This window comes from Paraburkholderia sp. BR10141 (genome assembly GCF_056155635.1).
Genome location: NZ_JBMIQH010000003.1, coordinates 230,686 through 343,387, shown reverse-complemented (window position 1 = coordinate 343,387; position 112,702 = coordinate 230,686). Strand labels below are relative to the sequence as shown.

At 63.5% G+C, this 112,702-nt stretch carries 103 protein-coding genes, 1 pseudogene and 1 riboswitch (2 of these 105 running past the window's edge); of the genes and pseudogenes, 58 read left to right on the top strand and 46 right to left on the bottom strand.

The window, feature by feature from the left end; all coding sequences use genetic code 11:
- From ACOJB8_RS06265 to ACOJB8_RS06255, 3 genes are all read left to right on the top strand, one after another.
- Nucleotides 1–43: the 3' portion of an amylo-alpha-1,6-glucosidase gene (locus tag ACOJB8_RS06265; RefSeq protein ID WP_475011564.1), read on the top strand. It extends 1,919 nt beyond the left edge of the window; 43 of the gene's 1,962 nt are visible here — the last part of the coding sequence; its start codon lies off the left edge, out of view; it ends in the stop codon at nt 41–43.
- Between the two features lie 100 nt (nt 44–143).
- Nucleotides 144–2,873, top strand: a complete 2,730-nt coding sequence (locus ACOJB8_RS06260) for an MGH1-like glycoside hydrolase domain-containing protein (RefSeq protein ID WP_475011563.1) — start codon at nt 144–146, stop codon at nt 2,871–2,873.
- Nucleotides 2,874–3,074: 201 nt separating this feature from the next.
- Nucleotides 3,075–4,394 (top strand): tetratricopeptide repeat protein, encoded by a 1,320-nt coding sequence (locus ACOJB8_RS06255; RefSeq protein ID WP_368617482.1) that lies wholly within the window; start codon nt 3,075–3,077, stop codon nt 4,392–4,394.
- Here ACOJB8_RS06255 and ACOJB8_RS06250 read toward each other — a convergent pair.
- Nucleotides 4,385–4,543 (bottom strand): hypothetical protein, encoded by a 159-nt coding sequence (locus ACOJB8_RS06250; RefSeq protein ID WP_475011562.1) that lies wholly within the window; start codon nt 4,541–4,543, stop codon nt 4,385–4,387. The two genes, ACOJB8_RS06255 and ACOJB8_RS06250, sit on opposite strands and share 10 nt — an antisense overlap.
- On the opposite strand from ACOJB8_RS06250, the gene ACOJB8_RS06245 reads away from it, so the two are divergent.
- Nucleotides 4,542–5,726 carry a TIGR03118 family protein gene (locus tag ACOJB8_RS06245; protein WP_475011560.1) on the top strand — a complete coding sequence of 395 codons (1,185 nt, stop codon included), beginning with the start codon at nt 4,542–4,544 and terminating at the stop codon, nt 5,724–5,726. The two genes, ACOJB8_RS06250 and ACOJB8_RS06245, sit on opposite strands and share 2 nt — an antisense overlap.
- A gap of 157 nt (nt 5,727–5,883) precedes the next feature.
- Entirely contained in the window at nt 5,884–7,089 is a 1,206-nt protein-coding gene (locus ACOJB8_RS06240; protein WP_475011558.1) for an NAD(P)/FAD-dependent oxidoreductase, read from the top strand.
- Between the two features lie 96 nt (nt 7,090–7,185).
- Here ACOJB8_RS06240 and ACOJB8_RS06235 read toward each other — a convergent pair whose 3' ends face one another.
- Nucleotides 7,186–7,701, bottom strand: a complete 516-nt coding sequence (locus ACOJB8_RS06235; RefSeq protein ID WP_342948189.1) for an RrF2 family transcriptional regulator — start codon at nt 7,699–7,701, stop codon at nt 7,186–7,188.
- Nucleotides 7,702–7,899: 198 nt separating this feature from the next.
- Here ACOJB8_RS06235 and ACOJB8_RS06230 point away from each other — a divergent pair, with 198 nt between their 5' ends.
- The 4 genes from ACOJB8_RS06230 (at nt 7,900) to ACOJB8_RS06215 (ending at nt 9,650) form a co-directional block, all read left to right on the top strand.
- Nucleotides 7,900–8,280, top strand: coding sequence for a BON domain-containing protein (locus ACOJB8_RS06230; protein ID WP_069262167.1), 381 nt, complete (start codon nt 7,900–7,902; stop codon nt 8,278–8,280).
- Nucleotides 8,281–8,443: 163 nt separating this feature from the next.
- The gene (locus tag ACOJB8_RS06225; RefSeq protein ID WP_368684309.1) at nt 8,444–8,728 is read left to right on the top strand and encodes a CppA family protein; all 285 of its coding nucleotides are present in this window, start codon (nt 8,444–8,446) and stop codon (nt 8,726–8,728) included.
- A gap of 376 nt (nt 8,729–9,104) precedes the next feature.
- Nucleotides 9,105–9,398, top strand: a complete 294-nt coding sequence (locus ACOJB8_RS06220; protein ID WP_475011556.1) for a phasin family protein — start codon at nt 9,105–9,107, stop codon at nt 9,396–9,398.
- Between the two features lie 54 nt (nt 9,399–9,452).
- The gene (locus ACOJB8_RS06215; RefSeq protein ID WP_475011555.1) at nt 9,453–9,650 is read left to right on the top strand and encodes a hypothetical protein; all 198 of its coding nucleotides are present in this window, start codon (nt 9,453–9,455) and stop codon (nt 9,648–9,650) included.
- A gap of 58 nt (nt 9,651–9,708) precedes the next feature.
- On the opposite strand, the gene ACOJB8_RS06210 is transcribed toward ACOJB8_RS06215, so the two are convergent.
- On the bottom strand, nt 9,709–9,876 hold the full coding sequence (locus ACOJB8_RS06210; RefSeq protein WP_342948187.1) for a hypothetical protein: 168 nt from the start codon (nt 9,874–9,876) through the stop codon (nt 9,709–9,711).
- A gap of 198 nt (nt 9,877–10,074) precedes the next feature.
- Here ACOJB8_RS06210 and ACOJB8_RS06205 point away from each other — a divergent pair, with 198 nt between their 5' ends.
- From ACOJB8_RS06205 to ACOJB8_RS06195, 3 genes are all read left to right on the top strand, one after another.
- Entirely contained in the window at nt 10,075–10,668 is a 594-nt protein-coding gene (locus tag ACOJB8_RS06205; protein WP_342948186.1) for a J domain-containing protein, read from the top strand.
- Between the two features lie 83 nt (nt 10,669–10,751).
- Nucleotides 10,752–11,081 (top strand): hypothetical protein, encoded by a 330-nt coding sequence (locus ACOJB8_RS06200; protein ID WP_069262163.1) that lies wholly within the window; start codon nt 10,752–10,754, stop codon nt 11,079–11,081.
- A 118-nt stretch (nt 11,082–11,199) separates the two neighbouring features.
- Nucleotides 11,200–11,496, top strand: coding sequence for an H-NS histone family protein (locus tag ACOJB8_RS06195; protein ID WP_069262162.1), 297 nt, complete (start codon nt 11,200–11,202; stop codon nt 11,494–11,496).
- A 37-nt stretch (nt 11,497–11,533) separates the two neighbouring features.
- Here ACOJB8_RS06195 and ACOJB8_RS06190 read toward each other — a convergent pair whose 3' ends face one another.
- From ACOJB8_RS06190 to ACOJB8_RS06180, 3 genes are all read right to left on the bottom strand, one after another.
- A complete protein-coding gene (locus ACOJB8_RS06190) occupies nt 11,534–12,295 on the bottom strand; it encodes a YoaK family protein (protein WP_342948184.1) in 762 nt (253 codons plus the stop codon).
- Between the two features lie 2,066 nt (nt 12,296–14,361).
- A complete protein-coding gene (locus ACOJB8_RS06185; protein WP_475011553.1) occupies nt 14,362–16,278 on the bottom strand; it encodes an SMP-30/gluconolaconase/LRE-like region family protein in 1,917 nt (638 codons plus the stop codon).
- A 374-nt stretch (nt 16,279–16,652) separates the two neighbouring features.
- Nucleotides 16,653–17,372 (bottom strand): TetR/AcrR family transcriptional regulator, encoded by a 720-nt coding sequence (locus ACOJB8_RS06180; RefSeq protein WP_069262158.1) that lies wholly within the window; start codon nt 17,370–17,372, stop codon nt 16,653–16,655.
- 347 nt (nt 17,373–17,719) lie between these two features.
- On the opposite strand from ACOJB8_RS06180, the gene ACOJB8_RS06175 reads away from it, so the two are divergent.
- From ACOJB8_RS06175 to hydA, 5 genes are all read left to right on the top strand, one after another.
- Nucleotides 17,720–18,985 carry a Zn-dependent hydrolase gene (locus tag ACOJB8_RS06175; protein ID WP_069262157.1) on the top strand — a complete coding sequence of 422 codons (1,266 nt, stop codon included), beginning with the start codon at nt 17,720–17,722 and terminating at the stop codon, nt 18,983–18,985.
- Nucleotides 18,986–19,108: 123 nt separating this feature from the next.
- On the top strand, nt 19,109–20,503 hold the full coding sequence (locus ACOJB8_RS06170) for an NAD(P)-dependent oxidoreductase (RefSeq protein WP_475011551.1): 1,395 nt from the start codon (nt 19,109–19,111) through the stop codon (nt 20,501–20,503).
- A gap of 62 nt (nt 20,504–20,565) precedes the next feature.
- Entirely contained in the window at nt 20,566–21,843 is a 1,278-nt protein-coding gene (gene preA, locus ACOJB8_RS06165) for an NAD-dependent dihydropyrimidine dehydrogenase subunit PreA (RefSeq protein ID WP_368603189.1), read from the top strand.
- Between the two features lie 59 nt (nt 21,844–21,902).
- Complete coding sequence (locus tag ACOJB8_RS06160) at nt 21,903–23,405, top strand: NCS1 family nucleobase:cation symporter-1 (RefSeq protein ID WP_069262154.1); 1,503 nt, start codon at nt 21,903–21,905, stop codon at nt 23,403–23,405.
- Between the two features lie 44 nt (nt 23,406–23,449).
- On the top strand, nt 23,450–24,907 hold the full coding sequence (gene hydA, locus ACOJB8_RS06155; RefSeq protein ID WP_475011550.1) for a dihydropyrimidinase: 1,458 nt from the start codon (nt 23,450–23,452) through the stop codon (nt 24,905–24,907).
- Nucleotides 24,908–24,949: 42 nt separating this feature from the next.
- On the opposite strand, the gene ACOJB8_RS06150 is transcribed toward hydA, so the two are convergent.
- The 4 genes from ACOJB8_RS06150 to ACOJB8_RS06135 form a co-directional block, all read right to left on the bottom strand.
- Nucleotides 24,950–25,804, bottom strand: coding sequence for a lipase family protein (locus ACOJB8_RS06150; protein WP_475011548.1), 855 nt, complete (start codon nt 25,802–25,804; stop codon nt 24,950–24,952).
- 21 nt (nt 25,805–25,825) lie between these two features.
- On the bottom strand, nt 25,826–26,605 hold the full coding sequence (locus tag ACOJB8_RS06145; RefSeq protein ID WP_475011547.1) for a phosphoribosyltransferase: 780 nt from the start codon (nt 26,603–26,605) through the stop codon (nt 25,826–25,828).
- Between the two features lie 41 nt (nt 26,606–26,646).
- Nucleotides 26,647–27,765 (bottom strand): patatin-like phospholipase family protein, encoded by a 1,119-nt coding sequence (locus tag ACOJB8_RS06140; protein WP_475011546.1) that lies wholly within the window; start codon nt 27,763–27,765, stop codon nt 26,647–26,649.
- Between the two features lie 75 nt (nt 27,766–27,840).
- Nucleotides 27,841–28,404: a TetR/AcrR family transcriptional regulator gene (locus tag ACOJB8_RS06135; protein WP_368617493.1), complete on the bottom strand. Its 564-nt coding sequence runs from the start codon at nt 28,402–28,404 to the stop codon at nt 27,841–27,843.
- A 61-nt stretch (nt 28,405–28,465) separates the two neighbouring features.
- On the opposite strand from ACOJB8_RS06135, the gene ACOJB8_RS06130 reads away from it, so the two are divergent.
- Complete coding sequence (locus tag ACOJB8_RS06130; RefSeq protein ID WP_069262148.1) at nt 28,466–28,918, top strand: monooxygenase family protein; 453 nt, start codon at nt 28,466–28,468, stop codon at nt 28,916–28,918.
- Nucleotides 28,919–28,931: 13 nt separating this feature from the next.
- Here ACOJB8_RS06130 and ACOJB8_RS06125 read toward each other — a convergent pair whose 3' ends face one another.
- Nucleotides 28,932–31,010, bottom strand: coding sequence for an esterase/lipase family protein (locus ACOJB8_RS06125; protein ID WP_475011544.1), 2,079 nt, complete (start codon nt 31,008–31,010; stop codon nt 28,932–28,934).
- A 211-nt stretch (nt 31,011–31,221) separates the two neighbouring features.
- Between ACOJB8_RS06125 and ACOJB8_RS06120 the strand changes: the two genes are divergently transcribed.
- Complete coding sequence (locus ACOJB8_RS06120) at nt 31,222–32,838, top strand: MFS transporter (protein ID WP_475011543.1); 1,617 nt, start codon at nt 31,222–31,224, stop codon at nt 32,836–32,838.
- A 93-nt stretch (nt 32,839–32,931) separates the two neighbouring features.
- Nucleotides 32,932–33,060 (top strand): hypothetical protein, encoded by a 129-nt coding sequence (locus ACOJB8_RS06115; protein WP_475011542.1) that lies wholly within the window; start codon nt 32,932–32,934, stop codon nt 33,058–33,060.
- A 40-nt stretch (nt 33,061–33,100) separates the two neighbouring features.
- Here the strand turns inward: ACOJB8_RS06115 and ACOJB8_RS06110 are convergent, their stop codons facing one another.
- The 4 genes from ACOJB8_RS06110 to ACOJB8_RS06095 form a co-directional block, all read right to left on the bottom strand.
- On the bottom strand, nt 33,101–33,478 hold the full coding sequence (locus tag ACOJB8_RS06110) for a hypothetical protein (protein WP_368617497.1): 378 nt from the start codon (nt 33,476–33,478) through the stop codon (nt 33,101–33,103).
- Nucleotides 33,479–33,610: 132 nt separating this feature from the next.
- Complete coding sequence (locus ACOJB8_RS06105; protein ID WP_475011540.1) at nt 33,611–34,873, bottom strand: DUF3734 domain-containing protein; 1,263 nt, start codon at nt 34,871–34,873, stop codon at nt 33,611–33,613.
- A gap of 26 nt (nt 34,874–34,899) precedes the next feature.
- Nucleotides 34,900–35,682: a 3-hydroxybutyrate dehydrogenase gene (locus ACOJB8_RS06100; protein ID WP_028204627.1), complete on the bottom strand. Its 783-nt coding sequence runs from the start codon at nt 35,680–35,682 to the stop codon at nt 34,900–34,902.
- A 34-nt stretch (nt 35,683–35,716) separates the two neighbouring features.
- Complete coding sequence (locus ACOJB8_RS06095; RefSeq protein ID WP_069262144.1) at nt 35,717–36,514, bottom strand: acetoacetate decarboxylase; 798 nt, start codon at nt 36,512–36,514, stop codon at nt 35,717–35,719.
- Nucleotides 36,515–37,089: 575 nt separating this feature from the next.
- Here ACOJB8_RS06095 and ACOJB8_RS06090 point away from each other — a divergent pair.
- Nucleotides 37,090–39,102 (top strand): ATP-binding response regulator, encoded by a 2,013-nt coding sequence (locus tag ACOJB8_RS06090; protein ID WP_475011538.1) that lies wholly within the window; start codon nt 37,090–37,092, stop codon nt 39,100–39,102.
- Here the strand turns inward: ACOJB8_RS06090 and ACOJB8_RS06085 are convergent.
- Nucleotides 39,099–39,794, bottom strand: coding sequence for a response regulator (locus ACOJB8_RS06085; RefSeq protein WP_475011536.1), 696 nt, complete (start codon nt 39,792–39,794; stop codon nt 39,099–39,101). The genes ACOJB8_RS06090 and ACOJB8_RS06085 overlap by 4 nt on opposite strands.
- A gap of 182 nt (nt 39,795–39,976) precedes the next feature.
- Between ACOJB8_RS06085 and ACOJB8_RS06080 the strand changes: the two genes are divergently transcribed.
- Together ACOJB8_RS06080 and ACOJB8_RS06075 are read left to right on the top strand one after the other, a co-directional pair.
- Nucleotides 39,977–40,408, top strand: coding sequence for a hypothetical protein (locus ACOJB8_RS06080; RefSeq protein ID WP_368603180.1), 432 nt, complete (start codon nt 39,977–39,979; stop codon nt 40,406–40,408).
- Between the two features lie 26 nt (nt 40,409–40,434).
- Nucleotides 40,435–40,800, top strand: a complete 366-nt coding sequence (locus ACOJB8_RS06075; protein WP_256094491.1) for a hypothetical protein — start codon at nt 40,435–40,437, stop codon at nt 40,798–40,800.
- Between the two features lie 169 nt (nt 40,801–40,969).
- On the opposite strand, the gene ACOJB8_RS06070 is transcribed toward ACOJB8_RS06075, so the two are convergent.
- On the bottom strand, nt 40,970–42,451 hold the full coding sequence (locus ACOJB8_RS06070; protein WP_475011535.1) for an HD domain-containing phosphohydrolase: 1,482 nt from the start codon (nt 42,449–42,451) through the stop codon (nt 40,970–40,972).
- Between the two features lie 151 nt (nt 42,452–42,602).
- Here ACOJB8_RS06070 and ACOJB8_RS06065 point away from each other — a divergent pair, with 151 nt between their 5' ends.
- The gene (locus tag ACOJB8_RS06065; RefSeq protein ID WP_475011534.1) at nt 42,603–43,196 is read left to right on the top strand and encodes a DUF308 domain-containing protein; all 594 of its coding nucleotides are present in this window, start codon (nt 42,603–42,605) and stop codon (nt 43,194–43,196) included.
- Between the two features lie 29 nt (nt 43,197–43,225).
- On the opposite strand, the gene ACOJB8_RS06060 is transcribed toward ACOJB8_RS06065, so the two are convergent.
- On the bottom strand, nt 43,226–44,119 hold the full coding sequence (locus ACOJB8_RS06060) for a LysR family transcriptional regulator (RefSeq protein ID WP_475011533.1): 894 nt from the start codon (nt 44,117–44,119) through the stop codon (nt 43,226–43,228).
- A gap of 144 nt (nt 44,120–44,263) precedes the next feature.
- Between ACOJB8_RS06060 and ACOJB8_RS06055 the strand changes: the two genes are divergently transcribed.
- Nucleotides 44,264–45,064, top strand: a complete 801-nt coding sequence (locus tag ACOJB8_RS06055) for an alpha/beta fold hydrolase (RefSeq protein ID WP_406953231.1) — start codon at nt 44,264–44,266, stop codon at nt 45,062–45,064.
- Nucleotides 45,065–45,094: 30 nt separating this feature from the next.
- On the opposite strand, the gene ACOJB8_RS06050 is transcribed toward ACOJB8_RS06055, so the two are convergent.
- Both ACOJB8_RS06050 and ACOJB8_RS06045 read right to left on the bottom strand, forming a co-directional pair.
- Nucleotides 45,095–47,134, bottom strand: coding sequence for a 2Fe-2S iron-sulfur cluster-binding protein (locus ACOJB8_RS06050; protein ID WP_475011531.1), 2,040 nt, complete (start codon nt 47,132–47,134; stop codon nt 45,095–45,097).
- 33 nt (nt 47,135–47,167) lie between these two features.
- Complete coding sequence (locus tag ACOJB8_RS06045) at nt 47,168–47,809, bottom strand: glutathione S-transferase family protein (protein WP_475011530.1); 642 nt, start codon at nt 47,807–47,809, stop codon at nt 47,168–47,170.
- Nucleotides 47,810–47,935: 126 nt separating this feature from the next.
- On the opposite strand from ACOJB8_RS06045, the gene ACOJB8_RS06040 reads away from it, so the two are divergent.
- Nucleotides 47,936–48,880, top strand: a complete 945-nt coding sequence (locus ACOJB8_RS06040; protein ID WP_475011529.1) for a LysR family transcriptional regulator — start codon at nt 47,936–47,938, stop codon at nt 48,878–48,880.
- A 47-nt stretch (nt 48,881–48,927) separates the two neighbouring features.
- Here the strand turns inward: ACOJB8_RS06040 and ACOJB8_RS06035 are convergent, their stop codons facing one another.
- The 5 genes from ACOJB8_RS06035 to ACOJB8_RS06015 form a co-directional block, all read right to left on the bottom strand.
- A complete protein-coding gene (locus ACOJB8_RS06035) occupies nt 48,928–50,166 on the bottom strand; it encodes an FAD-dependent oxidoreductase (protein WP_368603172.1) in 1,239 nt (412 codons plus the stop codon).
- Nucleotides 50,167–50,360: 194 nt separating this feature from the next.
- Nucleotides 50,361–51,635 carry a DUF2252 family protein gene (locus ACOJB8_RS06030; protein WP_368617505.1) on the bottom strand — a complete coding sequence of 425 codons (1,275 nt, stop codon included), beginning with the start codon at nt 51,633–51,635 and terminating at the stop codon, nt 50,361–50,363.
- A 122-nt stretch (nt 51,636–51,757) separates the two neighbouring features.
- Complete coding sequence (locus tag ACOJB8_RS06025) at nt 51,758–52,126, bottom strand: DUF2784 domain-containing protein (protein WP_475011527.1); 369 nt, start codon at nt 52,124–52,126, stop codon at nt 51,758–51,760.
- Nucleotides 52,127–52,178: 52 nt separating this feature from the next.
- Complete coding sequence (locus ACOJB8_RS06020) at nt 52,179–53,234, bottom strand: O-fucosyltransferase family protein (protein WP_475011526.1); 1,056 nt, start codon at nt 53,232–53,234, stop codon at nt 52,179–52,181.
- Between the two features lie 298 nt (nt 53,235–53,532).
- Nucleotides 53,533–54,129: a DUF1571 domain-containing protein gene (locus ACOJB8_RS06015; protein WP_368684334.1), complete on the bottom strand. Its 597-nt coding sequence runs from the start codon at nt 54,127–54,129 to the stop codon at nt 53,533–53,535.
- Nucleotides 54,130–54,233: 104 nt separating this feature from the next.
- Here ACOJB8_RS06015 and ACOJB8_RS06010 point away from each other — a divergent pair, with 104 nt between their 5' ends.
- From ACOJB8_RS06010 to ACOJB8_RS05990, 5 genes are all read left to right on the top strand, one after another.
- The gene (locus tag ACOJB8_RS06010) at nt 54,234–54,725 is read left to right on the top strand and encodes an SRPBCC family protein (protein ID WP_069262132.1); all 492 of its coding nucleotides are present in this window, start codon (nt 54,234–54,236) and stop codon (nt 54,723–54,725) included.
- 112 nt (nt 54,726–54,837) lie between these two features.
- Entirely contained in the window at nt 54,838–55,311 is a 474-nt protein-coding gene (locus ACOJB8_RS06005) for a ferritin-like domain-containing protein (protein WP_069262423.1), read from the top strand.
- Between the two features lie 25 nt (nt 55,312–55,336).
- The gene (locus tag ACOJB8_RS06000) at nt 55,337–56,023 is read left to right on the top strand and encodes an ABC transporter ATP-binding protein (protein WP_069262422.1); all 687 of its coding nucleotides are present in this window, start codon (nt 55,337–55,339) and stop codon (nt 56,021–56,023) included.
- A 3-nt stretch (nt 56,024–56,026) separates the two neighbouring features.
- Nucleotides 56,027–58,669: an FtsX-like permease family protein gene (locus ACOJB8_RS05995; protein WP_475011521.1), complete on the top strand. Its 2,643-nt coding sequence runs from the start codon at nt 56,027–56,029 to the stop codon at nt 58,667–58,669.
- A 4-nt stretch (nt 58,670–58,673) separates the two neighbouring features.
- Entirely contained in the window at nt 58,674–59,819 is a 1,146-nt protein-coding gene (locus tag ACOJB8_RS05990) for a lipocalin-like domain-containing protein (protein WP_069262420.1), read from the top strand.
- 5 nt (nt 59,820–59,824) lie between these two features.
- On the opposite strand, the gene ACOJB8_RS05985 is transcribed toward ACOJB8_RS05990, so the two are convergent.
- The 8 genes from ACOJB8_RS05985 to ACOJB8_RS05950 all read right to left on the bottom strand — a co-directional run bounded on the left by ACOJB8_RS05985 (nt 59,825) and on the right by ACOJB8_RS05950 (nt 66,597).
- Nucleotides 59,825–60,670 carry a GNAT family N-acetyltransferase gene (locus ACOJB8_RS05985; RefSeq protein ID WP_475011519.1) on the bottom strand — a complete coding sequence of 282 codons (846 nt, stop codon included), beginning with the start codon at nt 60,668–60,670 and terminating at the stop codon, nt 59,825–59,827.
- 5 nt (nt 60,671–60,675) lie between these two features.
- Complete coding sequence (locus ACOJB8_RS05980) at nt 60,676–61,083, bottom strand: OsmC family protein (RefSeq protein WP_475011517.1); 408 nt, start codon at nt 61,081–61,083, stop codon at nt 60,676–60,678.
- Nucleotides 61,084–61,147: 64 nt separating this feature from the next.
- On the bottom strand, nt 61,148–61,753 hold the full coding sequence (locus ACOJB8_RS05975) for a hypothetical protein (RefSeq protein ID WP_475011515.1): 606 nt from the start codon (nt 61,751–61,753) through the stop codon (nt 61,148–61,150).
- A 95-nt stretch (nt 61,754–61,848) separates the two neighbouring features.
- Nucleotides 61,849–62,067 (bottom strand): hypervirulence associated TUDOR domain-containing protein, encoded by a 219-nt coding sequence (locus ACOJB8_RS05970; RefSeq protein WP_069262129.1) that lies wholly within the window; start codon nt 62,065–62,067, stop codon nt 61,849–61,851.
- Between the two features lie 140 nt (nt 62,068–62,207).
- On the bottom strand, nt 62,208–63,788 hold the full coding sequence (locus ACOJB8_RS05965; RefSeq protein WP_368617511.1) for an isocitrate lyase: 1,581 nt from the start codon (nt 63,786–63,788) through the stop codon (nt 62,208–62,210).
- Between the two features lie 364 nt (nt 63,789–64,152).
- Complete coding sequence (locus ACOJB8_RS05960) at nt 64,153–65,460, bottom strand: chloride channel protein (protein ID WP_475011514.1); 1,308 nt, start codon at nt 65,458–65,460, stop codon at nt 64,153–64,155.
- A gap of 90 nt (nt 65,461–65,550) precedes the next feature.
- Entirely contained in the window at nt 65,551–65,970 is a 420-nt protein-coding gene (locus ACOJB8_RS05955; protein ID WP_069262126.1) for a MarR family winged helix-turn-helix transcriptional regulator, read from the bottom strand.
- Nucleotides 65,971–66,144: 174 nt separating this feature from the next.
- On the bottom strand, nt 66,145–66,597 hold the full coding sequence (locus tag ACOJB8_RS05950) for an Lrp/AsnC family transcriptional regulator (protein ID WP_069262125.1): 453 nt from the start codon (nt 66,595–66,597) through the stop codon (nt 66,145–66,147).
- Nucleotides 66,598–66,720: 123 nt separating this feature from the next.
- Here ACOJB8_RS05950 and ACOJB8_RS05945 point away from each other — a divergent pair, with 123 nt between their 5' ends.
- Nucleotides 66,721–67,347 carry a LysE family translocator gene (locus ACOJB8_RS05945; protein ID WP_475011511.1) on the top strand — a complete coding sequence of 209 codons (627 nt, stop codon included), beginning with the start codon at nt 66,721–66,723 and terminating at the stop codon, nt 67,345–67,347.
- 32 nt (nt 67,348–67,379) lie between these two features.
- Here the strand turns inward: ACOJB8_RS05945 and ACOJB8_RS05940 are convergent, their stop codons facing one another.
- From ACOJB8_RS05940 to ACOJB8_RS05905, 8 genes are all read right to left on the bottom strand, one after another.
- On the bottom strand, nt 67,380–67,808 hold the full coding sequence (locus ACOJB8_RS05940) for a hypothetical protein (RefSeq protein ID WP_475011509.1): 429 nt from the start codon (nt 67,806–67,808) through the stop codon (nt 67,380–67,382).
- Between the two features lie 71 nt (nt 67,809–67,879).
- Nucleotides 67,880–69,238: an epoxide hydrolase family protein gene (locus ACOJB8_RS05935; protein ID WP_475011507.1), complete on the bottom strand. Its 1,359-nt coding sequence runs from the start codon at nt 69,236–69,238 to the stop codon at nt 67,880–67,882.
- Nucleotides 69,239–69,390: 152 nt separating this feature from the next.
- Complete coding sequence (locus ACOJB8_RS05930) at nt 69,391–70,326, bottom strand: NmrA family NAD(P)-binding protein (RefSeq protein WP_342948153.1); 936 nt, start codon at nt 70,324–70,326, stop codon at nt 69,391–69,393.
- Nucleotides 70,327–70,404: 78 nt separating this feature from the next.
- Complete coding sequence (locus tag ACOJB8_RS05925) at nt 70,405–71,397, bottom strand: carbon-nitrogen hydrolase family protein (protein ID WP_069262121.1); 993 nt, start codon at nt 71,395–71,397, stop codon at nt 70,405–70,407.
- Nucleotides 71,398–71,446: 49 nt separating this feature from the next.
- Nucleotides 71,447–71,923, bottom strand: a complete 477-nt coding sequence (locus ACOJB8_RS05920) for a MarR family winged helix-turn-helix transcriptional regulator (RefSeq protein ID WP_475011503.1) — start codon at nt 71,921–71,923, stop codon at nt 71,447–71,449.
- Between the two features lie 296 nt (nt 71,924–72,219).
- Nucleotides 72,220–72,573 carry a hypothetical protein gene (locus tag ACOJB8_RS05915; protein WP_475011501.1) on the bottom strand — a complete coding sequence of 118 codons (354 nt, stop codon included), beginning with the start codon at nt 72,571–72,573 and terminating at the stop codon, nt 72,220–72,222.
- A complete protein-coding gene (locus ACOJB8_RS05910) occupies nt 72,543–73,643 on the bottom strand; it encodes a GGDEF domain-containing protein (RefSeq protein WP_475011499.1) in 1,101 nt (366 codons plus the stop codon). Before ACOJB8_RS05910 ends, ACOJB8_RS05915 begins: the two co-directional genes overlap by 31 nt.
- A gap of 121 nt (nt 73,644–73,764) precedes the next feature.
- Nucleotides 73,765–73,980 carry a hypothetical protein gene (locus ACOJB8_RS05905; protein ID WP_069262118.1) on the bottom strand — a complete coding sequence of 72 codons (216 nt, stop codon included), beginning with the start codon at nt 73,978–73,980 and terminating at the stop codon, nt 73,765–73,767.
- Between the two features lie 395 nt (nt 73,981–74,375).
- Here ACOJB8_RS05905 and ACOJB8_RS05900 point away from each other — a divergent pair, with 395 nt between their 5' ends.
- From ACOJB8_RS05900 to ACOJB8_RS05880, 5 genes are all read left to right on the top strand, one after another.
- A complete protein-coding gene (locus ACOJB8_RS05900; RefSeq protein ID WP_475011497.1) occupies nt 74,376–74,639 on the top strand; it encodes a hypothetical protein in 264 nt (87 codons plus the stop codon).
- A gap of 495 nt (nt 74,640–75,134) precedes the next feature.
- A complete protein-coding gene (locus tag ACOJB8_RS05895) occupies nt 75,135–76,769 on the top strand; it encodes an L-lactate permease (RefSeq protein ID WP_342948146.1) in 1,635 nt (544 codons plus the stop codon).
- Between the two features lie 10 nt (nt 76,770–76,779).
- Nucleotides 76,780–76,998 carry an EmrB/QacA subfamily drug resistance transporter gene (locus ACOJB8_RS05890; protein WP_069262417.1) on the top strand — a complete coding sequence of 73 codons (219 nt, stop codon included), beginning with the start codon at nt 76,780–76,782 and terminating at the stop codon, nt 76,996–76,998.
- A gap of 69 nt (nt 76,999–77,067) precedes the next feature.
- Nucleotides 77,068–78,729, top strand: a complete 1,662-nt coding sequence (ggt, locus tag ACOJB8_RS05885) for a gamma-glutamyltransferase (protein WP_406953248.1) — start codon at nt 77,068–77,070, stop codon at nt 78,727–78,729.
- 59 nt (nt 78,730–78,788) lie between these two features.
- Nucleotides 78,789–80,597: an SLC13 family permease gene (locus tag ACOJB8_RS05880; RefSeq protein WP_475011491.1), complete on the top strand. Its 1,809-nt coding sequence runs from the start codon at nt 78,789–78,791 to the stop codon at nt 80,595–80,597.
- 19 nt (nt 80,598–80,616) lie between these two features.
- Here the strand turns inward: ACOJB8_RS05880 and ACOJB8_RS05875 are convergent, their stop codons facing one another.
- Nucleotides 80,617–81,264: a helix-turn-helix transcriptional regulator gene (locus ACOJB8_RS05875; protein ID WP_254316354.1), complete on the bottom strand. Its 648-nt coding sequence runs from the start codon at nt 81,262–81,264 to the stop codon at nt 80,617–80,619.
- A 104-nt stretch (nt 81,265–81,368) separates the two neighbouring features.
- The gene (locus ACOJB8_RS05870; RefSeq protein WP_406953307.1) at nt 81,369–82,337 is read right to left on the bottom strand and encodes an ornithine cyclodeaminase family protein; all 969 of its coding nucleotides are present in this window, start codon (nt 82,335–82,337) and stop codon (nt 81,369–81,371) included.
- Between the two features lie 168 nt (nt 82,338–82,505).
- Between ACOJB8_RS05870 and ACOJB8_RS05865 the strand changes: the two genes are divergently transcribed.
- The 4 genes from ACOJB8_RS05865 (at nt 82,506) to ACOJB8_RS05850 (ending at nt 88,787) form a co-directional block, all read left to right on the top strand.
- Nucleotides 82,506–83,303 carry an ABC transporter substrate-binding protein gene (locus ACOJB8_RS05865; protein WP_069262113.1) on the top strand — a complete coding sequence of 266 codons (798 nt, stop codon included), beginning with the start codon at nt 82,506–82,508 and terminating at the stop codon, nt 83,301–83,303.
- Nucleotides 83,304–83,334: 31 nt separating this feature from the next.
- Nucleotides 83,335–84,579: an NAD(P)/FAD-dependent oxidoreductase gene (locus ACOJB8_RS05860; RefSeq protein WP_475011489.1), complete on the top strand. Its 1,245-nt coding sequence runs from the start codon at nt 83,335–83,337 to the stop codon at nt 84,577–84,579.
- A gap of 541 nt (nt 84,580–85,120) precedes the next feature.
- Complete coding sequence (locus tag ACOJB8_RS05855; RefSeq protein WP_069262111.1) at nt 85,121–86,158, top strand: 3-oxoacyl-[acyl-carrier-protein] synthase III C-terminal domain-containing protein; 1,038 nt, start codon at nt 85,121–85,123, stop codon at nt 86,156–86,158.
- A 28-nt stretch (nt 86,159–86,186) separates the two neighbouring features.
- Nucleotides 86,187–88,787, top strand: a complete 2,601-nt coding sequence (locus ACOJB8_RS05850; protein ID WP_475011487.1) for an ATP-binding response regulator — start codon at nt 86,187–86,189, stop codon at nt 88,785–88,787.
- A gap of 74 nt (nt 88,788–88,861) precedes the next feature.
- Here ACOJB8_RS05850 and ACOJB8_RS05845 read toward each other — a convergent pair.
- Nucleotides 88,862–89,242 (bottom strand): annotated as a pseudogene (locus ACOJB8_RS05845) (response regulator); the annotation flags it as partial.
- A 10-nt stretch (nt 89,243–89,252) separates the two neighbouring features.
- Nucleotides 89,253–91,139: a putative bifunctional diguanylate cyclase/phosphodiesterase gene (locus tag ACOJB8_RS05840; RefSeq protein WP_475011485.1), complete on the bottom strand. Its 1,887-nt coding sequence runs from the start codon at nt 91,137–91,139 to the stop codon at nt 89,253–89,255.
- A 270-nt stretch (nt 91,140–91,409) separates the two neighbouring features.
- Here ACOJB8_RS05840 and ACOJB8_RS05835 point away from each other — a divergent pair, with 270 nt between their 5' ends.
- The 4 genes from ACOJB8_RS05835 to ACOJB8_RS05820 all read left to right on the top strand — a co-directional run bounded on the left by ACOJB8_RS05835 (nt 91,410) and on the right by ACOJB8_RS05820 (nt 94,865).
- Nucleotides 91,410–91,769 carry a DUF3564 family protein gene (locus ACOJB8_RS05835; protein WP_475011484.1) on the top strand — a complete coding sequence of 120 codons (360 nt, stop codon included), beginning with the start codon at nt 91,410–91,412 and terminating at the stop codon, nt 91,767–91,769.
- A 568-nt stretch (nt 91,770–92,337) separates the two neighbouring features.
- Entirely contained in the window at nt 92,338–93,162 is an 825-nt protein-coding gene (locus ACOJB8_RS05830) for an IclR family transcriptional regulator (RefSeq protein ID WP_475011482.1), read from the top strand.
- Nucleotides 93,163–93,218: 56 nt separating this feature from the next.
- On the top strand, nt 93,219–93,920 hold the full coding sequence (gene ehuD / locus ACOJB8_RS05825) for an ectoine/hydroxyectoine ABC transporter permease subunit EhuD (RefSeq protein WP_342948138.1): 702 nt from the start codon (nt 93,219–93,221) through the stop codon (nt 93,918–93,920).
- Nucleotides 93,921–94,004: 84 nt separating this feature from the next.
- Nucleotides 94,005–94,865, top strand: a complete 861-nt coding sequence (locus ACOJB8_RS05820) for a substrate-binding periplasmic protein (protein WP_368617529.1) — start codon at nt 94,005–94,007, stop codon at nt 94,863–94,865.
- 30 nt (nt 94,866–94,895) lie between these two features.
- Here ACOJB8_RS05820 and ACOJB8_RS05815 read toward each other — a convergent pair whose 3' ends face one another.
- Entirely contained in the window at nt 94,896–96,062 is a 1,167-nt protein-coding gene (locus ACOJB8_RS05815; protein ID WP_475011478.1) for a GGDEF domain-containing protein, read from the bottom strand.
- A gap of 305 nt (nt 96,063–96,367) precedes the next feature.
- On the opposite strand from ACOJB8_RS05815, the gene ACOJB8_RS05810 reads away from it, so the two are divergent.
- The 13 genes from ACOJB8_RS05810 to uca all read left to right on the top strand — a co-directional run.
- Nucleotides 96,368–99,265 carry a sensor domain-containing protein gene (locus tag ACOJB8_RS05810; RefSeq protein WP_475011475.1) on the top strand — a complete coding sequence of 966 codons (2,898 nt, stop codon included), beginning with the start codon at nt 96,368–96,370 and terminating at the stop codon, nt 99,263–99,265.
- Between the two features lie 97 nt (nt 99,266–99,362).
- A complete protein-coding gene (locus tag ACOJB8_RS05805; RefSeq protein WP_368617532.1) occupies nt 99,363–100,055 on the top strand; it encodes a DUF1223 domain-containing protein in 693 nt (230 codons plus the stop codon).
- A 90-nt stretch (nt 100,056–100,145) separates the two neighbouring features.
- Nucleotides 100,146–101,318 carry a lactonase family protein gene (locus ACOJB8_RS05800; protein WP_368603142.1) on the top strand — a complete coding sequence of 391 codons (1,173 nt, stop codon included), beginning with the start codon at nt 100,146–100,148 and terminating at the stop codon, nt 101,316–101,318.
- 128 nt (nt 101,319–101,446) lie between these two features.
- Nucleotides 101,447–103,471, top strand: a complete 2,025-nt coding sequence (locus tag ACOJB8_RS05795; RefSeq protein ID WP_475011472.1) for an oxidoreductase — start codon at nt 101,447–101,449, stop codon at nt 103,469–103,471.
- A gap of 39 nt (nt 103,472–103,510) precedes the next feature.
- Entirely contained in the window at nt 103,511–103,957 is a 447-nt protein-coding gene (locus ACOJB8_RS05790) for a nuclear transport factor 2 family protein (protein WP_475011471.1), read from the top strand.
- Nucleotides 103,954–104,781 (top strand): enoyl-CoA hydratase-related protein, encoded by an 828-nt coding sequence (locus ACOJB8_RS05785; protein ID WP_475011468.1) that lies wholly within the window; start codon nt 103,954–103,956, stop codon nt 104,779–104,781. Before ACOJB8_RS05790 ends, ACOJB8_RS05785 begins: the two co-directional genes overlap by 4 nt.
- Before the next feature lie 174 nt (nt 104,782–104,955).
- Nucleotides 104,956–105,840: a dienelactone hydrolase family protein gene (locus ACOJB8_RS05780; protein ID WP_475011467.1), complete on the top strand. Its 885-nt coding sequence runs from the start codon at nt 104,956–104,958 to the stop codon at nt 105,838–105,840.
- Between the two features lie 321 nt (nt 105,841–106,161).
- Nucleotides 106,162–106,261, top strand: a riboswitch (guanidine-I (ykkC/yxkD leader).
- 58 nt (nt 106,262–106,319) lie between these two features.
- Nucleotides 106,320–107,390 carry a putative urea ABC transporter substrate-binding protein gene (locus tag ACOJB8_RS05775; protein WP_475011465.1) on the top strand — a complete coding sequence of 357 codons (1,071 nt, stop codon included), beginning with the start codon at nt 106,320–106,322 and terminating at the stop codon, nt 107,388–107,390.
- A gap of 33 nt (nt 107,391–107,423) precedes the next feature.
- Nucleotides 107,424–108,239: an ABC transporter permease gene (locus ACOJB8_RS05770; RefSeq protein WP_069262094.1), complete on the top strand. Its 816-nt coding sequence runs from the start codon at nt 107,424–107,426 to the stop codon at nt 108,237–108,239.
- Entirely contained in the window at nt 108,236–109,024 is a 789-nt protein-coding gene (locus ACOJB8_RS05765; protein WP_069262093.1) for an ABC transporter ATP-binding protein, read from the top strand. The genes ACOJB8_RS05770 and ACOJB8_RS05765 overlap by 4 nt, the downstream gene beginning before the upstream one ends.
- A 13-nt stretch (nt 109,025–109,037) precedes the next feature.
- Nucleotides 109,038–109,742, top strand: a complete 705-nt coding sequence (locus tag ACOJB8_RS05760) for an urea amidolyase associated protein UAAP1 (RefSeq protein ID WP_069262092.1) — start codon at nt 109,038–109,040, stop codon at nt 109,740–109,742.
- 14 nt (nt 109,743–109,756) lie between these two features.
- A complete protein-coding gene (locus tag ACOJB8_RS05755; protein ID WP_475011459.1) occupies nt 109,757–110,398 on the top strand; it encodes an urea amidolyase associated protein UAAP2 in 642 nt (213 codons plus the stop codon).
- Nucleotides 110,399–110,570: 172 nt separating this feature from the next.
- Nucleotides 110,571–112,702: the 5' portion of an urea carboxylase gene (gene uca / locus ACOJB8_RS05750; RefSeq protein WP_475011457.1), read on the top strand. The gene runs 1,468 nt beyond the window's last position; the window shows 2,132 of its 3,600 coding nt (coding positions 1–2,132); the start codon lies at nt 110,571–110,573; its stop codon lies beyond the right edge, outside the window.

Below are 112,702 nucleotides of genomic sequence, written 5' to 3'. Positions count from 1 at the left end.
CGAATTGCTGCGCATCTTCAAACGGCTCGGCGATGGCGGCTAGCGCCTACCCGTAGCGCGGCGCATGCGCCCGGCGGGCAAACCGCGCTAGCATGGGAGATTCGCCGCGCCACGCTCCACCGTGGCGGCCCCAATTCAAGGAGATGCCCATGCTGCAGCGCGCCGCCGGCCTCATCCACACGGTTGAAGGTCAACGCCTGTACTCGGCCGATTACGCCCGCTGGCAGCGCTGGGGACCGTACCTCAGCGAGCGCCAGTGGGGCACCGTGCGCGAGGATTACAGCGAGCACGGCACCGCGTGGGATTATTTCCCGCATGACCACGCGCGCATGCGCGCCTATCGCTGGGGCGAAGACGGCCTGGCCGGATTCGGGGACGAGCGGCTGGACTGGTGTTGTTCGCTCGCGCTGTGGAACGGCCTCGACCCGATTTTGAAGGAGCGTCTGTTCGGTCTGACGAATCAGGAAGGCAATCATGGCGAGGACGTGAAGGAGCTGTACTTCTACCTCGACAGCACGCCGACGCATTCGTACATGCGCATGCTCTACAAGTACCCGCAGGCGGCGTTTCCCTACCAGGACCTGGTCGACGAAAACGCGCGGCGCGGTGCCGGCTTGCCCGAATACGAAATCCTCGACACGGGCGCATTCGATGATCAGCGTTATTTCGATGTGCAGATCGAATATGCCAAGCACACGCCGGAAGACATCGTTATGCGCGTGACAGTCGAGAACCGCGCCGGGCAGCACGCATCGATCGACGTGTTGCCGCAGTTCTGGGCGCGCAACACGTGGTCGTGGAAGGCCACAGGCAGCAAGCCGTCGCTCGCGCTCGTTTCGTCCGCCGAGGGCGAGCATGTCGTCGCGCACTGCGGCACGCACGAGCCGCTCGTCGTGACGGCTGCCGCACAAAGAGGCGAGCGCGTCGAGTGGCTGTTTTGCGAGAACGAGACCAACGTGAAGCGCCTGTTCGGCATGGACGGCGCCGGTCCATTCAAGGACGGCTTCGACGACTATGTCGTGCACGGCAATAACGATGCGATCCGGCGCGACGCGGGCACGAAGGCGGCCGCGCGCGTGCATCTCGAGATCGCGGCGCACGGCCGCGCGGTCGTCACGTTCCGCTGGCGTCCGCTGTCCGCGCCGAAAGAGGAGGTGGCGCTCGACATCGACAGCCTGTTCGCGCAGCGCATTGCCGAGGCGGATGCGTTCTACGACGCGCTGCAGCGCGACATCGAAAGTGCCGACGCGCGGCTCGTGCAGCGCCAGGCGCTGGCGGGCATGCTGTGGTCGAAGCAGTACTACCAGTACGACGTGAACCGCTGGATGACAGGCGACCCGCTGCAGCCGACACCGCCCGCCGCGCGCCAGCGCGGGCGCAACGCGGACTGGCGGCATCTATGCAACGCGGACATCCTCTCGATGCCGGACAAATGGGAGTACCCGTGGTACGCATCGTGGGACCTCGCGTTTCAGGCGGTCGCGTTCGCGCTGGTCGATCCGATGTTTGCAAAGAAGCAGATGCTGCTTCTCGTGAAGGACCGCTATCAGCATCCCAACGGCCAGTTGCCGGCCTACGAATGGGCATTCGGCGACGCGAATCCGCCCGTGCATGCGTGGGCCGCATGGCGCGTGTACGAGATCGATCGCGCGATCACCGGCAAGGCTGACCGGGATTTCCTCGAACTTGTTTTCCACAAGCTGCTGCTGAATTTTTCCTGGTGGGTGAACCGCAAGGATGCAGACGGCCACAACATCTTCCAGGGTGGCTTCCTCGGACTCGACAACGTCGGCATCTTCGACCGTTCGTCGCCGCTGCCGACAGGCGGACATCTGGATCAGGCGGACGGCACCGCATGGATGGCGGCCTACGCCCTGGACCTGATGCGCATCGCGCTCGAACTCGCGTTCGCGAACCATGTGTTCGTCGATATCGGCGTGAAGTTCTTCGAGCACTTCCTGTATATCGCGGGCGCGGTGAGTTGCGACGACGGTTGCGAGACGGGCCTGTGGGACAGCGTGGACGAGTTCTTCTACGACAAGCTGAGGCTGCCCGACGGCACCAGCGTGCCGCTGCGGATGCGCTCGATCGTCGGGCTGATTCCCTTCTTCGCGGTGCGCGTGCTGGAGGAGCGGGTACACGGCGGCCTGCCGGGGCTGCGCGAGCGGCTGGTCTTTTTCCTCCAGCACCGGCCCGACCTTGCCCGCCTCGTGTCGCGCTGGAACGAACCCGGCAAGGGCAATTCCTTACTGCTCTCGCTATTGCGCGGGCACCGGATGAAAGCGCTGCTTCGGCGTATGCTCGACGAAGCCGAATTTCTCTCGGATCACGGCGTGCGTGCGCTCTCTCGCGCCCATCTCGACGAGCCTTTTGTTTACCGGCACAACAGCTGCGACTTCCGCGTCAGATACCTGCCCGCCGAATCGGACTCGCGCGTATTCGGCGGCAATTCGAACTGGCGCGGCCCGGTGTGGATGCCGGTCAACTATCTGCTGATCGAGTCGCTGTATGAATTTCACCGCTACTACGGCGACGATTTTCGCGTCGAGTATCCGACCGGCTCGGGCAAGAAGCTTTCGCTCGCGCAGATCGCCGACGAGTTGGCGCGTCGCGTCACGACGCTCTTTCTGCTCGACCGCAACAACGAGCGCCCGGTGATGGGCGCTTACCCGCTGCTGCAGGCCGATCCGCGCTGCCGCGATCTCGTGCTGTTTCACGAGTACTTCCACGGCGACAACGGGCGCGGCGTCGGCGCATCGCACCAGACCGGCTGGACAGGCCTCGTCGCGCTGATGCTGCAGCCGCGCATGATGAGCCCCTCGGGCAACGTGCCCGTGGCGGGCGAGGTCGAAGACGCGGAGGCGGTGAAGTAAGCGCGCGTTCCCAGGTGTCCGGTGCGAACCGGCACTCCCCCTGTCGGAGCGTTGGCCCGGCGATAACACCTGCGACGCGCGAAATTCGCAAACATCGCCAAAACGCCCGGCAGTAAAGCGTTTGCGAGCGCTGGCATAGTCGATGCGTTCACGCCGATCGCCAGTTGGGCCCAGCCAACTGCAGCCGAATCGAGGTGCAACATGTCGAGCCTTCCGGATCGCAGACCCGCGGGTCTATCGCATGTGTTGTTTCTGATCGGGTTGATCAGCCGCTTGCCAGGAGTGGCGTGGCCTTTTGTGCTCCCCTGGATCATCCTGGTCCTGGCCGGTCCCTTTTGCTGGCTCGTCATCTCCGGCGCGCTCACCCAACATGTGCTGGTGCCTCCGGTGGAAACACCGAAAGCGCTGGCCGACACCGGCTATACCCCGGAATTCCTGGCAGAACGAATTCTTGCGGCGATGCGCGGAATCAGCAGCGACAGCGACGCGGTTCCGCACGATGTATCGCTGGCCGATAACGACAGCCCCGATATCAAGCTGCCCGGTGAGGACATGTCCTATGCTTCGATCGTCGGCTTTCTGAAATCGACGCTGTTCAGGAACAAGCAGGACGTGGTCGTCCATATCGGCATTACACATGTGAACGGCAGCGCAGATGCCTATGTCGCGCATATTCAGATCGAAAACGGGCCATTCAACGCCATGCACGACGACGTTGCGTTCACCGGTACTGATTTCAACCAGTCGATGCGGGACATCGCGATCGAGGTCATGCGGCTCGTCGAACCGAATACGCTCGCGAGCCATGTCTTCGCAGCGGTGCAAAAGACACGGTGTTCGCCGGGCCAATGTGACTACAGCGAGGTCGAAGCCATCTATGACGATGTCCTCGGCCGGCCGGGCTCCATGCAACACCAGTGGGCGCTCGCTGGAAAAGGCTGGCTGCTGCTGCGGCAAAACCGCTCCGAGGAGGCGGAGCAGCAGTCGCGCGACGCGCTGTTGCTGTATCCGCACTCGGCCGTCTTGCGGGCGAATCTCGGCATTGCGCTCGAGCAGGAGCGGAGAATCGACGCCGCGATCGAGGAGCTTCGTGCAGGCGCTCACGAGCGGTGGAGTACCGCAGAGAACCAGCGCTTGCTCGGCGACGTCCTGTTGCACGCGCACCGGTATGCCGAAGCCCTCAGCGCGTTCCATCGCGCAGATGAAATGCACCGCGACGATGTGAACATCCTGCACGACTGGGGCGAGGCGCTCATCGACAACGGACAATACGATGCGGCGATCGTCAAACTGGCGCACGCGGTGGAACTTCGTCCCGATTTCGCGCCCTCGTATGAACTGTGGGGGCAGGCGCTGGAAGGCGAAGGCGATTTCTCTCATGCCGCGCAAAAGTATGCCGAAGCGGACAAGCGCGACAGCGGCGCGCTGACGCCGCACGAGAAGCAACTTGCCATGCTCGGTACGCCGCGCAGATTGCCGCCGGTATCGGCAAGTTTGCAGGCACCGGATCGTCACGCATAGCGCTCGTTGCCCGCCGCGGATTTTTCGCTAGCTAGTTCAGTCATTACGATCGCCCACGGAACAAGCCCCGTTTCTTCGCTGGAATAAACGCCGCATCCTCCTCGTTCTTTGTCCGTTAGCCCTTTGGACTGAACGAGGAGTGCGGTCATGAAGTCTCTACTCGCCGTATTCGGCGTCGTAGCATGTGGCGCGGCCATCGCGACGCTCGTGTCGTGTGGCGGCAGTTCCGGTTCCAGCTCGGGCTCCAGCAGTGCGAGCGTGCCCGTCCCGTCGACGTTCACGGCGACGGCGCTCGTTTCCGATGGTGCGGTGGCGGCCGCGCACATCGACGGGAATCTGAAGAATCCGTGGGGTGTCGCCTTCAATCCGAATGGCTTTGCCTGGGTCGCGGACAACGGCACCAATGTCGCAACGCTCTATGACGGCAACGGCGTGCCGCAATCGCTGATCGTCGCGATACCCAACGGCAAGAACGGCACGGCATCACCCACGGGCATCGTCTTCAACGGCACACAAAGCTTTACCGTGACGGAAACCGGCAAGTCTGGCCTCGCGGCGTTCATCTTCGCGGGCGAGGGCGGCACCATCACCGCGTGGGCGCCGGCGGTCGGGCCAACCAACGCATTCGTCATGTACGACGACGGCACGGGCGGCGCAGTGTACAAGGGGCTCGCGCTCGCGACGATGAACAACGCGAACTTCCTCTACGCGACCGACTTCCATAACAACAAGATCGACGTCTTCAATACCTCATTCAACAAGGTGACGATGCCGGGCGGCTTCACGGACCCGGCGATGCCGGCCGGCTTCGCGCCGTTCGGCATCCAGGCGATCGGCTCGAATCTGTTCGTCACCTATGCGATGCAGGACGCGGCGAAGCACGACGATGTCGCAGGCGCGGGGCTCGGCATGGTCGACATGTACGACACGGCCGGTAACCTGAAGCAGCGCTTCGCGACGGGCGGTCCGCTCGACGCGCCATGGGGCATTGCACAAGCGCCCGCGAACTTCGGCTCGATGAGCGGCGCGATTCTGATCGGCAATTTCGGTAATGGCGCGATCAACGCGTTCAATGCATCGAACGGCCAGTCGATGGGGCCGCTCAACGGTTCGAACGGCAATGCACTTGTTGAGCCAGGCGTGTGGGGCATTGCGTTCGGCAACGATCTCGGCAATCAGCCTTCCAATACGCTGTTTTTCGCGGCGGGGCCGAATGACGAAGCCGATGGCGTGTATGGAAGAATCGATCTGAATGCGACTTCGAACCCAGCCACGACCACGGGCACGGGTACCGGCACAAGCACGGGAGCAGGGACGGGCATGGGCATGTAGCGCCCGGCCACACGGCATCGTTGTCTGATTCGTCAACAGTGCGTCCCAAAAGGGGGCTTGCGCAATTAAACTACGACTCATAGAATCCGAGTTATGAGTTGCGCGGGCGCGGCGCGAGTCCACCGATATCACGTATCCCTGCATTGGAGAAGCACACATGTCGAAGCGTATTCTTGTTATTGGGGCCGGCTTCGCCGGCATGTGGAGCGCGCTGAGCGCGGCGCGGCTGCTCGATCAGCAGGGGCGTACGGACGTGGAGATCACGCTGGTCGCTCCAGACCCGCATCTGCATGTCCGTCCGCGCCTGTACGAAGAAGGCCCCGCGAACTTCCGGGCGCCGCTCAAGGAGATCTTCGATGCGACTGGCGTCAAGTTCATCCAGGGAACGGTGGAGCGCGTTCACGTGGAGCGCCGCGCCGTGGATCTGACCGATGTCGATGGCCGGTCCTCTACGCTCGGCTACGACCGCCTCGTGCTGGCTACTGGCAGCCGGCTGTTCCGCCCGTCGATCCCGGGCCTGGCCGATCACACCTTCAGCGTGGATCAGACCGACGAGGCGGTCGAACTCCAAGCGCACATCCGCAGTCTGGCCAGCCAGCCGGACACGCCCGCGCGCAATACCGTGGTGGTGGCGGGCGGCGGATTCACCGGCATCGAGACGGCCGCGGAAATGCCGGCACGCCTGCGCGCGGCGCTGGGCGAGCAGGTGAAGGTGAAGGTGATCATCGTCGAGCGTAACGATGCGATCGGCCCCGACCTGGGCGCGGGCCCGCGTCCCGTTATCGAAGAGGCGCTGGGTTCGCTCGGCGTGACCTCGAAGCTCGGTTCGGGTGTGGCTTCAGTAGATGCCGGCGGCGTCACGACAACGGACGGCCAGCGTATCGAATCGCACACGGTGATCTGGACGGCCGGGCTGCGCGCGAGCGCGTTGACCGCGCAGATTCCGGGCCGCCTCGACGCCTTGGGGCGTCTGTATGTCGATCGCAATCTAGCGGTGGAGGGCGTGCCCGGTGTCTACGCGACGGGCGACGTCGCCCGCGCAGCCACCGACGAAGAAGGCAATCACACGATGATGTCGTGCCAGCACGCGATGAACCTGGGGCGCTCGGCAGGCCACAACGTGGCCGCCGATCTGCTCGGCCTCGCTCTGATTCCGTATAGCCAGCCGAAGTACGTGACCTGTCTGGATCTGGGCCCGTGGGGCGCGGTCTACACGGAAGGTTGGGAGCGCGAAGTGAAGTTGCAGGGCGCCGAGGCGAAGAAGCTCAAGCACCAGATCAACTCCGAATGGATCTATCCGCCTCGCGCGGACCGCGAGCAAGCGCTCGCCGCCGCAGATCCGCTGCGCATCGTGGTTGCCTGACCATTCAGGATAACGACGGATCTGATTGGACGCGGAAGCCTCGATGGAGGCTCCGCGTTTTTTTGCATGCTGGAAGGGCTCGCAACGCGACGGTCGTTACCCGCGCCGATTGGCAGCGCGCTCGGTGAACCAGTCGACCACGTGATGGTGGTAGCTGGCAGGCGCTTTGGAATACGCGCGGGTGGCGAGATCGGCAAGCGAGTGTTGCTTGAGCTCCGCGCGCATGGCGCGCTCGGCGCCCTGCATCACGGCATGGATCGAGCAGGTGCCGCGTGTGGCCCATGCGGGCGGCTCGTCGTCGAAAACGGCACATTGCCGGCGCACTTCGCGACAGTCGAAGAGCGCCTTGTCGCCGTCGATGGCGTCGACGACATCCAGCGCCGAAATATTGCGCGCGGGTTTCGCGAGTCTGAAGCCGCCGCGTATGCCTTCGGTCGACTCGACGATGCCGGCTTTGGCGAGGCGCGTGAAGAGCTTGGCCGCGTAATCGACGGGCACGCCCTGCATTTCCGCCAGGTCGCGTACGCTCGCCTCGCGCACGCCGGCGGACGTGCCGGCAAGATAGAGCAGGCAATGCAGCCCGTATTCGACGCCGGTGCTGATGTGTGACATGGTTATACGACGACTTTTTGTATCGGAGTTGCTAGGGTAGCGCAGTGCGGCGCCGAAGTCATCCGCTGCGTCAGCGTGTGCGCTCGGGCAGGCATCGGGGCGGGCCAGGCCATCGTGGACGCGACGCATGAATTCCTGTGCGAACATACGCTCAGAGGTGGCGCTTTTCCTCGGTTGACTCGACCCGATGGAGGCAGCATGAACAGAAACGGTGCGAATGGAACGATCGGCGCGATGGTGTTCGTGGCTATCGCGAGCTGCGCTGCCAATGCGAACGCGCAAACCGGCGTGAGCGAGCCGGCCGGTGCGGCCGTGCAAAGAGTCTCGGCATCGACGCCCGGAAGCCGGCCGGATACCTCAGTGGTGCGTGACGTTCGCCGTGCCATCAGGCGCGTGCCGGATCTCGACGATTCAGACATTCACATTCGGGTCAGCCATGGCGTCGTCACGCTCTCGGGCACAGTCCCGGAGACCTGGCAGATCTCGCGCGCGGGCAATGCGGCGAGGCCGGTGCTGGGCGTGACGGCCGTGAGGAACCGGTTGACGGCCCAGAAGGGGGACGCCGCGGCCAGCGAGTAGTGCCCCGCCCGCGCTTCCACCCGAGGCAACGCCCTTGGAAGGCGACTCCCGATCTGTCCTTCCCCATGCGAACGCTCCCCGGAGCCAGTTCAAACTTGCCTTGCGCTGACGCAAAATACTGTATAAATTCACAGCATGTGTTTACGTCCAGTAGGAGCGTCGCATGGAATCGCTAATTCGCATTGTGAATGACGAAGACCGTCAGGCGTTTGAATGGCTGGTGGCAAATGTAGGGGCGGATCGGGTCGCCGCTGCGACGCGGCGACTTGCTGGCGGGGGGAAGCGGCCGTTCGTTTCCGCGCTGTGCCGATACCTCGGTGCATGGCCACCTGCTGCGCGTCGTGCCCGCAAGGTCGAGCCGGTTCATACGGCCGTTGGCGATCTGCATCTGGCGCGCATACGCGAACTGCTTGCGCAACGCAATGCGGTGAAAGTCGCCGCGCATTGATATTCCCGCTCCCGTTGTTTGAGGGCGCAACAGCGCCGCACTCACAATCGCGCTTGCGATGAATCCTCATCGCAAGCCGTATCTTGTTTGACGTCTTGCGTCATCTGACTGCGCGACACCCGTGGTTCGTCTGTTCTTGTCTGACTGGCCGAGATCTAGGCTGACAAGTCAACGGGCGCATCTGCGTAATGAATTGGGGAAACTCCTGACTCAACTAGCATTCATGAGACGGATTTAACAAAGTTAGAATCAAGGCTCTAGTTCGACTCCGGCATTCGCTTTCGCATGGGCAATGCCAATTGCGTTGAAAAGCCATACATCAATCGCGGTCGATGCAGACATAACGATTAATGAAATGCGCAGAGGTTAAATTAGTATGTCTAATCAAAAATTCGCGGCGGCGGGAAGCGAATCGTGGGCCGTAAGGTTGACTACGTTGACCGGTCATCTATTCGATGGTGTTTGTGAACTCTCACGCCTGAATCTCGCGACTTGCAGGTCGATATTCGCTGGTTCGCAACAGCACTTCGAAGGCATGTTGTCCGTCCAGACGCCCGAGCAATTCGTCCGCAACCAGGTCGAGCTATTGCCGTGGGTTGCTTCACAGGCGGCCGGGTACACGCGCGCATGCATGGACATCGCTTCGGAGACTGCGGCGAAACTGCGGTAGCTCGCAGTCGCGAAGAAGCGTGATCAAAACAGGATCAAGCGGGAGGGAAATAACATGTTGAGCCCCCACGAACTTGCCACGTTGATGCTGATAAAGAATGCACCAGGGCGGATCGAGCCCGACCGGGAGGAACTCGGTGCGCTTCGCGATCAGCACCTCGTCATCGTCGATACGCCCGAATCCGGCTTCCCTACGCCCCGCGTGACGCCTCAAGGCGATGCGCTCCTGAGAGCGGTCGCCCGAGTGCGCTGATTGGCGGTCGAGACCGCATAGTCTGTCACACGGACGGGCTATATTCAGAGTGCGTTGCTCACAATTGGGTTGCGATCCGCATGGATCCGAGGAGGCTGACGTGGACCCGTCCTGGCTGGGTATGGCTGCCGGCACGATCGTGCTCGTAATAGCCGCAGTTGGTGTCGCCGCTCACTATCGGCGCGAACGGCGCAGGGCCGATTTGCTGCGCAATCTCGATCACCACGAGTGGTGTCGCTGGACCCGGGTTCGACGCTGAGAACCCGGGTGCTGCGCGCTGGCGGCGCGGGCGGATTTCGATATCCGCGGCTCGTTTGCTTAGGACAATTGATCGGTTGCCGGCTGGCGATCGTCATCGCACGCGCGGTGCGTCTGCGGACGACATGCTACGATCGACCGCATCTCACTTCCATTTGTGCGAGCCATGGCGACGTTGTATGACTTGCTGGGCGTAAGCGACGACGCGAGCGACGCGGACATCAAGCGGGCCTACCGCAGGGCCGCGATGAAAGCGCATCCCGACCGTAATATGGGACGCGAAGCCGCTGCGCATGCGCAGTTCCAGGAGATCAAGGAAGCTTACGCGATTCTTTCCGATCCGGCGCAGCGCAGCGTCTATGACGCAGTCTATGCCAAGGAGATGGGGCGTATGTCCCGCGAGCGCGAAGAAGAGGCGCGCTTGCAGGAGGCGGCGCGTCAGGAGGCCTATGCCCGGCACGTGAGCGTGGCCATGCGCTTCGCGGAGCAGGGCTACAACCGCGATGTCGTATTCGGCGCACTGCTCGCCAGTGATTGCGATTCCCAACTCGCCGGGCGCATTGCCGACGGCGCTATCGCCCTGCACCTGTCGCGTCAGGCGGACAGCGCCGCGCCGCGCAATGCCGGCGCGCCGGAAGAAGCCGTGCCGCCGTCTTCATCGCACGGCGCAGGCGACGAGGAATCGCAAAAGTCCGACGATCGTCGTCACGCGAACCTCTTTAGTGCGATCTGGCACGGTATGTTCGGGTTACATCCCTGAACGTGTGCCGCTGTCAAAATGCGCCGAACAGGCAGGAGCGGGGGTACGATAGTGATCGACATACTACTCAGCGTGGCCACCCTATGACTTCGAATTCACATGCCGCCCGCGATGTCGACACAGAGGCATTGGCAACCTTGTCCGAGTACCTGGAAATTGCACTCGACAAGGGAGGAAGCCTGATTCTCGTTCGAACGCCTGGCGGGAAAAGCGAGGTCTATCTGGGCGATCCCGCGCTGCTGCCGGAAGACTGGGCGCACCTCGGCGCGATTCCGGAGCCGGTGGCTCGCGCGATACTGGAAGGCACGCGCTCCGGGCTCAACGAACTGACTATCCAGGCGCAAAGCTATCGTTTCGTGCGGTTGTTCGCCCAGGTTGCCGATGCGGGGGCAATTGTCTTCGTCACGGCCTGAGCGATCTGCTGCGTGAGTTTGCTGTCGCTGCCGCGAATGCCTTGCGATCACGTTGGAAGGCGGTGTGAGCGAAAGCCACTATGATTAGCGAATGGTGTCCACGCGCAGGAGACGATTCGTGGCAACGTACAAGGAACTGAAGGCGCAACTCGCGGAACTCGAGCGTCAGGCGACGGTCGCCCGTCAGCAGGAGTTCGAGACGGTTCTCGCCGATATCCGCGCAAAGGTGGCCGAATTCGGGTACACGCAGCAAGACATATTTGGTAGTCGTCGCGGCAGGTCGGGGCTTTCGCATAGCGCGGCGCCCCCGAAATATCGCGATCCCGCAAGCGGCGCGACCTGGTCCGGCAGAGGACGCGCGCCGAACTGGATCAAGGACGCGAAGAATCGCGACAGGTTTCTGATAAGCGAGTGAATTGCCCGGTATCTGCCGCCGGCGACCGACATATTCCTCAAAAGAGATCGCGCAGTGGCAGGCGGCGCAAATCGTCGGTAACCGGGACGCTCGCGAGAATCACCAGCAGCATCGACAAGGGAACGCCCGCGGCAAATCCAAAATACCGGAAAGCCACTGCGCCCAGCGTTCCGCCAAGCAAAAACATGCCGAGCAGGGAGCCGAGTACGCGTACCCGCTGCATGTCGGCCGCCACGTGATGCGACGCCGAGGACGGCACGCCCCAGTTCCAGTAGAGCGCCTTCCCAAGTTCGATTCCCAGATCTGTCACGATGCCGGTCACATGCGTCGTGCGGATTTCGGCGTGCGAGATTTTCGTGATCATGGCGTTCTGCACGCCCATGATGTAACAGAGCACGGCCACCGTCAGCGGCACGAAGAGAACGCGATGGATGCCGAGATTCGCGCCGAGCGCGGCGAAGCAAAGGAGCAGGGCGGCTTCGAGCAGGAGCGGCAGCGCGTAGACGCTGCGCGCGCAACGGCGGCGTCCCCAGTTGATCAGAATGGCGGAAGTCGCGGCGCCACTCGCAAAGGCAAGGATGGAACTGATGGCGGACAACGCGATGCCGCTATCGCCAAGCGCGGTGCTGTCGGCAAGCGACGAGACGATGCCCGACATATGCGACGTGTATTGCCCAACGGCGAGGAACCCGCCCGCATTGATGGCACCGGCGACCCAGGCCAGTGCACGGCCAAGCCGCAGGTTGGCCTGCTCGGTGCGTTCGACAGAGGTGAAGCTGCGCAGATAATGAATGGGCACGACGGCGTTCCGGGCTACGAGCGTCGAAACGCACAGTGTACGACGCGGACCGATTGCACGGCCCAACGCCATCTGGCGTTTGGGGTGCGGTTGTTTGCCGCAGGGCTCGCCACGTTGTCGTGAATTCGTGTAATCCGCTTGCATAGGCCTTTTTCGCGCGAGCCCCGGGTCTCGATCGAGCGTCGGCAAGGTCGAACGGGCGGCAATCCACGGTGCGCAGGCCGGTGAGGTCGTTCAGGTTTGCGCTTTGGGCATCGTCTGGACGATCAATCTGTAAAGATCGTTGAAATTGTCCTCGGTCTCCAGACTCTCGAACCGGATCGCGATTCGCGCCGAACGCCTCGTCGATCTCCACCCCGTCCCATACGGTCAAATAACGTTGCGCGCCTGGCAGGATGACCGACGCTTCCAGGTGCCGGTGACCGGCGTAGAAGTCGGCGTAGCCGTACCTGCTCGGGGAATTCGTTGATGTAGTAGGGCATCGCCCGCAGCAGCATCGCGCTGCTTGGGCCGAAGCCGGACGCCATGCCGTCGACCACGGCACGGCGATTCGTCACCGTGCCGATACCCGTGCGAGCTGTCCCGGCAGCGTGAATACGATCAAGGCGTGCTCGTCGGCGTCAGGATCGGTGGTTCGTACCCGCCTGTGTCCACCGCGAAGCCCGCTTTGGTCGTGCCGCCTACGCCCGGCGAGCCAGAGTGGTTCGCAGCCCCAGCAGGACCGGCGCCGTGGCGCGCGCCGCTGCCCGTGCCGGACACGCCTGGCGGACCGTAATCGTTCGCAACCGGCTCGGCAGCCGGCCTTGCGACGGAAACCGGAGGTGGACGCGGTACGCTCTGCGGCGGCGCGTAGTTCGCAACCGGCGCACTGGGTGCCGGGGTGGTTGTGCCTCGGATCGACGTAGTCACACTCGGTGGCGGGGCATTGTCGGTCCTGGCTGGAGTGGGTATCACCAACGCATTCGGACGATAATCCGAATAGGGCGCGTGCGGCGGTGGGTTATATGCATTGGTAACCGGCGCGTTTACGATCGGCGCCGGCGGAGGAGGCGGCACGATTTCGACCATGGCCGTCGCCGCACTCATGCGTGGTGAGCCGCGGCCCAAAGGTCCACCCGGGCCGCCTGCGCTTGCGCTACCTGAAGAGCTACCCGCACTCGAGCTACCGCCGCCTGCACCGGCGCTACTTCCGCCGGCGCTACTGCCACCGGAACTGCCTGCGCCGGAGCTGCCTGCGCCGGAGCTGCCTGCACCGGAACTGCCTGCACCGGAGCTGCCTGCACCGGAGCTGCCTGCACCGGAGCTGCCTGAGCCCGAACTCGAACCAGAGCCTGAACTTGACCCAGAGCCCGAGCCCGAGCCCGAGCCCGAACCTGACCCGGACCCGGAGCCGTGGCCACCGCCCGCACCAGCACCGGCTCCTGCGCCACCGCCGTTGCCGCCGCCATTGCCGCCGCCGTTGCCTCCACCATTACCGCCGCCGTTTCCCCCGCCATTACCGCCGGCCGCACCATAAGCCGCACCCGACAGGGCCAAAGCGAGCACCCATACCACGGTCTGCTTCGTTGATCGGTTCATCGTTCCCCCTATTTCTCGTGCAAGCCACTTAAAACGCCCGACTTGCCCGCGCAAAACCGCTCCGCGCGTTGTTCAACAGGCGCGCAAGCGATGTACCTCGACGCGCTCCCCCGGTGCGTGTCGTCGGCATGGTTCAGAAGAACCATCTTCATTGCGACTTCGCTTCTCATTAGCGGAACGCAATGACGTATCGCTGCAGAATACGGCGATCAGAAGGTTACGCCTTCGCGGACTTGATTCGCATGACGAATCAATACAACATTCATATGCCTTGAAGACTCGGTAAACGACGTAGCCTGTAGGTGGATTGTCCGGGCTGGTAGCTGGGATGGGCCAGGTTGGCGAAGAAATGCTAGCGAATGGCGTTGGTTCGGCCAAACAAAGCGCTTTCAATAAACGCTTTCAATTAAGCGAGAAGTCGGCTGCGCGCGGATCAGAGCGGGGTCGTGAGACCGTGCAACCACGCTAATTGCGTTCCAGAACAGGCGTTACGGGTGCCAGCGATAGACCACGACGCTCGAGCCGTTGTAGTTGTCTTTCGTGACGACGTACTCGCCGGTCGAGCGCAGGTATGCGCGAATGCCATACATCGAATCCACGTCGTTGCCGACATCCATCGCCGTCGGGTTCGAGTTCGTCAAGGTCGTGACGAGACTGCCGGTGTTCAGGTCGAACACGTCGATATTCGGCACCGTATGCACGTAGCCGACGAACAGGTAGTGGCCCGCTGCCGCGAGCGATTTCGGATTCGCGCTCGTGAGATCGATCACCGGGCTCGGCGCGCTCGTGTTGCCCGCTTTCCAGCCGTGATAGATCTCGATGTGCCCGTTCATGGCTGTCCAGTCCCAGCTTCCCGCAATGCCCTGCGCGAGGATCATCGTGTCGCTGTCCGACTGATAAATGATGCGCGTGAGCGGGCGCACGGTTCGCGGGATCTGGATCGTGCTGGCGGCGCCCCATGATGGCTTGCCGTTCGCGTCGAAGCCGGTCAGCGGGTAATGGTAGATCTGGTTGGTTCGGTCGAGCCCGGCCCAGACGTCGCCATTGCCGTCGATCGCGAAGCCGCCCGTCACCTTCGTATTCGTATTGAACGCCTTACCGGGAATGGACCCGTCGGGAATGGCAATGTACCCGCTCGACGGCTGGAAATGAAAGAAGTTGAAGGTGTCGGGATTCTGCCCGGAGGCGACGAGAATGCGGTTGCCGCCCACCACCACGAGTTGCCCGAACAACTGGCCGCGCTGATAGTCGTTCATGTTCAGGCGCGGGTCGGCCGGCCAGCTGAACGGATCGATCGTATTCGCTACGAACGCGCCGCCTGCTGTACCCGTGTAGATGGTGTTCCCGCTGTAGAAGTCCGCGCCATCGGTTGCCGGGTCGGGCGCCGCGATCGCCTCGAAATTGAGCGCTTGCAAAGTCCACTGCAGCGTACCCGATGAGTTGTACGAATGAATGTCGGTGCTGCCGTTGCGGCCGAGGTCCCAGTCGCCGCCCCATGCGTTATTGAGCACATACAGATTGCCCGCTGCATCCTTGCCGATACCGACGACGCGCGTGAAGCGCTTGTCGCCGACCTGCCCCTTGATGCCCGTCGTGGTGTCCAGATAGCCGCCCTGCACGCCGAGCGTGCCGACCAGCGCCGGCATGCCGGTCAGGGCATAACACTTGATGTTCATGTCGGGCCCCTCGTCGCCAACCAGTAGCCGGTTCGTCGGTGCGTCGAAATAGAGTGCAGAGGGCCGGGCGCCAGCGGCCATCTGGATCGTGCTCATCGGCGTGCCGGCTGGGCTGAACTGTGCGACTACACCTGCGTTTTCGCGCGCGACCCAGACGTTGCCTGCACCGTCGATTGCGAGTGCGCCGGGTTGCTGGACGCCGATGTCGCGCTGCCAGACGCCGTCGGTCGTGTAGACCCGCACGCGGTTGCCGTAGTAGTCGCTGGCGTAGAGGAGTGTGCCCGCTGTCGCAAGACCGGTAATCACATCCGCGTTCTGGATGCCGGTCCAGGTGCTCACGGCAATGCGAAGCTCGCGCGTGTTCGAGCTTCGGTTGTAGCGGCCTACCGATCCGCTGCCGTACGCCCGGCTATAACCGAGCGCGACGAAGATCGACGTCGCGTTGCCCGTGATCGCACTGCCCTGGAACTCGTCGTGCGCGCCGATGGTGCCGAGCGTTGCGCCGTTCTGATAGCGCGCGACCCCGCCCGCGTTTTCGTCCCAGCGCGATGACGTATAGATGACACCCTCGGGCGCGACCCACATCGAGCGCGCGCCGTTACCGACGTGTGCGACGAGCGTGCCAAAGCTGTTGGCGAGCCAGTCGGTCGTGTATTGCGCATGACTGGCGGGCGCAATGGCGGCGACGAAAAGACCCAGCAATGCTGCGCGAATCCGGTTGTTGAACATGCGCTGGGCTTCCCATAGACATCGCGCCGCGATGGCGTGAATCGCGGCGCATAAAGTGACCGATGTAGAAGCTACGCCGCAATCGGGAGGTCGTGCTGTGTGAGCGCGTGTACTTGTTGCAAGGCGGCACGATCAGCAAAGGACCCTTTGCGTCATGTCGTGATTCCATGCTCTGCGACGCGATCATCGCTGCGCCGCGTGCGCCGCGCGAAGTCGCAGATTGGGCGCACAGGCTGGGCATGGCGGAGCGCACGCTACACCGCGCGTTCCAGCGCGAGACCGGCATGACGCTCAGGCGTTGGCGCCGGCATGCGCGGCTCTTTCTGGCGCTCGGGTCATCGGAGCCACGCAACGGCACACCGTTGCCGCTTCGCTCAATGCCCAGGCGAGCGCGCGCCGCTCGCGCGCAAAATCAACCGCACCACTTCCTCGGTACTCGCTTCGAACCCAGCCGATGACAGCGCGCGCTTGCCCGAGAGCGCGCGAATTTGGGCCTCGAAATCGGCATAGTGCTGCGTGGTCGCCCAGATCATGAAAAGCAGCGTCTTCGGATCGACGGGGGCGAGCAAGCCTTCGGCAATCCAGCGATCGATCAGCTTCACGCGCGTTTCCATCCACGGCTTCACACGTTTGAGCAGGATGTCCTGCATATGCGTCGCGCCGCTGATGATCTCGTTCGCCCACACTTTCGACCCGAGCGGTCTGCGCCGCGAGAGTTCCATCTTCGCGCGTACATAGCCGCCAATGGCCTCCACCGGATCGTCGCTCGCATCGAACGTGTTGGCGGCCGCGTTCCATTCCTCGAACAGATCATCGAGCACGCGCCAGTAGAGCGCGAGCTTGGTGGGGAAGTAGTAGTGCAGATTCGCCTTCGGCAGGCCCGCGCGCTCCGCGATCAGCGCCGTGCTTGCGCCTTCGAAGCCTCGCTCGGCGAACACGGCCTCCGCGCAGGCGAGCAGATGCGCTTCGTTCGACTCGCGAATGGCGGCTTTGCGTCGGCGCGGCTTGTGCGTTGCGTCAGCGGCTTCCCGTTCGTGAGCCGTGCCGCGCATCGCGTGAGTCGCGGCTTGCGTGGTGGGTTCGTCGTCGCGCATGATGGTCAGTCCGTTCAGTAGGGAAGAGGCGGCGCACGGCTGCCGCGCCCATGTCGGCTTCATTGTAGTCACGATGTAAGCGCCTCGTGCATTCACCGCTCTCGGGGAAAACGCGCGGAGTGCTGGCGCGTTTTTCGCGCACTGCAGCATCGATGGCACGCTTCTCGCTGGTAACACCGCATTGAATTCGCGAAGTTTATCGTCTACAACCTGTCCAATCGGACAGGATTCGCGGGGCGAGGTTTTGGGAGTCGCGATGCGCCAATCGAGCGTGCACCGCCATGGCGCTTCTCGCCCCAGAAGGTGGCAAGAATGCACGTTTGACGAACACGGACAGGAGGACACGCATGAACGCAGTAAGCGAAGCCGCGCTGACGACCGCGATTCACGTGAACGGCCAGCGTTTGTGGGACAGCCTGATGGAGATGGCGAAAATCGGTGCCACGCCCAAGGGCGGCGTGTGCCGTCTCGCGCTCACCGATCTCGACAAGACAGGGCGCGATCTCATCGTCCAATGGGCGAAAGAGGCCGGCTGCACGGTGAGCGTCGACCAGATGGGCAACGTGTTCATGCGCCGGGCGGGGCGCAACAACGACCTGCCGCCGGTGATGACCGGTTCGCACGCCGACTCCCAGCCCACGGGCGGGCGCTTCGACGGCATCTACGGCGTGCTGGGCGGCCTCGAGGTAATCCGCTCGCTCAACGATCACGGCATTCAAACCGAGCGCCCCGTCGAAACCGTGATCTGGACCAACGAGGAAGGCTCGCGTTTCGCGCCGGCCATGGTCGCCTCCGGCGTGTTCGCGGGCGTCTTTACGCTCGACTACGGCCTCTCACGCAAGGATATCGATGGCAAGACCATCGGCGAGGAGCTGCAGCGCATCGGCTATGCAGGTGAACTGCCGTGCGGCGGCCGCAAGATACACGCGGCGTTCGAACTGCATATCGAACAGGGGCCGATACTCGAAGCCGAAAATAAAACGATCGGCGTCGTCACGGACGCGCAGGGCCAGCGCTGGTACGAGGTCGTGCTCACGGGGCAGGAGGCGCACGCGGGTCCGACGCCCATGCCGCGCCGCCGCGACGCACTGCTGGGCGCCTCGCGTGTCGTGCAACTCGTGAACGAAATTGGCCTGCGCCACGCGCCGCTGGCCTGCGCGACGGTCGGCATGATGCAGGTGCATCCGAATTCGCGCAACGTAATTCCGGGCCGCGTGTTCTTTACCATCGATTTCCGCCATCCCCAGGACGACGTGCTCGCGCAGATGGACGCCGAGCTGCGCGAAGGAATCGAAAGGATTGCAGAACAAGGCAAGCTCGAAACGCAGCTCGAGCAGATTTTCTATTACGCGCCGGTGCCGTTCGACAAGGCCTGCGTGAACTCCGTGCGCGCGGCGGCGGAGCGCTTTGGGTACTCGAACCGCGAGATCGTTTCGGGCGCGGGCCACGACGCGTGCTATCTCGCGACGGTCGCGCCGACTTCGATGGTGTTCGTGCCATGCATCGACGGCATCAGTCACAACGAGGTCGAGGACGCGACGATCGAATGGATCGAGGCGGGCGCGAACGTGCTGTTGCACGCCATGCTCGAACGCGCGAGCGAACCCGGCTGACGCCGTTGACGCCAAAGCAAGCGGCCTGAGAGCCGCGCTGTCTTTCACGCTTTCCCCACGTACCGGCTGCGCGAGCCATGCACAGCCGGCGGACCCGTGTTTTGCCTCGCAAGGAGCATCCGGATGTCCCAGTCCAACTCGAATGCCGCCGACGGCATCGCGCCTCGCCGCCTCACGGCCGAGCAACTCGGCTGCAACTTTGCCGATGTCGCGCCGCCACTGTCCCCCAATGCGGCCGTCATTGCCGCCGACCGCTGCCACTATTGTTACGACGCGCCGTGTGTGGCGGCTTGCCCGACTGGCATCGACATTCCGGGCTTTATCCGCAGGATCGGCAACGGCAACCTCAAGGGCGCGGCGCGCGACATATTGAGCGCGAATCCTCTAGGCGGCACGTGTGCGCGCGTGTGCCCGACTGAAATTCTCTGCGAAGGCGCGTGCGTCCGGAATCATCAGGATGGCGAACCGGTTAGGATCGGCGCTCTTCAGCGCCATGCCACCGACTTTCAGATGGCGCGCGAAGCCGCTGGTGCGCCGCCGCTCTTCAAACGCGCGAGTGAGACGGGACGGCGCGTTGCCGTGGTCGGGGCCGGACCGGCGGGGCTCGCCTGCGCGCATACGCTTGCGCTCGCGGGGCATCGCGTGAGCGTGTTCGACGCGGGCGAGAAGCCGGGCGGCCTCAACGAATACGGCATCGCGGCGTACAAGGTCGTCGACGATTTCGCGCAGCGCGAGGTGCAATGGCTGCTTTCCATCGGTGGGATCGAAATACGTCAGGGCCAGCGGCTTGGCCGCGACATCACGCTTACGGAATTGCGAGCCGCGTATGACGCCGTGTTCATCGGCGTGGGACTCGGCGGCACGCAAGCGCTTGCCAGTGAAGGCGAAGCGCTCGACGGCGTGCGCGACGCTGTGGAATTTATCGCACGCCTGCGCGAAGCCGACGATCTTTCCACGCTTGCGGTGGGCCGCAAGGTGGTGGTGATCGGCGGCGGTAATACGGCCATCGACGCCGCTGTGCAAAGCCGCAAGCTGGGCGCGGAGCAAGTGATGCTTGCGTATCGCCGCGGCGCGGCGCAGATGAGCGCCACCTGGGCCGAGCAGGAATTCGCACGCGCACAGGGTGTGGTGCTGGTCGAATGGATGAAGCCGCTGCGCATCACTGGCGACACCCGCGTGCAGGCTGTGGAGTTCGAGCGCACGGCGCTCGATGCGGGCGGCGCGTTGCGCGGCACCGGCGAAATCGTGCGTGTGGAAGCCGACATGGTCCTGAAAGCCATTGGCCAAAAGCTCTTGCCCGAAGGCCTGGTTGGCCTCGACGCCCTGCAACTTACTGCAGGCGGCGCGCGTATTGCCGTGGATGCAGACGGTGCGACCTCCATCGAAGGCGTCTTCGCGGGCGGCGACTGTGCGGGCCATGGCGCAACCGATCTCACCGTGCAGGCCGTGCAGGACGGCAAGCTCGCCGCGCGTGCAATCGACCGCTATCTCGCGAATCAGTCCGCCAGAGCCGCTTGAACTACGCAGTTCGATCCAGCCGAACGACACACCGAATCCAGACAATACGAAGGAGTCGCATCATGGCCGACTTGGGCTGCACGATTGCCGGCATTGAATCGCCGAACCCATTCTGGCTCGCCTCCGCGCCGCCGACCGACAAGGCCTATAACGTCAACCGCGCCTTCGAGGCGGGTTGGGGCGGCGTGGTCTGGAAGACACTCGGGCTCGACCCGCACGTGGTGAACGTGAGCTCGCGCTATGGCGCCACCACGTGGCGCGGCCAGCGCATTGCGGGGTTGAACAACATCGAGCTCATTACCGACCGCCCGCTCGACGTGAACCTTAAGGAAATCGCGCAGGTGAAACGCGACTGGCCAGACCGGGCGCTCATCGTCTCGCTGATGGTGCCGTGCACCGAGCAGGACTGGAAGTGGATCTTGCCGCAGGTGGAAGATACCGGCGCCGATGCGGTGGAGCTCAATTTCGGCTGCCCGCATGGCATGAGCGAGCGCGGCATGGGCGCGGCCGTGGGGCAGGTGCCCGAATACATCGAAATGGTCACGCGCTGGGTGAAGGAGGGCACGCGCCTGCCTTGCCTCGTGAAACTCACGCCCAACGTGACCGACATACGCCACGGCGCGCGCGCGGCGATGAAGGGCGGCGCGGACGGCGTCTCGCTCATCAATACGATCAACTCGATCGTGGGTGTCGATCTCGACGTGATGGCGCCGCTGCCGACTGTGGATGGAAAAGGCACGCACGGCGGCTACTGCGGCCCCGCGGCGAAGCCCATTGCGCTGCACATGGTCGCGGAAATCGCGCGCGACCCGCAAACGCACGGCTTGCCCATCTCCGGCATCGGCGGCATTTCCGACTGGCGCGACGCCGCCGAATTCATCGTTCTGGGCGCGGGGAGCGTGCAGGTTTGCACCGCCGCGATGCACTACGGATTCCGAATCGTCAGCGATATGATCGACGGCCTCTCCAACTGGATGGACGACAAGGGCTACGCGAATCTCGACGCCATTCGCGGCCGCGCCGTGCCCAACGTCACCGACTGGCAGTACCTGAACCTGAACTACGACATCAAGGCGCGCATCGATCAGGACCGCTGCATCCAGTGCGGTCTCTGCCATATCGCCTGCGAGGACACCTCGCATCAGGCCATCACCGCAATGCGCGACGGCAAGCGTCACTTCGAGGTGGTCGACGCCAACTGCGTCGGGTGCAATTTATGCATGCACGTCTGCCCGGTCGACCAATGCATCACGATGGAGCGCGTCGACTCGGGCCGCTACGCGAACTGGACCACGCATCCCAACAACCCGGCGCGCGTGGCCGATCCGAAAGCCGCCTGACCCATTGAAACAGAACTGAACCGAACCAGACCAACGACAAGTCACGGAGAACTGCAACCATGAGTCAGCCATTGACAGGCGACGCCAGCGCGCGCCGCGCCGAAAGCGAGTTATACAACGACGATCTCGCGCCAACCGGCGCAGCGCAGCGCACGTGGCGCTGGTATCACTTCGGGGCGCTCTGGGTGGGCATGGTGATGAACATCGCCTCGTACATGCTCGCGGCCGGACTCACCGAGCAGGGCATGTCGCCATGGCAGTCCGTGCTCACGGTGCTGCTCGGCAATCTCATCGTGCTCGTGCCGATGCTGCTGATCGGCCACGCAGGCACGAAATACGGCATCCCCTACGCGGTGCTGGTGCGTTCCTCGTTCGGCACGCAAGGCGCGAAGCTGCCCGCCATGCTGCGCGCCATCGTGGCGTGCGGCTGGTACGGTATCCAGTCGTGGCTCGGTGGCAGTGCCATCTATACGCTCGCCAATATCCTCACGCACAACGCACTGGTGGGCGACGCGCTGCCGTTTCTCGGCATCTCGATCGGCCAGGGCGCGTGCTTCCTCGTGTTCTGGGTGCTGCAACTCTATTTCATCCTGCACGGCACCGACTCGATCCGCTGGCTCGAAAGCTGGTCCGCGCCCATCAAGGTCGTGATGTGCGTGGTGCTCGTGTGGTGGGCCTGCTCGAAGGCGGGCGGCGTGGGTTCGATGCTCTCGCAGCCTTCCCAGTTTGCCGCTGGCGGCAAGAAGGCAGGTCTCTTCTGGGCGACGTTCTGGCCGAGCCTCACGGCCATGGTGGGCTTCTGGGCCACGCTCGCGCTCAACATTCCCGACTTCACGCGCTTCGCGAAAACGCAAAAGGACCAGTTCGTCGGGCAGGCCATCGGTCTGCCCATTCCGATGGCGCTGCTTTCGGTGGTCTCGGTCGTCGTGACTTCGGCCACGGTGGTGATCTACGGTAAGGCGATCTGGGACCCCATCGATCTCACGAGCCGCATGGAAGGCGTGGGCGTGGGCATCGCGCTCGTCATCCTCACGCTCGACACGATGTGCTGCAATCTCGCCGCGAATCTCGTCGGTCCTGCTTATGATTTTTCGAGCCTCTGGCCGAAGGCCATCTCGTACAAGGCGGGTGGGCTCATCACCGCGGGTATTGCCATCGTGATGATGCCGTGGAAGATTCTCGCCACCACTCAGGGCTACATTTTCACCTGGCTCGTTGGCTATTCGGCGCTGCTCGGACCCGTGGCGGGCATTCTCATCGTCGATTACTTCCTCGTTCGCGGCACGCGCCTGAATACGGCTGAGCTATTCGAAGAGAACGGCGAATACGCCTACTCGAACGGCTGGAATATGGCGGCCGTCATCGCGCTGGTCCTGGGTGTGCTGCCCAATCTGCCGGGCTTTCTCAACACCGCATTTCCGAGTGTGTTTCCGTCCGTGCCCGACGCGTTCAAAAGCATTTACACCTATGCGTGGTTCGTGGGGCTCGCGATTGCGGCGCTCGTCTACGGCGTGATGATGAAGCTCGGCAAGAGCCGGCGACCGAGCGTGGCGAGCGCGTGAGTCGTGGCAGCGTGAATTCGTTCAACTGAAGGAGACTGGGCATCATGGCGATCCTGATTCGAGGCGGCACCGTCGTCAATGCGGACAAGAGCTGGCGGGCGGACGTGCTCTGCGAAAACGGCGTGATCCAGACCGTGGGCGAAAACCTCGACGCGCCCACGGGCGCGACCGTGGTCGACGCAGGCGGCCAGTATGTGATGCCGGGCGGCATCGACCCGCATACGCACATGGAGCTGCCGTTCATGGGCACGACGGCGAGCGACGACTTCTACACGGGCACGGCGGCGGGCCTCGCGGGCGGCACGACGTCGATCATCGATTTCGTGATTCCCAACCCGAAGCAGCCGCTCATGGATGCGTTTCGCGAGTGGCGCGGCTGGGCCGAAAAAGCCGCCGCCGACTATGGCTTCCACGTGGCGGTCACGTGGTGGGACGACAGCGTGCATCGCGACATGGGCCTGCTCGTGAACGAACACGGCGTGTCGAGCTTCAAGCACTTCATGGCGTACAAGAACGCCATCATGGCCGACGATGAGATCCTCGTGAACAGCTTTGCGCGTTCGCTCGAACTGGGCGCGCTGCCTACTGTGCATGCCGAGAATGGCGAGCTCGTCTTTCAGTTGCAGCGGCAACTGCTCGCGCGTGGCTTCACGGGACCCGAGGCGCATCCGCTCTCAAGGCCGCCCGAAGTCGAAGGCGAGGCGGCGAACCGCGCAATTCGCATTGCGCAGGTGCTGGGCGTACCGGTGTACATCGTGCATGTCTCGGCGAAAGACGCGCTCGAAGCCATTGCCCGCGCGCGCAGCGAAGGGCAACGCGTGTTCGGCGAGGTGCTCGCCGGCCATCTGGTGATCGACGAGTCCGTGTATCGCGACCCGGACTGGACGCGCGCCGCCGCCCATGTGATGAGCCCGCCGTTCCGCACGAAAGAACATCGCGACGCGCTCTGGCGCGGGCTGCAAGGCGGGCTGCTGCACACCACGGCGACCGACCACTGCGTGTTCTGTGCTTCGCAGAAGGCAATGGGCCGCAACGATTTCACGAGGATTCCGAACGGATGCGGCGGCGTGGAGGATCGCATGGCCGTGCTGTGGGATCAGGGCGTGAACACGGGCCGGCTCACGCCGAACGAGTTCGTGCGGGTGACCTCCACGAACGCCGCGCAGATCTTCAATCTGTATCTGCGCAAGGGCACGGTGGCTGTCGGCGCCGATGCCGACCTCGTCGTGTGGGACCCGCAGGCCACGCGCACGATCTCGGTGAAGACCCATCATCAGAACGTCGACTTCAACGTCTTCGAAGGCATGACGGTGCGGGGCGTCCCCACGCATACGGTCTCGCAGGGCGAACTCGTGTGGGCCAACGGCGATCTGCGGGCGCGGCGCGGTGCCGGGCGTTACCTGAAGCGGCCTGCGAATCCCGGCTATCTGCAGGCGTCGCGGCTTGCGAAGAGCTTGAAGGAGACGCAGCCGGTGCATCGGGAGGGGGATGCGGCCAGTTAGGCGAGAGGGCTCGGTTAGTCTGATCGACGGCAGCGTGCCGTTTCAGGGGACCAGACTTCTCACGTAGTTGATCGGGGCGTGATCCGCGAGGTCACGCACCATGACGTCACCGATGCGCCACGCGTATTGGAGCAGATAGTCCTCCCGGGCGGCGGCGCGGTCCGCTTGCACGAAAGCATCGTCGGCGTGCGGAGCCACTTTGCCTTCGTGCGTGATGTAGTTCGACACTCCCGCGTGAACGTATCCTCCAATGGGCGGTGGCAAGTCGGTGACGAGATCGCAGCAGTCGACATAGCGCCTGATGCCGACCGGGCCAAGGGTGGCGACAAACGTCGCGTCGCCTACGCGTGGCGAACCGAATGTCACGAGGGCGTTGGGCGTGCAAAGGCTGGCAAAGAGCGTCGCGATGGCCGCACCGAGGCTATGACCTGTCAAGATGAGCTGTCTTCTCGTCGGCGCGGTCTCGTTCAACCAGTTGCCGACTGCTTCGCGCAAGCCGCGGGCGGCGCCTGCAAATCCAGCATGAACCTGACCGGCGCTTTCCGTCCACTTTGTCATGCTGATTTCCAGGTCTGTTGCGATATCGGTGAGTGACTGCGGTTCCGTTCCCCGGAACGCGAGCACGGCGAGGCCATCGGAGCGCCTCACGGCGCCGAAGCCATGCGTGTCGTCGTCGGCATTGTTGAAGGGAACAGCGCTTTCGAAACCCACGAGGGCGAGCGCTTGTTCGAGCCGCTGAAGTTCGGCGCCACCTTGTTCGTAGCGTATATAGGCAAGCCGCGCGAACTCCGCGCACAGCCCGTCGATTTCGTAGTTGCTGCCGGCAGTGAACACTGCAGGCCTGAGCTGCGGTGAGTTGAGCGCGTCGCGTGATGGGTCGTAGGGGATAGAGCTCATGTGCACCTCCGTGTGCAACCGCTAATCAAAAGCGCTGATTCTGTATCGCTTGTTGTTAATTGTTTTATACACAATGGAAAACGGAAATTTACTCAGAATGAGGCCTATCAGAAATTCGTTGTTGCAGTAGATCTCCTCTGGCCCGACGGCCTGGATGGTATTCAATAGCGAGTGTTGATCGCCCTTGAATTCCACGTGGCAATCCACCTTCCATTCCTGTTTCAGGTTCAACGGGTAGGCGAGATCGTCGATGGCCAACGTCTTCTTGTAGCGTTGATCTTCCAGTAGCGCCGCTTCTTCCTTCACGAAATCATCGAGGCATTGGCGGCTGGTGACATACCGCTCCCATGGCAATACTGCGCGCACCGAAGAGCAATCTTTGTAGTGGTCCGCATCCGTTCGACTATCGACGTGGTGCACCAGCGTCAGCACTTTGATCAAAGACTCGTCTTTAACAAACGAAAGCAAATACTCGTAGCAGTTGGCCAGCGTATATCCAACGCCGGCAACATCGTCCACCAGCAGGATTCTCTTGCCTTCCTTGACGCAGGCATCGACAAGATCAAACACTTTCTTGTTGTTGATTTCAGCTTTCGCTTCCCCACGATCGTAGTGTACGAAGTCGACGGGCAGGCCCAACATCTGCGAAAGCATCAGGGCCGGTATGGCGCCTCCGCGCAGGATGCCGAGTATCAAACCGATGTTTTCCCGAACCAGTTGCTCTCTTTTCGACAGGCAAAAGGTCTCTATGTCGTCGTAGCCATAAAAGTAGACGGGAAGTCGGGCAAATTCTGTGTTCACCTGATTTCGTTCCTTTCACCTACAGTGTTACGCCAGGCGCTTTACTGCGTGTGCGATCCGCTGACCTGCTTGAGCGTCGGATCGAGCAACGCAGCCTTGACGTCGAGCGAAGACGTTTGCCCGAGATTCGCATAGTTCGTTTTGAGCCACACGTCCGCCACCTCGCGTCCACGATCGAACAGCGTTTTGAACAGCGACCAGGACGTGCTGCTCTTGGAGACGAAGCCGAACTGCGCGAGAAAGTCGTCGTCGCGAATCAGGTGAAACCGGACGGTCTTGAAGCGGCTTTTGCTAGCGGCTTCCTCGCCAACCGAATCGAGCACGCGGTTGACGGCTTCGATCGCGTTGATCTCCAGCACCACGGAAGCGTTGAACCCGATTTCGTTGAGCCGGTTCAGAATGCCGCGCGCATTTTTCGGCGGCATGTCGTGGCGCCTGAACGGATTCACAAGGATCAGGATCAGGTCCTGGGCATGGGCGATCAACGGCGCCAAAGGCGGATTGCCCAGATAGCCGCCGTCCCAGTACGGTACACCGTGGAGGTTCACGGTGCGGAATTCGCTTGGCAGGCATGCGGAAGCGCGCAGCACGTCGACGGAAATTTCGGGTTGCGTAAAGAGGGTGCGCTCGTTGGTTCGCACGTTCGTCGCGCAGATGAAAACCTGCGGGCTCCCGTTCTTCGCGTTGAGCGTGGAGAGATCCGTTTCCGTGAGCGAGGAGCGGATCACCGGGCCGAGCGGATCGCGATAGAAGGGATTGTTGTAGGGCGAAGCAACGAGTCCCACGATCTCCGAGAAGATGGCGCCAGGACTCCAGTCGATATTCCAGCCGCCAAACGGCCCCGGCTCGGAAAAGCCGAAGAGCGCATTGCCGGCCTGCTCCCCGGCGCGCGACACCGCTTCCCAGAAAGTGCGCAGTTTCTCGCGCGCTTGCGTGACTCCCCCGCTGGCCAGGCCCGCCGCGCAGAGCGTCGCGTTGATTCCGCCCGCGCTCGCGCCGCTGATCGCCTCGACACTGAACGGCGTGCCTTGCGATGTCGATTCCAGCAATCGATCGAGCACGCCCCACGTGAAGGCGCCATGCGAGCCGCCGCCTTGCAGGGCAAGCGCGACTTTGGGGCCGGACTGCTGCACGCCGCTCGTGGATTCCGCTGTCGCCATGGCTCCTCTCTCGTCGTCATCGCGTTGCCGGCAATCGTACGCGCGAGGGGGAATGCGCGTGCTGCAAATGCCGCCTCAGGAACCGGCGAGGGCGGGCGGCGCGGCCTTGAGCGCGTGGGTTATCAGCGCGATCGCCGCACGCTCACCGGCCGGATCGGCCGGAATTCTTCCGTCGAGCGCAAGCGTCGCCAGACCGTGAACCAGCCCCCAGCAGGCGAGCACCCCCGCCTCGACGCAATGCGGCGCGAGCTCCGCCACGTTGCGTGCCATCAGCGTATAGGCGCCCCGGCAATCCTCATGGGGCAAGGCGAGTCCTGCCCCGTCCGCGAACATCAGCCGGAACAGTGCAGGATGCGCGCGGGCGAAGCCAACGTAGGCCACGCCCTGCGCCTCGAGCGCTTCGCGCGCGTCGTGGGCCTCGTTGGCGCGCGCGGCGCCTGCCTCGAGCATGGCAAAGCCCTTGAGCGCGACGGCGCCCATCAGCGCCGCCTTGTCCTCGAAATGGCGATAGGGCGCCATCGCCGAGACGCCGGCGGCCCGCGCCACGGCACGCAGGCTGACGTCGCTTTCGCCCTTTTCGAGCAAGGCCAGCGCGCAATCCACCAGACGGTCGCGCAGGGACAAATTCGAATCGCTCATTTGTTGTTTACACTGTAATCAATCGGGACTATGCTTACAGCGTAAACAAACGGGAGCCGCCATGCAAGCCTCTGTTACCCGCAGGTCCGTCGACCTCAGCACGTACCCGAATCTCGTTGTCATCATCCTGGGCTTTCGCGTGCGCCGGATGCGGGGGATCGCGACATTGTTCGGCATCGGCAAAGGCTTGCGGCAAATCGATTTGAATCCGCCAGACGGATTGCTCTCCAGCGAGCAGTTCCTGTTCGCCCTCAACCATGTCGGTATCCGCCAGTATTGGCGCGACCTCGAAAGCCTCGAAGCGTTTACCCGTAGCGCGCCGCATTCGCGCTGGTGGGGCGAGTTTCTGCGCGACAGCGGCGGCGCGGGCTTCTGGCATGAAAGCTATAGCCGTCAGGGAATGGAGGCGGTTTATATCGACATGCCCGGCCCCGTGGGCTTCGATCGCTTTGCGCCGGCACGCCAGCCGACCGGCCCTTTTATGAGCGCGCGAAAGCGCATGGCGGCGGACTAGATCAGGGCGCCATTCACTGCGTCGTCTCATGTACCGCGACGGGCCCGCCGCAAGCGCCTTCATGTGCGCCCTGGTTATCGAACACCTCGATATCCTCGTGCAGAATGCGCCGGATTTCAAAAATCGCCTCGGGGGTTTCCTGAACACTATGCCCCGAAACGATCACTTTTTCGGAGAGAGCGCCGTCGAGATGCGCGCTGCGATAGGGGACGACCCCGTCATCGGAATCTTCGAGCGGGCCCGTCTCGCGGCGTCGCGCAATGATCGAGTGAAAGCACACATCGGGGCTGATCGGCAGGCGTGAAATCGACTGGATGATCGGATCGGTCTCGCGCAGCTGCTCGATGCTGTTGGGAACCATAATGGTCTTTCCCGCGCGCTGGGTGCTATCCGCATTAGTGGCGCTCTGCAGCATCTCGTCGATCTCCTTCAGCAGCGCAATCGGCAAGCGCACGAGGTTTGCAACCCAGCGAGACAGGCGATTGCTTGCGAACGGCGTGCCGCGGTGTGGCGTGGCGATGAAGATCGCGCGCTCGACCTGCGGCATCGGCGTAAAGCGCAGCAGGCGATTGAGTCGCTCATCCTCGCGGATGATGTCGACCCCTTCGGGCAGGTACTTGTTCTGGACGGTTACCCACAGAACGTCGTCGGAGGAAGAGACGAGCAATCGCGCGAGGACGCCGCCCATGCTGTGCCCGATCAGCACCATGCCGTTCGAAGCCGGCAGCTTGCCTGCGGGATCGAAATGCGCGAGCGTCAGTTGCACCGCCTGCCTTATCCTCGCAAGGTTCACGAGAATGGGCACGTTGGTCGGGTAATAGACCTGCCAGACCTGGAAATGCTGGCGCAGCATGTCGTCGCCCTGAATGTCGTTGGCGACGTTGACCCATGCCTCGGGGCTGCTGGCCAGGCCGTGCAGCATCAGAACGATGCGCCGGTCCGGATCGAACGGTTGCATCATGTAAATGCGCGGACGATCGATGCCCCTCGTGCGGCCGAGCAACGAACGCAAGGACTGCCTGGCAAAGCCGGAGCGAGCGAGCCAGATGCCGTAGCCCGCGCTGAAGTTGGCCGCGAGCGGCACGGTCTCGCCATTGATCTCTACGCTTTTTACGCGAAACGGATCGTAGGCGGAGAACACCACGTCGTGCGAAGCGAGCAGCTGCTCGAGCGTGCCATTGCCAAACAGCAGCAGTGCGGTGACGTTCGGTGAAGGCATTTCATTGAACGGACGCGAGCCGGGCGCGAACCAGAAGGTTGAGCCTGCGTTCGCATTCGCATCGTCTTCAGCCGTTGTCGCTGCGCTGTTGGTCGTGGCGCTATCCGGGTCGGGCTGGGCGGGCTGTGTGACCGCAACCAGATCCGCGCCGAGGCCGTCACGCCGATAGGTATTGTGGAGTCCCGCGAACGACAGGCCCGTGGCGGGAATGACTTCGCTGAGTTCGCGTACGCCCTCGGGCAGCCGGACCTCTCTCAGGTCGATATGAATGGTCCAGCCTGCGATGAATTGATTTGCCGGATCGCGATGGCCGTTGGTCGTTTCAGTGGTGCCGCGCAGAAACAGCGCGCCGGCAAGCTCCTGGACCGCATAGTTGTAGTAGTCGCGAACCTGCGTCTGGCGGTCCTCGAAGGCCCGTTCGCCAGCCGTGCGCTGGCCGAGGAACAGAAACGCGTATGCGTATCGCGCTGTCTTGAGCCACGAATCGAATTGAGTGTCGGTCCAGGGGGTACCGGCAGGCGGCGTCTGCTCGAGCGCCATCTGCAGCGATAACTCGGCGAGGCAGGCGAGGCGCTGTCCGGTACTGAGGCCGCCGACGGTTGCGATCGTATCGATACACGCTTGCGGCGCGCTCTGGCACGAACTTTCGTCGAGGGCCGCGACCCGCAACGTGGCCTGTGTCGCCGCGCTCAGCTGGCCGGTCGAGAGAATGTCTCCGCGACGCATGGCAAAGTACTGCTGCGGGCCGAGCGAGTTCACGCGCACCATCGCGCAGCCGCAGAGCAGCGCGGCAGCGAGGAGGGCCGACAGATTGGCCAACACATGGGCTAACGGCGGGCAACGCGGCATGCGGGATGGGTAATTGCGCGTCATGAAGGATCCAGGCCATTCGCGCGGTCCCGCACGTGCGTGTGGCGAAATGAGGGACGGCGCAGCGCGGTGGCCGGCAGACCGATGTATACCAGCCTGTTCTGGATCGCGTTCGCACGGTGATCCGCGGCCGACGCCCATGCGCTCGCCCGGGTTGACTCGCGCCGCTGGCATCAACAGACTCTAGTCATCAACGATCCTGACGGGAGCGAACTTGGCCAACCCGGATCTTGTTGCAAGCGAGCCGCAGGGCGCGCACGTCGTCGCCGCGCAGGCGAGCCCGTGCGACGCGCTCGTGATCTGCGCGCAGCCCACCTCAGTCGACCGTCCGTGCCGGCGCAAGCGTCTCGCGCTCGCGGCGACGATCCTGGGGTCGAGCATGGCGTTCATCGACGGCTCGGTCGTCAACGTCGCACTGCCGTCCATTCAGAGCGAACTCGGTGCGAGCGTCGCGGCGATCCAATGGGTCGTCAACGCGTATCTGCTGTTTCTCGGCTCGCTCGTGCTGGTCGGCGGGTCGATGGGGGACAAGCTTGGCCGCCGCACAGTGTTCATCGCGGGCATCGCGCTGTTTACGCTGGCGTCGGCGGCCTGTGGCCTCGCGCCGAATGCGGCTGCGCTGATCGCCGCACGCGCGGTTCAGGGCATCGGCGCGGCGCTGCTCGTACCCGGCAGCCTCGCGATCATCGGCGCGGTGTTCGACGGCGAAGCGCGTGGCCGGGCGATCGGCACCTGGGCGGGCGTCGGCGCGATCACGTCGGCGGTGGGGCCCGTGGCGGGCGGCTGGCTCGTCGATGCATTTTCCTGGCGCGCGATCTTCTTCCTGAATGTCCCGCTCGCCGCGCTTACGATCGCGCTCGCCATGTCATCGGTGCCCAACAGCCAAAGGCTCGATGCGCCCGGGCAACTCGACTGGCCGGGCGCGCTGGCCGCGGCGGCAGGCCTCGCCAGTCTGACTTTCGGGCTGACCCAGGCGTCGGCGCGAGGCTTCCAGCATCCGTTCGTGCTGGTTGCAATCGGCGCCGGTGTGCTCGTGCTCGCCGCGTTCGTGATGATCGAAGCGCGCAGCGCCAATCCCATGATGCCGCTCGATGTGTTCCGTTCGCGCGACTTCACGGGCGCGAATCTCGTCACACTGCTGGTTTACTTCGGGCTCGGCGGCGCGTTCTTCTTCCTGCCGTTCACTTTGATCCGCGCGCATGGTTTTACCGCGACCGAAGCCGGCGCGGCGCTGTTGCCGGTGCCCGTCATCATCGGTTTGCTGTCGCGCTTCACCGGTGGACTGACGAGCCGCTTTGGCTCGCGCGCGCTGTTGACCGTTGGCCCGGGCGTCGCCGGGCTCGGGTTCACGCTATTGGCGCTGCCGCTCGTGCACGGCAGCTACTGGAGCGGATTCTTCCCTGCGCTCGCGGTGCTCGGCCTCGGCATGACGATCACCGTCGCGCCGCTCACCACGACCGTGATGGGCGCGGTATCGAGCGAGCGCACCGGCGTCGCCTCCGGCATCAACAACGCCGTTGCGCGCGTGGCGAGCCTGCTGGCGGTAGCGGTGCTCGGCATCGTGTTCGTGTGGTCGCATCACGCCGCGCTAACCGCGCGCCTCGACGCATTGCACGTGACGGTGGACGCACGCCAGATCGGACAACTGCTCGAGCCGGACGGACAAGATAGGCCCGCATCGGACGGCGCCGGCACGCCGCACGCAACGTTGGTGGCGCGTGCGCAAGCGGAGGCCATGCTAGACGCGCTGCGTGCCGTCGCCGTTGTGTCCGCCGCGTGCGCGTTCGCTGGAGCGGCTATTGCGGCGGCAGCCATACAGCCGCGGAAATGAATTGCGAACGTTTGCAATCGAGCTAATGCGTGGAGATGACGCTTCAGCCCTCTTTCCGGCACGAAATCGGACGTCGTCGAATACGAGGTGCCGATGATCGCGATACTCGGCGGAGCGGCATCGCGGGAACTGGACGAACGGGATTTGCAGGCGCCGCTCGAAGCGGAAGACGACGTGATCGTGCCGAAAGCCCATCCGGTCGGCACGATGGCTTCGCGTTGAGGCTTTCGGTCCGGGTAATCGATCCTGCGGGTGCCTGCGATCAGGCCTTCAGCAGTTCGGACGCGAAGGTATTCGCATGCGCTACGGCCTCGTGCGCGTTCGGGAACACGCCGAGCTGCTCCCAGCGCTCCTCGACCGCGTAGGTGCCTTTTATCGCGAGCGCCCTCTGCACGCGCAATTGCGCTGCGTACCCGCCGTCCTCGAGGGGGCGAGCCGTCGCGATGATCCTGTGCGGAGGGCCGGATCGTTCCGGTTGAACCAACTGGACAGGGCCGCCGGGTATGCCGACATCCTTCAACTCGTTCCGGGCGTTGCAGTCCGGGCAGTAGAAGCACCACCCGTCGTCCTCGTGACTGGCTCTGACCTGACCGCGAGCCAGCACGGCACGGCATTCAACGTTTTCGCAGATGAACGGCATCGCAGTCTCCGAAGTTGTTTGAAGGGAGCCTAGCACGTCCTCCGTCGGTCAACCATTGGCGATGTTGCCGGGCCGGTGTCAAGGAAAACCCTCGCGCACGGGCCCGACGCCGGGTCGGCTCTTGCGCTGCGTCTACGCGACCCTGCGAGTCAGATCTACCTGTCCCGAGGCGCCCGCGCTCAGCTCGGCGCGATCCGATTCGGGCACTTCGCCCGCGCGCCGGTGGATATCGTGCGTGACGAAGCCTTGCTCCCGGCTCGGGATCGCGAACCAGTCGGGATGCGCAAACGACGCGCGAATGTCTTCGACGCCACTCGACCAGTGCTCTTGCATGGTGTCGGCACTGAATTCGTAGTCCTTGTAATGCCCTTCGTAAGGCTTGTTCTTGTAGATCAGATGGACCACGTTGATCGACGACCCATCGGCCACCTGCTCGGCGAGCCGAAAGAGGGGATCGTTGCGCCGCGCCTCGGCGGGTACGTGCTCGAGGAGTTCCTTGATAAAGCGCGCGTGCTTTTGCCGATCGGCAAGCATGTTGGTGATGGCGCGCGTGCGGCTCGAATATTGAATGTCCTTGGCGCGTTCGGCCACGTCCAGGAAATCGGCGGGTACGTTGCCGCTCGCGCTCCATAGATCGACCTGGAATACGAGCGTGTCCTTGTGGTCGGCGTCACGCAGCACCTCCGTGAGCGGTGTGTTCGACACGAGGCCGCCGTCCCAGTAATACTCGCCGTCGATTTCCACGGCCGGAAAACCCGGCGGCAGCGCGCCCGATGCCATGAAGTGCTCCGGCTCGAGCCGCATTTTGGCGTTGTCGAAATAGACGAGATTGCCGCTGCGCACGTTCACCGCGCCCACGGACACGCGGGTCGGGCCGTCGTTGATACGGTCGAAATCGGCGAAGCGTTGCAGCGTCGACTTCAGTGCGGCCGTGTCGTAGTAGCTCACCGCATTCGGCGTCGCCTTTTGCCAGCCCGCGACGGGCAGCGGGCGGCGCGGTGCGAAAAAGCCGGGCTGGCCTTCAGTGATCGCGCGACCCGCGGCCCACATGCTGGCCCAGCGGCGCGAAAAATCCTGCTGGCTGAACATCGGCATGGCGAGCGCGCCGAGGTTGCCGAACCAGTCGAGCGGATGGCAGATCGACTCCCAGAACCCACGCAGCGCTTCGACGCGCCGCGCGGGTTCGTTGCCCGCAATAATCGCCGTGTTGAGCGCGCCGATCGACACGCCCGCAATGCGATGCGGTTCGACGCCGGCCTGCGCGAGCCCTTCGAACACGCCGGCCTGATAGGACCCGAGCGCGCCGCCGCCCTGCAAAACAAGGGCGATTTCGTCGTAGCGCGGCAGCTCAAACGGCTTGCGCTCCCTGCGGGCGGTTAGATTGCTGCTGCGCATACGTTCTCCCTTTTTTCGTTGGTTGTTCAGTGCATCGACCAGCCGTGCGTGACGAGCACCGACTGGCCCGTCAGCGCCTGCGACCCGAAGCCCGCGAGGAACGCGACCGTGTTGGCCACGTCGTCGAGCGAGGTGAACTCGCCGTCCACGGTGTCCTTGAGCATCACGTTCTTGACGACGTCCGCTTCCGAAATGCCGAGCGCCCTGGCCTGCTCGGGAATTTGCTTGTCGACGAGCGGCGTACGCACGAAACCCGGGCATACGACGTTGGCGCGCACGCCGCGCGGACCGCCTTCCTTCGCCACGACGCGGGCAAGGCCGAGCAAACCATGCTTCGCCGTGACATAGGCCGCCTTGAGCTTCGACGCCTCGTGCGAGTGCACCGAACCCATGTAGACGATCGAGCCGCCTTTGCCGCTGCCGTACATATGCTTGAGCGCGGCCTTGGTGGTGAGAAACGCGCCGTCGAGATGGATCGCGAGCATCTTCTTCCAGTCGGCAAACGGGAACTCGTCTACCGGGCTGATGATCTGGATGCCCGCGTTCGACACGAGCACGTCGATCCCGCCGAAGGCTTTCGCTGCTTCGTCGATCCCGGCATTCACGGCTTCTTCGTTGGTGACATCCATCGCCACGGCGAGGGCCTTGCCGCCCGCTGCCACGATGCTGTCCGCCACCTTGCCGGCGTTCGCGAGATTGAGGTCGGCGATCACGACCGCCGCACCCTGGCTCGCGAACGTGCGCGCGCAATGTTCGCCAATCCCGCTTGCGGCGCCCGTGATGACTGCAACCTTGTCTTTCAACGACATATGTATTCCTTACTAAAAAGCGATAGAAAACAGATCAGGCGAGCTCGACTTCGGGTTCGCCCAGGGCGGCGTCCTGGCTCGACGTCGCGGCGAGATAGTCGAAGGCGACCTCGCCGATATCGAGCGTGAGATCCGCAATGACGTGGCGTGCACCCACCACGCGGCGCACCGGCAGATCGGCAACGGGAGCGAGCGCGTGCGGATGTAGTTCGATCGCGGCCGGGCCGCTCCATGCGCCGCGCACCGTCACGTCGCGCAGATAGAAGCGCACGAGTTCGCAGATGCGCGCCGTGCCGTCCACATGCGGAATGATCTTGAGGAGATAGTTGGGCGTGTCGGCGAGCTTGCGGCGCTCGTCTTCGCTGTTGAGCACGTGGTGCTTGTAGCCCATCGTGCCGGTCGCGATGCGCTGCGTGCCGTAATCGAGCGTGCCGAGCAGCGTGTCGTTGCCATCGACGGCGAGCACGGGGCGCGCGAGTTTCTTCGGGAAGCCCCAGATTTCACGACCGCCGGCAATCGGGCCTTCGTCGTCGAGATACATCGAATGCGTGTAATTCGCGAGGCGGCCTTGCGGGTCGCGTACGGAAATCACCTGGCCGCTTTCCGTGTAATCGCCAAATCCCGACGAGTCGGGCATGCGGATGAATTCGTAATGAACGAGATTGTTTTCCGGCTTGAGCGGCTCCGGCACGATGGCGCGCAGCGCATCGGGATCGGTCTCGTACGTGATGATGAAATATTCGCGGTTGACGAAGCGAAACGGCGGCCGCGGATACGCGGGGTTGTGCATGGGCATCGCGAATGCATCGCGGCGGATTCTTGCCAGATCCATACTGTTCTCCAGGCTAGGCTGCGTGAAAACGTCGCGACAGATGTTAGATGGAAAACATGACACGATCGCATTGATGGCGATAAAACACCGTTTCAGTTTCGTTAAATAAAAAGGAAATTGAAAGTTTATTGGCCATCCCGGCGTCATTTTCGTGTGATTGGTTCGACTTCGCGTATGCCGATTTTTTCAGCCTAATCATGGTATTAGGTTCGTTGCGAAGGAAACATACGACGAATGCTGATCAAAACAGGAAATAGATTAGTGCGTGGATTGGGAGAGACGGCCGGCCACTTCGCACAGTGAAGGAACGCCTCGGTTCGGCACAGAGTGTTTCGGAGAAATTCCGAAGGAATGCGAAGTATCTGGGCAGCCTGAAGTGATCCGCCGCGATACCGGATCGTCGCGCGCCGAACACCATGTTATATGACATCTCTTGTGGTCCGCTGGCGTAAGATATCCTCGCTTCCAGCGGGGAAGCGGCAGGGCAGTCTGTGACCGACTAGAATGGATTGGCACGCCTAAGCACGAGACGTGCTTCCTGCTTCGTCAGCCAGCGAGCATACCGGCGAGATGCGATGAGCATATTCAGGTTTCAATCGGCGACCGAATCGGCATTCCTCAAACGCTCGCATGCGCCCAGCGCGGTTCGCGCATGGCTGGTCGATATGCTGTGCTGGCCCGGCCGGTTCGAGGATCCACAGGTCGAACGCGAATTTACGGAGGAGTATGGCCGGCGCTTCGCCGACTTTCGCCGTGCGGCGCTGGTGCTCGGAACGCTGATCTGGGTGTGCTTCGGCTTTTGGGAAATCAGCCTTGCGCAGACCAGTCCGGTGTTCCGGCCGTACTTCCCGGAGGTTTTCGCGTTCCGTTGCGCCGGTGCGATTGGCGCGAGCGTCGGCATCGTGCTGGCTTTCAGGCTCGAATTTCATCGAGACAAGGTTGCGCACTGGATCCTGCTTTCGGGCCTGGCGTTCATGTGCTTTTGCCTGTTGATGCAAACCGTCCTTGCTCCACGCCCATTCAATTTCACCCATTTTTTTGTCGGCTTCTATTTAATTCTCTTTTATCTGTTCGGCTTTCTGCGCCTGCGGGCCAAGGCGACGCTCATGCTGACCGCATGCGTGATCGCCGTGATCGTGATGGCGCAACTGGTCACTCAGGCGGTCGAGCCGGACAACTTCGCCGCGGGCATGTTCTATCTGTTGAACGTCGCCGTGCTCGGGCACAGCGTCAACGTGAATGCCGAGCGGCACGTGCGCGACCGGTATGTTGCCGTCCAGGCACTTGCGCAGAGCAACGCTGCGCTGCAGAGCGCCAACGCCGAACTCGCGCAAAAGCATCATGACCTCGAGCGCGCACGGCGCGACCAGCAGACCAAGTCGGAAGCCCTGATCGCCTTGCGCGAGCAGCAGCGCGAAGCGGCAGAGCAGGCGAGCCGGGCGAAGTCGCGCTTTCTGGCCGCGGCCGCGCACGACCTGCGCCAGCCCATGCATGCGCTGAACCTGTTTCTTGCGGCGGCAGACGAAGCGCTGGAAGCGCGCGACATCGAAGCATCGGGCAAGCTGATCGGCGAAGCGCGCAAGGCGTCGGTATTGACGGCGCGTCTTTTCAACGCGGTGCTCGACTTGTCGAAGCTCGAATCGGGGCACGTCAACCCGACCTATACGAGCGTCGACCTCAGCCGCGTGACCGAGGAGACGGTCGGGCAGCTCGCGTCGTTCGCGGCGAGCCGCGGCGTCGTGCTGCGCTATGCCAAGGCGCTGCAAAAGCCCGCATGGGTACGCACCGACGCCGACTGGATTCCCCGCGTGCTGAGCAACCTCATTGCGAACGGCATCAAATATTCGGATCCCGCGAAAGCGGGGCGCTCCACGGTGCTCGTGGGTTTGGTCCGTATGCCTAATTATGTTCGCCTCGATGTGCTGGATAACGGCATCGGTATCGCGTCGGAGCATTGGGACGCGATTTTCCAGCCGTTCGTCCAGCTCGGCAATCCGGAGCGGGACCGCGAGAAAGGGCTCGGGCTCGGTTTGTCGATCGTGAATGCAGTGGTGTCCCTGCTCGAGGGACATCGTCTCGAACTCAAGTCGATCGAGGGTCACGGGTCGCGCTTCTCGGTGCGCATGCCGGTGGCGGATCCATTCGCGCATGAGGATGCCGCGATATCGCCCGCCGATGCGGCCTCGTCGCTGTCACCGTCGTCGCTTCGTGGTCTCTACGTGTTGCTGGTCGAGGACGACAGCCTCGTGCGCGCGTCGATGGAGGCGCTGTTTGCGCGATGGGGGGTGTTGTCCGATTCGGTGCGTTCCGTAGCCGAACTCGACGAACTGTTGCAGTCGATCGAGCGCGTCCCTGACCTGGTGATCAGCGACTACCGGTTGCCGGAGAATTCGACCGCACACGACGTCATCCGGCTCCTCGGCGAGCACGTTGCGCGGCCCGTGCCGTGTCTCGTGGTGACGGGGGAAGCCGTGGCAAGCACGCAGGGCGTGTTGCCGGAGCGCTGCGTGCTCAGCAAGCCATTGGCTCCCGACCTGCTGATTGCGCGCATGCTCGAATTGACGGAGGCATCGGCCCGGGCGACCTAGACCGCCGGGGCGTGCGCAACGGTGGGAATCTCGATGCCGCGGCGTGCCATTTCGACAATCAGGAACGTGCGCCGCGACACGTTGAACCGGCTCAGCAAGTCGCTGATGTACTCCTTCGCGGTGTTCTCCGAGATATTCATCTTTCGCGCGATGGCCTTGTTCGACATGCCCTGCAGCAGAAAACCCAGGGTTTGCGCGAGACGCGGCGGCAGGTTCAGCGAATCGATCGGAATGGCCTTGCTCGGCCCCGGGGACTGCGGGGTATGGCCGCCCTTGCCGAGCACACTGTTGGGCAGATAGACCCGTCCGTTCAGGATGGTCTGCAGGGCTTCCCGGAACACCGCGCCGCCTTCCTCGCTGGCCTTCGAGATGAAGCCGCCGGCGCCATTCTTGATGCAGTCCAGCACGGTTTCGCGGTCGTCCTGCGCGGACAGCATGACCACATGCGCCGCGCGCTCGTTCTCCTGCAGCCAGCGCAGCAAATCAAGTCCGGTGTGATTGTCGCCGATCTGGTAGTCGAGAAAAACCAGGTCGTAAGCCTTGTTCTGCAGCCGTTCGATAGCAGCGTCGTACGAGCCGGCCTCGTCGATGTCGAGCGTCGGCTCCGAAGTCAGGATCAGGCTCTTCATCGCAATACGCGTCAAGCCCTCGTCTTCGACGAGCAGTACGTGCCGGAAATACAGGTTGTCCATCGAGCGCCTCTCTAGTCGTCCCCAATGTACCCGTAATCCTGCAGGTTGCGATCCCCCCAAAGCGGGGGACGCTCGTGGGGCCGCCTTCTGGAGGCGCTTTTCCCCCGCCATGGCCGGTTTTGCCAGAATCCCGGCACGCGCACGATGGAGTCGCTGCAGTTCGGACGATGAGGGACACCATCATGCATACGCCGCATCCCGACTTCAAAAGCCTGTTGAATATTTTCCGCTTTGCGTCGGACGACGAAACCCGCGTACGCCCTTGCAAGCCGGAGCCTGAACCGGCGACCCAGCCGGACGCGACGATCCTGGCCGAGCTGCTTCGGGCAAGGGCGCTCATGGTCCGCATCGAGTCGAGCGGTGTGACTTTTCCCGACCAGATCTACGACGTCTTCGTGCAGGCCCTGGCCGCCTATGACCAGAAGTGCTGGACGGAGCAGATCGACCGCAGTTTCTGCATCACGTTGAGCCTGCTGGAGTCGGTCGCACGCCACCGCCGTGGCGCCAAAGCGGCCCGCACCGTTTGCACTGATGCAACCCTGGTTAATCACGACAATCCGGGCCCGACGGTCATCGTCAGCGAGCGTCGGAACAGGCTCGACGGTAATTGGTGAGCGATCGTCGACGAGGAGACGGTGCGATGCGAGACAACTCCATCCGGTATGACGGGCTCGATGAGCAGCGCCTGCAGTCCCTGCTTGCGCAGGAGTGCGATAGCCAGGCGGGAGGCAAGCGGGCAGGGCGCGAGAAAACGATTCAGATAAAGCCAGAGACAGAAAGGCGGCCGCAGAGTCCCTACACTGTCCACACGCTCGACACGGCGATTGCGCACCTCGAAAGCGCGATCAGCGCGGACAAGGCGATGGCGATATTCAGCGCGAGCTATTGGCACTCCCGCGTGCTCGAGCTCCGTTCCACACCGGGGATTCTGCACATTCAGGAGCGTCGGCTGCAGTGTTTGCTGGATCGGTTCGCGGCCAGAGCCGGGGGACGCGAAATAGACTGAGTCATGCCTGATTCGGGGGAGCAGAGGAGATCAAACAAGTTGGGTAGCGTGAGAGACCACCAAACAATCAGTGATAAAGACGCTGTTAATTTGCACTAGCCGCAACGCGTGGCTGAAACCGGACCCGGCAACGCGCGGCGTTCTCTTCCAGAATGCATCGGGATGGTCGCTAAAGCAGGCCCATTGCCGATGCCTTGAGTGTCGCCGCCGCGCGGGTGGAGCACGCGAACTTGCGAAACACGCTTTCGACATGCGTGCGCACAGTGCTCGGACTCAGCGCCAGTTCTCGCGCGGCTTCCTTGTTGCTCGCGCCGCGCGAGATGGCACGCAGCACGTCGATTTCGCGCGGCGTGAGAGGCGCGCGCTGCGCCGTGGGGCTCGCGGGGCGCCTGACCGCAACCGCACCTTCGGCCAGCAGCGCATTGACCGCTTCGCCGCTCAGGCGGCCGCTCATGACCTCGTCGCGCAGCTGTTGCGCGGCGGCGGCGTCGGAGAGCGCGGCTCGCCACGGACGCGCCGAGCGCAACGCGACCCACGCGACCGACGCAGCCAGTACGCGCGCCTCCAGCGTCATGGCCTCGCCGCGTGCGCCGCGAAAATAACCCGAGCCGTCCAGCCGCTCATAGGCATACGATGCGAGTTCGGCCGCGTCGCCGAGCGCGCCGGCTTGCCTGCCTGCGCGCGACGTCCAGTAAGGCACGAGGCGCACTTTCTCCCAGGCGCTTTCGGGCAAACGTGCGCTCAGATTCCAGATGCCGTTGGGCACCGCCGCCCGACCAATTCCGTGAATCAATCCTGCGCGATAGACGCGTTCGTGCGCGGCCTTGTCCGTCGTGAGACGTTCGCAACAGCGGGCGGCCGTCGCCGCGACCGCGCGCGAGAAGCCGGTCATCCAGGGCAGTTTGAGGTCGATGACGTCGGCGATCAGTTCCGCCGACGTTGCCTGCTGCATACGCGATGTCGTCAACGCGGCGTCGAGATCGGCGGCCGACGCACGTTCCAGTTCCGCGAGCCAAACGGGCGCACCGCGCTGCGCGGTCTCGACCAGCCGCAGTGGATAGCGCGTGTCGGCGCGTTGCGCAATGAGACCGAGCGCCTGCTCGACACCATACGTGCGACTGAAAATCTCCAGATCTCCGGCAAGCGCGACGACGAACACGGGCACCGGCACGGCGTCGCGTGCAAGATGCGCAGGCACACCGCTGCCATCCCACATTTCGAAGATATGACGCAACGCCGTTTCGGTTGCGAGGGGGAGACCCAGCATGCGCGCCACTTCGCCCGCCACTTCGCAGTGCGTCTGCGCGAGCGGCGTGAGCACCGCGGCGGCACCGCCACGCGATTCAAGTGGCGCGAACCAGTCTGTGCGGCCGTCGAGCATCGAGACGCGGCTTTGGATGTCGTCGCCGAAAACGTCGGCGAAGCCCGCCGCATTTGCCGTGCAACCCGACCAGCGCAACAGCGACGTCTCCCGCACGGTATCGATCGTCGACGCGTCGAGCCGGGCGGCTTGCGCGAGGCGAGCCGCGAGCCATGCGGTGCGCGGCGAATGATCGGTGGGCTGGCCCATGCTCAGATCGCCGATGAAGGCGAGGGCTTTCACGGCATCGAACACGCGCAGCGGGAAAAGGCCAGCTTTGTCGTCGGTCATCGGCATGGGAGGCAGAGCGCACGTCAGGCGTTCGATCACTATACGTCACAACGCCATTCGACCCCGCGAGGGTCGGTCATTCGACCGATGCCGCGGAAGTGAGGCGAGTGCGATCCTTTGCACCGTTGTCACGAACTGTTCAGGAGTTGCCATGGCTGATCGACACTCAGATATCACGCTCACTCGCGAAGAGAGCTGGCTCAGGCAGTATTACTTTGTGCGGACCGCGTTTTCCGCGGCCTGGGTCGCACTGGCTTTCTCACTCGCGCAGCATTCGCCGGCCAGAATCGCTGCACTGCTCGTCGTCTATCCGGCATGGGATGCCCTGGCCAACTACCTCGACATGTCGCGCAGCGGCGGGGCGGATGAAAACCGTACGCAAGTCGTCAACGTCGGCATCAGTATCTTGACGACGGTCGCCGTGATCGTGGCGTTGAAGCTGGGCGCGCATGGCGTGCTGGGCGTGCTGGGCGTGTTTGGCGTGTGGGCCATCCTGTCCGGGCTGCTTCAGCTCGGCACCGCCGTGCGTCGCTGGAAGCGCTTCGGTGCGCAATGGGCGATGATACTTAGCGGTGCTCAATCGGCTTTGGCCGGGGTGTTTTTCATCGTGCAGGGCGGTGCGCCGATGGCCTCTGCGATCGAGAAGGTGGCGGGCTATGCAGCGGTCGGCGCCGTCTACTTTCTGATCTCTGCCCTGTGGCTTTCGGCTGGCCAACTGCGAAGCAAGATGGCCAGAACGTCTTGATGCACCGGCGCAGGTGGCGTGTCGCCTGACTAGATCATCGGCGCGTTCGCCTGCAGGCAGGCCCACAATCGCTGTGCAACCGGGCCATGCGAGACGTCGCGGCGCCTCGCTGCAACCAGCGTTTCCGTATGTCCCGGGAGCGACCGGCTCGCAAGGGATTTCAAGGCGCCACTACGCAGCTCCGCTTCGATCAGGAAGTCCGGCAGATGCCCCCACGCGAGGGCCTGCATGATGACGTCCTTTTTCATGCCCTGGTCGGGCACCGTGATCTGCCTCGCACCCTCGACGACCAGAAAGTTCGAGTCGCCGGGCTGCTGGGCGGAGTCGCGCATCACGCATTGCGCGTAGTCGCGCAAGTGCTTCGCACGCAGCGTCCCGGTTTGATGCGCCGGTAGCAGGCCAGGCGCCGCCACCGGAACCAGGCGCACTTTGCCGAGCACGAGCCACTCCAGTGACAGGTCGGTCGTATCGACTCGATGCAGGATCAGATCGGCTTGGCCGGCCTTTAGCCGCTCTACGGGCCCGCCGACCGATTCGAAATGCAGATTCAGCCGTGTGCGCGGACACGTGACGAAAAAGCGCGCGAGCAGATTCAGCGCAACCGGGCGCGGACACAGATCGCCAAGAACCACGTTCAGTTCGCTTTCTTCACCGCCGGCCAGTTGCGCTGCGTGCTGACGCAAGCCTTCCGCTTCGCTCAGGAGTGGCTGCATGCGCTCATAAAACGAACGGCCCATGGCGCTCAGTTTCACGCGATAGCCACTGCGGTCGAGCAAGGCGAGCCCCGTTTGGCTTTCGAGCCGAGCCACCGCAGCAAAGACGGCAGGATGGGATCGATGGAGTGCGCTCGCGGCAGCCTGGAAGCTCCCGGTCCGGATGACGGCGTCGAAGCATTGCACGTCGTGAAGCGTGAAATCTGCCATGTCGATTTATATGACAATTTTTGTCCAATCTTTGTAATTTTATTTGAATTCTGATCGACCCATACTCGGCCTGCCAACTGGCGTTGCACAAGGTGTTCGGCGAACGGCGCCGCGCCCGACAGCGCCTTCTTTGCAGGAGATGTCATGGCGCGCTTTTCCTTCCTCACGACGACCGACGGCGCGCGTATCGCGTATCGGCTCGACGGTCGCGACGACAATCCCACAATCGTGCTGTCGAACTCGATCGGCACCACGCTGCGCATGTGGGACGGGCAGATCTCCGCATTGACGCAGCACTTTCGCGTGCTGCGCTACGATGCGCGCGGGCACGGCGCGTCGAGCGTTCCCGCGGGGCCGTATCCGCTCGCGCGTCTGGGGCAGGACGTCCTCGAACTGATGGACGCGCTCGACCTGGCGCGCGCGCATTTTCTTGGACTCTCGCTGGGCGGAATTGTCGGCCAATGGCTGGGCGTGCATGCGCCGGACCGGATCGACAGGCTGGTGCTGAGCAATACTGCGCCATGGCTCGGGCCGGCGGCCAGGTGGGATGCACCGATTGCGGCGGTCCTGCAGGCCGATGACATGATCGACACCGCCGAAACCTTCCTGCGCAACTGGTTCCCGGCGCACATGCTCGAGGCAGCAGATCCGGTGGTCGACGCGTTCCGTGCGATGTTGACCACGACGAACCGGCATGGGCTCGCCGGTTCGTGGGGCGCCGTGCAGGAAGCGGATATGCGGGAGTCGCTTGCGGGCATCGCACGGCCGACACTGGTGATTGCGGGAGAGCACGATACGGTGACGGCAGCGAGTGACAGCGTGCAAATGGCGAAGACGATTGCGGGCGCGAGGCTGCTGATGCTCCCGGCGGTGCACCTCTCCAACATCGAGTTTCCCGAGAGATTCAACGACGAAGTCGTGCGATTTCTGCGCGCGCCGAGCTGACGCTGGACACGCATGCAGCAAGCAAGGCGGCTAGAGATCGAGCGTCACGCCGCCCGCCGCTGGATGCCCGACGCAGATCAGCGCGAACCCAGGCTCGGCGTCGAACTCCGGCGGTTCGTCGTATTCCACGCTGCCATCGAGTACGCGCGTGGCGCAGGTCCCGCACATGCCCGAGCGGCAGCTGGACACCGCGTCGGTACCGCAGCGCTCTGCGGTTTCGAGCAGCGAGCCCTGCTGCGGCTGCCATCGCACCGTTTTCGCCGTGCGGGCGAAGGTCACCGGTCTGGCTGGCGTTGCCTCGCTCGCAACGGCAGCGTGATCGGGCGCACGCTTCAGGCTCGATGGCCCGAACGCCTCGAAACGGATCCGCTCGTCCGCAATATTCAGTGCGCGCAGCCCGTCGTACAGATCGCGCATGAACGCTTCGGGGCCGCACAGATAGAAGTCGTAGTCGTCGAACGGCAGGAAGCGACGCAGCGCATCAATGTTCACGCGGCCCGCGAGCCGGTCGCCGTCGGGCGAGTCGTGTGGCGCGGCGCTGTCGTACAGATGCACCGAGACGTTCGGATGCGCGCGTTCGATCTTCCGCAGCACCGCTGCGAACGGCCTTTCGTGCTCGCCGCGCGTCCCGTGGAACACGTGGATGCGGCGTTGAGGCTCGAGCGTGAGTGCCGCGTCGAGCATCGCGAGCATCGGCGTAATGCCAATGCCTGCCGCCGCCAGCACGATCGCGCGCGGGCTGCGTGCATCGAGCGTGAACGAGCCGCGCGGCGCCAGCGTGTCGATCAGCGAGCCCATGCGTGCGTGCTCATGCAGCCAGCGCGACACCGCGCCTTCGCGTTTCACGCTGATCCGGTAGCGCGCCGGACGTGCGGCGTCGTGCGCAGCGGAGAGCGTATAGGTGCGCATGAGCGGCTTGTCCGCTCCGGGCATGACGACGCGCAGCGGAAGGTACTGCCCAGCTTCGAACGGCGCGAGTGGCTCGCCGTCGATTGCTTCGAAGTGGAACGAGCGGATCGTCTGGGATTCGTCGCGTACCTCGGCCACGCGCAGCGTGCGCCACGTGCGCGCGTCGGTTTTCTTCGGCGCAGCCGCTGGCGAGGATTCTGTTGCAGCCTGCGCGAACTGCGGCGCATAGTCGACCGCCGACCATCGCAACGGCAAGGCTTCCCGCACGCGGCGCACCTCTGCCACGTGAAACCGCACCAGCCGCTGTGCCAGCGGGAATAGCGCGATCTCGGGGCCGTCCCAGATCACCTCGGCGCGTACGGCCAGATACAACAGATCCCCACGTGCAAAGTCGACGAACAGCAAGCCCGCGCGCGGATCGTGCAGCAGGTTGCCGATCGTGTTGAAAAACTTGTTGCCGCTGAAGTCGGGCGCGGTCAGCGTGCTCGCGTCGTCGATCCGCACGAAGCCCGGCATGCCGCCGCGATGCGACACGTCGGCGCCGCCCGCCGCTCCCGCTGCATCGTCGAGGTTGGCGGTGGCGATGAAAAATACGTCCGCGCGCGCGATCAGTGCACGGTCTTCTTCCGAGAGTGCCTGCGCATGTTCGACTGTGGCGTGTGCCGGCGCATTGCCGACGAAAGCCGGTTCCCGTCCATTGATGTACTTCGCGCAGTTGCCGAAACTCTGCTCGACGGCGAGCGTCACTACGCCGCCATCGACCGCTTCGATCACGCCATTCACGCGGTTGCGCCGCCGTGTGTGCGGCTGGATGCCGAGCCCGCCGATACGCGCGCCCGGCACCCAGCTCCCTTCGAGCGGATCGCCTGGCAGCGCGCCGCCGTCGATGCGCAGCGTGCGGCTGTCCGGCGTCGACACGAAGCCCGCCGTGTTCGCACGCAGCGTCGCCCACGGCTGACCGGCTGCATCGACGCCGCCGAACACCATGAACGGCAGCATCGCGAAGAACGCGCGATGCTGGTCCGGCATGTAATCGCGGATGCCGCGCGAGCCGTTTTCGAGTGCGACGTCGGCTACGCCCGCGCGCAATTGCGCCTCGCGCTCGCCGTCGTGAAACGGCCCCGCAGCGCGGTACGGATTCAGGTCGGGGAGAGCGGTCATGACGGCCTCGGGGTGACGGCGTGCGAGTTTCGTTCAGGCGGCGAGCAGGCCCGCTTTCGTCGATGGCATCGGCACAAAGCCCGGCAACGCGTCGACGCGCTCGAGCCATGCGCGCAGATGAGGATACGGCTCCAGCGACACGCCGCCTTCAGGTGCATGCGCAATGTAGGTATGCGCGGCGATATCGGCGATCGTCACGTGATCGCCCGCGGCGAACGGCTTGTGCGCGAGTTCGGCATCGAGCAACGGCAGCAGCGTCTGCGCGATTTGCTGGGCGTGCGCCAGATCGAGATCGCGCTTGAATACGTTGACGAGACGCGCGGCGCACGGGCCGAACGCGATCGGACCGGCTGCGAGCGACAACCAGCGTTGCACGGCTGCCGCGCCAGGCGGATCGTCCGGCAGCCACGACGGCTCGCCGTAGCGCTTCGCCAGATAGACGAGGATCGCGTTCGAATCGAACAACACCGTATCGCCATCGACGATGGTCGGCACCTGGCCGAAGGGGTTCAGCTTCAAATACTCGGGCTGACGGTGCTCGCCCGCGGCGAGATCCACCGGCACGATCTCGAACGGCACATCCAGCATCGAAAGGAACAGCCGGACGCGGTGTCCGTGGCCGGAGAGCAAGGCCGTATACAGGCGAATCGGCGTGGCGGGACGGGCGGTTGGCATCTTGTTCTCCACAACGAAAGCGCTTCGGGATGAAGCGACAGGGAGTGTTCAGATTAGACAATGGCTGCGCGCGCGAGAAGACTGCTAAGCTTGCATTCATTTTCTATCGAAAGTGGACAATCGCCGATGACGGATGTACGCGACGTGAATCTGAACCGGCTGGCGGTGTTCGTCGCCGTGGTCGAAGCGGGATCGCTTACGGCGGCGGCTGAGCGGCTCGGCATCGCCAAGACGATGGTCAGTGCGCATATGCAGCGCCTCGAACGCGAGATCGGCGCGAGCCTGATCACGCGCACCACGCGGCAGCTATCCGTGACCGATACAGGCCGGGCGTTTTACGACGCCAGTTGCCGCATCCTGCAGATGACGGAAGAGGCACTAGCGGCCGTCTCGGAGGAAGCCTCGCCCCCTCGCGGCACGCTGCGAGTGAGCGCGCCTGTCGACTACGGCGCGCAGATCGTCGCGCCCGCGCTTGTCGATCTGCGTGACGTGTATCCGGAACTCGACATCGAACTGGTTTGCGCCGATCACTATGTCGACCTGATCGGCGAGGGGATCGATCTGGCTGTGCGGCTGGGCAATCTGCCCGACTCGAACTACCGCTCGGTGAAGCTAGGAAGCTACGTGCGTTGGCTGGTCGCGAGCCCCGCGTTCGTTGAGCGCCACGGCATGCCGAAGTCGCTGAACGCATTGGCGTCTTTGCCACACATTGCGATGAGCGTGCTGCGGCATCCGTCGACGCTCGAGTTGACGCGCGATGCCCGGCGGCCCGCGGTGGGCCGCGCCAGCCAGGACAAAGCCGTGCGCCGGGTGCGCTGCGCGAATGCGCTGAGCGTGAATACGGCGACGTCGGCGCGCGCGGCGGTCCTCGCGGGTGGCGGGTTTGCCGCGCTGACCGACTTCTCGACGCGCGCGGATCTTGCGTCCGGCGCGCTCGTGCGCTTGCTGCCCGAATGGTCCGGCGTACCTTTGAATGTGCAGGCCGTGTTTGCACCGACGAGCTATCCGTCGGGCAAGGTGCGGGCGGTCATCGAAGCACTGAAGGCGACGATCGCGAAGAGTGCCGCGTAGGCGTGCCAGGCCGCTCACGTCCGTGGCGTTGAACATGCGCCGCGCGATCAGCCCGGAGGCAGAAAACGATCCTCGACGAAGAACCGTCGGCGAGCCTCTTCATCCGATGGCGTCTCCGGGCCGAGCCCTGGCAGATCGGGCGCGCGATCGGGCTCCATGGCGAAACACGGCAGGATGCGGGCGCGGCGCTCGTCAGCGCTCGCGCCGCGTTCGTACAGCAGCTGGGTGAGCCAGTCCAGTACGCGGTGCAGGGCGCCGTAATAGCGGTCGTGTTCGAAGGCATACGCATGCGCGGCGGCTTCCCAGTCGTCGTTTGCGAGCAGACGGTCGAGCAGCACCCTGACGTCGCGCAGCGTCAACGACAACCCGCATCCCCATGACGGGTCGCTGGCCGCCGCCGCGTCGCCGATCAGCACCACGCTGCCGTTGCAGGGATGCTCGACCCAGATGTCCGCGCCGGGATAAGCCGCGAGCGGGCCAACCACACTCGCGCGTTCGAACCAGTCGCGCGGCACGCCCGTGTCGACACAGGCGTCGAGGAACTCGCGGGTATGCCCGCTGCCGCTGATGGGGTGCGCGCGCTGCCCGACCCATGAGACGAAGTACGTCCTGAACCGCTGATGCCCGATGGGAAAAACCAATGCGGCCTGTCCCAGCGCTGGGCACTGGAAGTGGTGTACCGAATCTTCCGGCGTGTCGAGCCCTTCGTAGAGCACACCCGCCACGATCAGCCGCCCGGGATCCTGGTTGAGCGTGAAGCCGGCGATTCTGCGCACCGTCGACCTGCGTCCGTCCGCGCCCACCACGAGCCGGGCTTTTACCCGATGTGTGCCGCCATCCGTGCGAATCTCGGCCACAGGCGGCTTGCCTGGCGCATCACCCTGATCGACGCGCACGACCTCGGCGCCGCGCAGCACGATGGCCCCCGATGACTCGGCCGCGTCGAGCAGCGTGCGCTGCATCGACGGATGATAAAAGTCCAGACACGGGGTGTGCCCGGGAGTGGTATCCGCGAGGTTGCGCGATTCGGCTGGCACCAGTCCGCTGTATCGCCTCCAGAACGGAACCACGTGCGCCCCGTCATCACGGAGCAGCCGATCGATGCCGAGCGCGCGGGCTTCGACGACACCCCAGGGCATCATGCCCTCGCCGCGCACGCGGTCCCTGAACGACGTCTCGCGTTCGACGATGAGCGTGCGCACGCCGGCGCCTGCGAGTGCACGGCCAAGCGTTGCGCCGCCAAGACCGCCGCCCGCGATCACGATGTCGTAGCTGCCCTGAGTCATTTGAAAACCTCCATGCCATGGCGGCGACGCGAACCCGGACGTCAGCAAACCGACGGCGCATGAGGCGCTTGAGCGTGCGTGCCGCGAGGCGTGCGGATAGCGCTATTATGCGACTCGCATACGCTGTGGAGGCAAGATTCGATGGTCGGGATGCGAAGCATCTGGACGACGAGGTCGAGCGTCGGGAGGCTGCCTCAATTCACGCCGGTGGCATAGCGGCGGCAATGTTCGAGATAGCCGGCTTCGTGGCTGCTCGCCAGTTGCACGATGCTTGTCCAGAGCCACAGGGGCGCATCGATCGTCTTCGAGCGAGCGCGCCGGAGTTCGGCGAGCCAGCTGCGCCGTGTCGGCGGGTCCATCTGGCGTGCGTGCGCGTTGCCGACCACCGCCGCGAGATAGAAAGCGACCTTGCGCGCCTCGCTTTCCTCTAGCTCATCGATTTCGAGCTTGAGATCCTGCGGCAGCAATTCGCGAATCACCACGGCGCGATCGAGCAGGCGGGACGCCCGCATGCGCTCGCCGAGAAAGGGCGAGAGATGGCGCGCGCCTTCCACCACGCGCTCGGCGTTGTCGCGCGGCATCGATGCGTCTTCGTAACGCGGTGCAGCGGCTTTCACACCCTCCTTGATGTCCATGAGACACAGATCGTCGCCATCGATCATGCCGCCGTCGACATCGAGCAGGACTGCATAGCGAAGCCTGCCGAGCGAACTGCAGCCCTTGACCCAATACGCCGCGTCGATCACCTCGACCTTGCCGGCATCGTTGCGGCCGCGCAGGCCCGTGGGCAGACTCGCGATGGCATCGTCGCGAAAGAGCGTGTCGATTGCCCTGCGCTCGGCGCGCGTGAGCGGCCAGAAGCGCTTGCCAAGTGGAATGGTGGGTTCGAGATCCTCAATGCGCTCCTCGGCCAGATGCTGCCATGAGCGGCGTACGGCCGCTTTCATCGCCAGATGCACGGGCTCGGGGCGCCCGGACATCTGGACCTTCGCGCGCTTTGGCCCGAACGCCGATTCGTAGCCCGCTGCGAGCGCCTCCATCATGTGCACGATGGTGAGACCGGAAAGCGAGGAGCCGCGTGCCGCGGTCGCCAGCGAGAGGCCAAGGCGGATGAGGTCGTGCGCGGGGTTGCCGATCACGGTCTGATCGAGGTCGCGGATATGGACTTCGACCTTGCCTTCCTGATTCGCGACGGGGCCGAGGTTGCCGGTATGGCAATCGCCGCAAATCCAGATCGCCGGGCCGCGTGGCAGCGAGTCGCCGTTCGTCTCGACGATCCATTCGTAGAAGCGGGCCGTATTGCCGCGCACGTAGGCATGAGGCGAGCGCGCCATTTTCAGGCGGCGCTGTCCGGTCAGGATGGCCGCTCGCTCGCGGGGCTTGGGCAGCGCCTTTGACGGCCCTGCGCCTTTCGAAACTTTCGGCTTTGTCCCTTTCGGCAGTTTGTCGCGGCTCTTTTTGCTGGACATGTTCGTCATCCCCATTTTGCAGGCGTTGATTTGCGTCGACGCCGAAATTAGCGTTTGGGGGGCGAGAGCAAGCGGTGTGCCGCCACTGTCGTTACGGGCTGAAGATCGATGCGCGATTGCCGTCACGAACGCGGCGGGACACGAAACCAGGTGGCTGCCACGACCAGCAGGAATCCTGCATAGGCCGTCGCGAACACCCAGCCGGGCAAGTCGTAGTACAGCAAGTCGCTGACCCAGTACTGGATGAAGCCCTGCGGTCCGGCGTGCCCGGTACGCAGCCAGTCCTCGAGCACCGTGAGCGGACACGGGAGGTCGAGGACCGCAAGAAGGGCGACGACACCGATCGCAAGCAGATGCGTGAGACGGAACACGCGGTTGCGTACCCAGGCGCGCCCGAGCCAGGCGTCCACCCAGATCGCGAGCAAGCCGCCGACGATGAAGAGTACGACCAGTGCATGCAGCACGAGAACGATATTGGCCAGCCAGTTCATGACGATGCTCGCAATTGCCCTCGCCCTGCGTTCTGGCTTCGATGATACGTCTTCAAAGATCGATGGGTCGGCGGAGGGCTCCCGCGTTTGGCGTCGTCGCGGTTGCCGTGAACGGCGAGTCGAAAGGCGCGTCTTCGATTTCAGGCATCACCAGGTCGTGGTCGCGCCTGGCCTGTTCGGTCCAGATCTGGCTATCGGGAAACCAGAATGCGTTGTTGCGGGGAGGCACGACGAGCCTCACCCGCAGCGACGGATTGAAGATCTTCGACCATCCCGAGAGATAGGAGGGCGTCTTGATCAAATGGCCGCAGTTTGCGAGTAGCAGGCTCGCGACGAGTGCTTCGCGGCCAATTGCGAGTCCGGAATGTCCGCTGAAGTGCACGGGCTTCTCGCCGCTCGCGAGCAGCGTGGCAGGCGCGACGTTGACTGGCACAGTGAAGCCCCACTTCCGGAAGAAGTCGAGGAACGCCTGCTCGTCGCTGGAGACGAAGATGTTCGTGAGCCGGTGATCGTCTGCAAGGGTTTTCTCGACCATGCGGCAAAACGCACTCCGGTCGATCGTATGGGCTTCGAACTTTTTATCTGTGCCACGAAAATGGACGCCCAGCGTCGAGGCGCCGATATCGAGCCGCTCGCCGATGCGCGCGACTTCCTGCCGGATCGATTCGCGTGGCCGATAGTTCGACAGGAATAGCGCACTCGCCCGTTCCAGCCGGAGGCCGGCTTCGTAACGGCGAAAGCCCAGATCGCCGAGATCGCGTACGATCGACGTTCGCAAACCAGCCCTCGCGGCATCCGGCAGGGCGGACGGTGCGAGGTCTTCGAAGTATTCGGCTAGCCAGTCGATTTTGCCTTGCGCGTCGCCATAGCTTCCACCGCGCGCCGAGATAACGGGCGTCAGACGCTTCTCGTCGCAATACAGGAGGATGCAAAGGACGATCTGCATAACGGAAAAGAAGCCGGAATTTGCGCGAATCTCTATGACGAAGTGGCCGCGGTTGAGGCGTTGCTTCGCATGCAGGGACAGGCGGGCCGGCGTATTGAGCGCATTCTTGAAGTCTTCGCTGCGCCGCACCTGTCTTGCGAACTCGATAAGGTTTCTGAACATGCCATGTCCCTTCGATCCAGCGAACGGGAATACCTTTCGGGCAGAGCGACACCGCTTCCTGTTCGCAGGCGAGCGGGCCGCTCACGGTAGGTTCCGTCGAGGGAATCGCGATTAACTGCGTTAGCAACGATTGGGGGATCAGACGTATATTTCCGACGGTAGCTGGCTCGTCGCGCACGCTTGGGCTGGCTGGTTATTTGGCATCCTAAGCGGTTGAGGCATTTTAGGATGTCATGTTTACGCCTTGATTAACCTGAGGATTCAGTGACATCCCCAATGCCAGTGATCGCTTGCGCGACTAGCCGAACGGCCTGAGCTGCGAATCCGGCACGTCGATGCGCAGGTTTTCCATCAGCACCGTTTCGATCGGCTCGCATGACTCGCCCTCGCTCACGACCTTGATGGGCAAACCATGGCTCGAGTCGAACCATAACTCATAGCGGAACACGCCGCTCACGAAGTGTCCGGGCAGGCACGTCACGATCACGTGCGCCGCCTCGTGCGTGCCGATCGCTTCGGTGCCGACGACCTGGGTGTCGCCATGCTCTTGCAGCGCACGGACATTGGCTAGCAGTGCGCCGAGATCGGACTCGTCGACGCGATGACCCTGCGGGCTCTGAATCATGTGATTGTCGGGAGCCAGCGTGAGCTGCGGAAATGTGTCGATACCGAACGGCCAGAGCTTGACCTTGCCCGATTCCGGGTTGAAGGTGAGCGTCGCGCCGCCATGCGGCCGGATGAAGTCCATCCGAACGAAGCCGGGCTTTCGGTAGCCATAGAGGACCTCGACCGTTTCCGCTCGCGCCGATGTCGATTTCAACGTGACCTCGTAGTTTGCGAGCGCATCGAAGCGTGCCTGTGCGACGGCCACGAAATCCCGGTCTGTGAGCGTCATTGGCCCCTCCTATACTCGAAGGTGGAAGATGGGTCATTCTGGAGCACGGCTTCGCATCGCGCAACGCACACCCGGCCCTGGCGCAGACAAGGAGGAAACGAACAATGGCGGAATTCCGTCTGACGACCTCGTGGTGCATCGAGGCGCCGGTGCAGCCGGTATGGGACGCGATCCACGATTCGATGAACTGGCCGAGCTGGTGGAAGAACGTCGAAGCGGTGCGCGAGTTGCGGGCGGGCGAGACCGACGGGCTGGGGGCGGTGCATCGTTACACGTGGAAAGGCGTGCTGCCTTATCGCGTGATCATCGACGTTCGCGTCACGCGCGTCGCGCCGCTCCTCGCGCTCGAGGGAGAGGCCAGCGGCGCGCTGGAGGGCGTGGGGCGCTGGCATTTCGCGGCCGACGGCAGCCGCACGATGGTGCGCTACGATTGGCATGTCAGGACGGCCAGTGCGTGGATGAGCGCGCTCGCATTCGCGCCCCTCGTGCGGTTGATATTCCGCTGGAATCACGATTCGATCATGCGCGAAGGCGGCCTGGCGCTTGCGCGCCTGCTCGAGGCTCGTTTGATCGATTGCAGCGGCGAACCGCGATAAGTGCAACAATCGAATTCGTCAGTGCGCTTGCACACGCTTTCTGCGAGATTTCCGCGAGACGGAGGTGTTATGAACATTGCACACCGCTTACTTGCCGTGCATGGGAGGCAACATGACTGAGATCGAGAAGGAGCCCGTCGTCGCCGTGCTGAACAAGATCCTCGAATCCGAGCTGGCGGGCGTTGTGCGGTACACGCACTATTCGTTCCTGGTGTTCGGCTTCGGCCGCATTCCGATCGTCTCGTGGCTGCGGCAGCAGGCGGACGAGTCGCTCCTGCATGCGCAGCAGGCCGGCGAATGGATCACGACGCTCGGCGCGTATCCGTCGCTCGCCATCGGTCCGCTGCTCGATTCCCATACCTTCGATATCGGGGCCATCCTGCGCGAATCGCTCGAGGCCGAACAGATCGCGCTCGGTCTTTACCGCGAGCTGCTTTCGCTCGTGGCAGACCGCTCGGTTGCGCTCGAAGAATACGCGCGCCAGATGATCCAGGTCGAGGAGCTGCACGCGGGCGAGGTCGACAAGATGCTGCGCCGGCCGGGCACGACCGCGACGTCGCCGCGGCAGGACATGGGGCCCGCCTGACAGGCGCTGCGTTAGGTTCGACATGATGCTGACGCTCGCCAACGTATCGAAGCACTATGACGGCACCACGCCGCGCAACGTGCTGCGCGGCGTGAATCTCGAATTGCGCTCGGGTGAATGCGTCGCCATCATGGGCGAATCGGGCGCCGGAAAATCGACGCTGCTCAATCTCGCGGCCGGTCTCGACCGGCCGGACGCGGGACAGATCGTCTTCGACGGACACGACCTCGGCGCACTCGACGACGACGCGGCCACCCTGCAGCGCCGACAGAAGATGGGCTTCGTGTTCCAGGCCTTCCATGTGCTGCCGAACCTCTCGGCGGCGCAGAACATCGCGCTGCCGCTGCTCCTGAACGGCATGCGGGCGAAAGACGTGCCGGTGCGCGTCTCGTCCGTGCTGCATGCAGTCGGGCTCGGCGGGCGCGAGCGCGCGCTTCCGCGTGAATTGTCGGGCGGCGAGTTGCAGCGGGTAGCGATCGCGCGCGCGCTCGTGCATCAGCCGCGTCTCGTGCTGGCCGACGAGCCCACCGGCAATCTCGATCACGACACGGCGATGCGCATCCTCGCGCTGCTGCGCGAACTGGCGCAAAAGAACGGCGCGGGCGTGCTGCTCGCGACGCATTCGGTCGCCGTGGCGGCTGCCGCCGACCGCGTGCTGCGGCTCACGCCCGCCGGGCTCGAGCCGTACTCGCCCGGCCCAGGCGGCGCGTAGGCGATGCGCTGGTTCGGTGCCGTGGGTTCATCGCGCGACGCTGCCGCATCGCGTTGCCGGGGCGATCGCACGCCTGCTGGCGGCGTCGGCGCGGCGCTCATCGCCGGGGAAATGCGCGCGCATCCGCTGCGCACGCTGATCGGCATTCTCGCGATTGCCGCGGGCGTCGCGATGGGCTACGCGGTGCAGCTGATCAATCGCGCGGCGCTCAACGAGCTGTCGGCCACTGTCAACTCGCTGATGGGCAATGCGGATATCGAGCTGCGCGGGCCGCGCGCGGGCTTCGATGAAGCGCTGTACCCGCGCATTGCCAGCTTGCCCGAGGTCGCCGCGGTCAGCCCGGTGGTGGAGGTCGATGCGCGCGTGGCGGGACGCGACGAGTCGCTGAAACTTCTCGGCGTCGATGTGTTTCGCGCAGGGTATGTCACGCCGAATCTCGTCGGACGCGTGGAACTGGCCGATCGTACGAATGGCACGCATGGCACGCATGGCACGAACGGTACGAAGGCCAGCACGCTCGATCTGCTCGACCCGGACACCGTATTTCTTTCGCCAGCCGCGCTGAGCTGGCTCGCGCTCAAGCCTGGCGATTCGCTCACGGTGCAGGTCGGGCTCGCTTCGGTCGCCCTGCGCGTCGCGGGTGTGTTGCCGGCCTCGGGCGATGCGGTGCGTGTCGGCGTGATGGACATCGGCGCCGCGCAATGGCGCCTGCAGCGGCTCGGCACACTCGAGCGCATCGACATCAAGCTCAAGCCGGGCGTCGATGCCGAAGTGTTCGCGCATTCGCTCGCGCCGCACTTGCCCGCGGGTGTCGCCGCCTTCACACCGGGTGACAACGCCCGGCGCACCTCGATGCTCTCGCGTGCGTATCGCGCGAATCTCAACGTGCTCGCGCTCGTTGCGCTGTTCACCGGGGCGTTCCTCGTCTTCACGATGCAGGCCCTGGCCGTACTGCGGCGTCGCGCGCAGTTTGCGCTGTTGCGCGCGATCGGCGTGACGCAGCGTGGCGTGCTGTGGCTCGTCGTCACCGAGGGCGCGATCCTCGGCGTGCTCGGCGCGGCGGCGGGGCTCGCCATCGGCTTCGCGCTCGCGGCGGCCGTGCTCCGCTATGCGGGCGGCGATCTGGGCGGCGGCTATTTCGAAGGCGTGCAGCCGCGCGTGCATTTCGATGCCATGCCGGCGGCAATATTCTTTGCGCTGGGGATGGCCGCGTCGGTGCTCGGCAGTCTCGCGCCGGCGCTCGAAGCCGCGAGGGCGCGACCCGCGCGGGCGCTGAAGGCGGGCGACGAGGAAGCGCCGGCCGCCCGGCTGCGTACCAAGCGCACCGTCACGGCGGCGCTGCTCGCGATCGCCGCCGGGCTCGTCACCGCGTTATTGCCGCCCGTGGCGGGCTTGCCGGTGTTCGGCTATCTGTCCATCGCGCTGTTGTTGCTGGGCGGCGTGCTGGCGATGCCGGCGCTCGCTCGCGCCGTGTTCGCCGTGCTGCCGCGCTCGAATCATGTCTTGCCGCAGCTCGTGCTGGCGCAGCTCGCCAATGCCCCCGGCCGCGCGACGATCGGGCTCGCGGGCATCGTCACGAGCTTCAGCCTGATGACGGCGATGGCGATCATGGTGTCGAGCTTTCGCGTCGCCGTCGACGACTGGCTGCAGTTGCTGCTGCCCGCGCCGCTCTATCTGCGCGCTTCGCCGGGCGGCGACAGCGCATTCCTTTCGCCGGGCGATCAGGCAGTCATCGCAGCGACACCCGGTATCGCGCGCGCCGAGTTTCTGCGCGCGACGCAAATCTCGCTAGATGCTCGCCTGCCGCCCGTGAGCCTGCTCGCGCGACCCATCGATGCGCACAACCCCGCCGCGCGCCTGCCGCTGACGACTGCGCCTCGCGTACCGCAAGCGGGCGAGCCGCCGCCGGTGTGGATCAGCGAGGCGGCCGCCGATCTGTACGGGATGCACACAGGCCAACGCATCACGCTGCCGCTGGCGGGCCAGCGCTTGCCGTTTACGGTGGCCGGCATCTGGCGCGACTATGCACGCCAGTTCGGGGCCATCGTGATCGACGCGAGCGACTATCGACGGCTGACCCGCGACACGCGCGTGAGCGATGCCGCCTTGTGGCTCGACGCGGGCGTGGCGCCGGCGCAAGCGATCGCACGCTTGCGCGAGAGCGTGCATGGCGGGCAGCGTCTCGAGTTCGCGCAGCCGGGCGAGATCCGTGCGGCGAGCCTGCGGATCTTCGACCGCAGCTTCGCCGTGACGTATCTGCTGGAAGCGGTGGCGGTGATCATCGGCTTGTTCGGCGTCGGCGCGAGCTTCGGGTCGCAAGCGCTCGCCCGCACGCGCGAGTTCGGCATGCTGCGGCATATCGGCGTGACGCGTCGCCAGATCGGGCTCATGCTCGCGATGGAGGGTGCGCTCGTTGCGCTGCTCGGCGTGCTTGCCGGCTTGACGCTGGGCCTGAGTCTCGCGATGGTGCTCGTGCATGTCGTCAACCCGCAATCGTTTCACTGGACGATGAGTGTGCATATGCCATGGGGATTGCTGGCGGCGCTGGCCTCGGCGGTCGTCGTGGCCGCCGCGCTCACGGCGCTCCTGAGTTCGCGCGCCGCGATGTCGGTCGATGCGGTGCGCGCTGTGCGCGACGATTGGTGACGCGATGAGACGGCGCACGTTTCTCTTATCGTCGCTCGCCGCGCTGTCGCAAGGCGTTGCATGGGCGCGCATGCCGGATTTTCCGGCGGTGACGAGCGGACAGCCGCTCGTGTTCCCGCGCGACTATGGCGCGCATTCGAGCTACCGCACCGAATGGTGGTACGTGACCGGCTGGCTGCAACCGGACGCCGACGCGGCTGCCGATGCATCGCTGGGCTTCGAAGCGACATTCTTCCGCTCGCGCCCCGCGCTCGACGAAGCGAATCCGAGCCGCTTCGCGCCGAATCAGTTGCTGTTCGCCAACGTGGCGCTGAGCGATCCGCACGCGGGCAAGCTGCAGCACGACCAGCGGATTGCGCGCCGCGGCTTTGGTCTCGCGCAAGCGAGCGAGACGGACACGGCAGTCCGCATCGACGACTGGTCGATCGAGCGCAACACGGATGGCCGCTACCGCCTGAACGTCGCTACGCCCGACTTCACGTTCGCCTTGACTCTGGCGCCGACGCAGCCGGTGCTCGTCAACGGGCAGGGCGGGTACAGCCGCAAAGGCCCGCTGCCGGACGAGGCGAGCTACTACTACAGCGTGCCGTGGCTGCAAGTCGACGGCATGCTCAAGCGCGGTGGTCAATCGACTGGCCATGCCGGGCACGTGCGAGGGCAGGCGTGGCTCGATCACGAATGGTCGTCGGCGCCGCTCGCAGACGGCGCGGTCGGCTGGGACTGGATCGGCATCAACTTCGATGACGGCGGCGCACTCATGGCTTTGCAGATTCGCGACAAGGCAGGCCACAAGTTCTGGGCTGGCGGCACGCTGCGCGCCGCCGATGGCAGCACGCATACGCTATCGCCCGATAGCATCCGCTTCACGCCGCTGCGCCAGTGGCGTTCGCCGCATACCGGTGCACAGTATCCGGTGGCGATGCGCGTCGATGCGCAGGACGTGCATCTGACGCTTGCGCCGCTCATGGACGATCAGGAGTTCGACAGCCGCGCGAGCACCGGCGCGGTGTATTGGGAGGGGGCGGTGACGGCGTTTCAGGCGGACGCGGCGAGCACCGATGCTGAGAAAACCGCGACGAAACCCGCAGGAAGACCGCTGGGACGCGGCTATCTCGAACTCACGGGCTATGTTCAGCGGCTCGAGCTTTAGATCTGTCAACCCAGCTCGAACGACGTCACGCCGAAGACGCGATCGATCGCAATCGCGGGCGCGTTTTTCGTGTACATCCGCGCGGTTTCGAAGACGCTCGTCATACCGTGCCGTTCTGCCAGCGCGACGGCCGCAGGGTTCGTCTCCGGCACGTCGAGCACGATGACCTCGCCCGGCATGCTCGCCGCCAGCGCGCGAAAGAGGCCCGTGGCGACGTCCGCATCGTCGGCGAAGAGCGGCCCGATCTTGCAGCCCGCCTCGCAGCGACGCACGACGCCGTATCCGGCAACGCGGCCCGCCTCGACCGTTGCGAGCGCAACGGCATCCGGCTGGGCGATCCAGGCGCGGAGGAAACGCTCGCGCCCCGCGGGAAAACAGGCGCGATCGTAGGCAAGCAACTGCTCGAACGGCACGTCGGCGGCTGGCACGACACACGCGCACCCGATGCCGCTCACGCGCCCCTGATAGCGGATGTTGCGGTACGCGAGCCGGAATCCGGACTTCCCGTAGTTCGCCTGTTGGGCGACGACGCCATCGAGACCGATGTTACGGTCTCCCAGGTAACGCATGCCGTGCTGCCAGATGCGCATGCCGAAGCCCTTGCCGCGAAATCCGGGTTTCACGATGTAGAGGCCGATGAAGCCAAAGCTGTCGTCGTACGCAACGGCACAGAGGCTCGCGACGGGCTCACCGCGCAAAACGCCGACGAGGAAGCCGTCCGGGTCCGCTTCACGGAAGCAGCGCGGGTCGTGCCACCCGGGGTTCCAGCCCTCAGCGGCTGCCCATTCGACCGCCAGTGCCACCTCGTCGGTCGACATGGTGCGTACGATGAAGTCGCCGGTTCGATCCATGACGTTCATCCAATGCGCAAGGTCGTGTCGATGCGCGTGCCGCGCTTGATGAAGAGCGTGACGGGCGTCTTTTCGCAAATTTCGGCCAGGCGCGCGCGCTGCGCTTCTCCAAGCGGTCCGTCGACTGCGACGCCGCGCCGGATGTACTGGGTCCCGTCGTGATCCGCATGCAGGCTGACCTCGACGGCGATCGCGGCGGCCGGCCAGGTCTTGCGCTGCATGTACATGCGCAGCGTGGCGGCCGTGCATGCGGCAAGCCCGGACAGCACGAACGCAAATGGCGCGGGGCCGCGGTCCTGGCCGCCTTCGTGCGGGCCTTCGTCGCCGGTCAGCGGGTGGCGGCCGGCCTCGATGGCGACGACGTAGTTGGGCGCGTCGGCGGCAAGGCTGGCAGTGGCGGTAGCGAGCGGCATGGGTAACTCCTCGGTGGTTGGGTCTCGCGGGCGATCACATTAGCGAAGCGGGGGGGAGCGTAGCTTACTCGATCGGCTTCCATGGCCAGCCCGTCTTCATCGCAGGCGTAGGTGAAGTTCCGCCGTTCTCCTCGTCATCATCGTTCACCGCTGTCGAGGCGTGCGCCGACTTATCGAGTTCGAGTCCGAACCAGCTGACCTTCTGCCTGACGTAGGCGGCGTACGATGCCCAAGCTAGCGGATCGTCCGCGAAGAGTTCGCGCTGCACCGTCGAGGCGAGCTCGGCGCGATCGAGTTCGGTCTCCAGAAGCGCCCTTGGCCAGCTCGCGTAGGCGCTTGCGGCCCGTTCAAGAAAATCTCTTGCGCGCAAGCGAGGCGACATGTGCTGCAGAAAGGGCAACGCCTGCAAGGAAGGCTCGCGCGAAGCAAGGAGCGCAACGGGCGAAAAGGCTTGAGTCGCGCCGACGTTGCGCATCGCTTCCAGAACATCTCCAAGGTGCAGCAACAGTTCGCGCCGGTCGAATCGGTCGTCCACAATACGTTCCAGGTCATATTCCCCGGCGCGGGCGTACCGCCGGGTGCCGGGGAAAGGGTGATGAGGGTAACAGCAGGTGCGTTTCGGCAAGCCATCGGCATGCCCGCACGAGAAGTTTACCGACTCATCGTGCACAGAACGTTTCGAGTTGTATCAGGGATACTGAGAGCCTGTCCCTCAATGAGGTCGAGCTACTGGCCGACGAATTCGACTATGTAATTCCGCGCAGGTCAGTGCTTGTGCACCTTTTCCAGTCCGTCGGCGGGTTGCACCGCGTGCTGACCGTCTTTCTCGCTTTCGACCTCGTAATACGGGTCGTCCTTCGACGCGGCGACAGTGTGGCCTTCCAGTTCCGTATCCCTGATGATCCGGCGGACGACCGTGCCTGTCGTCATGCCTTCCGGGGTGTTCCACGTGACGCGATCGCCTGTTTTGAGTCGATGGGACATGATTGTGCGCTCCGGTGGTTGAATCCCCCTCCGGAGTCGCATTCTTCGTTCCTGCGGCTGAGGTCCCGGCGAGCGATCTCGACGCATAAAAAAACGCCAACCCGATTGAGTTGGCGTTTTTACGTCGGGAATGACAGGTGTCAGAACTGATTCATCGTGTTGTCTTTACCCGCCGCCTTCAGCGCCGCTTCGCCGCTGAAATAGTCCTTGTGGTCGTCGCCGATATCCGAGCCGGACATGTTCTGGTGCTTGACGCAGGCGATGCCCTGACGGATTTCCTTGCGCTGCACGCCAGCGACATAACCCAGCATGCCCTGGTCGCCGAAGTATTCGCGGGCGAGGTTGTCGGTCGACAGCGCAGCGGTGTGATACGTCGGCAGTGTGATGAGGTGATGGAAGATACCGGCTTCGCGCGACGCGTCGGCCTGGAAGGTGCGGATCTTTTCGTCCGCGGCCTTCGCCAGTTCGCTCTCGTCGTACTCCACGCTCATCAGCTGGGCGCGGTCGTATGCCGACACGTCCTTGCCCGCGGCCTTCATCGCGTCATACGCCTGCTGGCGGAAGTTCAGCGTCCAGTTGAACGACGGGCTGTTGTTGTACACCAGCTTGGCGTTCGGGATGACCTTGCGAATCTCGTTGACCATGCCGGCGATCTGGGCGATATGCGGCTTTTCGGTTTCGATCCACAGCAGGTCAGCACCGTTTTGCAGCGAGGTGATGCAATCGAGGACGCAGCGTGCTTCGCCCGTGCCGGCGCGGAACTGGAACAGGTTGCTCGGCAGGCGCTTCGGACGCAACAGCTTGCCGTCGCGCTTGATGACGACGTCACCGTTGCCCAGCGCGTCGGCCGCGATTTCGTCGCAGTCGAGGAACGAATTGTATTGGTCGCCCAGGTCGCCCGGCGTGTGGGTCACGGCAATCTGCTTGGTCAGGCCGGCGCCCAGCGAGTCGGTGCGGCACACGATGATGCCGTCGTCCACGCCCAGTTCGAGGAAGGCGTAGCGGATCGCGCGGACCTTGGCCAGGAAGTCCTCGTGCGGCACGGTGACCTTGCCGTCCTGGTGGCCGCACTGCTTCTCGTCGGACACCTGATTTTCGATCTGGATGCAGCATGCGCCCGCTTCGATGAACTGCTTGGCCAGCAGGTAGGTGGCTTCCGCGTTGCCGAAGCCCGCGTCGATGTCGGCGATGATCGGCACGACGTGGGTGACGTGGTTGTCGATCTTCTCCTGGATGGCCGCCTTGGCCGGGCCAACAGCGGCGTCCAGCTGGCGGAACAGGCCGCCCAGTTCACGGGCGTCGGCCTGGCGCAGGAAGGTGTACAGCTCGCGGATCAGCGCGCTGACGGAGGTCTTCTCGTGCATCGACTGGTCCGGCAGCGGGCCGAACTCGGAGCGCAGCGCGGCCACCATCCAGCCCGACAGGTAAAGGTAGCGGCGCTCGGTGCTGTTGAAGTGCTTCTTAATGGAGATCATCTTCTGCTGGCCAATGAAGCCGTGCCAGCAACCCAGCGACTGCGTGTACTTCGATGGATCGGCGTCGTAGGCAGCCATATCGGCGCGCATGATCTTCGCCGTGTACTTCGCGATGTCGAGGCCCGTCTTGAACTTGTTCTGGGCCCGCATGCGTGCGGCGGATTCGGGGTTGATAGCATTCCAGGCGCTGCCTTGTTTCTCCTTCAAAGCAGCCACTGCCTTGATGTCGTCCTGATATTGAGCCATGTGTATCTCCTAAGTCTCCGAAGAGCAAAGCGCGATTGAATGAATGGGGTTCAGCGTGCCGCCACGTACGTCGAAGCGAACTGCATGGCTCAATTGTAGGGGCTTCCTGATGCGTCGCAGCAAAGTCTTATATAAGACATATGAGTTATTTATTTGTTATTTATCAACGAGATAGCGAACAATTTTTGCGCTGTAGAACATGTTTTCACAAAGCGAAACGGCGCCGCTTCGGGAATTCAAGCTGAATTTCACGATGTGAAGTGCGCTTTCGGTGGCCGGGGCGGGCGAGCGCGGATGGCTCGAGCAAAGAGAGGCGGGGGTTTGGGTAGACGTCCGTTCTCACGAACGGACGTCTCAGCGTGCGTCACTGCTTCAGATAGCGATGCGCCAGGGCTTCATACAGCGGCGGCGCGAACAGCTTCGAGACCTGGCTCGACACGAGCGCCGTTGCCATCAACGAGATCACGAGTGCGTGCCCGTCGATCATTTCGATGACGATGACGAACGCCGTGATCGGGCTCTGCGTGACGGCGGCCAGATAGCCGACCATGCCGAGCGCGATCAGCATCGGCAGCTGCATCTGCCCGAACACCATGTGCAGTGCATTGCCAATGCCGGCGCCGATCGCCAGCGACGGCGCAAAAAGGCCGCCCGGCGTGCCCGGCAGGTACGAGCCCACCATCGAGGCCATTTTCAGCACAGGATAAGCGGCACCGAGCTGCGAGTGGCCTTCGAGCATGCCGCGCGCTTCCGAATAGCCGCTGCCGAACAGGTGGCCGCCGCTCGCCACGCCGATCACGGCGATGAACAAACCGCACAGCGCGCCGAACGCTACGGGTCTGTCCTTTCGGAAAATGGACAAGCGTGCGGGCATCCATCGCTCGGTGTTGAGCAGCAGCCAGCAAAACACGCCGCCTGCGAGGCCGGTGATCACGCCGACGAGAATGACGGCGACGGCGAGCAGATCGGGAAAATGGCCGCCGATGGCGATGGTGCCGAAATACACATAGTTGCCTTGCAGCGCGAGTGAGACGACGCCCGCAAAGATGATGGCCGTGATGATCACGCCGCTGGTTTTCGCCTCGAAGCTGCGGGTGAGTTCCTCGATGGCGAAGACCACGCCCGCGAGCGGCGCATTGAACGCAGCGGAAAGTCCGGCGGCCGCGCCCGCGAGCGCGAGCTTGTATTCGAGGCCGACGCCGTACATGCTGCGCAGGCGCGCCGGGTAGAAGCGCCGCAGACTGTACATGAGCGCCGCGCCCACGTGGATGGTCGGCCCTTCGCGGCCAATCGTGAATCCGCCGAGAATCGCGAGAAACGACAGGGCGATCTTGCCGATCAGGATGCGCAGCGTAAGAAGGCGCGGGCCGAGTCCGCGCACATCGTGCAACGTCGCGATGACCTGCGGGATGCCGCTGCCCTCGGAACCCGGAAACCAGCGGCGCGTGGCCCAGACGCTGAACGCGGCGATGGCCGGCGTGATGACAAGCGGCAACCACCCGTTATGGGCGGTCATCTTCACAAAGACGTCGAAGCCGAAGTCGATGAGCCGCGCGTACATGACTGCGATGAGCCCTGTCGCGATGGCGCCGGCCCAGAAGACGCCGAAATAGCGCCAGCGCCGATGGCTTCGCACAATCGTGCGCCGATCAAAAATGTTCGAAAATCGCATGGATGGCCGGAGAAAATGGCATTTAAGGCACATTGTGACATAAATTGCCTTTACCCCTGCGCCAGACCAATAGATCCGCTGCGGGAAGGGCTAGCTGCCGGCCTCGTCGAACACCCAGCCGAACGCGCCATAGACCGCCTTGTGCTCGGCCGCGAGTTCGAGCAGGAACATCTCGCCCTTCGCCGTGAGATGGACCTGCACCTGGCGCCGGTCGGCGGGATCGGGTTTGCGCGTCACGAGCCCGGCCGATTCGCAGCGCGAGACGAGCGCTGCAGTGCCATTCGGGGCCGCCTGTAACCGCTCCGCGAGTTCGCCGACGGTCGCCCAGTTGCGATCGGGAAAGCCGCATACGTGCAGCAGCAACTGGTACTGGAGCGTCGTGATGCCCGCGGCGTTGGCAATTTCTTCGGACGCCCGCAGAAACTTGCGCAGGTCATACCGGAACGCCGACATCGCTTCGAGTTCGCGCTTGCCTGGCAGCCCGCGTCTGGTTGATTTGCCTGAATTCATGTGCGGTTCCTGATGCGTTGCCGGTCGTGCGGAGTGCCTCGCCGGGCGAAGGGGGTGCTGCGGACCGGTCGTCGGGGAGGTTGTGTCGTACTCAATGCGCAGTTCGCGCAAATCCAGCCAGGAGTGCAAGCAGCGTGAAAAAGGAGGTTCCTTGACGCTAACGTCAAGTCACGATCACAACGGAAGCGGCCGGTCCTGAAAGATGCTCTTCATCACGAGCGTCGACGTCAGCCGCAGTACCGACGGCAGCGGCAGAAGCCGGCGATCATAGAGGGTTTGGAACGCCTTCAGATCCCGCGTGACGACATGCAGCATGTAGTCGGGTTCGCCGAACAGACGCTCCGCGCGCGTGATTTCGGGAATGTCGATGAGCGCGTCCTCGAACGATTGCACGTTCTCACTGCTGCCTTCGCGCAAGGTCGCGAAGACGATCGCGGAAAAATTCAGGCCGACTGCCGAAGCGTCGATCGTGGCGCGGTAACCGCTGATCACCTGCTCGCTCTCCAGCGCGCGCAGCCGCCGCTGGCATGGGGAGACGCTCAAGCCAACCCGCTCGCTCAGCTCGGTGAGGGAAATTCGTCCATCCTGCTGGATCTCAGCAAGAATTTTTCGATCGATCGCGTCCATGCGCTAAATATTAGCGTTCAGCGCCCGCAACACGCAAGACATAGGGAGCACTTTTCGCGTCCCAGGGCCTACCATTTGCGCCTTCGGGCGGTGGCGCCCGCTTGACAGGAAGCGAGTGTAGAAGTGGAAGCCAGTTTGTTGACGGCGTTCTGGATCGTATCGATCTCGCTGGTGATGGTCCCCGGCGCGGATTGGGCGTACGTGATTTCCGCGGGACTGCGCGGCGGCGCGGTCGCACCCGCCGTTGGCGGCATGCTGGCCGGCTATCTCGCGATCACGCTGATCGTGGCAGCAGGTGTGGGAACGCTGGTGATGAGCGTCCCCGGCGTGCTTCCCGTACTGACTGCCGTTGGCGGGGCCTACCTGGTTTGGCTCGGTATCAGGACATTCATGCGGCCTTCGGAACTCCCGGCTGGACGGGCGCAGGACGAGAGAAGCCGGTGGCGATGGACGTTGCGCGGCTTCGCGATCAGCGGTCTCAATCCGAAGGCCATTCTGTTGTTCGTCGCGCTCCTGCCGCAGTTCACGCGGCGCGATGCCTTGTGGCCGGTCTCCACGCAGATCGTGGCGCTGGGTCTGCTGCACATGATCAATTGCGCGTCGGTGTACTCCGTCGTCGGCGTGGGATCGAAGGCCATTCTGACGACCCGGCCAACGGCTGCCCGCAGGGTGAGCCAGCTGTCCGGCGCGACGATGATCGTGGTTGCGGTCATTCTGTTTGCCGAGCAGGCTTTTGCTCTCATGCATTGACGGCCGCAGGCGGCTCAACGCCGCTTGCCGAACTACGCCGTTTTCATGGCCGCCGCTTCCGGTCCGCTCAAATAGTAGTCGCGGAATCGTTCGTCCACCCGCTCCCACATCAGTGCCGAAAATAGCAGCGCAGCCTCGAGCGGTCGATGGTTGATGACGACCGAGTCCGTTTCACCGTTCTCGTTTAAATGCGCGACGACTACGGTCTCGATGGGTTGTCCGTGGATCTGCGACCGGTAGGACTCCATATACAGGTTGTTGCCGATTTCCCCTTTGTAGCTGTGATGCTGGAACTCATAGAGAGAAACGGCATGTCTGATTACGGCAAGGATATCGGCGCGGCCCTCTATCGGACGCTTCAGGACGGTCGCTTCCAGCGTTGCATTGTTTGCCAGTCTCGCCAGCCAAAGCGGCGGCGTGTTTTCGGGCGCCAATACAGGCGCAGTGTCGTTGAATTTCATGTCGGATGTTCCTTCGGTTTCAGGTCGGCGCCGGAAGTCGCGTCCCGGCGCCTTGGAGAGACGGCAGCGCGTTATTGCTGCCGCAGCGGTCGCAAGCCCGCTCGCACCTCTTGCGCGAACAGTTGCGGCTGTTCCCACGCCGCAAAGTGGCCGCCCTTGTCGGGCCGGTTGTAATAGATGAGGTCGTGGTAGGCGCGCTCGGTCCAGCTGCGCGGCGCCTGATAGTTCTCGCGTGGGAAGACGCTCACCGCGGCCGGCACCGATACATCGGCGGCGGCCAGGAAATTGAAGTGCGACTCCCAGTAGAAGCGAGCGGCCGAGATGCCCGTGTTCGTCAGCCAGTAGAGCGTGATGTCGTCGAGGACGTCGTCGCGCGTCATCGCCCCAGCTGATTCGCCGTTGACGTCGCGCCCGTATACGGCCGAGGTGAGCGCCGCGGCCGGCTGGATATAGCCGTCGCCGTGATCGAGCAGCCAGCTGGCCAGCGCGATCGGCGAATCCGAGAGCCCATAGAGCGTTTGCGGGCGCGTGCCCTGTTCGAGCGCGTAGGCGCGCCGCGATTTGGCTGCGCTCGCGAGCTGCTCGTAGGCGTGCTTTTCGTCGTCGCCGAGATTGGTTGGCGGGGGCGAGCCGGCTTGCAGCGCCTTGGCGATTTCGGGCGGAATCGTCGCCGGGAAATTCACGTGAATGCCGAGCAGTTCAGGCGGCGCCTGCTTGGCCATCACGTTCGCGACGATACCGCCCAGGTCGCCGCCTTGCGCCGCGAACTTGTCATAGCCAAGGCGCTTCATCAGCACGACCCACGCGCGCGCGGTCCGCTCGGGGCCCCAGCCCACTTCGGTCGGCCTGGCCGAGAAGCCATAGCCCGGCAGCGACGGAATCACCAGATGAAAGGCGTCTGAGGCGCTCGCGCCGTAAGCCGTGGGATTGGTCAGTGGATCGATGATCTTGAACTGCTCGATGACCGAGCCAGGCCAACCGTGCGTGACGATGAGCGGCATCGCATTCTCGTGCTTCGAACGCACATGAATGAAGTGAATATCGAGTCCGTCGATTTCGGTCACGTAATTCGGCAGCGCGTTCAGCTTCGCTTCGCAGCGGCGCCAGTCATAGTCGGTCGACCAGTGGCGGGCGACCTCCTGCATCATCGCGAGCGGCACGCCTTGCGAATTGTCGTTCACAGTTTCCTTGTCGGGCCAGCGCGTGGCCTTGATGCGGCGTCGCAGATCGACGAGCTGCGCTTCGGGCACATGCACGCGCAGCGGGCGAATCGCGGTCTTGTCGCCGTTCGGTGCGGACTTGACTTCGGTGATGCCTTGCAGGGTTTGCGAGAACGCCAGCTGGCTCAGCGAGGCTGCGGCCACGGCGGCCGCGGTCGCGCCCATGAAGCGGCGGCGCGATGGCGACGGGATGAGAAAATCGTCAGACATAGGTACTCCGTTTTCTGATATTGGAGGCAGAGCGTATGGGGATGCTTCGCAATACCAGGCGTAGTGGTGCTGGCGCGCGCATGTGCTGAAGTTTTGCATCGCTCGCCAACGGAATTCGCGCCGGATGTCCCGGCACGCAAACGCACATCGCATCAGGCCGATGTCGTGCCGCTCGAAAATGCAGCGGCGTGGTGCGTCACGAACTCGCGCATGCCGATCGGCGCCTGACCCGTGAGCTTGCGCAGGTCGTCGGTCATGCGGTCGTAGCGGCCTTGCGCATGCAGTTCGGCCATGACCGCGAGATGCTTGACGACGTGCGCGGTTATCCCGAGCTCGCCCAGCTTCGCAGCCCATGCCTCGACGGGCACGTCGCGGTAGCGGATCGTGCGGCCCAGGACCTCGGAGAAGAGGCGGGCATAGTGCTCCATATCGCGGGACTCGAGGCCCGTGAGGTGATAGACCTGGCCGATATGCGGCGCCGGATTGTCGAGGATCTCCGCGACGGCACGCGCCACGTCGAGCGACGAGATCGGCGAGGTCCGGCCTTGGCCGAGCGGCAGCACGAGTTCGTCGTGCTTGCGCACGCCCTCTGCCGCTAGAAGCAGGAAGAAGCTCTCCAGAAACACCGTGGGCCGCACGGTGACGACGGGCAGGCCCGACCAGGCGAGCGCCTGCTCGGCGAGCCAGTGCTGCTTTTGCTGCACGCTGTCGGTGGTTTCGGTGATGCTCATCTGCGAGACGGTCATCTGCGACATGTTCACGAACGCTTCCACGCCGTGATGGCGTGCAACGGCCGCTGTGTTGATCGTCGCTTCGAGATACGCAGGCGACACCGACATGCCGAAGTACAGGCGCGAGACGCCTTCCATGGCGCGGTGCATCGAATCGAGATCGGTCAGATCGCCGAGCACGACCTGCGCGCCGAGACGGCGCAGTTCGTCGGCGCGTGCGTCCTCGCGGCGCACCAAGGCGCGCACGCGATGTCCTTTCGCAAGCAGGTTTTCGGTGATGCTGCGGCCGACGGCGCCGATTGCGCCTGCCGCACCCGTGACGAGAATCGGACGGTCATGCTGGCTTTGAGTGGTCATTTCGCTTACCTGTTTCGTAACACTAAAGAGTGTATATACACATTTAGAAAAGAAAGAAGCCTGCGCATCAGTGCGCGCTCAGGCAACGATCGTGCGCGGCTCCTCGCCTTCGTTTGCGGTCGCCGTAGCGGCGTGTTGCACACGTTCATGAACGTTCGCCGCCGGTGTGCGGTCGATCTGCAGACTGAGCAGTTCCGGGCGGTTGTAGTGGCCGGCCGCATCCATCAGCATCTTGCGACGGTCGATCAGCGAGAAGTCGAGATCGGCGATGACTTCGCCTTCGCCCTCGCGCAGCGGTTCGCCGATCAGCGTGCCGTCCGGCGCGACGATGGTGGTGAAGCAGCCGCCCGAGATCGGCCCGATCGCGCAGCCCGTGTCGTTCATGATCTGCGCCTGCTGGTCGGCGTCGAGCCACGCGGTTGCGTTCACGACGAAGGCGCCGGATTCCAGCGCGTGCTGGCGGATATTGATTTCCATGCGTTGCGCGAAGCCTTCGCCGAAAGCCGAGCCGGGATACATGGCCGAATGGATCTGCTCGCCGTCGGCGATCATTGCGTAGCGCGCGAGCGGGTTGTTGTGCTCGAAGCAGGCGAGCTGGCCAATGCGGCCCACCTTGCTGTCCACGGCGCGCAGGCCCGAGCCGTCGCCCTGGCCCCAGATCATGCGCTCGAAATGCGTGGGCGTGATCTTGCGGCGGCGCTGGATCAGCGTGCCGTCGGCGTCGAAGAGCAGTTGCGTGTTGTAGATGGTGCCGCCGTCGCGCTCGTTCACGCCGATCGAGACCACCATGCCCGCTTGCCGTGCGGCCTCGCCGATCGCGTCGGTGGCGGGCGAGGGCACCGTCACGGACTGTTCGAGCAGGCGCAGATGCTCGGTGCCCGCGAGCAATTGCATGGGCGTTTGCACCGCGGAAAAGTACGGGTAATACGGCACCACGGTCTCGGGGAACGTGGCGAACTGCACGCCTTTGCGGCCGAGTTCGAGAATCTTCTGCACGACCTTGGCAACCGTTGCCTCGCGGCTGTAGAGCACGGGGCTGATCTGGACGGCGGCGGCTTTGACGACTTTCATTGCAGGCTCCTGATGGTGTTGCATATGCAACATTGACGATGAAGAAAGATTAGACGGTGGCTGACGGGAGATCCGCCGCGATGTTCATGAGCGCGCTCGCGCCCTCGAGGCCAAGCACGCTGGCGGCGCGCTGTTGCGCGGTCGACCACGCAGATCCTGCGGTCTGAAGCAGGGCGCGGCCCGCTTGCGTCACCGAGAGCGCACGGCTGCGGCCATCGCCACCGGGCTCGCCATCGGCGACCCAGCCGTGCGCGATGAGCGGCTGCAGGTTGCGCGTGAGCGTCGTGCGGTCGTGATGATTCTTGCGCCCGAGCGCGGCGCGGCTCAAGGGGCCGTACTCCGCGACGAGCACGAGCAGCGAAAGCTGGGATGAGCTGATGCCGAGCGGGCGTAGCGCGTCGTCGTAAAGGCCGGTCAGTACGCGTGCGATCTGCCGGGTGCGCGTCAGCAGGCAGTGGCGGGCGATCTGCGCGCTCACGCCGCCCGATGCTTCAGTGGTACGCGGAACGGTTTCGGTGCAGGACATGTTTCGCGACTCCAGGGTTCGTGCGGGGCGGTTTGCCCGGTTGACGTATTGAAGCGTGCCGATGTATCCCGAACGTGTCGGGAGGGTCGGCTTTGTGTATGTCCATGTTTCCACGCGGCGGCCAGATACATGGCGATACAAAAGCGGTGCGGGGCGGCCAGGAACGGCGTGCCACACGCACTAGCCCGGCATCCGCAACATTCAGACGATTGGGACAGGCGCGCCCGCCCGAACGGCGCGGTGGCTTCAGGATGGCGGCGTGGCGGACGGCTCGTCGGCGGCAGGCGCCGGTGCGGCTACGGTTTCGTCCCGGCAGGACACGCCCGGGCTCGGTCCGGTCTACGCGCATTAACGCGGGATGTATCGGTGTACTGATCTTCCGGCGCCGAAGGAACGATGCGGTAGCGCGGCAGCGCCGAGGGCTCCCCGGCGACATAGACGGCGGCCGGCCGGTGCAGATAGAGCACAGTCACGCCCTGCGCAATCCGGTTGCCGGGATCGTAGCCTTCCGCGTGGATCAGAACGTTGGTGAGTTCCTTGACGAGGCCGGCTTCCGCTTCGGGTGTCAGGGCATCTTCGGGCCATAGTGACACAGCATCGCGCCGTGCCGCGATACGCGTCACCACGACGCCGGTTCGGCGACCACGCATCGGTTTTTGCCTTGCCGTTTCGCTTCGTAGAGCGCACGGTCGGCGAGCCGAAACGTTTCGGGTACACCGATTAGCTCCGAGATGCTCGAGCCCCCAATACTGACCGTTACCCTGTGTCCGGAAATTCGCGCCGCCGCTACGGTGCCGCAGATTTCACGTGCGAGGGTTTTGGCGCTTTGCTGGTTGCCCGGGAAGATCACGCCGAACTCTTCGCCGCCAAGGCGACCGCAAAGGTGCGGGCTGGCGCTTTCCTCGATGGTGCGCGCCACGGCGGCCAGGACCTCGTCGCCGGCGTCGTGCCCCGCGGTGTCGTTGATTTGCTTGAAGTCGTCGACATCGATGAGCAACAGCCAGAATTCCTCACTGGACCGGCGGTCCTGGCATTCATTGACCTCCAGCATGAAGCTACGGCGATTCGCAATGCCGGTGAGTGTGTCCCTGAATGCGAGTCGTACCAGTTCGCGCTGTACCAGAAATGTCTTTTTCCGCTCCTGTGTAAACAGGAGATTGAGCAGGAGACCGAGCGCAAGGGCGGCGAGCGCAAACAGCAAAATCCAGTTGCGGTCCTGTGAGGACATCAGCGCGACCACCTCGCCGTGGGAGATGATCAGCCAGACAGTCAGTGCACTTGCGAGATAGTTGAAATACCCGGAGATTACCGGGGCCATGCCCACGTTGATCGCCACGCCGATCGGCAGGACCCAGAACGCAGGATTGCCGGTGCCGGGCATATTGGAGTGAAACGCCAGTGCCACGAACGCTGCGCATGCGAACCGGCCCAGCGCGTCCATTCGCAGTCCCCGTGAGGCGTACGTCATGCCCATCGCGAGGAGGATGCCGCTGGCGGCTACCAGCGTGCCCGGCGCATCGAAGCGCGCATGGGGATTCGCGAATGCCCGGGACATGAGCCACGACACCAGCCCGAAGAGTTGGACCGCCACAGCGAGAAGGCGCGAACTTTCCGCCGCACTCTCCAGGAAAAGACGCAGCTCTGTGGCGTCCCGAAAACTGCGTCGTTTCTCGAGAAACCGGGTTCTTCCCGCGTACGGCATGCCAGCGACCATCACCATTCAGGAACATTTGGATTCGCCCCCGGTATAACGACACGGCTGCGATTTCCTTTAGCCTGGCATGGCCCCATCCCGAGCAGGCCGCGGCGCGGCAATTGCGCGGAGCAACCGATGGGACACCCTAGCCAAAGCGGGCATCCAGCCATCGCTTCGCCCAATTTTCTGCGTAGGCAATCGCATCCTCGCGCGCGTCGAATCCCGCGAGATCGCCGCTGGAATGGACTTCGCACTCGCTCCCATCGATTCGCCTGGTGCTGATGCGCACGTGCGCCATGTATTCCCCATCCGCCCGGCGTGGCGTTGGGTCGATATGAAAGCGGTCTGGATCTGAACGCATAGGTCTCTCCCTGAATCCCAGTGAGGAATCCGCAAGCCGTCCGAATCTTCGGCCGGCGGTATTCGTGGTCTGCGATGGAGGGGAGCGGCGCGATCCCTGAGAAGTGGCAGCAGGAGGAGCGGCGGGATCGGTCGCAGTCGACGGATGTTTTCATACTACGCCGCCGCCTTCATTTGTACAGCGATAGTTTCGACCGGCATCCTCACGCGTTCCGGACCCGCGTGCGCGTCGAGAGCAGGCCATTGCGTCGCGGATCGTAGGTCGACAACAGCGATCCTGAACGCGGCTGCGTCAGGTGCAGCTACATCCCAGCTGCGAGGGATATACTGGGCTGGTCGCGGTGCCAGCCTTGCCATTCGTTGCGGCCGATTGCGGCGAATCCGGAGAGGGGCATCATGAACGACCCATCGACCGAGGAACTCGAGCTTCTGACCGCAGACCTTCACCTCGCGGAAGCTCGACGGCGGCTGGCGGCGCTCACGGTGTGCGTCCAGCGTCAGCGGGAATGCGGCACCGCCAGCGTGGCAGGAGAAGACTTGCTTTGCGTGATGCGCGACATCATACAGACCATGACGCTGCACCGCGAACTGCTCAGACGCGAGGTCGAGCATCAGCGCAGGCTTTCATGCGATGGGCGCGCACGGTGGCCGATGAGCTGAACAGTCATTCCTGCGTCAGTGCTGGCAAGCGCCTGACATGAGCCGCGAATCGGGGACGTGTCCGAAAGCTGTGTTTTTCGGCTGCCATTCGCTTTCAGGGTCGATGTATCGCGCAACGGTCGATTGCGTTAGCAAACCTGGCCTGGTGGCGCGCGAACGGCGTCAAAGCACGCGGGACGTCTCGCCTGCTGAAATGCCGATGTTTCATTGCGCACGCAATCATTGTTGACAGAAATCGAGGGAAACCTGCGATTCGTTCACGAGATAGTTTTTCGCTTTATTCGAATGTCGGTAATCGATTGAGAACGACGTTAAATAACAAAATAATTTTCGAAGAAGGGATAAGCCACTCAAATCGGAAAAATGTTGCACAACGAAATAAGTCACTGGATTTTTAGCTTGCGGCTTAAACAAAAGCGACTATCATCAGTTAAATCGATTTCCGAGCCGAATCTCCCAACGTCAGCGGAGACTGTGTCGGTATGAGGGAAGGAGATGACTGACACATCAATTCCGGTCGATCTGATTCACTGGATTCTGGCAACACTTTCGATCGTCGCGCTGCTCGTCTTTCTCGTGCCGCTTCGCTGGCGCGCGCCTGAGGCCGGTCCGGGTGCAATGTTCGTGGCGGGTTTGATCGCCTTTTTCGCATTCCGCACTCCACTTGGGACATTGACTGTCGCAAGCGCCAAGGGCGTATGGGACGCCATATTCATCCTGTACGTTATGTGGCCGGCATTGTTGCTCTATCAGATCACCAAACAGGCTGGCGGATACGACGCCCTGCGGCACGGGATTTCCCGCTTTAGCCGGAATGAATTGTTCGTCATTCTCGGGCTCGGCTGGGTCTTTTCATCGTTTCTTCAGGGTATCGCGGGCTTCGGCGCGCCGATTGCCGTTGTGGCTCCGCTTCTGCTCGCAATTGGCGTCAGGCCGGTTTATGCAGCCGCCATTTCGATCATTGCGCATGCATGGGCCCGGTTCTTCGGCACGCTTGGCGTCGGCTGGCTGGCGACCTTGCAGGTGGCGGATGTACAGGACGTGACGCGGGCCGCATTCGAATCCTCGCTACTGCTGTTGATTCCCACCTATTTTGGTGGACTGCTGATCGTATGGTTGTACGGACGCTGGGCCGCAGTGCGTCATGCATGGCCGCTTGTCCTGATTCTTGGCACGATACTCGGCTTTGGGCAACTGATTTTCGCGTTCCTGAGCCCGGAACTCTCGACGTTCCTCGCGGCGGCCATTGCGATGATCGCACTGTACCCGCTCTCCCGCTGGCGCCGTTTCAGCGAGCCGGTTCCGCAAGCCGATGTGCCGGAGCGGCCCGCAATGGACGAAACGGCGGTCCGTACCGAGTCGGACGCGAGCGAGCCGGTGATGAGCATCGGCATGGCTTTTCTGCCGTATGTCGTGCTCACGGTCGTCACGCTGGGTATTTTGCTGATCGATCCGCTGAATAACGCCTTGCGGCAGTTCCGCATCGGTCTGCCGTTTCCCGAAGTGACCACAGGGTTCGGCGTGACGAACGCGGCGGTCACACGTTATGCGCCGTTTGCGCCGTTCACCCATCCGGGCACGATGCTGCTGATATCGGCCATCATCGTGTGGATCGTGTATCGCGCGAATGGCTACTACGGGGCGTGGCAGTCGCGTCACGGCAAGGAAAACCTCGGGCGCTCGCTCATCGTGGATGGCGTGCCCGCGTCGCTGCCGGTCATCGCGTTCCTCGTGACGAGCCGGGTTCTCGATCACAGCGGACAGACCATGGTGCTCGCGCACGGTATTGCCGACGCCTCGCCCCCGCTCGTCTACGCGGGCATCGCCAGTGTGATTGGCGCGCTTGGCGCGTTCATGACGTCGAGCAGCACCGCATCGAACGTCCTGTTCGGCGGCTTGCAGAGCGACGTCGCGCATTTGCATTCGCTGCCCGTGGAGGCGATCGTGGCGGCGCAGGCCGCCGGCAGCGCCTACGGGAATGCCATCGGCCCCGCGAATATCGTGCTGGGCACCAGCATCACCGGTATCAAGGGGCAGGAAGGCGCGGTCATGAAACTCGCCATCCCGTGGACGATCATCGTGGCCATCCTCACCGGGATAGGCACGATTGTTCTCGTCATGCTCGCGTGAGGTGATCGGCATGGACAAGCTCGTGGCAGAAACGGTGGCGCTGATCCTGATGTTCCTCGCCTTTCCGCTCACCAGCAGGGGCGCGACCACCGGTAACACGCTGCTGCTGAGCCTCGGCCTGCTATGCGTGATTGCCGGCGGCGCGCTGCCGATCATCACGCGGTTCATGGATCACTCCAAAGACAAGGTCAGGGACGCGGGCGTCGAGTTCGACGATCGAGCTTCCTGATCGACTCGCCGCTTTCGCGCGTTGGAGCGTGTCGCTTTGCCGGATCAACATCACGGGAGCGCATTCATCATGAGTCATCCAAACGGCCCTCGCACCGGTCGGCCGCCCACCCGCGCACCGCAAGGGATGGTGTCGACTCCTCACTATCTCGCCAGCCAGGCTGGCCTTACCATGCTGCAACGCGGCGGCACGGCAGTCGATGCCGCGATTGCCGCGAACGCTGTGCTGTGCGTCGCGTACCCGCACATGGCGGGACTGGGCGGCGACGGATTCTGGCTGATCGCCGACGGCAAGAGCGAGCAGGTGTACGCCATCAATGCGAGCGGACCCGCTGCGCAGCAAGCCACACTGGCCCGCTATCGGGGCAGCGCCGGCGCCGACGAAATCGCGGCGCGCGGGCCACAGGCCGTGCTCACCGTGCCGGGCGCGATTGACGGCTGGCGTCTTGCCCACGAGCGCTTCGGGCGGTTGACATGGGCGGACCTGTTTGGGCCGGCGTTCGGCTACGCTCGCGACGGCGTGCCGGTGAGCCGCTCGCTCGCGGACTGGACGGCGCAGGACGTGCCGATCCTCACGAAATATCCCGAAACCGCGGCGGTGTTCCTGCCGGGCGGCCGCGTGCCGGCGGACGGCGAACGGCTCGTGCAAAGTGCACTCGCACGCTCGCTGCAGCATCTCGCCGATCACGGCGCGCGGGCGGGATTTTACGAAGGCGATCTTGCTGCACGGATCTGCGGCGCGATCGGTCAGGCGGGCTCGCCGCTGCAGGCGGACGACTTCGCCGCGTATCACGCGCAGTGGGTGACGCCGATCAGCACGACGTACCGGGGCAATACGGTGTATGAGCTGCCCCCCAACACCCAAGGCTTCACGCCGCTGCAAATACTGAATCTGATCGAAGGCTACGACGTCACCGCGTGGGGCGACGGCACGGCAGACTACTATCACCACCTCGCCGAAGCGGTGAAGATCGCGTTTGCCGACCGCGAGGAGTGGCTGACCGACCCGGATTTCGTCGCGATACCGGTGGACGAACTCATCTCCAAGGCGTATTGCGACGAGCGCCGCAAACTGCTCGACCCCGAACGCGCGCTCGACATCGCAACCGTGCCCGCGGGCATTGCGTATCAGCATCCGCACGAGCGCCGCGCGCCGGACGGCGACACCTGCTACTTCTGCGCCTCGGACAAGGACGGGATGGTCGTGTCGCTGATCCAGTCGATTTATCACGACTTCGGCAGCGCGGTGATGGGTGGCGACACTGGCATCATCATGCAGAATCGCGGCGCGTTCTTCTCGCTGGACGAGCATCATCCCAACAGCCTGCAGCCGGGCAAGCGAACCTTCCATACGTTGATCCCGGCGCTGATGTCACGCGACGGCAAGCCTTGCCTCGCGTTCGGTTCGATGGGCGGGGAAGGGCAGCCGCAGACGCAGGCGGCGCTCGTCACGCGGATCGTGGACTTCGGCTACGACGTGCAGCAGGCCATCGAAGCGCCGCGCTGGCTGATGGGCCGCACCTGGGGCACCAAATCGCGCAACATGTCGCTCGAGGGACGCATCTCCGACGAAGTCGTGCGCGAACTGAAACGCCGGGGTCAGCCCGTGCAGATGGTCACGCACTGGAACGACAACATGGGACATGCGCACGCGATCCGGGTCGATCGCGAACAGGGCTTTTATGAAGGCGGCGCCGATCCGCGCGGAGACGGCGCGGCGCTGGGCTACTAGCTTTCGCGGCTGCTGACGGCGGACTAGTGCACTGTGAAGTCGCACGAAGGGTCGAACACATGAACCCGATGATCGTTACCTCGCTCATCCTCGCTGTAACGATGGTGCTGTTCATCTGGAACAAGCTGCCGGCGGCGGTGGTCGCCGTCATATCGCTGCTCGCGCTCTACCTTACCGGCGTGCTGACGATGCACGAGGCGTTGGGCGGATTCGGCGATCCGCTCATCGTCTTCATCGCCGCGCTGCTCGGCGTCGGGATCGGCCTCGAGACGACCGGCGTGGGCACGTGGGCGGGCCAGTGGCTCATTCGTCATGCCGGCCAGAGCCAGAAACGGCTCATCGCTTCGCTGCTGATCCTGTCCGCGATCTCGACGGCATTGATCGGCATGAACGGCGCCGTTGTCGCGATGTTGCCGATCGCGGTCATCGTCTGCGTACGCACGCGGCTCGAGCCTTCCCAACTGATGATGCCGGTGTCGATTGCGTGCCTGACCGGCGCCAAGCTCACACTGCTAGGCAGTCCTGTGAATGTCATCGCGGCGAGCGCGGCCGATGCGGCAGGCGGCGCGCCGATCCGCTTCTTCGAATGGTCGATTGTCGGCCTGCCGCTTTTCGCGGGCAGCCTCGTCATCATTCTGGTGCTGGGGCCGCTCTTGCTGCCCAAACGCAGTTCGGGATCGCTGCCAGCCGATTTCAGCCAGCATGCGCATACGCTCGTCGAACAGTACCGGATGGCCGAGGACGTGTGCCGGCTGCGTGTACGTGCCGGGTCGCCGTTTATCGGCAAGACGGTGGGCGATATCGATCTTTCGCAATACCCGGGCCTCAGCGTCCTCGGGCTCATGGACGAAGAGGACGCGGAGCTGGGCAGCCAAGCCGCGCTCGAGGGACAGCACCTTCTGGTGCGCGGCGACGCGCAGGTTGTCGCCCGGCTGGCAAACGACCTGCACCTCGCCATTCGCGAGCCGTACCGGGAATCGCAGGCAGTGACCAACGCGTTGTTCAACCGTACGTCAGGCCTTGCCGAAGTGGTGATCCCGCAGCGCTCCGCGTTGATCGGTCAAGCCGTGTTTCCGGGTATGGCGACGCACGAAGGAGACCTGATCGTGCTTGCCGTCCAGCGCAGTGGGGAAGACGTGCCGGGACCCTCCACGCATCTGCTCGCCGGCGACCATCTGCTGTTTCGTGGCACATGGGAGGCGCTGGACAAGCACTTCTCCGACCCGCAGATCCTGATGGTCGATGCGCCGCAGGCCGTCCGGCGCCAGACTGTCGCGCTCAGTCGCGGCGCTCGCGAGGCGCTCGTCATTCTCGCCGTGCTGGTCGTGCTGCTTGCGACCAATGTCGTGCCGGCCGCCGTGGCCACGCTGATCTGCGTGACGGCGATGGTGCTGACACGCGTGATCAAACTGAGCCAGCTGTATTCCATCGACTGGAACACCTGCGTGCTGGTCGGTGCACTGATCCCGCTCGCCACTGCGATGTCGAAGACCGGGCTCGCGTATCTGCTTGGCGACTATGTGATCCAGATCGTCGGCTCCGGCGGCCCGCGCGCCGTGATGGCGGGACTCTTCGTCGTCGCTGCGGTGCTGACCCAGGTCATCTCCAACAACTCTTCCGCGCTCGTGACCGTGCCGATTGCGGTTGCCACAGCGCGGGAACTCGGGGTGTCCGCGACGCCGTTCCTGATCGCGGTCGCGCTGGGCGCGGGCGCAGCCCACCTCACGCCAATGAGCACGCCGGTGAACATCGTCACGTACGGGCCGGGTGCCTACGCGTTCGGCGACTACTGGAAGATCGGTGCGCTGATCGTGTTGTGGTCGATGGCGGTGGTTGTGTTCATTGCGCCGTTGTACTGGCGCTTCTAGTCAGGCATGGGTTGGGGCGCTATTCGGCGTCCGCCTTCATTTCGCGCAGATGCTTGTAGACCGTCGCGCGCCCCATGCCCAGCACCTTCGCCACATAGTTGGCGGAACTCTTGCCCTTGAACGCGCCTTCGGCGTGCAGCGCCTCGACCAGTTCGCGGCGGTGTTCGCGCGTGAGCGAGTTGAGCGCGATCTGCCGCTCGCGCAGCCAGCCGTGCAGAAAGGTGTTGATGCGCTCCTGCCAGTCGTCCCTGAACAACTCCTCGGGCTGTGCGATTACGCCTGCGCCGCGCAGGAAGAGGTTGAGCGTGGCCTGCATGTCGTCGAACGCGGCGATGTTGAAGTTGATGCACATGACACCCGCCGCGTGCCCTTCATCGTCGAACAGCGCCGTGCTCACGCAACGCATGCGCCGCCCGTCCCAGTTCACCTTCTCGTAGGGCCCGAGCAGCTTGTTGCGCGTGGTTTCCTCGACGTCTTCGAGCGCGGAGTCGTCGCCGACCTCGCGCTTCGAGAGATTGTTCGAGAGATACGCCACGGTCTGGTCCGAGAGGTCGTGAATCACGACCTCCGCGAACGGAAAGAACAGCGTGGTGATGCTGTCCGCCACGTGCGCGTAGCGCGCGAGCAGCAGGTCGCGCGCGGTCTTCGGGCTGGCGGTCTTCTTCACGCGGGTTTTCTCGTCTTCTCGTTTCGGCATCGGGCTGGAACCGGGTTGCGGCAGAAAGGACATCGATGATACTGCGTTCGCTCGACGCCGCGCATCAACGGGCATCAGCGTGCGCTTTGCAGATGCTCGTACAGCGCGTTCGCGACGGCCATGTCTTCGAGGCCAAGGCCGATCGAGCGGAAGAACGCGTGGCGCGCGTACGCCGGGCGCGGGCAGGCGTCGTTGGCGAGTTCCGCGAGATCGCCCGCGATCGCATCGGGCGACCAGCCGTGCTCGCGCGCGGCCAGCACCATTTCGCCCGCGCTTTGCGGCGTGGTGTGGCGATAGTCGCAGTACACGTCGAGCGAGGGCAGCGCGGCCGGATCGATTTCATGCGCGTGTGCGACGTTCGTGCTGATCGAGGTGATGAGCGCGGGTTTCGTGAGCGTGTCCAGCGCGAGCACGGGCTTGCCGGACGAGGTGCACAGCATCACTACGTCGGCGTCGTGCACGCAGGCTTCGGGCGTTTGCGCCACGCTTGCCCGTGCGTCCAGCGCACGCAGTTCGGCCTGGCGTTGTGCGTCGCCGGCGAGCTTCGGCGAAAACACGCGAATGCTCTCCCACGCGCGCAGCGGCGCAACGTGACGAAGATGCGCCAGCGCGACCGCGCCCGAGCCGATTACGGCCAGGCGCTTCGCCTCGCGCGGCGCAAGGTGGTCGACGGCGAGCGCCGTGGTGCCCGCGGTGCGCTCGGTAGTGAGCAGCGCCGAGTCGCACCACATGAGCGGCTGGCCCGTTTTCATCGACATCAGCGCGGTCCAAGCCGTAATGATGGGCGGCTGGCCCTCGGCGCCCACGATGTACGGCGAGAGCTTCGCGCCGAACACGCCCGCTTCGGCGAGCACGCCGAGATAGGTGATGAAGTCGCCGGCCTGCTTCGGGAACAGCGTCAGGGTTTGCGGCGGCTGCACGGCATCGCCGCGGCCGAGCGAGGCGAACAGGCGGGCGAGTTCGCCTCGCACGTCGAGGCTCGGCAGGGCGGCGCGCACCTGGGCGGCGTCGACGACGAGCGGCGCGGCGAAGGCTGGGGACATCTCGTTCATGGTGGGGCTCCGGAGTCGAGGTGTAGACATTTTTGTCCATTCTAGACTTTATTTTTATTTTTCGTCTATATTCCTCCTGCGGCCGCGGCCCTCGTGAAAGGGCGCCGCACGAAGCGCAGCACACTTGAACAGACACTTATTACGAATTGGGTGACGACGATGAACAGGAAGATGATTCGCTTTGCGGCTGCGGCCAGCCTTGCGTGCCTCGCGGGCATGACGGCGGGCGCGGCGCACGCGCAGGACCCGAAAACGCTGCGCTTCGGCGTGGAGGCCGCCTATCCGCCGTTCGAGAGCAAGACGCCTTCGGGCGATCTGCAAGGCTTCGACATCGATATCGGCAACGCGGTGTGCCAGAAACTGCAGATGAAGTGCGTGTGGGTGGAGAACAGCTTCGACGGCCTGATCGCCGCGCTCGAGGCGCGCAAGTTCGACGTCATCAATTCGGCCATGAACATCACCGAGAAGCGGCGTCAGCAGATCGCCTTCACGCCCGCCATCTACGTGATGCCGATTCAGATGGTCGCAAAGAGCGGCTCGGGTCTGCAGCCTACGCCCGCGAGCCTGAAGGGCAAGTCGGTTGGCGTGCTGCAAGGCTCGACGCAGGAAGACTATGTCCGCAAGCACTGGGGCACGCAGGGCGTGAACGTCGTCACCTACGAGAACCAGGACCAGATTTTCGCGGACCTCGCGGCCGGGCGCCTGGACGGCGCGGTGCAGGAAGTGCAGACTGCCACGGACGGCTTCCTCTCGAAACCGCAGGGCAAGGGCTTCGAATTTGCGGGCGCGCCGCTCAAGGACCCGGCCACGCTCGGCGAAGGCACGGGCTTCGGCATGCGCAAGGACGACGCGGCGCTCAAGGCGAAGGTGGTGGCCGCGATCGATTCGCTGCGCCAGGACGGGACGCTCACGAAGCTGTCGATGAAGTATTTCGGCCGCGATATCGTCGCGAAGTGATGTCGATCACTTTGGAATCCAGAGCCGATTCATGAGCCAGAGCGCGATCGTTCTCGGTGCGGGCATCGTCGGCGTGAGCGTCGCGCTGCATCTGCAGGCGCGCGGCGTGCAGGTCACGCTCGTCGACCGGCGCGGGCCCGGCGAGGAAACGAGCCATGGCAACGCGGGGTTGATCGAGTCGTCGTCGGTGGTGCCGTATGGCTTTCCACGCGACTGGCGCACGCTGCTGCGCCTCGTGCGCAACGACTCGACCGTGTTGCGCTACGACGTGCGTTCGTTGCCCGCCTACGCGCGCTGGCTCGCGTCGTTCTGGCGCGAGTCGTCGCCAGCGCGGCTCGCGCATGCTGCGCGGGACATGCTGCCGCTCATCGAGCGCAGCGTGGCCGAGCACGACGCGCTGATCGCGCGCGCGGGCTTGCGCGATATCGTGCGGCCCATCGGCTGGCTCGAAGCGTGGCGCTCGCCCGCCGGCTTCGAGCGCGAAATGCGCGCGGCGCAGGGCGTGGCCGACGCACACGGCCTGCATGTGCAGATGTTCGACGCGCCGGGCCTCATCGCACTGGAGCCTTCTCTGAGCGCGGGCTATGCGGGCGCGATTCACTGGATCGATCCCGCGAGCGTGGCGGATCCTGGCGCGCTGACGAAGGGTTATGCGCAACTGTTCCTGCGTGAAGGCGGTGCATTTGCACAGGGCGACGCGCGCACGCTGATGCCCGACGGCAAGGGCTGGCGAGTGCAGACCGACGAAGGACCGGTGAGCGCCGAGCTTGCGGTCGTGGCGCTCGGCCCCTGGTCGGATCTCGTGACGCAGCCGCTCGGCTACCGCGTGCCGCTCATGGTCAAGCGCGGCTATCACATGCACTACGCGAGCGAGGCGCGTACGCCGCTCGTGCGTCCGGTGGTGGATATCGAAGGCGGTTATGTGGTCGCGCCGATGCGCCGCGGCCTGCGTCTGACCACGGGCGTAGAGCTTGCCACGCGCGAGCGTCCGCCCAACTACGCACAGCTCGACGCCGCCGAGCGCGAGGCGCGCCCCGTGTTCGGCCTCGGCGCGCGGCTGGACGAAACGCCGTGGATGGGCCTGCGCCCCTGCACGCCCGACATGCGCCCGCTGCTTGGGCCTGCCCCGCGCCATGCGGGACTGTGGTTCGCATTCGGTCACAATCATCATGGGCTTACGCTCGGGCCCGTCACGGCGCGCCTCGTCGCCGAGCAGATCGTCGGCGAAACGCCGTTCATCGATCCCACGCCGTATTTGCCCGCGCGATTCGGCTAAAGCACGCGTTGGACCGATAGCCATCCGGACCGCGGCGACCAGATAGTCGCCGCGCTCGATCGCCTCCAGTTACACGAGTGGAATGTCAATGTCGGTCTGTCACTTGTCCTGCGGCATTTCCGGAAACACATTCAGATTTTGAAAGACAGCGGGTGGGCGCGCAGTTCTTGTCCGCTTGCAGGATCTCGACTCTCAAGTTTCACTCACTGTTGCCGATAATCCGTCGGGGGTGACTCCCGCAAAGTAAGCATCGAACTTGATCTGCGAAGCCTGAGCCATGGCCGAATGGCGCCGGCAGTTGGAAGATGAATTGAAAGGATTGGAGAGCGGCGGGCACGCTCCTGAACGTATGGGTACAAGCCCCAGGCAATCGAGACCCGGCCGCTGAAAGTCAACGCGTAGGGAAGGGGGGAATTCGTGATAAACGGTGGGGGCGCTAACGTACGGGGGCCGTCCGGCCGGATATCTGGTGTCCAGGTATCCGCGTGCCACACGCGCGAGACCTTTACCCATCCATCTTTTCGCGATTCACGGATTCTCTATGCTTATCAAGAACGTCGCAGTCAGTCTCCCTTCGAGGGTCGTCACGAACGAAGAAGTCGTCGATATGATCCGGTCCCACTCTACCGCTTTCGATGGCGACATCGACAGGACCGTGCGAACCATCAAGACGCTGCTTGACCGCAGCGGCCTGGTCCATCGTCGCTGGTGCGACAGCCATGAGTCGCCCATCGATCACGTTGCGATGGCGACGCGCAAGGTGTTATCGGAAACCTATCTGAGGCCGGAGCACATCGAGCTGTTCATCTTCGTCGGCATCGGTCGCGGGTTTCTCGAGCCGGGCAACAGCCACATGATGGCGAGCACGCTCGGCTTTGGAAACGCCGAATGCTTCGATGTGGTCGATGCCTGCATGAGCTGGACGCGGGCCATGTCGATCGTCGACAGTCTCTTCAAGACTGGCCAGTATAAGAACGCGATGATCGTGAATGCCGAATTCAATATGCTCGCTGGGGGGCCGCTCTATCCTTCGAATTTTGCGCTCAAGCATCACGCCCAGGTCGAATATACCTTGCCGTCGTTTACGATAGGCGAAGCGGCGACGGCCACGCTGGTGGTGGCGAAGGAGCCGGATAACTTCAGCTTTGCGTTTCGCGGCAAGCCGGATGTTTCGGACCTGTGCACGATTCCGATTCCTGGTTACGAGGGGTATTGCCACCCCACCGACCGTATCGGCAAGAACGGCGAAATGCGGTTTACCTCGTTCGGCCACGAACTGCACAAAAATTCAGATGAGCTTACCGAAGTCTTCTCCAGACTCTCTGTTCCCAAAAAAGACATCGACATCGTGTTTACGCATGCCTCCTCCAAGGCCGCGTGGCACGGTTACGGCGTGAAGGCAGGCATCGACGATAAGATGTATCACATCTATCCGGATACCGGGAATCTCGTTTCCGCGTCGATTCCGGCTGCGATTTCAATGGCCAAGGAGACGGGGAAGCTGAAGCGCGGAGACAGGGCGTTGTGCTGGGTCGGCAGCGCCGGCATGTCGTTCAACGTGAGCAGCTTCCTGTTCTGAGGCTCGGTATCAGTCTAACGAGAACGATATGAAAGGCATGGCAGGAGGCGTTCGCTATCTGATGCAGCGGGTCCGCGACGCGTATGGATTGTCGGACCTTAGCGTGCTGGCGGTGGGCGTCATCGGGACCATCGGGCATCCGCTGTACTGGTTGTGGTGGACGTACATCGACCCCCAGCCCAATGAAAGCACGCTGATGCGCGTTATCGGCGCGCTCGCCTGTCTGCTGTTGCTGCTGCGCCGCTTCTGGCCCGCAGCAGCAGTGCCTTTCCTGCCGTGGTATTACTTCCTGACGGTAGCTTATACGCTACCGTTCTTTTTCACCTACTACCTGATCACCGGCCACTATTCGATGATCTGGTCGATGGCGGAAGTCGGGATGATGTTTTTCCTGATCGCGATTTTTCCGTCGTTCGTCGCGCTGGCGCTGAACCTCGCGCTCGGGGTTGGCCTCGCCATCCTCTGCGCGTGGATCGTCACTCCGGAGTCCCTGCACGTCGACGGCCACTTGCTGCTCTACACCTACCTGCCGGTTTTCGCGTTCGGCATCTGCGCGGGCCTTACGTTCAGCTACAGCAACATGCGGGGGATTACGGCGCAGGCCAAGAACGGCGCACTTCGGGCGCTTGCGGGCACGATCGCCCATGAAATGAGGAATCCGCTCAGCCAGCTCAGGTACGTGCTCGATCGCGTCGAGGAGGCGCTGCCCGCGATGGCCGAGTCGAAGCCCTCGCCGGCGTTGCCCGTCGACGCAGTGGCTTCGCTTTCGCAGCACGTCGCGCACGGACAGCTGGCGATCGACCGCGGGCTCAGAATCATTGCGATGACGCTCGATGAAGTCAGCGCCAAGCCCATGCAGTCGGACAATCTCAACTATGCGAGCGCGGCGGAGGCGACACGCAAGGCGATCGACGAGTACGGTTTTGGCGGCAGAAAAGAGCGCAGCCGCGTCAAACTGATGGTCCTCGAAGACTTCACCTTCAAGGTGGACGAGACCGTCTATCTGTTTACCTTGTTCAATCTGATCAAGAATGCGCTGCATCACATGGCGGCGCATCCCACGGCAACGCTCACGCTGACTGTAGACCGGAACAAGGTGATCGTTCACGACACGGGACCGGGCATTGCAGCCGAGATGATGTCCCATCTGTTCGAGCCTTTCCGCACCCAGGGAAATTCTGCCGGCACGGGTTTGGGGCTTGCTTACTGCCAGCGTGCGATGCGCTCGTTCGGCGGCACGATCGAGTGCCGTTCGGAACCCGGCAAATTCACCCAGTTTACGCTCGAGTTTCCGGCTATACCGGAGAGCGAAATCGCGGCTTACCGGCAGACGCTTCTCGCGCGCGCCACGGAGTTCTTCAGCGGGAAGACGATACTGTTTGTCGATGATGACGCGGTGATACGCGAGAAAGTCTGCCATGCGTTTTCAGGGGTGGGCGCCCGGGTGGTCGAAGCGCAGAGCGGTGAAGGCGCGCTGACGCTCCTTCGAGAGCGTTCCGCTTACGATCTCGTGCTGATGGACATCAATATGCCGGGTCTCGACGGCTACACGACCACGGAGAAGATCCGTTCCGATGCCGACCTGGCTGGCGGCGGCCTTCTTGTGGTCGGTTATACGGCCGAAGCTCACAACCTGGCTCGCGTGCTCGCGAAGGGCGCCGGCATGGACGCAACGATCAGCAAGTCCATACGCATGGTGGAGCTGGTGAGTACGCTGCAAAAGCTCATGGAAAGCGGCGATCGCCATTTGCGCCACCCGCGCTTCGATGGATTCGCGGGCAAGACGATTCTCGTCGCGGACGACGACACCTACAGCCGGATGGTCGCGAAGAGCTATCTGGAGCGATGTGGCGCCAGCGTCGTGGAGGCGGAAAACGGACAGGGCGTGATCGCGCGTCTGCAGGGCGGTGACAATGTCGATGCCATCGTGATGGACATGAACATGCCCGGCATGAATGGCGTGGAGGCGGCGGGGTGGATTCGCGCCCGCGTGGACGAGTATGGCGAGATGCCTATCGTGGCCCTGACCGGCCAGTCCGATATGGCGGCAGTCAGGACCTGTCTCGCAGCGGGCATGAATGAGGTCATGACGAAACCGGTGCAGGTCGGCGTGCTCTATGCGTGTCTCGCGCGACAGTTTGCACACTCGCGCGTGGCGAGCGCCCCGGAGAAACGCGAGCGGCCGGCGGTGCCGGTCATGCAGGTTGCCAATCGAGCTGCAACTCGGGCCGCAACTCGGGCAGCGATCGCGGAAAACGACCTGCTCGATGAGGCGCATCTCGACGAACTGGCTTCGCTCGACATGCTGGATCAGACCTTCCTCAAGGGCATTGCGCAAATCCGCTCGCTTCTCGCGCAGCTTGCAACTAGCGTGGAGGCCGGTGACATCCGGGCGGTGCACGCGACGCTGCACGTTCTGTTAGGTATCAGCGGGAATATCGGCGCGAAAGCGCTGCACCTGTATGCGAAGCAGATCTATCCGCGGGTCCTCGATGGCCAATGGCCGGACGAGACCGACTGGTTCGAACAGACCACCGCGCTGGGAAACCGCTCGGCCGACGCGCTGCATCGATATTTTGTGGCTGCGATCAGCCCGGCCGATCAGCCGGGTGTATCGAGCGAGGACTGAGGTTCTAGCGGCCGTTGCGTGTCAGTGGCTTTCGCGCGTTCCTTGCGGGTGCCGAAATGCATGGTGACGGTCGTGGTTTGCGCAATCAGTGCGATCGTCGCCAAAGGCGTGTTCAACTCGTGCGCGAGGAACGCGAGCGTTTCATCCATCGCCAGTAATTCATGCTGACGCATTTCACGCTCGGTCCACTGCGCAATCGCCTCGCGCAGCGTCTCGCGTACCGTGTCGATCCGCAGCGGCTTTTCGATGATGCGAAATACGCCTCCCGTATTCACGGTCCGCAACAGCATGTCCTTGTCGGCGTAAGCGGTCACCAGCATCCGCACGATCCGGGGATAGCGTTGGGCGGCTTCGCGCAGCAGTTGATCGCCGTTGCTGACCGGCATGCGGAAGTCGGTCACCAGGACTGCGATGTCCGCGCCGTGCTCCTCGAGTATCTCGATGGCTTCGTCCGCGTCGCGTCGCTCAGACGATGACGTTTTCGCCGAGCGTGGCAAGCGATGGCCGCGGTAGCGGGCTGCCGTCGGCGAGCACACGCGTGATGCTTTCGGCATCGAGCGGCCTGCTGAAGCGGAATCCCTGCGCCTCCACGCAACCGAGCGCGAGCAGAAACTCCTGTTGCGCGAGCGTCTCCACACCTTCTGAGATGACGGATAAACCGAGCGCTTGCGCAAGCGTAACCATCGCCTTCACGATCGCACCCGTGTCCGTTTCCCCGATGCCTTGCACGAACGCACGGTCGATCTTGATGCGATCGACCGGTAGCGCGCGCAACTGACTCAGGCTCGAGTAGCCCATGCCGAAATCGTCGATGGCAATACGGATACCCGCGCGGCGAAATTCGTGAAGGCGGCGCGCGGCGATCTCCGGTTGCTTCATCAATGCAGTCTCGGTGACCTCGAGCTCGAGCATCGTCGGATCGACGCCTGTCTCCTGCAGAATGGTTTGAAAAGTCTCGACCATGTCCGTGCGTTGCAACTGAAGCGGCGACAGATTGACCGACAGGCGCACGGGCGCAATCCCCATGTGCCTCCAAAGCGCCGACTGCCGGCAGGCCTCATGCAGCACCCACTCGCCGAGTATCGCGACAAATCCCGATGCTTCCGCCATCGAGACGAATTCGGCCGGGGCGACGTCGCCGTATATCTCATCGTGCCAACGTACCAGTGCTTCGACGCCGAGCACGCGGCCGTTGCGCATGTCGACCTGTGGCTGGTAGTACACGCGCAGCGTCCCTGTTTCGATCGCCTTTCTGAGACGCGCCGAAAGGATGAGCTTTGCGTCGGCGTTCTCGCCCATTTCAGGCCGATAGCGATCCCAGCAATTGCGGCCATGACTCTTGGCCGCGTACATCGCCATGTCCGCGCACGAGATCAGCGTTTCCACATTGTCTCCGTCCGCGGGAAACACGCTGATGCCGACGCTGGCGCTCACCACGAGCTCGTTCCCGCCGACGAGCATTGGTTTCGCAATTGCCGCGAGTACGGCATCGGGAAGATCGAAGCGCGCGTCGTCCCGCCCGCGCGGCGCAACGATCATGAACTCGTCGCCGCCGTAACGACCAAGCATGTCGCCCGGTTGGGCGCAGGCCCGCAGACGCCCGGCGACTTCGACGAGCAGCTGATCGCCGACGCTGTGCCCGAGCGCATCATTGACGGTCTTGAACGTGTCCAGGTCGAGGAAAACAACGTATACGGATTCGCCGTGGCGGGCGGGGTCAGTCAGGACTGCCTGCAATCGTGCGCTGAGCGCCGAACGATTCGCGAGCCGGGTCAGGCTGTCGCACTCGCTGAGTTCGCGCAAACGGCGCGAACGATCGAGAAGCCTGGTCGACACGTCATGGGTCGTTTTGGCGAACAGGAGTGGATAGATGAAGATGATGGGCAGCCACACCGGCGCGATCCGTACGTCCAGCGGCGTGGTGGCGATACCGAAGATTGCGGCCCCGGCGATCAGGCCCGCCGCACTCGCACCCACACCGGCCACGAAGAGCGGCCAACCACCCACGGCCATGGTGTCGAGCGCAAACATCAGCAGGATGACGACGGTTGCAACCGGTTCGAAATGAACCGCCGCGGCCAGCCAGCCGCCGAACGCCGAATCGAACAGCAGGTTCCATGTCTCTTTGCGGAGTGCGTCGTCAGTGTTGTTGCGTACCCGCGAATAAGCGACATGCGGCCAGACGAGACAGATGACAAGGACGCCGACGAAGAGCAGCGCCGGCGCACGTTGCACGTGCAGCAACGCCAGGACGGGTATGGAGCCGATCGCGTAGCCGAGGACCCTGAGAACATAAATGCGGCGCAAAATGCCGGCGGTCCAGAACTTGTCGCCCCTGGCGGACGTAAGCACGTCGTCTCCCCGATTCAAATCATATGATTTCGTGAGCATAGACCAGATCGGACTCCGGGATGCGGAGAACTGATTCCGACCCCTGGGCGAACCGCAGCTGCGCAGACGTCTTCGGGTCCCGGCCTGGCCTTCGCGTTATGTGCGTATCCGCACCACGGAGTTTTCCCAATATATGGAAAATCCGCTTGCGTTCCATCGCGGAACTCCTAGACTGACAACTTGCGATTCGAGCCGCGATCCCACTCACTAGCCGCACTGCACGGAGTGTCCATGCGACTGACCATCCTGATCAATGGTTCTGACCCGGCAGTCAATCACGAATTCGCCCTTGTGTGGATCGATCTCGACCAGAAACGCTGGTCGCGCGAGTCACATGAAGGTGTCGACCTGCCTTCGTGGGGCGACGTCCGCGCCGGCGGCGACGAGACGGTCTTATGCGCTCCGCAAACCGATGCACCCCTTTGCATCATGCGCGGTCTCAGCCTGAACGAGCGGCAGGAAGTCCACACTGGGCATGGCGATGCACGCTGGTCGGAAAACAGCGCGTGCAACGAAACGGCTTGGCAGTGGCGCTTGCAGGCTGTTGACCGTAAATCGGTGCGCGCCGCGAATTCGCTTTTTGCCTGCTAGTCGTTGGCAAGACGGCTCTGTGAGCCATCGCCGATGCCGTGTGCCATTACTCCTTCAATGTCGCGAGTAGCCGGTCGATTTCGTCGAACTGGCTTTTCGACAATTGATGGCTTTGCATGATTTCCTGCAAGCGCTTTCGCCAATAAGCCGGCGGCAAACGCGACTCGTTCAGGTCCTCTGCAGACAATCGCTGAATCACGGATTTGATGTGGAGGATATCGCTGTGAGCGGCTTGCGACGACCAGGTACCCGACTTTCTCGGTTGGCCGCCACCGTCCAAACCCCTTTCTGACACTGTTCCCATCTTTATTTGCCGTCGGAATATGGCGCCGCGCATACATGCCCCGAGCGCGTCACCGGCCCTACGGCCTCCTGTTGTCATTTACCTGGGTGAGGCACGCCACGAATCAGGCGTCCTGTATGCCGAATAGATATTTTGTTCGGCCAGGCCGAACGTCGTTCGGCGCGTTATTTATGGTAGTTTCCACCTTGATGACTGTCAATATTGGCAGCGCTAAGCTGGCTGAAACGCTCGACCGCCCGCTAGCGGATAAAAGACGAAATACAAATGACACAAACGGACCAAACCATTGGCGAGCACAACGCGCTTCGCAGCGTCAGCCGGGCGCTCGATGTCCTGGAGACACTGGGGGCCAGCGATAACGAGGGGCTTACCGTTGCCGAAATTGCGATGGCAATCGGCGTGTCGAAGAGCACGGCGTTCGAGTTATTGCAGACCTTGCTCGCCCGTCATTACGTCACCGATGTACGCCTTGGCGGCTCACGGCGCTATCGGCTCGGCTTTGCGCTCGTGCACCTCGGCGACCGGGCGGCGGCAGACGTCGGCATCTCCCAGCTTGCGATGCCGGTTCTGCGCGAGCTGACCGACACGACCGGTCTCACGTCGCGGCTCGCGGTGCTCGACGACAACGGCTATGCCGTCGCAATCAACCGGGTGGAGGCGCCCGGCATCGTGCGGATCGCGTCCGCGCTCGGACAACGCGAACTCCCGCATTGCTCGGCGCTCGGCAAATCCCTGCTTGCGTTATTGCCGCCGGCGCGCGTCGTCAAGCTGCTCGCGCATACCGGCATGCCCCGCCGCACCGAGTACACCCGCCTGACACCCGCTGAGCTGATGAAGGATCTGATTCTCGTCGCCGAGCGCGGCTACGCATTCGATGACGAAGAAGACAATCTGGGCGTGGTTTGCGTCGGCGCGGCAATCACGAACCGGGACGGCGAAGGCGTGGCTGCGATCAGCGTGACGACGCTCAAGAACGGGCTGGATGACGACGACCTGCACGCGCTGGGGCGCACGCTGCGCGCTCATGCCGAGCGCATCAGCCGGATGCTCGGCGCGCAGATTGTCCCGCAACGCGGCGCGGCGAGCTAGCGCGCATCTATCTCCCTGGCGGATCACCGGTGCCCCCGCGACGGGGCGAGGACCTCATGCTGACCACCTTTTTCGATCTGTTCGATCTGCACGACGCGAACAGCTATCTGCCCGATCTGCTCAAAGGGGCGCTCACGAGCATCGAGCTGACCTTCAGCATCCTGGCGCTCAGCCTGCCGTTCGGCCTGCTGCTCGCCATCGCCAGAATCAGCCGCGCGCGGCTGCCGAGAGCCATTGCGTCGGTCTATATCGAGGTCATTCGCGGCACGCCCGCGCTGCTGCAACTGTTCTACATCTACTTCGTGCTGCCTTCGTTCGGGATTCGCTTCGCTCCGTTCACGGCGGGTGTCATCGGGCTGTCGATCAACTACTCAGCGTATCTCGCCGAGGTGTATCGCGCGGGCATCGAAGCCGTGCCGAAGAGCCAGACGCAAGCCGCGAAGGCGCTCGGCATGTCCGGCCGCCAGACGATGCGCCTGATCGTGCTTCCCCAGGCCATCCGTATCGTCGTGCCGCCGCTCGGCAACTATGCGATTTCGCTCTTCAAGGACACCTCGCTCGTGTCGATCGTGACGGTCAAGGAGCTGATGTTCACCGGCCAGATCATCTCGTCGACGAACTTCCAGTACGTCACGATATTCACGCTGGTCGGCGCGCTTTACCTGGCGTTTTCCTGGCCGAGTGCCCTGGCCGTGCATTGGCTCGAGCGCAAGATGGGCACCACGCGGCCGGCGAACGCCGCAGTGCGTGCGCGATGACCGGCGCCCTCGAGCGAGAGGCAGCAACGCGATTGACGCGATCGATTCGCCACATGTGGATAACTAACTCATTCGGGGTGCTTCATGCGCAAGGCTACGCAGGTTTTTGCATCGATATTGATAGGCGTTGCAACGTCGCTGTCCAACGCCCATGCGACTGATAGCGGCGCAATCAGCGATGTGCGCTTCGAAGGCGGAGACGGCTCGTATGCGCGCGCAATCAGGAACGGCATCACGCTCGTGATCGCCGCCGACCCGCCGTCGACCTTCCGCGACGAGAAAACACACACGTTCGACGGCGCGGATGTGCGCATCTTCCGCGAAATCACGAAGCGGCTCAAGATCACGAAGGTCACGTGGGACATCGTGCCGTTCGACGCGATGATTCCGGCACTGCTCGCCGGCCGCGCCGACGTCATCGTCGACAACCTGCACGAGAACGAGCAGCGGCTGCGCGTCGTCGCATTCACGAGCCCGGCATACTGGTACGGATCGGGCATCGCGGTGCAGCGTGGCAATCCGTCGAAGATTCATGGGTGGGACGACTTTGCCGGGCATACCGTCGGCACGGTGCGCGGAAGCTTCAATCACCAGTTGCTCGAAGGACGCAAGGACCTCAAGGAGCTCAAGCTCTACACGAGCAGCGAGGCGGAGTTCTCCGATCTGATCGCTGGGCGCATCGACGTTGCGATGGAAGACGACATCAAGATCGGGCAATTCCTGAAGCAGCATCCAGCTGCCGCAATGCAAATGGTGGCTGATTACAGGCCGCTGCCGCAGGAGTATGGATACGCGCGCTACGCGTTGCGCAAGGGCGACATCGATCTGAATAACGCGGTGTCGCGAACGCTCGACGAACTTCGCGCCGACGGAACGCTGGGATCGATCATCAGGCAGTTCGGCTATACCGACCGCAATCTCTGGTATTTCCCGGTGAAGAACTGATTTCGTCGCGTACCACGCTGCCTGTCGGTTTCAGGCAGCAAATGCGCGGTCGCAGATCTCGACGCGGTTACGGCCGAGATGCTTGGCGTGATAGAGCGCCGTGTCGGCATCGCGCGCCAGCTGCTGGATCGTTGCTTCGGCAGCGGCGAGACAGGCCACGCCGATGCTGCATGTGTATCGAATGACGGGCGCGGTGAAGCCGGGCTCAGCGATTCGCGTGCGGACCACTTCGGCCAGTTCGTGAGCCTGTTGCAGGGAGAGTGCGGGCAGCAACACGGCGAACTCTTCGCCTCCCCAGCGCGCGAGACAGGCTGACGCCGGTATTGCCGCACTGGCGCGTTCCGCGAAGTCGATCAGGACGTTGTCTCCCATATCGTGCCCATGCTCGTCGTTGACCCGCTTGAAGTGGTCGAGGTCGATCAGGAGCATGGAGAGCACGGCCCCGTTGCGCTTCGCCAGTTCACGTTCCTCTTCGAATGCGAGCGCGAGCGCGCGGCGGTTCAGCAAACCTGTCAGCGGATCGCGGTAAGACTGCCGCTCGAGCTGGATACGTAAGCGCTCCATGGCAATCAGCAGAAGACCCACTGTCACGAGCAGGGAAAACGCGGCGCCCGCGGTGAGATAGAACGTCTGCATCCATTCAGGATGGAAGAGATCGGGTAGGCCCTTCGTAGCAAGACCGATGGAGATGCAGCGTGCGGCTGCGACTGCGCATTCGGCAAGAAGCAGTGCGCCAACGGCAAGCGCCGTGCGGCTGGGGCGGCCAAGGCGCAGCATCACCACGCCGTGCGTGCCGTAGAGCACCGCGAGCACCCCGGTGATCACGATCATGCGGCCCGCAATCGATGGATGGACCAACCACAGCCAGGTCATGCCGGCCGTGGCAACGGAAACGAGCAACGAGACGAAGCGCCAGCTGGGCTGGCACCCATAGAGGAGCTGGGTGCCAACGAGTCCCAGCCCCGCGCCAAAAACGATTCCGCAGTTCGCAACCAGAATCGAAAGCCAGTCCGGCACGCTGCCACGAAACGCGAGGAGGAGTACCGATACGCTGACCACCAGCGCACCCGATGCCCAATGACGGACGCCGCGTATGTTCTGAGGAAAGCTTCGGGCCAGCGAGAACAGCGCGATTGCCATGAGTCCCGGCATGACCGAAGACATCAGGATGACCGTGCGCAGATCGAAGAGCGGCATGCGGGTTCGGCGAGAGTAGGCACTGCGCCTATATAACATATCGATGTCGTCGAGCGCGATGCCAGAGTGAGGCGTGATCGATAACACACGCAAGCGTTGCATAAATTCGCGGACAATGCCCGTCATGCGCGTGCCGGAAATTCCTCGGCTCCCATTTTTACGCCCTTCAGAATTTCCGTATCCTGCCGTTACCGCATGGATGGCATGCCGTGTTGCGCGTTGTTGAAGTTGCCGGTTCCGGGAACGCGTGCGTAGATGGCGTTGTACGAGCACACATTCTCTTTGACAGCATGAGAAACCCTGGAATGGACGCAGAAAGCGAGTACGGCGAGCCGCTCAGCAACCTGCCTATGCCGGTCATCCGTTACGACGCGCAGGGCCAACGGCGCTACATGAATGGCGCAGCCGTGGCGATGATGGGGGCTGCATCCGAAGGCGCCTGCGCGACGAATGCCGAAGCCCGGATGTTTTCGTCCGAGGCATTGCAGCAGTACCTCGATACCATTCGCGAAGTCGCGATCACCGGCGTTGCGCGCGAGCTGGAACTCCCATTCGCCGGCCTGCCGCAGACGCATGGCGAGCATTACCTCGTGCAGTTCGTAAGCCATCCGACACCGGACTCGGCTCCTGCGGTACTCGCGATCTATTTCAACATCACGGCGCGCAAACGTGCGGAGGCAAAGCTCCGTGAACGCGAGTCGTTTCTCGAATCGTTGCTCGATACGATGCCCATTCCTGTCTTTTCGAAAGACAGGGAAGGGCGGTACCTTCATCTCAATCGTGCGTTCGAAGAATTTCTTGGCGTCCCCAAGGAGCGATTCATCGGCAAGACCGTCTTTGAGACGAGTCCGCACGAGCTGGCGCAAACCTATTTCGCCATGGACGAGGAGCTGTTCGCGAGAGGCGGCATCCAGCGCTACGAATTCAAGGTCCAGAACGCCACGAAAGCGGTGCGCGACGTGGAATTCAGCAAGGCGGTCTTCCACGACGATGAGGGCCACCAGGCCGGCTTGATCGGTGCGATTCTGGACATCACCGAACGCAAGCGGGCGGAGTCCGAGCAGCGGGCTCAATACGAGAAGATCCTTCAACTCAACGGCCGCCTCGAAGACAAGGCGCGTGAACTGTCCGACGCGCGCGCCCAGTTGATGACCGTGCTCCATACCATTCCGGATCTGGTGTGGCTGAAGGACACCGCCGGCAACTTTCTGCTTTGCAATTACAGCTTCGAGCAGTTTGTCGGCAGGCCGAAAGCTGAAATTCTCGGCAAAACCGATTACGACATTTTCGATGCCGAGCTGGCGGACTACTTCCGGGAACGCGACAAGGCAGCAATCGATGCGCTGCATGTTTGCGTGAACGACGATTGGGTGGTCGCACCGTCGACCCGCGAACGGACCTTGCTCGAAACTCGGCGTCTGCCGGTGTTCGGTGCAGGGGGGACGGTGGCGGGTGTCCTCGGCGTGGCACGCGACATGAGTGAGCGGCGCCGTTTCGAAGAAAAGCTGGCCCGCCGGGAACGCGAGTTTCGAACCCTCGTTGAAAACTCGCCCGATACGGTCGCCCGTTACGGACGGGATTGCCGGCGCCTCTACGTCAATCCAACGTTCGCAGCGCTCGCCACTGGAGGAGCGCAAGCGCTGCTGGGCAGGACACCGGCTGAATACCCAGGCGGGCCAGGGTCCGTCCTCTATGAGCAGCAGCTCAGGGAGGTATTCGCCACGGCAAGCGACAGGGAATTCGAATTGGTCTGGGGGCCTGACGAAAACAAGGAACTGTGCCAGCTGATCCGCTTGACAGCGGAACTGGGTGCGGACGGCAAGGTGGAAACCGTCCTTGCCGTAGGGCGGGATATCTCGGAACTGCACGCTTCCAGAGGAAAGATCCATCGGATGGCGTATTTCGATGCGCTAACGGCGCTGCCGAATCGCGTCCTGTTCAACGAGCAATTGCGTCAGGCAATCTCGAACAGCACGCACGGCCACTATACGGCCGTCATGATGATCGACATGGACCGCTTCAAGGGTGTCAACGACACGATGGGTCATGCGGTCGGTGACGAGTTGCTGCGTGAGGCCGCGCGTCGACTGGCTGCCTGCGTGCGTGTGGGGGACACGGTGGCCCGCTTTGGTGGTGACGAGTTCGCCGTTCTGCTGCCGGAGACTGCCGATCGCTGCATCCTCGAGGAAATTTCCGCGAGGATCATCCGGCGGCTCGACGAACCTTTCCTGCTCGACGGCAGAGAAGTCTTCATATCGTGCAGCGTCGGGATCGCGCTGCATCCGCTCGACAGCACCGACGCGAAAGATTTGTTGAGATACGCAGACTCCGCGATGTACCTTGCGAAGCGCTCAGGGCGCCGCGGCTTTCGCTTTTACACAAAGGACCTGACCGTCGAGGCCACGGCACGTCTTTCGCTCGAATCCGAGCTGCGGCGCGCAGTCGATCTGGGCGAGTTCGAGTTGTATTACCAGCCCCAGGTGACGCTTCGCGGTGCGCAAGTCATCGGCTCGGAAGCGCTGTTGAGATGGAATCGCCCCGGAGAAGGCTTCATTCGCCCGGATCAGTTCGTGCCGCTTGCGGAGGAAACCGGTCTTATCGTCGATCTTGGGCGGTGGGTGCTTCGCGAGGCTTGTTGCTCGGCCGTCGAATGGAATACCGGGCGTGGCCCGCGCCACAGGGTGTCGATCAATCTTTCCGCGCGACAGTTTCAGTCGCGCGACCTCGCACTGACGGTCAAGGATGTCCTCGATGAAACCGGCTGTCGACCGGAATGGCTGGAGTTCGAGATTACGGAAAGTCTGCTGCTGGAAGAGGACGACTCGGTTCTGAGCGCGCTTCGCGAATTTGAAAGCATGGGTCTATCGATCGCGATCGATGATTTTGGCACCGGCTATTCCGCACTCAGCTATTTGACCCGATTCCCGATTGATACGCTCAAGATCGATCGTACGTTCGTGCAGCGAGTCACGACGGATCGGCGCCATGCCGAACTCGTGAAAGCGATCCTTTCCATCGCACGTTGCCTCGGGCAGCGGGTCGTTGCCGAAGGCGTCGAAACCATAGAGCAGGCCGCCTTTCTCGATGCCCATGGATGCGAGATTGCGCAGGGCTTTCTCTACAGCGTGCCGCTGCCAAAGCCTGCCATTGCATCGCTTCCGCGCCATCTCGATCCAGGCGCTGCGTACACGGTGAATCCGTAAGGGCGTGCGAGGCCGACGAAATAAATTCCTTCCAGCTGTAACCGGGATGCGCGACCGAGCGAACTAAGAGGCAGTCCTGTCGTTCTGGAGACAGATCATGTCCGTTCGGCTCGTTGCTATTGCGTTCTTTTTTCTCGTCGCGCCCGTCGTGGCCTCAGCCAGGCCGGTCGTGGTCGAGCTGTTCACCTCGGAAGGGTGCTCCTCGTGTCCGCCCGCGGATGCCTACCTGTCTGAGCTATCTCGCGAGCGCCGGGAGGTGCTTCCCCTCGCATTTCATGTGACGTACTGGGACGGCCTGGGCTGGCGCGACCCCTACTCGCTGGAAGCCGCCACGCAGCGCCAGGCCGAGTACAGCGCGCGTTTTGGTGAGAGCGCCTACACGCCCGAAATGGTGATCGACGGCCAGAAGGGACTGGTGGGTTCGAATCGACGTGCAGCCGAGGCGGCGATCGCGATCGCGCAGAAAGCGGATGAAGCAGGGGTGGATGTGAGTGGTGTGCGCCACGGCGGGACGTTATCAGTCATGGTGGGACGCGGCACCGGCCACGGTCGGGTCTTGCTGGTTGGCTATGACACCGGGCATGTCACCGACGTCGGGCGAGGCGAAAACACGGGGCGTACGCTCAGGGAGTCCAACGTCGTTCGCTCGATACAGGCCGTCGGCGAATGGACCGGCGCGCCGTTGAAACTCGAGCCTCCTTCGCCGGCCGGTGAACAGGCGGCAATCCTGATCCAGTCGACGGATGGTGCGATCATCGGCGCGGCGCGAGTGACCAACGGTGCGCCTTGAGCCGCCGGGGATGGTGCTAACAGGTCTTTCCATCGCCATTACTAAGGTGTGCTTTGTATATCGTCGAACGACGCTATGAGGGCAGAAGGAGTGCGCAGTGCAGTGGCAGTTCCCCTAACGAAGTCGTGTCTACCAGGCAAGGAGTTCGTCATGTCATTTGTCACGTTCGCTTCATCGTTTCCTTTGCGGACCATCGCGTTCGCCGCAGCGCTGGGATTCGCTTCAAGCAGCTTTGCGCAAGCCGCTTCCGAGGCCGATCCGCCCGGGGCCGTCTACGTCATGTCGAACCAGCCTTCCGGAAACTCGGTTCTCGTCTATGCTCGAGCCACAAACGGAACACTGACCTACGCGGCCACCTACCAAACCGGCGGAAAAGGAGCGGGCACGGGCGCCGATCCGTTGGGCTCGCAGGGCGCGCTGACGTTGGACTCGGGCTTTCTGCTTGCGGTGAATGCCGGCAGCAATGATGTTTCGCTTTTCGCAATCGATGGCAGCAAACTGACGCTGCTCGACAGAAAGCCGTCGGGCGGTCAGATGCCCGTCAGCGTGACGGTCAAGGGGCCGATCGCGTATGTGCTCAACGCCGGCGGCACGCCGAACATTAGCGGCTATTTTGTCGACGCACTCGGCAAGCGCCTCGTTGCGTTACCCGGCTCGCAACGGCCGCTTGCCGGTGGAACCGCCGCCCAGCCGGCGCAAGTCAGGTTCGCACCGGAAGGCAACGAATTGCTGGTGACCGAAAAGGGCACGCAACTCATTGACACGTATTCTGTCGGCTTTACCGGCTACGCCTCGACATCGACCCCTCATGCCTCGAACGGCGTTACGCCGTTCGGCTTTTCCATCACGACACGCGGATATGCAATCGTCTCCGAGGCCGGGTCCGGTTCCGTTTCCTCATACGAAGTCGAAGACGGCAAACATCTCGAGTCGATCAGCGCGGCGATCCCGCTGGGCCAGGCCGCTCCTTGCTGGCTTGTCACGACCGGCGACGGACGTTTCGCCTTTACTGCCAATGCCGGTAGCGGCACGATCAGCAGTCTGCGCATTGCCGCGGACGGGAAGATCAACCTGCTCAATGCCGCTGCTGGTACGCTCAGCGCTCCGCTCGACATGGCGCTCAGCAGTCGGAGCAAATTCCTCTATGTGCGGGAAGGCAACGGCGCCGTAAGCGGCTTTCGCGTGATGCCCGACGGCACGCTCGAACCGATTGGTTCGGTGACCGGCGTACCGCCCGGAGCCCAGGGGATCGCGGCGCGCTAGCAGCGCGCAAGTCACGTCTGATCAAAGAGACGTTATAGAGGAGGTTTTCGAAATCCTCGCAATCGCTTGATTCTCTATGCAACTGGTTGCATTATCGACCTCGCCGTCATACAGCCAGTTGCATAAACATGACCAATCACTATCCCCATCTTCTGCGCCCACTCGACCTGGGCTTCACGACCTTGAAGAACCGCGTGCTGATGGGCTCCATGCACGTCGGTCTGGAGGAAGCGCCGAACGGCTTCGAACGTATGGCCGCGTTCTATGCGGAGCGCGCGCGTGGCGAAGTTGGCTTGATCGTGACCGGCGGCATCGCGCCGAACGAACGCGCGCGCCCCATGCATGGCGGCGCGATGTTGACGACAGAGGGGGAAGCCGAGCGGCACCGTACGATTACGCGCGCCGTCCACGCGGAAGGCGGCAAGATTGCGATGCAGATCCTGCATTTCGGCCGCTACTCGTACCAGCCGATGCTGGTCGCACCCAGCGCGCTGCAAGCCCCCATCAATCCGTTCACCCCTCACGCGCTGAGTGACGACGAGGTTGAAGAAACCATCGACGATTTCGTCCGCTGCGCAGCCCTCGCGCAACATGCCGGCTACGACGGCGTGGAGATCATGGGCTCCGAGGGCTACCTCATCAACGAATTCATCGCGATGCGTACCAATCATCGCACTGACCGCTGGGGCGGCAGTTACGAGAATCGCATACGTTTCGCGGTGGAGATCGTGCGCCGCGTGCGCGAGCGCGTCGGCCGCAATTTCATCATCATCTACCGGCTTTCGATGCTCGATCTGGTCGAGGGCGGCTCGACGCTGGAGGAAGTCATCCAGCTCGCACAGGCTGTCGAGCAGGCGGGCGCCACCATCATCAATACGGGCATCGGCTGGCACGAGGCGCGCATTCCTACCATCGCCACCAAGGTGCCGCGCGGCGCCTGGGCCTGGGTCACCCAGCAACTGATGGGGAAGGTCGCGGTGCCGCTCGTCGCCACCAATCGCATCAACACGCCCGAGCTCGCCGAACAGCTGCTCGCCGACGGCGCGTGCGACATGGTGTCGATGGCGCGCCCATTCCTCGCCGATGCCGAATTCGTGCGCAAGGCTCGCGAGGGCCGTGCCGACGAGATCAATACCTGCATCGGCTGCAATCAGGCTTGTCTCGACCATACTTTTGCTGGCAAGGTCACGTCCTGCCTCGTCAATCCGCGCGCCTGTCACGAGACGGAAATCGTCATCCGGCCCGCCGCGCAGCCAAAGCGCGTGGCGATCGTGGGTGCGGGTCCGGCCGGTCTCGCCTGCGCGGTGACCGCGGCCAGCCGCGGGCATGCCGTTACGCTCTTCGAGGCCAGCACCGAGATCGGCGGCCAGTTCAATATCGCCAAAAAAGTGCCGGGCAAGGAAGAGTTCAATGAAACGCTGCGCTACTTCCGCCGCCAGATCGAATTGACGGGCGTCGAGCTTCGCCTCGGCACGCGTGCGAGCGCCGAAGCGCTGATGCAGGAGGGCTTCGATGAGGTGGTCGTGGCAACCGGCGTTCTGCCGCGCGAGCTGCGCATCGAAGGCGCCAGCCATGCCAAGGTGCTGGGGTATCTGGACGTGCTGCGCGACGGCAAGCCGGTGGGATCTGACGTCGCCATTGTGGGGGCTGGCGGAATCGGCTTCGACGTGGCCGAGTACCTCGTGCATGAAGGCGAGTCCGCGAGTCTCGATCCGCATAAATTCTTCGCCGAATGGGGCGTCGATACGAACTATGCCGAACGCGGTGGATTGCGTCGGGCGGTCGTGAGTCCGGCGGCTCGCAGCGTGCATCTGCTGCAACGCAGGCGCTCGAAGGTTGGCGAGAACCTTGGCAAGACGACGGGATGGATTCACCGGACGGCCTTGAAGGCGCGCGGCGTCGGCATGTCCTCCTCGGTGGAATATCAGCGCATCGACGACGATGGGCTGCACGTGAGCATCGACGGTGTGCCGCAAACCCTCGCTGTCGAGAACGTCGTGGTTTGCGCAGGACAGGAGCCGCTGCGCGAGCTGGCGGACCAGTTGCTGGCCGCCGGCCGCAAGGTGCACGTGATCGGCGGTGCTGCCGAGGCTGCCGAACTCGACGCCAAGCGGGCCATCCATGAGGGCACCACGCTTGCCGCTTCGTTGTGAGCGCGCAGCGTTTTCCCCGGACCTGAAAACGGACCCGATATGACTGACGCCATACTCAATCTGTCTCCCGCTGTCGCGCGGTCCCTCGCGATCTGGCATGAGCTCGTGGACAGCAAGGATCTCAGCCGGCTGGAGTCCATCGTGCATCCGGAGGCCGTTTTTCGCTCGCCGATGGCGTTCAAGCCCTACGGTCCCGCGCCCGCCTTGCTGATGGCGCTGCGTACGGTGATCACCATTTTCGGGGACTTTACCTACCATCGGCAGTTCAGCAATGCCGACGGGCTGAACGTCGTGCTCGAGTTCAGCGCGACCGTGCAGGACAAGCAGCTCAAAGGCATCGACATGATCCGCTTCGATGAGGCGGGCCTCATCGTCGAGTTCGAAGTGATGATCCGGCCTTTCAATGCATTGCAGGTACTGGGTGCCGAGATGGGCGCGCGTCTGGCTCATGTTCTCCCCGCGTATAAAGCCGCGAGCCTTCCATGAACGATCAATACTTTCGCCTCAGTAACGAAGCCGGCATCGCGCATCTTCAATTGAACCGTCCCGACCGGCTCAATGTAATGGACCTCGCATTTTATACGGGCCTGCGCGAAATGGTGCAGGCACTCGATGCGAGTGGCGAGGTCCGCGTGCTCGTCATCAGTTCGACGGGCAAGCACTTTTCGGCCGGCATGGATTTCGAGGTGTTCGCCAACATAGCGAACGACTTCGACACCCGCAGTCCACGCAAACGCCTCGGTTTTCAGCGCGCTCTCGCAGATCTGATGGACTGCTTCGACGTACTCGACAAGGCACGTTTCCCCGTTATCTGCGCCGTGCAGGGCGGATGCATCGGAGGCGGGCTCGACCTTGCCGTTGCTTGCGACATTCGCGTGTGCACGGCGGACGCCTTCTTCTGCCTGCAGGAAACGCAGATCGGCATGGTGGCCGATCTGGGCGTGCTGCAACGCCTGCCCAAGCTCATTGCGGCGGGCGTGGCGCGCCAGATGGCGTACACGAGCGAGCGTTTGAGTGCCGAACGGGCGCTCGCCGTGGGGCTCGTCAATGCCGTGCTGCCCGACGCCGATGCGCTCCAGCACCATGCGATGGAGCTGGCCCGCAGCATCGCATCGAAATCGCCGCTGGCTGTGGCGGGGAGCAAGACGGCGATGAACTTCGCCCGCGACCACGCAACCGCGGAGTCGCTGCAGCACATGGCCCTGCTTCAGAGCGCCATATTCGATACCGCGGACCTCTCCGAAGCCATCGCAGGATGGCAGGCCAGGCGTGACCCGCGCTTCGATGGCTTGCCGCCGTTGCCTGACTGATCTCCCGCTCTCGCACTACGTCTGCCTATACTGGACTTCGTAAGTCAGTCACGCGAACCAGTACTGAAGAAGAGGCGCGTCATGTCGAGAACAAGCAAAACTCTGCTCGTCCGAATCGCATTGATCTGCGTGTGCAGCTGCCTCGCGAACGCCTCACGCGCGCAGGTGACGCGAATGGAGGTCATCCCGATTCCGTCCGTGACGCTCACGGACCAGGAATTTCTGAGCGGGCGCGAGGATGGCAAACCTGTTACGGTGGCTGGCGAACTTCGGCTTCCCCGAAACGGTACTGACCGGCTTCCGCTCGTCATCCTGCTGCATGCGTCCGGCGGAATCGGCAGCAGCATCACCGACTGGGAGGAGTATTTTCTATCGCTCGGTGTCGCGACTTTCGTAATCGACAGCTTCTCCGGCCGAGGTATCGTCAACACGATCAACGATCAAGCGCAACTCGGCCGCCTGGCACAGACCGAGGATGCCTATCGCGCCATTGCGACGCTTTCGAAGCACCCGAGAATCGACCCGCACCGGATCATGCTCATGGGCTTCTCGCGTGGAGGGCAAAACGCGCTCTATGCAAGCCTGAGCCGGTTCCAGAAGATGCACGCCCAACCCGGCACCCAGTTCGCGGCGTTCGTCGCTTTCTATCCCGACTGTACCTCCACGTATCTCGAAGACGAGGATGTCGTTGGCAAACCTGTGCGTATTTTCCAGGGGACTGCAGACAACTACAATCCCGTCGCGCCATGCCGTGCCTATGTGGAACGTCTGAGAACGAAACTGCATGACGTCCAGTTGATCGAGTACGCCGGCGCCAGTCACTTCTTTGACGCGCGAGCGCTCAGGCAACCCCAGCAGCTATCGCAGGCACAGACCACACGAAACTGCCGGACGGTCGAGGTCGAAAACGGACTGCTCGTCGACGCCACAACGAAGCAACCGTTTAGTTATAGCGATGCGTGTATCGAGCGCGGGACAACCATCGCATACGACGAGAACGCGGCGGCCAGTGCCAAAGAAGCCGTCGGCGGAATCGTCAGGGCCGTGCTGAAGCCATAGGTTCACTGTGACCGGGTCGAAGGCCGGGAGCTTCGCCAGTCCCGAAACGGCATTTCACATCGGGCGCCGAAAAGTCGTGGCGCAAGCCCGTACTGCCGTCGACCGCATAGAATTCGCGCGGTTTGGGTTCGAACCGCGATACGAATGGCCCATCGCAGTGCCCGAAACGGGTGCGCCGCGACGCATATTAGTGCACGTTGTTACCGGCGCAGGGCGAAGAAACGCCTTCCACGCCACAAAGCCGTGCCTGGGTTCATTGGCACGCTTCTCGCTTTAAGGAGTGGGCAAGGAGCCGGCGCAGCATCCGGTTCAGACAATCTGGAAATGGACAGCTAGGGTTCCGGCCTGCTTCTCGCAGGTGCTGGTCCGAGAGCTGGCGACCTCAGGCGAGGTTACACGGCGGGATAAAAGCCCGGGAGAGAACGCGATGTTTGCGCTGCTCCCTGCCGTTGCTAACCGTCCCTTTCGAGGTCAACCTCATGCGCAAGCTCGTTCGCTGTCTTGGCATCGCCGCCGTCTCCCTCGCCACCTTCGCTTCAAGTTCCGTGTTCGCTGCGGGCCGCAGCGACTTCAAGGTTTGCTGGACCATCTACGCCGGCTGGATGCCGTGGGGCCAGGCAAAAACCCAGGGCATCATCTCTAAGTGGGCCACGAAGTACGGCATCAAGATCGATGTCGTCCAGCTGAACGACTACGTCGAATCCATCAATCAGTACACGGCTGGCAAGTTCGACGGCTGCGCAATGACCAACATGGACGCGCTCACCATCCCGGCTTCGGGCGGCGTCGATTCGACTGCGCTGATCGTGAGCGATTACTCGAACGGCAACGACGGCGTGCTCATGAAGGGCAAGGGCAGGCAGATCGCCGACCTGAAAGGCCAGCAGGTCAATCTCGTGCAGTTCTCGGTCTCTCACTACCTGCTCGCACGCGCTTTGGAAAGCGCCCATATGAGCGAGCGCGATCTCAAGGTCGTGAACACATCCGACGCCGATATCTCGGGCGCATTCGCGACGCCGACTGTTCACAACGCGGTGACGTGGAACCCGATGCTCGCCGATCTGAAGGCGCAGCCGAACGTTACCGAAGTCTTCGATTCGAGCAAGATTCCCGGCGAAATCATGGACATGATGGTCGTCAACACGAAGACGCTGCAAGAGAACCCGGCGCTCGGCAAGGCGCTGACGGGCGCATGGTTCGAAATGGTTGCGCTGATGCACAGCAATTCGGCGGCGAGCACCAGCGCGCTGACGTCGATGGCGAAGGCCTCCGGTACCGACCTTGCGAACTTCAAGGGGCAGCTGTCGACCACCGCGCTCTTTTACACACCTCAGGCGGCAGTCGCTTTCGTCACGAGCCCGGACATGCCGAGGATTATGACGCGCGTCGCGAAGTTCTCCTTTGACCACGGTTTGCTCGGCCAGGATGCAAAGAGCGCGGATTCCGTGGGCATGGCATTCGACAAGAATGTGATCGTCGGCGACAAGAACAACGTCAAGCTGCGTTTCGACCCGAGCTACGTCGAGATGGCGGCCGCGGGCAAGCTCTGAGACTGATTTCGAAGCCACAACCAGGCGGTCACCATGCGACTCATCAATCGACATCCGAGCCGGATCGGCAGCATGATGCTGCTCCTGCTGCCGTTCGTCGTGCTGTTTGCCGTGTATTTCACGGGATCTGCGCAGCGGCTCAAGCTCAATCCCGATGACAAGCTGCTTCCGAGCGCGGCGCAAATGAGCGATGCCGTGAGATTGGTCGCATTCACCGAAGACAAGCGCACGGGTGAATATCTGTTGTGGGACGACACGCTGTCGAGCTTGCGACGACTGGGTATCGGTCTCGTCGTGAGCGCGGTAATCGCGCTGGTGGCCGCTATCGCGACTGGCTCGTTTCCGCTCGTCAGCGCAACGCTCTCGCCATTCATCACCGTCGTCTCGATGGTGCCTCCACTGGCCGTGCTGCCGATTCTTTTCATCGTCTTCGGGCTCGATGAGCTATCGAAGGTCGTGCTCATCGTTTTCGGCATCACGCCGATGATCATTCGGGACCTGCATGCCCGTGCCCGCGAGATTCCCGCCGAGCTGTGGGTCAAGGCGCAGACGTTGGGGGCTACGAGCTGGACGGTGATTCTGCGTCTGGTTTTGCCCCAACTCCTGCCGCGCCTGCTGGTGGCGATGCGGCTTTCGCTCGGAGCTGCATGGCTCTTTCTCATCGCCGCCGAAGCGATCGCATCGACGGACGGCCTGGGCTATCGCATCTTCCTCGTGCGCCGCTACCTCTCCATGGATCTGATTCTGCCGTACGTCGCCTGGATCACGCTGCTCGCGTGGCTCACCGATGAACTGCTTCGCCGCATCACGCAGTGGTCCTTCCCCTGGTACGGCGGAGGTGGGCGATGATCGAAGTCCGTAATGTATGGAAAGAGTACGGCGGCCAGGTGGTTCTGGAGCGTTTGAATCTGACGATCCAGGAGGGCGAGTTCTGTTCGATGGTCGGCGCTTCCGGCTGCGGAAAGTCGACGTTTTTGCGGCTGCTGCTGGGTCAGGAGCAAGTGACGCGCGGCGAGATCCTGCTGGACGGTCAACCGCTGCCGGGCGAGCCGGATGCCCATCGTGGCGTGGTGTTTCAACGCTACTCGGTGTTCGAGCACCTGAGCGTATTGCGCAACGTGATGCTGGGACTGGAGCTTCCGAAAGCGAAGCTCACGGGCAGACTCTTCGGGGCGCAGCGGCGCGCCGCGCGAGACGAGGCGGCCGCCATGCTCGAGCGGGTGGGGCTCGGTGCGGCCTTGAACAAGTACCCGCAGCAACTCTCCGGCGGTATGCAACAACGCCTCGCCATTGCGCAGGCCTTGATGATGAAGCCACGCGTCCTGCTGCTCGACGAGCCGTTTGGCGCACTCGACCCCGGTATCCGCAAGGACATGCACACGCTGCTCTCGGACCTGTGGCGCGAAGCGAAGCTGACCATTTTCATGGTTACGCATGACCTCAAAGAGGGCTTCACGTTGGGAAGCCGTGTGCTGGTTTTCGACAAGGTCCGCGTGGACCCCCAGGCGCCGGGTGCCTACGGAGCCCGTGTCACCTACAACATTCCACTCGACCGCAGCCGCGAATCGGTGTCCGCCGTGCATCTGGCGCGCGCGGCGGTTCAAGGCGCGTCCAGCATCGAAGCGGTCTCATGAAGGGAACTCGAACATGAAGTTATTGCTTGAAGAAACCGTACCGGGCGGGGGCCATACCTCGCTCATCGTGAAGCGCGGGCAATCGCTGCGCGTGACCGACCTGCACGGTGGCGCCAATGTCAGCGTCATGATGGTCAATGCAACGGAGAAGAGCGAGCGACTGAATCTCCCGGATTCGCTGAAGTGCCAGCACACTGCAAAGCTCACGACGGGGCACTGCCTGTACTCCGATATGGGGCGTGTTCTCGCTGCCATCGTCGACGACACATGCGGGTGGCACGACAGCATCGGTGGCGTCACGAACGCCGACGAGGTCACGGCGCGGTATGGCGCCGGCCGCTATCAAGAGCTGCGCAACGCGTTCTACCGGAACGGCACGGACAACTTGCTCGTCGAGATGGGCAAGTGGGGCCTCGAGATCTCAGACCTGCTGATGACGCTCAATCTTTTCAGCCGCGTTGATGTCACGAGCGAAGGAGAGCTGAATTTCGTGAGCCACAACTCGAAGGCCGGCGACTACGTCGAACTGTATGCGCCGATGAACACGCTTGTCGTGCTCACCGCGATTCAGCACCCGCTCGACCCGAACCCTGAATATGCGCCCAAAGCGGTGAAACTCGAATTGAGCGAGGCGCAGCCTGGCGTGGCTGAAGTGTGCCGTACCGCATGCGAGGAAAACGTGCGCGGGTTTATCAACACAGAGCGATTCTTTCTTTGAGCGGAGGCCACTTCATGATGAGCACGCTTGTCGTCAGCGACAAACAGCCCGAGAGCGCGGTCTACCGCGAGACGGTGGCCGCGGGTGAGCCCTGGCTTCACGAAGTGAAGGCGGGCCAGACACTGCGCATCGTCGATCTGGAGGGCAACCAGGCGGTCGATACGCTGTTCTACAGCCTCGCCGATCCGCGCGAGCGCTTTGACCCACAACGCACGCTGCGTCGGCAGAAGAGGCTCTACCTGACGGCCGGCTCGGTGTTGTACTCGAATCTCGGCAATCCGATGCTGACCGTCGTTGCCGATACCTGCGGACGCCACGATACGCTCGGCGGTGCCTGCGCACAGGAGAGCAACGCCGTGCGCTATGCGCTGGGAAAGCGCTATATGCACAGCTGCCGCGACAACTTCCTGCGCGCTTGCGCGCATGACGGCCGCCTCTCGAAGCAGGACATCGGCGCGAACGTCAACTTCTTCATGAATGTGCCCGTGACGGCGGAAGGGGGCCTCACCTTCGAAGACGGCATTTCCGCACCGGGGAAGTACGTCGAGCTGCGTGCCGAGATGGACGTGATCGTGCTGATTTCCAACTGCCCCCAGTTGAACAATCCGTGCAACGCCTACAACCCGACGCCCGCGGAGCTGCTGATATGGGACTGAAGCATCTCCGCAGCTGGATCTCGTTCGCCATGCTCGTGCGCGCGGGACGTCATTTCACGCTGACGCGCGAAGCGCTGACTCAGGCAGATCGCTGACGCGAATACGGCCGTGGACGACCGCGGCTCGCATCTCCCACGGCGGGACGGCCCGCCTCTGAATCAAGATTCCTTCCATGTTCGAGAAGATTCTTATCGCCAATCGTGGCGCTATCGCGTGCCGGATTCTCAGAACGCTGCGCGAACTCGATGTCACCGGAGTCTCCGTTTTTGCGGAGGCGGATAGAGCGAGCCGTCATGTAAGCGAGGCTCCCGTCGCGCACTGCCTGGGCGACGGGCCCGCGGCAATGACCTATCTCGACACGAAAAAAATCCTCGAGATCGCTCGCCGCGAGGGCGTGCAGGCCATTCATCCCGGGTATGGATTCCTCTCCGAGAACGCCGCCTTTGGCGAGGCTTGCGAAGCGGCAGGCATCGCGTTCATCGGGCCCACGCCCGCGCAGTTGCGCGCCTTCGGCCTGAAGCACACGGCGCGCGAAATCGCGGAGAAGGAGGGCGTGCCGATGCTCAGGGGCACCGGCTTGCTCGGTGACCTGATGGCGGGGCTGGAAGCGGCGGAAGTCATCGGCTATCCGGTGATGTTGAAGAGCACGGCCGGCGGCGGCGGTATCGGCATGCGTGTGTGCTGGAACGCGGCCGAACTCAGTGCGCATTTCGATGCCGTGAAGCGCCTCGGTGAAAACAATTTCAGCGACTCCGGCGTTTTCCTCGAAAAGTACATCGAGCGGGCGCGACATCTTGAAGTGCAGGTCTTCGGAGATGGCAAGGGCGATGCCATCGCACTCGGCGTGCGCGACTGCTCTGTGCAGCGGCGCAACCAGAAAGTGCTCGAGGAAACGCCCGCGCCGTGCTTGCCGGACGGGATTTCCGAGGCACTGTGTGCGGCTGCCGTGAAGCTCGCGAAGGCGGTGGACTATCGCTCCGCCGGCACCGTCGAGTTCGTGTACGACAGCGCCGCCGAGCAGTTCTACTTCCTCGAAGTCAACACGCGCCTGCAGGTGGAGCACGGCGTAACGGAGCAGGTGTGGGGTGTCGACCTCGTGCGCTGGATGATCGAGCTGGCAGCGGGCACGCTCGAGCCGTTGCATGAACTCGCAGCGAAGCTGACGCCGCGCGGCCATGCGATTCAGGCGCGGCTCTATGCAGAGGACCCCGGCCGGGACTTCAAGCCCAGCCCCGGCCTGCTGACCGACGTCGCGTTCCCGCCAGCCGACGGTCGCGCGCTACGCATCGACACGTGGATCGAAGCCGGCTGCGAAGTGCCGCCGTACTTCGACCCGATGCTCGCCAAGGTGATCGCCTGGTCCCAGACTCGCGACGAGGCGCGCAGCGCGCTCAAGGACGCGCTCGAAAGCACGCGCATTTACGGCGTGGAGACGAACCGCGACTATCTGCGTCAGATCCTGGACGACAAGCCGTTTGCATCGGGCGAACCATGGACCCGGTGCCTCGAGGGACTCAAGTACGAGGCCCGTACGGTCGAAGTCGTCAGCGGCGGTACGCAGACGACGGTCCAGGATTTCCCCGGCCGTCTCGGATACTGGGCAGTCGGCATTCCGCCTTCGGGGCCGATGGATGATCGCGCCATGCGGCTGGGCAACCGCCTGCTTGGCAACGCCCCCGATGCCGCCGCGCTCGAAATCACGATGAGCGGCCCGACGCTGCGTTTCAATACCGACGCGGTCGTTGCCATCACGGGGGCGGACATTCCCGTACTGCTCGGCGACGTCAAGCAACCGTTGAATACGAGCCTCTTTGTCCCGGCAGGCTCGACGTTGTCGCTCGGCACCATTCGCGGCGCCGGCGCACGCGCTTATCTGTGCGTACGCGGCGGCCTGGACGTCGGTGTGTATCTCGGCAGCCGCAGCACCTTCACGCTCGGTCAGTTCGGCGGGCATGGCGGGCGCGCAATACGCGCAGGTGACGTACTTCACCTCTATCCGCTCGAGAATCCGCAGTTTTGCAAGACGCTGAATGCCGCGCCGAAGCTCGAAGACGTGCGGAGCCTCCGCGTGATCTATGGTCCGCACGGCGCGCCAGAGTACTTCAGCTCGCGCTACATCGAAAGGTTTCTGGAGACGGATTGGGAAGTTCACTTCAACTCGAGCCGCACCGGTGTGCGCCTGATCGGGCCGAAGCCGGAATGGGCTCGCGAAGACGGCGGCGAGGCCGGGCTGCACCCGTCGAATATTCACGATAATCCCTATGCGGTCGGCGCCATCGATTTCACGGGCGACATGCCCGTGAT

What these genes read in the sequence shown, in the direction of transcription:
- ACOJB8_RS06260 (WP_475011563.1), top strand. Translation starts at nt 144, where the DNA reads ATGCCCATGCTGCAGCGCGCCGCCGGCCTCATCCACACGGTTGAAGGT.
- ACOJB8_RS06255 (WP_368617482.1), top strand. Translation starts at nt 3,075, where the DNA reads ATGTCGAGCCTTCCGGATCGCAGACCCGCGGGTCTATCGCATGTGTTG.
- ACOJB8_RS06245 (WP_475011560.1), top strand. Translation starts at nt 4,542, where the DNA reads ATGAAGTCTCTACTCGCCGTATTCGGCGTCGTAGCATGTGGCGCGGCC.
- ACOJB8_RS06250 (WP_475011562.1), bottom strand. Translation starts at nt 4,543, where the DNA reads ATGACCGCACTCCTCGTTCAGTCCAAAGGGCTAACGGACAAAGAACGA.
- ACOJB8_RS06240 (WP_475011558.1), top strand. Translation starts at nt 5,884, where the DNA reads ATGTCGAAGCGTATTCTTGTTATTGGGGCCGGCTTCGCCGGCATGTGG.
- ACOJB8_RS06235 (WP_342948189.1), bottom strand. Translation starts at nt 7,701, where the DNA reads ATGTCACACATCAGCACCGGCGTCGAATACGGGCTGCATTGCCTGCTC.
- ACOJB8_RS06230 (WP_069262167.1), top strand. Translation starts at nt 7,900, where the DNA reads ATGAACAGAAACGGTGCGAATGGAACGATCGGCGCGATGGTGTTCGTG.
- ACOJB8_RS06225 (WP_368684309.1), top strand. Translation starts at nt 8,444, where the DNA reads ATGGAATCGCTAATTCGCATTGTGAATGACGAAGACCGTCAGGCGTTT.
- ACOJB8_RS06220 (WP_475011556.1), top strand. Translation starts at nt 9,105, where the DNA reads ATGTCTAATCAAAAATTCGCGGCGGCGGGAAGCGAATCGTGGGCCGTA.
- ACOJB8_RS06215 (WP_475011555.1), top strand. Translation starts at nt 9,453, where the DNA reads ATGTTGAGCCCCCACGAACTTGCCACGTTGATGCTGATAAAGAATGCA.
- ACOJB8_RS06205 (WP_342948186.1), top strand. Translation starts at nt 10,075, where the DNA reads ATGGCGACGTTGTATGACTTGCTGGGCGTAAGCGACGACGCGAGCGAC.
- ACOJB8_RS06200 (WP_069262163.1), top strand. Translation starts at nt 10,752, where the DNA reads ATGACTTCGAATTCACATGCCGCCCGCGATGTCGACACAGAGGCATTG.
- ACOJB8_RS06185 (WP_475011553.1), bottom strand. Translation starts at nt 16,278, where the DNA reads ATGTTCAACAACCGGATTCGCGCAGCATTGCTGGGTCTTTTCGTCGCC.
- ACOJB8_RS06180 (WP_069262158.1), bottom strand. Translation starts at nt 17,372, where the DNA reads ATGCGCGACGACGAACCCACCACGCAAGCCGCGACTCACGCGATGCGC.
- ACOJB8_RS06175 (WP_069262157.1), top strand. Translation starts at nt 17,720, where the DNA reads ATGAACGCAGTAAGCGAAGCCGCGCTGACGACCGCGATTCACGTGAAC.
- ACOJB8_RS06170 (WP_475011551.1), top strand. Translation starts at nt 19,109, where the DNA reads ATGTCCCAGTCCAACTCGAATGCCGCCGACGGCATCGCGCCTCGCCGC.
- preA (WP_368603189.1), top strand. Translation starts at nt 20,566, where the DNA reads ATGGCCGACTTGGGCTGCACGATTGCCGGCATTGAATCGCCGAACCCA.
- ACOJB8_RS06160 (WP_069262154.1), top strand. Translation starts at nt 21,903, where the DNA reads ATGAGTCAGCCATTGACAGGCGACGCCAGCGCGCGCCGCGCCGAAAGC.
- hydA (WP_475011550.1), top strand. Translation starts at nt 23,450, where the DNA reads ATGGCGATCCTGATTCGAGGCGGCACCGTCGTCAATGCGGACAAGAGC.
- ACOJB8_RS06150 (WP_475011548.1), bottom strand. Translation starts at nt 25,804, where the DNA reads ATGAGCTCTATCCCCTACGACCCATCACGCGACGCGCTCAACTCACCG.
- ACOJB8_RS06140 (WP_475011546.1), bottom strand. Translation starts at nt 27,765, where the DNA reads ATGGCGACAGCGGAATCCACGAGCGGCGTGCAGCAGTCCGGCCCCAAA.
- ACOJB8_RS06135 (WP_368617493.1), bottom strand. Translation starts at nt 28,404, where the DNA reads ATGAGCGATTCGAATTTGTCCCTGCGCGACCGTCTGGTGGATTGCGCG.
- ACOJB8_RS06130 (WP_069262148.1), top strand. Translation starts at nt 28,466, where the DNA reads ATGCAAGCCTCTGTTACCCGCAGGTCCGTCGACCTCAGCACGTACCCG.
- ACOJB8_RS06125 (WP_475011544.1), bottom strand. Translation starts at nt 31,010, where the DNA reads ATGACGCGCAATTACCCATCCCGCATGCCGCGTTGCCCGCCGTTAGCC.
- ACOJB8_RS06115 (WP_475011542.1), top strand. Translation starts at nt 32,932, where the DNA reads ATGATCGCGATACTCGGCGGAGCGGCATCGCGGGAACTGGACGAACGG.
- ACOJB8_RS06110 (WP_368617497.1), bottom strand. Translation starts at nt 33,478, where the DNA reads ATGCCGTTCATCTGCGAAAACGTTGAATGCCGTGCCGTGCTGGCTCGC.
- ACOJB8_RS06105 (WP_475011540.1), bottom strand. Translation starts at nt 34,873, where the DNA reads ATGCGCAGCAGCAATCTAACCGCCCGCAGGGAGCGCAAGCCGTTTGAG.
- ACOJB8_RS06100 (WP_028204627.1), bottom strand. Translation starts at nt 35,682, where the DNA reads ATGTCGTTGAAAGACAAGGTTGCAGTCATCACGGGCGCCGCAAGCGGG.
- ACOJB8_RS06095 (WP_069262144.1), bottom strand. Translation starts at nt 36,514, where the DNA reads ATGGATCTGGCAAGAATCCGCCGCGATGCATTCGCGATGCCCATGCAC.
- ACOJB8_RS06090 (WP_475011538.1), top strand. Translation starts at nt 37,090, where the DNA reads ATGAGCATATTCAGGTTTCAATCGGCGACCGAATCGGCATTCCTCAAA.
- ACOJB8_RS06085 (WP_475011536.1), bottom strand. Translation starts at nt 39,794, where the DNA reads ATGGACAACCTGTATTTCCGGCACGTACTGCTCGTCGAAGACGAGGGC.
- ACOJB8_RS06080 (WP_368603180.1), top strand. Translation starts at nt 39,977, where the DNA reads ATGCATACGCCGCATCCCGACTTCAAAAGCCTGTTGAATATTTTCCGC.
- ACOJB8_RS06075 (WP_256094491.1), top strand. Translation starts at nt 40,435, where the DNA reads ATGCGAGACAACTCCATCCGGTATGACGGGCTCGATGAGCAGCGCCTG.
- ACOJB8_RS06070 (WP_475011535.1), bottom strand. Translation starts at nt 42,451, where the DNA reads ATGACCGACGACAAAGCTGGCCTTTTCCCGCTGCGCGTGTTCGATGCC.
- ACOJB8_RS06065 (WP_475011534.1), top strand. Translation starts at nt 42,603, where the DNA reads ATGGCTGATCGACACTCAGATATCACGCTCACTCGCGAAGAGAGCTGG.
- ACOJB8_RS06060 (WP_475011533.1), bottom strand. Translation starts at nt 44,119, where the DNA reads ATGGCAGATTTCACGCTTCACGACGTGCAATGCTTCGACGCCGTCATC.
- ACOJB8_RS06055 (WP_406953231.1), top strand. Translation starts at nt 44,264, where the DNA reads ATGGCGCGCTTTTCCTTCCTCACGACGACCGACGGCGCGCGTATCGCG.
- ACOJB8_RS06050 (WP_475011531.1), bottom strand. Translation starts at nt 47,134, where the DNA reads ATGACCGCTCTCCCCGACCTGAATCCGTACCGCGCTGCGGGGCCGTTT.
- ACOJB8_RS06045 (WP_475011530.1), bottom strand. Translation starts at nt 47,809, where the DNA reads ATGCCAACCGCCCGTCCCGCCACGCCGATTCGCCTGTATACGGCCTTG.
- ACOJB8_RS06040 (WP_475011529.1), top strand. Translation starts at nt 47,936, where the DNA reads ATGACGGATGTACGCGACGTGAATCTGAACCGGCTGGCGGTGTTCGTC.
- ACOJB8_RS06035 (WP_368603172.1), bottom strand. Translation starts at nt 50,166, where the DNA reads ATGACTCAGGGCAGCTACGACATCGTGATCGCGGGCGGCGGTCTTGGC.
- ACOJB8_RS06030 (WP_368617505.1), bottom strand. Translation starts at nt 51,635, where the DNA reads ATGTCCAGCAAAAAGAGCCGCGACAAACTGCCGAAAGGGACAAAGCCG.
- ACOJB8_RS06025 (WP_475011527.1), bottom strand. Translation starts at nt 52,126, where the DNA reads ATGAACTGGCTGGCCAATATCGTTCTCGTGCTGCATGCACTGGTCGTA.
- ACOJB8_RS06020 (WP_475011526.1), bottom strand. Translation starts at nt 53,234, where the DNA reads ATGTTCAGAAACCTTATCGAGTTCGCAAGACAGGTGCGGCGCAGCGAA.
- ACOJB8_RS06015 (WP_368684334.1), bottom strand. Translation starts at nt 54,129, where the DNA reads ATGACGCTCACAGACCGGGATTTCGTGGCCGTCGCACAGGCACGCTTC.
- ACOJB8_RS06010 (WP_069262132.1), top strand. Translation starts at nt 54,234, where the DNA reads ATGGCGGAATTCCGTCTGACGACCTCGTGGTGCATCGAGGCGCCGGTG.
- ACOJB8_RS06005 (WP_069262423.1), top strand. Translation starts at nt 54,838, where the DNA reads ATGACTGAGATCGAGAAGGAGCCCGTCGTCGCCGTGCTGAACAAGATC.
- ACOJB8_RS06000 (WP_069262422.1), top strand. Translation starts at nt 55,337, where the DNA reads ATGCTGACGCTCGCCAACGTATCGAAGCACTATGACGGCACCACGCCG.
- ACOJB8_RS05995 (WP_475011521.1), top strand. Translation starts at nt 56,027, where the DNA reads ATGCGCTGGTTCGGTGCCGTGGGTTCATCGCGCGACGCTGCCGCATCG.
- ACOJB8_RS05990 (WP_069262420.1), top strand. Translation starts at nt 58,674, where the DNA reads ATGAGACGGCGCACGTTTCTCTTATCGTCGCTCGCCGCGCTGTCGCAA.
- ACOJB8_RS05985 (WP_475011519.1), bottom strand. Translation starts at nt 60,670, where the DNA reads ATGGATCGAACCGGCGACTTCATCGTACGCACCATGTCGACCGACGAG.
- ACOJB8_RS05980 (WP_475011517.1), bottom strand. Translation starts at nt 61,083, where the DNA reads ATGCCGCTCGCTACCGCCACTGCCAGCCTTGCCGCCGACGCGCCCAAC.
- ACOJB8_RS05970 (WP_069262129.1), bottom strand. Translation starts at nt 62,067, where the DNA reads ATGTCCCATCGACTCAAAACAGGCGATCGCGTCACGTGGAACACCCCG.
- ACOJB8_RS05965 (WP_368617511.1), bottom strand. Translation starts at nt 63,788, where the DNA reads ATGGCTCAATATCAGGACGACATCAAGGCAGTGGCTGCTTTGAAGGAG.
- ACOJB8_RS05960 (WP_475011514.1), bottom strand. Translation starts at nt 65,460, where the DNA reads ATGCGATTTTCGAACATTTTTGATCGGCGCACGATTGTGCGAAGCCAT.
- ACOJB8_RS05955 (WP_069262126.1), bottom strand. Translation starts at nt 65,970, where the DNA reads ATGAATTCAGGCAAATCAACCAGACGCGGGCTGCCAGGCAAGCGCGAA.
- ACOJB8_RS05950 (WP_069262125.1), bottom strand. Translation starts at nt 66,597, where the DNA reads ATGGACGCGATCGATCGAAAAATTCTTGCTGAGATCCAGCAGGATGGA.
- ACOJB8_RS05940 (WP_475011509.1), bottom strand. Translation starts at nt 67,808, where the DNA reads ATGAAATTCAACGACACTGCGCCTGTATTGGCGCCCGAAAACACGCCG.
- ACOJB8_RS05935 (WP_475011507.1), bottom strand. Translation starts at nt 69,238, where the DNA reads ATGTCTGACGATTTTCTCATCCCGTCGCCATCGCGCCGCCGCTTCATG.
- ACOJB8_RS05930 (WP_342948153.1), bottom strand. Translation starts at nt 70,326, where the DNA reads ATGACCACTCAAAGCCAGCATGACCGTCCGATTCTCGTCACGGGTGCG.
- ACOJB8_RS05925 (WP_069262121.1), bottom strand. Translation starts at nt 71,397, where the DNA reads ATGAAAGTCGTCAAAGCCGCCGCCGTCCAGATCAGCCCCGTGCTCTAC.
- ACOJB8_RS05920 (WP_475011503.1), bottom strand. Translation starts at nt 71,923, where the DNA reads ATGTCCTGCACCGAAACCGTTCCGCGTACCACTGAAGCATCGGGCGGC.
- ACOJB8_RS05915 (WP_475011501.1), bottom strand. Translation starts at nt 72,573, where the DNA reads ATGCGTGGTCGCCGAACCGGCGTCGTGGTGACGCGTATCGCGGCACGG.
- ACOJB8_RS05910 (WP_475011499.1), bottom strand. Translation starts at nt 73,643, where the DNA reads ATGGTGATGGTCGCTGGCATGCCGTACGCGGGAAGAACCCGGTTTCTC.
- ACOJB8_RS05905 (WP_069262118.1), bottom strand. Translation starts at nt 73,980, where the DNA reads ATGCGTTCAGATCCAGACCGCTTTCATATCGACCCAACGCCACGCCGG.
- ACOJB8_RS05900 (WP_475011497.1), top strand. Translation starts at nt 74,376, where the DNA reads ATGAACGACCCATCGACCGAGGAACTCGAGCTTCTGACCGCAGACCTT.
- ACOJB8_RS05895 (WP_342948146.1), top strand. Translation starts at nt 75,135, where the DNA reads ATGACTGACACATCAATTCCGGTCGATCTGATTCACTGGATTCTGGCA.
- ACOJB8_RS05890 (WP_069262417.1), top strand. Translation starts at nt 76,780, where the DNA reads ATGGACAAGCTCGTGGCAGAAACGGTGGCGCTGATCCTGATGTTCCTC.
- ggt (WP_406953248.1), top strand. Translation starts at nt 77,068, where the DNA reads ATGAGTCATCCAAACGGCCCTCGCACCGGTCGGCCGCCCACCCGCGCA.
- ACOJB8_RS05880 (WP_475011491.1), top strand. Translation starts at nt 78,789, where the DNA reads ATGAACCCGATGATCGTTACCTCGCTCATCCTCGCTGTAACGATGGTG.
- ACOJB8_RS05870 (WP_406953307.1), bottom strand. Translation starts at nt 82,337, where the DNA reads ATGTCCCCAGCCTTCGCCGCGCCGCTCGTCGTCGACGCCGCCCAGGTG.
- ACOJB8_RS05865 (WP_069262113.1), top strand. Translation starts at nt 82,506, where the DNA reads ATGAACAGGAAGATGATTCGCTTTGCGGCTGCGGCCAGCCTTGCGTGC.
- ACOJB8_RS05860 (WP_475011489.1), top strand. Translation starts at nt 83,335, where the DNA reads ATGAGCCAGAGCGCGATCGTTCTCGGTGCGGGCATCGTCGGCGTGAGC.
- ACOJB8_RS05855 (WP_069262111.1), top strand. Translation starts at nt 85,121, where the DNA reads ATGCTTATCAAGAACGTCGCAGTCAGTCTCCCTTCGAGGGTCGTCACG.
- ACOJB8_RS05850 (WP_475011487.1), top strand. Translation starts at nt 86,187, where the DNA reads ATGAAAGGCATGGCAGGAGGCGTTCGCTATCTGATGCAGCGGGTCCGC.
- ACOJB8_RS05835 (WP_475011484.1), top strand. Translation starts at nt 91,410, where the DNA reads ATGCGACTGACCATCCTGATCAATGGTTCTGACCCGGCAGTCAATCAC.
- ACOJB8_RS05830 (WP_475011482.1), top strand. Translation starts at nt 92,338, where the DNA reads ATGACACAAACGGACCAAACCATTGGCGAGCACAACGCGCTTCGCAGC.
- ehuD (WP_342948138.1), top strand. Translation starts at nt 93,219, where the DNA reads ATGCTGACCACCTTTTTCGATCTGTTCGATCTGCACGACGCGAACAGC.
- ACOJB8_RS05820 (WP_368617529.1), top strand. Translation starts at nt 94,005, where the DNA reads ATGCGCAAGGCTACGCAGGTTTTTGCATCGATATTGATAGGCGTTGCA.
- ACOJB8_RS05815 (WP_475011478.1), bottom strand. Translation starts at nt 96,062, where the DNA reads ATGCCGCTCTTCGATCTGCGCACGGTCATCCTGATGTCTTCGGTCATG.
- ACOJB8_RS05810 (WP_475011475.1), top strand. Translation starts at nt 96,368, where the DNA reads ATGGACGCAGAAAGCGAGTACGGCGAGCCGCTCAGCAACCTGCCTATG.
- ACOJB8_RS05805 (WP_368617532.1), top strand. Translation starts at nt 99,363, where the DNA reads ATGTCCGTTCGGCTCGTTGCTATTGCGTTCTTTTTTCTCGTCGCGCCC.
- ACOJB8_RS05795 (WP_475011472.1), top strand. Translation starts at nt 101,447, where the DNA reads ATGACCAATCACTATCCCCATCTTCTGCGCCCACTCGACCTGGGCTTC.
- ACOJB8_RS05790 (WP_475011471.1), top strand. Translation starts at nt 103,511, where the DNA reads ATGACTGACGCCATACTCAATCTGTCTCCCGCTGTCGCGCGGTCCCTC.
- ACOJB8_RS05785 (WP_475011468.1), top strand. Translation starts at nt 103,954, where the DNA reads ATGAACGATCAATACTTTCGCCTCAGTAACGAAGCCGGCATCGCGCAT.
- ACOJB8_RS05780 (WP_475011467.1), top strand. Translation starts at nt 104,956, where the DNA reads ATGGAGGTCATCCCGATTCCGTCCGTGACGCTCACGGACCAGGAATTT.
- ACOJB8_RS05775 (WP_475011465.1), top strand. Translation starts at nt 106,320, where the DNA reads ATGCGCAAGCTCGTTCGCTGTCTTGGCATCGCCGCCGTCTCCCTCGCC.
- ACOJB8_RS05770 (WP_069262094.1), top strand. Translation starts at nt 107,424, where the DNA reads ATGCGACTCATCAATCGACATCCGAGCCGGATCGGCAGCATGATGCTG.
- ACOJB8_RS05765 (WP_069262093.1), top strand. Translation starts at nt 108,236, where the DNA reads ATGATCGAAGTCCGTAATGTATGGAAAGAGTACGGCGGCCAGGTGGTT.
- ACOJB8_RS05760 (WP_069262092.1), top strand. Translation starts at nt 109,038, where the DNA reads ATGAAGTTATTGCTTGAAGAAACCGTACCGGGCGGGGGCCATACCTCG.
- ACOJB8_RS05755 (WP_475011459.1), top strand. Translation starts at nt 109,757, where the DNA reads ATGATGAGCACGCTTGTCGTCAGCGACAAACAGCCCGAGAGCGCGGTC.